Here is an 85,400-nt window from a genome sequence, read left to right on the forward strand (position 1 = left end):
GCCGTGGCAGCCTTGCGTGGCGCTACAGACCGCTTGGCGCTGGCGCTCGAAGCGCTGGTCTGCTGTTTCTTGACGGATGCTTTTTTGCGTTCCTGGGCGTGCGCGCCGGGCGCAGCCAGCGCCGCGCTCACGACAACAAAGCCCAAAAGCTGGAGAAAACGGTTCACTGCGGCGCGGCGGAGATGGTGCATCCAAATGCTCCAAACGGTAATAAGTGTTGAGCAGTGTACTGAATCAAAAAAAGTCGCGCAAGATCAATACCTTGCGCGACTTTCCGAGAAAGTGAATGAAATTATAAATTCACCGCTCAACCTTGTGCAGCCACCCGATCAGCTTTACTTTGTAACTTGTTCAGGGCGCTCAGGTAGGCCTTGGCAGACGCCACGACGATGTCCGGGTCAGCCCCCACACCGTTGACCACCCGGCCGCTGTTTTGCAGGCGCACCGTGACCTCGCCCTGGCTCTCGGTGGAGCCGCTGATCGCATTGACGGAGTACAGCACCATCTCGGCCCCGCTCTTGACGTGCGACTCGATCGCCTTGAGCGACGCGTCGACCGGGCCATTGCCGTCGGACTTGCCCTGCACTTCCCGGCCTTCGACCGTGAAAACGATGGTGGCCTGGGGACGCTCGCCGGTTTCGCTGTGCTGCGACAGCGACACGAAGCCGTACTGCTCCTTCTCGCTGGTCACGCTTTCATCGCTGACCAGCGCCAGGATGTCCTCGTCGAAGATCTCGCTCTTGCGGTCTGCCAGTTCCTTGAACTTGGCGAAGGCGCCGTTGATCTCGGTTTCGCTGTCGAGCTGAACGCCCAGCTCCTGCAGGCGCTGCTTGAAGGCGTTGCGGCCGCTGAGCTTGCCCAGCACGATCTTGTTGGCCGACCAGCCCACGTCCTCGGCACGCATGATCTCGTAGGTGTCGCGGGCCTTGAGCACGCCGTCCTGGTGGATGCCGCTGGCGTGCGCAAACGCATTCGCCCCCACCACCGCCTTGTTGGGCTGGATCACGAAGCCGGTGGTCTGGCTGACCATGCGGCTGGCAGCCACGATGTGCTTGGCGTCGATGTTCAGGTCGAGGTCGAAATAGTCGCGGCGTGTCTTGATCGCCATGACGACTTCTTCCAGCGAGCAATTGCCCGCACGCTCGCCCAGGCCGTTGATGGTGCATTCGACCTGGCGTGCGCCGCCGATCTTCACGCCGGCCAGCGAGTTGGCCACCGCCATGCCCAGGTCGTTGTGGCAGTGCACGGACCAGATGGCCTTGTCGCTGTTGGGCACGCGCTCGCGCAGCGTCTTGATGAAGTTGCCATACAGCTCAGGGATGGCGTAGCCCACGGTGTCGGGCACGTTGATGGTGGTGGCGCCTTCGGCGATCACGGCTTCGAGCACGCGGCACAAAAAGTCCGGGTCGCTGCGGTAGCCGTCTTCCGGGCTGAACTCGATGTCGGCCACCAGGTTGCGCGCAAAGCGCACCGACTGCTTGGCCTGCTCGAGCACCTGCTCGGGCGTCATGCGCAGCTTCTTTTCCATGTGCAGCGCGCTGGTGGCGATGAACGTGTGGATGCGCGCGCTGTTGGCGCCCTTGAGCGCCTCGGCCGCCCGCGAGATATCGCGGTCGTTGGCCCGCGAGAGCGAACAGATGGTCGAGTCCTTGATCGCATTGGCAATGCTCTGCACCGCTTCGAAATCACCGTTGGAGCTGGCCGCGAAACCGGCTTCGATCACATCCACCTTCAGGCGCTCGAGTTGGCGCGCGATGCGCAGCTTCTCGTCCTTGGTCATCGAGGCGCCGGGGGACTGCTCCCCATCGCGCAAGGTGGTGTCGAAAATGATCAGTTTGTCAGCCATGTCGTTCTCCTGGTATCGGTGGGTGGGGTCCCGCAACGTCAAAAATCTGGCGCCCAAAGCAAAAGGCCCGTTGCGGGTGCATACGGGCCTTTGAAGAAAAAGTGTGCGCGTGCGCCTACTGTCTCCGCCCGTGGGGAGGTAGCAGTAGCGCCAGAGCAAACGTGTTCATGCTGCGCAATGTAGCACAACTGTGCTGCGACAGCGGTGCGGGTCACTTGTGCAGCCCGCGCTCGTCCGGTTCATCGGTCGAAGTGCTGATCACGCTGCTGTGCTGGCCCTTGGCCTTGCGCCACGCGTACACGCCATAGCCGCTCACGCCATAAAAAACGAAGACGCCGAACAGCACGATGGGCGGGTGGATGTTGATGATGGCAATGCCCAGCGCAATGAGCACGATGGCTGCAAAGGGGACGCTCTTTTTCATCTGCACGTCCTTGAAGCTGTAGAACGGCACATTGGTCACCATGGTCAGGCCCGAGTACAGCGTGAAGGCGAACATGATCCACGTGATCTGCGACCAGCTGAGCCAACCGTCCTCGCCAGGGTGCACGCCCAATTCGGTCATGAGCCAGATGAAGCCTGCCACCAGTGCCGCAGCGGCGGGCGATGGCAGCCCCTGGAAGTAGCGCTTGTCCACCACACTCGTGTTCACGTTGAAGCGCGCCAGCCGCAAGGCCGCGCAGGCGCAGTACACGAAGGCAGCGATCCACCCCCAGCGCCCCAGGCCCTGCAAGGACCACTCGTACGCGATCAAAGCCGGTGCCGCGCCGAACGACACCATGTCGGACAGCGAGTCCATCTGCTCGCCGAAGGCACTCTGGGTATTGGTCAGGCGGGCCACGCGCCCGTCCAGGCTGTCGAGCACCATGGCGCAGAACACGCCGATCGCCGCCTGGTCGAAACGCCCGTTCATGGCCATCACGATGGAATAGAAGCCACCGAACAATGCCGCCAGCGTGAACAGGTTGGGCAGGATATAGATGCCCTTGCGCCGCTTGCGCACGATCACGCCATCGTTGTCGGCGGACTCGTTGCCATCATGCATTCCATTGACCTCCAGCGCTTGCCTGTCTTGCGCAAGCCGCTATTAAATTTATAGTTCTTCAGCGCGCCCCCCGATGATCGGGTTCGGCGCCGCACGCACAAAAGGCGAAGGCCGCAGTGTAGCGCCTGCGGGCGCTGCGCCCCGTGGCCGCAGCGATGGCGCCGCGAACCCCACAGCACGGCCATCACCCAGTCCGAGCCGCCCGGCGCACAGCGATACCGGCAACGAAAAAGGCCACCGAGGTGGCCTTTGTCGATGTTTCTTCCCGCAGGAGAAGAATCAGTTGCGGGTTTGGTCGACCAGCTTGTTCTTGGCGATCCAGGGCATCATGGCGCGCAGCTTGCCACCCACCACTTCGATGCTGTGGTCGGCGGTGTTGCGGCGGCGGGCCGTCATCGATGGGTAGTTCAGGCGGCCTTCCTGGATGAACATCTTGGCGTATTCGCCGTTCTGGATGCGCTTGAGGGCATTGCGCATGGCCTTGCGCGACTCTTCGTTGATCACTTCAGGGCCCGTCACGTACTCGCCGTATTCGGCGTTGTTCGAGATCGAGTAGTTCATGTTGGCGATGCCGCCTTCGTAGATCAGGTCCACGATGAGCTTGAGCTCGTGCAGGCATTCGAAGTAGGCCATTTCTGGGGCGTAGCCGGCTTCGACCAGTGTTTCGTAACCCATCTTGATCAGCTCGACGGCACCGCCGCACAGCACGGCCTGTTCGCCGAACAGGTCGGTCTCGGTTTCTTCCTTGAAGTTGGTCTCGATGATGCCAGCCTTGCCGCCGCCATTGGCTGCAGCGTAGCTCAGGGCCAGGTCACGGGCCTTGCCGGACTTGTCCTGGTGCACGGCGACCAGGTGGGGCACGCCGCCACCTTGCGTGTAGGTGTTGCGCACGGTGTGGCCAGGGGCCTTGGGGGCGACCATCCACACGTCCAGGTCAGCGCGGGGCACGACCTGGTTGTAGTGCACGTTGAAACCGTGGGCGAAGGCCAGCGATGCGCCTTGCTTGATGTTGGGTTCCACGTTGTTCTTGTAGACGGCTGCGATGTCTTCGTCAGGCAGCAGGATCATGACCACGTCGGCAGCCTTGACCGCGTCGTTGACTTCCAGCACGTTCAGGCCGGCCTTGCCGACCTTGTCCCACGATGCACCGCCCTTGCGCAGGCCGACCACGACCTTCACGCCGCTGTCGTTCAGGTTCTGTGCGTGGGCATGGCCCTGCGAGCCGTAGCCGATGATGGCCACGGTCTTGCCCTTGATCAGGCTCAGGTCGGTGTCTTTGTCGTAGAAAACTTTCATGGGTCGCTCCGGTAAAAATACGTTGTCAGGGGGAAAAACGGTGAATTGTCTTACATAGGATGGGGATGCGGCCGGATGGCTACGCGGGGAACCGCAGACAGTGCTTTGGCACGGCAAGGCTCCCCAACGACGCTAGCCGGTCGAAGGCAAATCCGTCACACGCGAAGAATTCGCTCGCCGCGGCCGATGCCGCTGGCACCCGTGCGCACGGTTTCCAGAATGGCCGTGCGGTCGATGGCCTGCAGGAACGCGTCGTTCTTGGACTGGTCGCCGGTGAGCTCGATGGTGTAGCTCTTTTCGGTCACGTCGATGATGCGGCCGCGGAAGATGTCGGCCATGCGCTTCATCTCCTCGCGCTCCTTGCCTACCGCACGCACCTTCACCATCATGAGCTCGCGCTCGGTGTAGGCACCTTCGGTGAGGTCGACCACCTTGACCACTTCGATGAGGCGGTTCAAGTGCTTGGTGATCTGCTCGATCACATCGTCGGAGCCCGTGGTCTGGATGGTCATGCGCGAGAGCGATGCATCCTCGGTGGGCGCCACGGTGAGCGATTCGATGTTGTAGCCACGGGCGGAGAACAGGCCCACGACGCGCGACAGCGCGCCGGGTTCGTTTTCCAGCAAAACGGCAATGATGTGTTTCATGGTGTCCAGATTCCTCTTTTCGCTGCCCTCCCCTGCGCACGGTAATGCGCAGGCTCGGCAGGCAATAGATTCGTCGAAGTGAAGCTATCGAAGTGATAGCAGGGGATGTTCCTGCAGCCACGGCAGGGCCGTCGCCGCAGGCGCAGCGGGAGCCGACAGCCTGTGTCTACAGATCCTCGGAGCCCAGCAGCATTTCGGTGATGCCCTTGCCGGCCTGCACCATCGGGAACACGTTCTCGGTGGGGTCGGTGCGGAAGTCCAGGAATACGGTGCGGTCCTTGAGCTTGCGGGCCTCGCGCAGCGCGGGCTCCACATCCTGAGGACGCTCGATCAACATGCCCACATGGCCATAGGCCTCGGCCAGCTTCACGAAGTTGGGCAAAGCGTCCATGTAGCTGTGGCTGTATCGGCCGGAGTACTCGATCTCCTGCCACTGGCGCACCATGCCCAGGTAGCGGTTGTTCAGCGAGCAGATCTTGATGGGCGTGTTGTACTGCAGGCAGGTCGACAGCTCCTGGATGTTCATCTGCACCGAGCCTTCGCCGGTGATGCAGAACACTTCGGAGTCTGGCTTGGCCAGCTTGATGCCCATGGCGTAGGGGATGCCCACGCCCATGGTGCCCAGGCCACCGGAGTTGATCCAGCGGCGCGGCTCGTCAAAACGGTAGTACTGCGCGGCCCACATCTGGTGCTGGCCCACGTCGGACGTGATGTAGGTGTCGGCGTCCTTGGTCATGTTCCACAGCGTTTCGACCACGTACTGGGGCTTGATGACGTCGGGGCTGCCCATGCTGTACTTGAGGCAGTCACGCTTGCGCCAGCCTTCGATGGTGTCCCACCAGGCCGCCAGCGCACCCGCATCGGGCTTGGTGCTGCTCTCGCGGATCATGGAGATCAGCTCGGTGAGCACGTCCTTCACGTCGCCGACGATCGGGATGTCGACCTTCACGCGCTTGGAGATGCTCGACGGGTCGATGTCCACGTGGATGATCTTGCGGTCGTTCTGCGCGAAGTGCTTGGGGTTGCCGATCACGCGGTCGTCAAAACGCGCGCCGACGGCCAGCAGCACGTCGCAGTTCTGCATCGCGTTGTTGGCTTCGATGGTGCCGTGCATGCCCAGCATGCCCAGGAACTTGCGGTCCGACGCCGGATAGGCGCCCAGGCCCATCAGCGTGTTGGTGACCGGGTAGCCCAGCATGTCCACCAGGGTGCGCAATTCGTTGGTGGCGTTGCCCAGGAGCACGCCCCCGCCGGTGTAGATGTAGGGGCGCTTGGCCGCCAGCAGCAATTGCAGCGCCTTGCGGATCTGGCCGCCGTGGCCCTTGCGCACCGGGTTGTACGAGCGCATTTCCACGCTCTGCGGGTAGCCGCTGTAGGGCACCTTCTTGAAGGAGACGTCCTTGGGCACATCGACCACCACGGGGCCGGGGCGGCCGGTGCGTGCGATGTGGAAGGCCTTCTTCATCGTCGCTGCCAGGTCGCGGGCATCCTTGACGAGGAAGTTGTGCTTGACGATGGGGCGGGTGATGCCGACGGTGTCGCACTCCTGGAAGGCGTCGAGCCCGATGGCGGGCGTGGGCACCTGGCCGGAGATGATCACCATGGGGATCGAATCCATGTACGCGGTGGCGATGCCGGTCACGGCATTGGTCAGGCCCGGGCCCGAGGTGACCAGCGCGACGCCCACTTCGCCCGTCGCACGGGCATAGCCGTCAGCGGCGTGGACGGCAGCCTGTTCGTGCCGCACCAGCACATGCTGGATGGTGTCTTGCTTGTACAGCGCGTCGTAGATATAGAGGACAGCGCCGCCGGGATAGCCCCAGATGTACTGGACGTTCTCGGCCTGCAGCGACTTGATGAGGATCTCGGACCCCATGAGGTCTTGCGAAGCCTGGGCCGAAGAAGCAGAGGAAGAGGGGGAGGTGTTGCCCTGCGAAGCAGCGGCAGCTGAGGAAAGTTCAGCCTTGGAGATTTCCATGATCGATCAACCTTTGTGAATTTCTCTGACGAAAAACCTTGGGTGCCCCTTGCACGCGCTCTTGTGAAGCCAGCTTGGAACTTGAGGCCAAGGACATGGGCGGGATGATTGCCGCGCCGGACCGTGACCCGTTTGCCTTTTGAATTGCAGCGCCGATTATCGCACTGCAACACATGTAAAACCGCAGCGCGCCAAAAAAATCACCAGCCGGTGCGATAATCACAGGCTTACCGGGCCAGTTAGCCACATTTTTGTGGAGACTTCGGCACCACTCCCTCCCCGGACCGACCTGTCTTGGCCACTGAACAAGAACTCTCCGATTTCCTCAAAAGTGTAGAAAAGCGCGCTTTCAAGCGCTCGGTCTACCATGTGCGCAATGAGGAAGCGGCTCTTGATATCGTGCAGGACAGCATGCTCAAGCTGGCGGAGCACTACGGCGACAAGCCGGCGGCAGAGCTCCCCATGCTCTTTCAGCGCATCCTCTCCAACTGCACGCTGGACTGGTTTCGCCGCCAGAAGACGCGCAATGCACTGTTTTCGAGCATGAGCGACTTCGAGGGCCCCGGCGAAGATGGCATGGATTTTGATCTGCTGGAAGCGTACTCGGGCCCGGAAGGCGGCGAGCGGGCCGAGAGTGCAGAAGACCTCACCCGCCGGGCCCAGACCTTTCACGAAATCGAAGCCGAAATCGCCGAGCTCCCACCACGTCAACGGGAAGCATTCCTGATGCGTTACTGGGAAGAAATGGATGTAGCAGAAACGGCAGCCGCCATGGGTTGCTCTGAAGGCAGCGTCAAAACGCACTGCTTTCGTGCGGTACAAACCCTGAGCAAGGCGCTGAAGGCCAAAGGAATCGAGCTATGAACACTGTACAGACCCCCTCTCCCCAGGCACTGGCCGCCGCCGACGTCTTTGCACGGCGGGTGACGGCACGTTTGTCCGGTGGCACCGACCAACTCCCGTACGAGATCTCCGAGCGGCTGCGCGCCTCGCGCATGCAGGCCCTGGCCCAGCGCAAGAAGGCCGCGGCTCCCGTGCGGGTGGCAGCCCCGGTGATCGTCAACGCCGGCGGCAGCGCCACCCTGGGACGCGGTGACAACGAGCGCGGCGGCTGGTGGAATGCCCTGGTCTCCGCGGTGCCCCTGATGGCGCTGGTGGTGGGCCTGGTGATGATCAATATCGCCCAGGACGAAAGCAGCACCAACGACGTCGCCGAAGTGGACGCCGCTCTTTTGACCGATGATCTGCCACCGGCAGCGTATGCCGACCCTGGCTTCGTACAATTTCTCAAGACTTCCGCGCAGCCCAACTGACTGAGTCGCCCGGCACTGCCCACCCCCGTACTGCATGCACCCAAGCCCTTCCGACGCTTCCCCCGCCCTGCCAGCCCTCGTGCTGGCTTTGGCGCTCTTGGGCGCGTTCGCCGTGGTCGGCGGCCAGGTGCTGCGGCAGATGCGCATGGTGCCCGGCACCGTGCTCTCGGCTGGTGCAGAAGCGGCCGTGGCAAGCCCCAACAATGCGCGCGCACAGTCGCGCCATGGCGCCTCGGCGGTGCCCCAGGTGGAGACCGGCCCAGGCTGGGAGACCCTGAACACCCCCCAGAAGCTGGCGCTCTACCCCCTGGCCGAACGCTGGGCGTTGATCAGCGAAGCGCAAAAACACCGCTGGCTGGCGCTGGCGGCCAATTTTTCCAGCCTGCCCGAGGAAGAGCAGGCCAAGTTCCATGAACGCATGACCGATTGGGCGAACCTGAGCGCGCAGCAGCGCAACCAGGCCCGGCTGAACTATGCGGTGACCAACCGCCTCGCGCCGGACGACAAGCGTGCCCAGTGGGAGGCGTACCAGGCGCTGTCCGAGGACGAGCGCCGAGCCCTGGCGGCCCGCGCCGTCCCCAAGCCCAAGGGAGCCGCCACGGCACTGCAACCTGTGTCCCCGAAAAAACTGGCCCAGGTGCCGGCGGCCACCGCAGCCAACCCCGCCCGCCCGAACGCCCCCAAGATCCCCCCGGTGACCGACCACTCGCCCCGCGTGGCTGCGCCGGTGCCCTCTTCGGTGGCTGCGCCTGCCGCGTCCAACCCCACCGCGGCGCCCCAGGCGCCTGGTGCTGCGGTGGTGGAGACGGCCCCTGTCTCCGTGCCCGTGGCCGTGCCGGCGGCCCTGCCCCCTCTGGGCAGCACCGCGTCAGAAGCGCCTGCGGCCCCGCCACCCGTCACGCCCGATAATTCCGGTCTGTACCCACAATGACCGTGCCGCCCGCCGGCACGGCCTGACCCGTTCACCGGATGATGACTGCTTCTTCTCCCGCCAGTGCACCGCAGGCCGGCTCCGCCAGCACCAGCGCCACCCCCTCCGACACCGCAACCCCGCCCCAACGCGCCATCACACCCAGCCTCTGGCGCCGCATGGCCTGCTGGCTGTACGAAGGCATGCTCATGTTTGGCGTGGTCTTCATTGCCGGCTACCTCTTCGGCACCCTGAGCCAGACGCGCAACGCCATGGACAACCGCCACGCGCTGCAGGCCTTCCTGTTCGTGGTATTCGGTATCTATTTCACATGGTTCTGGGCCAAGGGCCAGACGCTGGCACAAAAGACCTGGCTCATCCGCGTGGTCGACAAATCCGGGCGGCCCATCACGCAGCTGCGCGCCTTGCTGCGCTATGTCCTCAGCTGGGTGTGGTTCCTGCCGCCACTGGCGGCCTACCTGTTTGGCGTGCCGGTGCTGGAGGTGCTGGTCCTGCTGGGCGGCTGGGTGGCCATCTGGGCCATCCTGAGCCGCTTCCACCCCGAGCGCCAGTTCTGGCACGACGCACTGGCCGGCACGCGCCTGGTGCACTTCGAGCTTCCCAAAAAATAGCCTGCCCCGCCCCGCCGGGTGGCGCAAGCTGTCATGCGGCTGCGAGACAATGCAGGCATGTCCTTGCCCTCATCCGAGCCCGTGGCGCCCGCCAACCCGCAAAAAGCCCGTACAGGCCTGAACCGCATATGGCATGCGGCCGGCTATTCGCTGGAGGGACTGCGTGCAGGCTGGGGTGAAAAGGCATTCCGCCAGGAGGCCATCGCCGCCGCGGTGATGCTGCCCGTGTCGCTGTGGCTCGGGCGCAGCTGGGTGGAAGTGGCGCTGCTCGCGGGCTCCGTGCTCATCGTGATGATGGTGGAACTGCTCAACACAGGCATCGAGACCGCCATCGACCGCATCGGTCCCGAGTGGCATGACCTGTCCAAGCGCGCCAAGGACATGGGCAGCGCAGCCGTGTTGCTCGCGTTGCTGCTGTGCAGCGGCATCTGGGCTGCGGCCCTTTTTCAGAGGTTTTTCCATGGCTGAACCCGCTTTTTCCATTTGTGTGTACTGCGGCTCGCGCCCGGGCGAGAACCCCGCCTTTGCCGAGGCCGCCAAGGCTGTGGGCCACTGGATCGGCGGCCATGGTGGCCAGCTCGTCTATGGCGGCGGGCGCAGCGGCCTGATGGGCACGGTGGCCGAGGCCACACGGCAGGCAGGCGGCCGCGTGGTGGGCGTGATTCCGCAGGCGCTGGTGGACAAGGAACTGGCGAATCGCCTGTGCGACGAGTTGCACATCGTGCAGACGATGCACGAGCGCAAGGCCATGATGGCCGAGCGCAGCGACGCGTTTGTGGCGCTGCCCGGCGGCATCGGTACGTTCGAGGAACTCTTCGAGGTCTGGACCTGGCGCCAGCTGGGCTACCACGACAAGCCGCTGGGCCTGCTCAACGTGGCGGGCTACTACGACGCACTGATGGGCTTTCTGAACCACAGCGTTGCCAGCGGCTTCATGGGCGAGTGGCAGATGGGCCTGCTGCACTCCGGCAGTGACACCAGCGACCTGCTGCAAACCCTGGTCGAGCAAGCCGGAACAAATGCCCGCCACACCCCGCTGCGCTCGGTGATCTGACGGCCGGCAAAAACTGGCGCGGCCCAGGCCTGCGACCGCCACGCAAGGGCCGCCCCAGCGGCGTGGCGGCGTTTCACTTGCGTGCGCTGGCGGTGTCCCCTTTTTCCGAATGGCGCAGCCATTCAAGAGAAGGGGGAAGGCGCGAAGCGCCTCAGGGAGTTGTCAGCTCATACAGCCGCGTCGTCGAGGTCGCCCGTGCGGATGCGCACCACGCGCTCCACGGACGTGACGAAGATCTTGCCGTCGCCGATCTTGCCGGTGCGCGCCACGTTCACGATGGCGTCGACGCAGCGGTCCACATCCTCGGACTTGACCACGACCTCGACCTTCACCTTGGGCAGAAAGTCCACCACATACTCGGCGCCGCGGTACAGCTCGGTGTGGCCCTTCTGGCGGCCAAAGCCCTTCACCTCGGTCACGGTGAGGCCGGTCACGCCGCATTCGGCCAGGGCTTCGCGGACTTCTTCGAGCTTGAAGGGCTTGATGACGGCAGTGATCATTTTCATGGCGTGTCTCCTGAAAGATTTAAAAGAAGGAAGGCTGGGGGCGCAGCGCCAACCAAGCGCTAGCTAGGCCCTGAATTTGCTGGTGATAGGGTAACGCCAGTCCTTGCCGAAACTGCGGCGCGTCACCCTTATCCCTACGGGTGCCTGCCGGCGTTTGTACTCGTTGAGCTTGATGAGGCGCGTCACGCGCTCCACATCGGCGCGCGCAAAGCCGCTGGCGATGATGGATTCGATGGGCTCGTCATTCTCCATGTAGCGCGCCACGATGGCATCGAGCACCTCGTACGGCGGCAGGCTGTCCTGGTCCTTCTGGTCGGGCCGCAGTTCGGCGCTGGGCGGCCGGGTGATGATGCGCTCCGGGATCGGGCTGGCACCCGTGCCGTAGGGGTCGTTGGCATTGCGCCAGCGCGCCAGGTCGAACACCCGCGTCTTGGCCACGTCCTTGATCACCGCAAAGCCACCCGCCATGTCGCCGTACAGCGTGCAATAGCCGGTGGACATCTCGCTCTTGTTGCCGGTGGTGAGCACGATGGAGCCGAACTTGTTGGACAGCGCCATGAGCAGCGTGCCGCGGATGCGCGCCTGCAGGTTCTCCTCGGTCGTGTCCTCGTCCAAACCGGCAAAGTCGCTGGCCAGCGCGGCCTTGAAGGCCTCGAACTGGGGCTTGATGGAGATTTCGTCATAGCGCACGCCCATGCGGTCCGCCATGTCGCGCGCATCGATCCAGCTGATGTCGGCCGTGTAGGGCGACGGCATCATCACCGTGCGCACCTTGTCGGCGCCCAGCGCATCCACGGCAATGGCCAGCACCAGCGCCGAGTCGATACCGCCCGACAGGCCCAGCAACGCGCCCGGAAACCCATTCTTGCCCACGTAGTCGCGCACACCCAGCACCAAGGCATCCCAGAGGTCTGCCTCCAGACTGTTCTCGGGCGCCACCGCTGCTTCTATTTTGATAGCGCCTTGCGCTTGCTGGACCTGCGCAAACACCAGTTTTTCTTGAAACCCCGGGCCGCGCCCAGCCACCGAGCCATCCGCATTCAGCGCGAACGATCGGCCTTCGAAGACCACCTCGTCCTGCCCACCGACCAGATGGGCGTAGACCAATGGCAAACCCGTTTCAACCACACGCTCGCGCATGGTGGCCTCGCGCTCGGCGCTCTTGCCCAGATGAAAGGTCGACGCGTTGATGACCGCCAGCAACTGCGCGCCGGCCGCGGCGGCATCGCGTGCAGGGGCTGCAAACCAGGCGTCTTCGCAGACCAGCACGCCCACGCGCACACCGTCCACCTCGAACACGCAGGGTGCACTGCCCGCGACGAAGTAGCGGCGCTCGTCGAACACCTGGTAGTTGGGCAGTTCGCGCTTGGCATACGTCTGCTCGACGCGGCCCTCGCGCAGCACGCTGGCCGCGTTGTGGCAGGGGCTGAAGGCCGGCGCATCGGGTGCCAGGGCTTGCGGGTGGCCCAGCAGGATGACCAGGCCTTTCAACCCTGCCGTCTCGCGGGCCACGGTTTTCACGGCATCATCACAGGCCGCGATGAAGGCGGGGCGCAGGAACAGGTCCTCGGCCGCATAGCCGCAGATCGCCAGCTCGGGAGTGAGCATAAGCCGAGCGCCCTGGGCGTGGGCCTCGCGGGCCGCGGCAATGATCTTCTGCGCATTCCCGGGCATGTCGCCCACGACAAAGTTGAGCTGCGCAGTGCAAATGGAGAGCGTCATGGAACTGGAGTCGGCCCCTGTGGCCGGGTTGGATACCGCCAATGCAGGCCCGCACCGCAATGGGCGGCACGGGAGAGCGCATGGCTGAGGAAGCTGCCATTATCGCCCGCGTCATCGCGTCCCCGCTCGATGTGGACGCAGCCGCCTGGAATGCCCTGCTCGCACGCCAGAGCCACCCCACGCCCTTTTTGCGGCACGAATACCTGGCCGCCCTGCACGAGAGCGGCAGCGCGGCGCCCCGCACCGGCTGGGCGCCGCGCTTCATGACGCTGTGGGACGGCGACACGCTGGTGGCCGCCTGCCCGCTGTACCTCAAGAACCACTCCTACGGTGAATATGTCTTCGATTGGGCCTGGGCCAGCGCCTACGAGCAGCACGGCGTACCCTACTACCCCAAGGCCGTGATCGCCGTGCCCTTCACCCCGGTACCGGGCAGCCGCCTGTTGGCACGCGACGACGAGACCCGGGCACTGCTGCTGCAGGCGGTGTGCCAGTGGTGCGATGAGGAAAACGTGTCGTCGGTGCACATGCTGTTTGCGAGCGATGCGGACATCGAAGCCAGCGCCCAGCAGGAGCTGATGCTGCGACGCACCGTGCAGTTCCACTGGACGAACACCGCTCCGGCACACGGCGACGAAGCTCCCGCCGCGCCCCAGGCCGGGTGGCAAGCAGCGCCCATTGCAACGGCACCACTTGCCACCACCGCAGCACCGCCTGCGCAACTCGGTGGCAGCCGGCCGTTCCACAGTTTCGACGACTTCCTGGCCAGCCTGACCCAGGACAAGCGCAAGAAGATCCGCCAGGAGCGCCGCCGTGTGGCCGATGCCGGGGTGCGCTTTCGCTGGGCGCGCGGCACCGACATCAGTGCGTCAGACTGGGACTTTTTCTACCGCTGCTATGAGCGCACCTACCTCGAACATGGCAACCCGCCCTACCTCACCCGCGACTTTTTCGCGCGCATGGAAGCACACTTGCCGCAAGCGTGGTTGCTGTTCATCGCCGAACGCGACGGACATCCGATTGCTAGCAGTTTGATAGCAATCAGCGACCATCTATCCAGCGGTGGCGCACCCTGCGAGCCTGAAAAAGCAACACCCATCGCAGCCTACGGCCGCTATTGGGGTGCCCTAGAGCGCGTGGACTGCCTGCATTTCGAGGCCTGTTACTACCAGCCTCTGCAGTGGTGCATCGAGCACGGCGTGCACCGCTTTGAAGGCGGCGCACAAGGCGAACACAAAATGGCCCGCGCCCTGCTGCCCGTGCAGGCCACCAGCGCACACTGGCTGGCGCATCCGGCATTCGCCGAGGCGGTGGAGCGGTTCCTGGAGCGGGAGACTGAAGGAATCCAGGGCTACTTGGATGATCTGAAGGAGCGCAGCCCGTTCAAGCCGGGCGTGAGCACCACCGGCAAGGGGCCGACGCCCAAACCATGACACGGCTGCCTTGGCAACGACACCGGGAGTCGCCAGCGGTCAGCGGTCAGCAGTCCCTGCGGCTGACGTAAAAAACACCATCGGTGTCTTCGTCCACCTCGAGCTCGATGGAAACAAGGCCCGTGGCGCCGGACAGTGACCACGCGGTGTCGGCAATTGTGCCGTGGTTGGCGACCACCAGGCCCAGGAGCTTGGCGACGTCGCTCGAAGGGTGGTGAGGCCAGGTGACGCCGATATCGATGTTCTTGCCGTCGTCACTGCAACTCAAGTGGATTCTTGCGTCCGCGTCCGTGCTGCCAGGGCTGGGTTCGGCATGGCTGCGCAGCATCGATCTGACAACGTCCAGCGCGGCGCCGGGGTCTTCTTCGCCGACCATGGAGTCGCGCACAAGCGTGGGGTTGATGTAATGGGATTGCATGATGAGCCTCCTGTTTGAACCTGCGGCGGTAACCCAATGGCTGACGGGACTCGCGTTGCATCGCATCGGCAGCGTCAGAAATGCACCTTGGCAATGGGCCCTGAAGTCCGTGGCCACCGGGTGTCGGTCTGATTCATTAGGGGTGTGCCGGCACGGGGGCGTTTGTCAGAAATAGACGCGCGCCTTGGTCAGACAGGCCAAGGTGATTTGCACAAGCCGCACAGCAGCACCGACACCCTCAATTGCAACCAAAGGCAACAACTACGGGTCCTTCCCTGGTATCGCAGTTGTCTGACAGACGGGGGCTGCCCGGCTTGCTGAAATAACACCGTCGACCATTGAGGCGACGACCCAGGTCATTGAGACCTTCCCATTTTCCAAAGGACATCGCCATGAAACGCCACCCCATGCCGCCCGGAACGCGTGCTCTTGCTGCGTTTGTCGGTACCGTCGTTCTTGCCGTGCTGGCTGCTGCGTCTGTGATGACGCCGGACATCGCGGTTCAGTCGGCGGATTCCATGGCGATGCTTCCTGGCGGTGTGGACGAAATTCTGCCTGCCAACCTGTTTGAATAAGCAGATTGGCGAGGCGACTGGCGAGGGTGAAAGCGCCCTCCTGGGCTTGGTCATTGGCTACCGGCGCAACAACAACTAGAAAAAACCATAGCATCGGAGTACCATTTGGCGCTGCACACCATGGTTTCCGATGGTGGCCCAGAAATGGAGGTCGATGATGAACTCACGTTTTCGCATCCCTGCAGGCCCCACTTTTCACACGCTTCGAAACGCCTGGCCCATCGCAGCCATGGCTGTTGCTGCCGTGGTGTTGGGCTGCTCCAGCCCCCGTGACGGCAACCTGGACGAGTTCGCGCGATGGCATGAGGGTGCGCGGGCCCAGGCCCAGGCAGGCACCCTGAGCTGGAGCGAGTTCTACCGGCAGAGTTTTGACCGGCTGACCGCGCTGCCGCCTTCGCTGCAGCAGGACACACGCCTTGAGAACACCGTGCTGCTGTTGTCCACCGCACGCAAATACGAAGCCCAGGAGATCAGCGCCCAGCAATTTGCCTCGGAGCGCGACCATATCGAGAGCCAATTGCAGGCGCGCCTGCGGTAAGCCGCTCGCACTGCAGGCAAGGTGCCGGCCTCATTGCGCGCGATGCGCTCACCGCGCTCCATTCGCCACAGAGTGCATCCGGCGCTCGATGCCCCTGAATCGATCCGCCTGCGTGATCAGCGGCCCGGAGCGCCCTGCTCCAGGATGTCGATGCGCCGCTGCAGCGCGGCCGCGGCCTGTGAATCGCCCGCAGCCTCAGCCCGCTGTCGCTGAAGCACCAGCCACGCCATGAGCGGCCTGCGCCACCCCTGGGCGGAGGCGGTATCTACAGCCGTACCCATCACAGCCGGATCGGCGCGGCCCGTCTTGAACAGCACACCGGCAGCCACCAGCCGTGACAACGGGTCTTGCACCGCAGCCACGGCCGCCGCGTGGGCCGACACGTAGACCGCACGCTGCGGCTCGGGCAACAGTGCCGCCTGGGCCGGCTGCAGTTGCCCTGCCAGGTAGTCGGCGTATGCCTGCTCGGCCGGCGCCGCGTCTGCGCGCAGCGCCTCGAAACGGTCGCAGGGCCCGGGCACGAGGCTGGCCACCATCGCTGCGCAGCGCACGAGTTCCAGGCGCGCCAGCAGGTCGGGCCGTCCCGTGCGCGCCACTTCGGCCCGTGCGCGGTCCCATTCGAGTTGCTCCACGCGTGCATTGCCAGACACATACGCCTCCAAGGCCTTCTGGGTCGATGCATGGGCGTTCATCTGCCAATCCGGCACGGGGGGCTTGCTGGAGCAGGCACCCAGCATCCACAAAGCCGCAGCGGCAACCATCGCTGCCCTCCCTGCACGGAATCGAATGGGCAAGGCAAGCCGGCCGCGCGTTGACATCATCGATGCAGCAGTCTTCATGGCAGCTTCAGCTCCGTGTCCCGCGCAAAGGGCCACTTGCGGTTGATCTCGTTGACCAGGCTTTCCACCTTGCGCAGATTGCTTTCCACCTCGGCGCGCAAGGCGCCCAGGTCGGTGGTGGCCTCACGGGCGTTGGCGCCGATCGCCTGCGCCTCGACCAGCACGGCATCCACCTTCTGCAGGCTGGTGCGGGTGTCGGCCAGCAGCCCATTGAGCTGGGCCACCGTAGCCCGCACTTCCGGCACCAGTGCGTCCTTGCTGCCGTCGCTGCCGAACACCTGGCGGTCCGCGCGGGCGGCCATGCCGTCAAGGCGCGCGAGCAAGGCGTTGGTGCGCTCCAGCGTGGTCACGATCTTCTTGGCATCGGCCTCGCTGCCCATCAGCACGCCCAGCACGCCCCCCGGGCCATTGAGCCTTTCGGTGAGCGTGCGCACCTGCGCCAGGCTGCCGCCCAGGGCGGCGTCCTGCGCCGTGAGCGCGTTCAGATTGGTGAGCAGTTCGCGCGCCGATGCCATAAGTTGGGGGATCTCGGCCGTGGCGTCGCCCCGCAGTACTGGGCGCACGGCCCCGTCGAGCAGGGGCTCATCGCCCAGCATGCCGGTGTAGGCGCGAATGTTGGTGCCGCCCACGATACCGCGCACCAGCGTGAACACGCTGGACTGGCGCAGCCAGTGCGCGTCCTTGCGCGGCACGTCGACGATGATGCGGGCATTGCCCTCGTCGGCCAGCTCGATCCGGCGCACACGGCCGATCGGAAAGCCCGAGAAGGTCATGTCCATGCCCACGACCACGCCCTCGGAGTCGTCGGCCGTCAGCACCAGGGTCTGCGTGGGCTCGAAGGCGCCGCGCGCATAGAGCAGGTACAGCCCCGAGCCCACGATGAGAGCGAGCGTGAAGATCAGCAGCGCCGCCGCCTTGATCTCCAGGTGCGCCACGGGCCGCAGGGTCTCCACGGAGGGCTCGTGCGGAGCGTCGGCCGGCGGGCCGGGCGCAGGGGTGCGGTGGGATGAGTCGTTCATAGGCCAGGAATGGGGGCAGGGATTTGCAGGCGATAGCGAAGGGCAGGCAATGGCGGCCGGTGGCGGTCAGTAGTAGTTGCCCATGAGCGACGCCACTTCGATCAGCAGCAGCACCGCGAACATGCGCGCCAGACCGCCCAGTTCGGAATCAGGCTGCGTGCGATCGCCCGAGTCGTACAGGCCCGCGGCCATCGGTATCAGCGCCACCGCCAGCGCAAAAAACACCGTCTTCATCGCGAACACCAGGGTCACGCTGGGGCTGAACACCTGGCCGAACATGCGCGTGTAGCTCTGCAGCCCTGCGAGGTTGAAACCATACACCCCCAGATACGCCAGCACCAGCGACACCACGCAGCTGAGCGCAGCGAGCGTGATGCAGGCGAAAACGCCGGCGATCACACGGGGCAGCAGCTCGATGCGCACGGGGTCCGAGCCCTGCGCGCGCAGCGCGTCGAAGCGCCCGTTCTGCCGCAGGCGGGTGATCTGCGTGCCGTTGGGAATGGTGCAGCGCATCGCCACGAACAGTGCGGCGGTCAGCGGGATCAGCTCCAGCACCAGCACACGGATCACCATCTCGAGCGCATAGCGCGACAGGCCGTAGCTCAGGGCCGTGACCACCACGATGCGGGTGAGCACCAGGCTGATCAGCGCAGCCAGCACCGTGAAGCCCAGCAGCACCGGCGCGGTGTCCAGATAGAGGTGGCGAGCCAGTGCGCGGCGGGTGCCCCGGCCGTAGCTGGACGGCGACAGCACCAGCACCAGCATCACAGCGCCCAGGTACAGGATGCGCCACCACGCCAGCGCCCAGCGCCGCGCGGTGCTCCACACACGTTCGGGTAGGGACAGGCCGGGCAAGCGCGCAATCATGGGCAGATCATAGCGGGCGAGCCGTGGGCGGCCACTGCAGGAATGCACGACGTGCCCCATGATGTTTTCAGGCCCTGCCGCTCGATCTACAAGCGCCAACAGCTATCAATTCAATAGCAAATGGCAGCACGTGAAACACCTGCTCACACCCCAGCGCCCACGTCGCCAGACGAGCGGGTCTGCACTGCCTTGCCGCAGCATTACACGTGCCGCTTGCCGACGCCCGTGCCACCCGCGGCCGCGGGCTGGGCGTCTGCGCGCGCGTGCAGGGCTTCGATGATGTGGCAATGGGTGTCCGATCCGTCGCAGCGGCCCCGCAGCGCCTGCAGGTCCGCTTCCAGCGCCTGCAGCTCCGCCAGCCGGCTGCGCACGTGCTGCAGGTGCTCATCCAGCGTGTCGCGCGCGGCTTCGCAGTCGGCCTTGCGGGACCAGTCCAGCGCGAGCAGCGTGCGCACCTCGTCCAGGGACATGTCCATGGCACGGCACAGGCGGATGAACCTCAGGCGGTGCACATCGTCTGCGCTGTAGAGCCGGTAGCTGTTGTCCTCACGCACGCCGGGCGCCAGCAGGCCTTCTTTTTCGTAGTAGCGGATGTTGGCGGCCGACACGCCCGACTGGCGGGCCACCTCGCCGATGCGGTGCTGGGGAAGTTGCGCAACAGTCTGCGTCATGGCTTGACCTTCAAGTGACTTCAAGGTTTCCAATCATGCCATCGCATTGCAATACCTGCAGAGATTCACAGAAAGAAGGTCCTCATGTCCGCCAGTTGCCAGCACCACCATCACGACGACGGCCACGGGCACGGCCCCGCCAGTGCCGACCCGCGCTACCGCCGCATCCTGTGGGTGGCGCTGATCGTCAACGCGGGCATGTTCCTGCTGGAGATCGGCGCGGGGCTGCAGTCCGGCTCGGCGTCCTTGCTGGCCGACGCCATCGACTTCCTGGGGGATGCGGCCAACTATGCGCTGTCGCTGTGGGTTCTGTCCATGGCCCTGGCGTGGCGCGCACGGGCGGCGCTCGTCAAGGGCGTGAGCATGCTGGCCTTCGGCGTGGCCGTGGTGGCGCGCGTGGCCTGGGGCGCATGGCAGGGCGTGCCGCCCGAACCATTGACCATGGGCGGGGTCGGCCTGCTGGCGCTGGCCGCCAACCTGGGGGTGGCGGTGCTGCTGTATGCCTACCGCGACGGTGACGCCAACATGCGCAGCGTATGGCTGTGCACCCGCAACGACGCGCTGGGCAACATGGCGGTGATGGTGGCAGCGCTGGGCGTATTCGGCACCGGCACCGCCTGGCCGGATCTGGCGGTGGCGGCCATCATGGCCGGGCTGGCCATCAGCGGCGGCTGGAGCGTCATCCGCCAAGCGCGCCTGGAGCTGGCAACAGGCGCACACGCCAGCAACGGTGCACACTGAATGCGCGTGCATCTGTCGACTCGCCTGGAGGCACCACCCGCATGGGTGGCCCGGCAACTGCAAAGCACGGCGGTCTTTCGCCACATCACCGCGCCGCTGATGCGGTTCAAGCCCACGGCCGGCGCATCCTGGCCCACCGAATGGACGGCGGGCGAGCTGAAGCTGCAGATGTGGCTGCTGGGCGTGGTGCCGCTGGGCTCGCAAACGGTGCGCATCGCGATCGAGCCACCACCACGGGCGCAACCGGACCACTGGCCCACCCTGTGGGACCACGGCGACGGTGCGCTGATGCGCCGGTGGGACCACCGCATCACGCTGCAGGCCTTGCCCGACGGAGCCACCCTCTACACCGACGATATCGATGTGGTCGCCCGCCACATGCCCTGGCTGATGACGCCCCTGAGCGCGGTGTTTGCCCGCTGGTTCTTTGTGCACCGCCAACGCCGCTGGCGGGCACTGGCTGCCACCTTGGCGGCGCAGGCGCCAGCACCGGGTGCGGCAGCGCCGTCACCGGGCGACCGGCACCGCGCCGTCGACGACCTGCTGCACGGTTTTGCGAGCGCGAGCAACACGCCACCGGCCATGCGCTGGCAGTGGCTGGAGGCCGCCCACGTGCTCGGCCAGAACTCGCTGCACCTGCACTGGCGGTCGCACCTTGCGATGCTGCGCTATGCATGGGCATTGCGAGACCTGCGCGAATGCCTGGGCCAGTTGCTGCGGCTTGCCCTGGTGCCTCTGGGCCACCTGCTGGCCCGGCTGCCCGCCGGAAACACCGGGCGTGCCCATGTCAACGCGTTCAAGCCCATGGCACCGGCGGACGAGGTGGCCGCACTGATCGACCTGGCGCTCAGCGGAGCACTGCGCCCGCCGCCCACTGGCGGCGCATAGGCATTGCGGGGGGCGTCGGCCTCGGCCTGTGTCAGAGCCCGGCGCCGCCCCTGTCGGCGTGGAGCGCACGGCGGGCGGCGTGCGGCAGTTCGCTGCAACGCTCAAAAAAGGCTTCGAGCTCGGTGGACTTGTCGAACACGCCGTCGACGCCCAGGGCCTTGCATTGGCGGCGCATGTCCGCCGTGGCGTAGTTGGACAGCACATAGACCTGCTGCCCCGGGTGCCCCTGCCGCGATGGCGGTTGTCGGGCCCAGAGCCCCTTTCTTTGCTGCAAGGCCTCCAGCACATCCATTCCGGAGCCCTCCTGCAGGAACAGATCCACCACCGCCAGCTGCCAGTCCTCGCGCCACTCGGCCAGCGCCTCGATGGCATCGCTGGCCGTGGCGGCAACGGCCACGACCTGTGCGTCCGCCAACTCTTCGAGTGCGGGGATCAGGGTTTCCTGGATGGTTTTGCTGTCTTCGACGAGGATGGTGCTGAGAGGCATCTGCGGGCCCTGCTGTCTGTTTGCCATGGCGAAGTCTAGAATCTCACCTCTTACGACATCCCGGCATGTAGGCGATTGCGCCGCGTCCCCGATGGGAGAAGTGAAATCTTCTGACTCAGAGAGACTTACATATGCCCAGCGCAGCCCCCACCACGCAGCCCTCCGACATGGCGAAGGTCTTGCACAACAACCAGGAAGCCGCAGAGCAGATCAAAGCCGCGGCCAACGATCTGGACGTGGTACATGCAGTGCTGACCACGCAGATTCCGGACACAGCCCTGCAAGGCGATCTGCAGGCGGCGGTAGAGCGCACGGACCAGCTCGAACAGCAACTGAGCGAAACCGCCCAGGCGCTGGACGAGTCCAACGAACTGCTGCAGCGCCACATTGCGGGCGACGCCAGCACCCACACCAAGGCCTAGGCGCCGCGCCCAGCCCCTGTCCATCCGCGCAAGCATGTGCAGGGCAGGTGCAGGTGCAGACCGTGCCGCTATGCCCTGGGCCGGCCCCGGGCACCGCGGTTGGCGGCCACGCCCATGCTGCGGGGGCGCGGGCTGTTGGCCTGCTCCAGCCACAGCAGCGAGTCCATCTGCGACAAGAAGCGGCGCAGGTAGTCTGGCGAGAGGTCCTGCATCAGGCTGAGCGAGCGCAGCATCAGCTTGTGCGGGTTCAGCGGCCCGGCATTCTCCGGTCCACGGTCGATGGCCTGCGCCACCTGCTGCTCGGCCGCGATGCGGGACCAGACCTCGCTGAACTGGCGCACGCTCTTCATGTCCGACGCACTGGCACCACCTTCGATGCGCACCCGGTCCGCATCCGCCTGGGCCCGCGCGTCGAGCTCGCGGTTGAGCAGCGCCAGGGGTGAAGGCGCCGCGGTGGCCGCTGTTGCCGCCGGTGCGGCGCGCTCCCCCGTCTGCGCCGCCGTGCCGGCGCCCTGCGCATAGGCGGCCACGGCCCGCTGCAGCCGCTGCGCCAGCACCTGCTGCACCGCCGGGGGCTGGTGCTGCATGCGGCTGGCCATCACCTCCAGGTAGCGGTAGCGCACCGGGTCGTGGCCGTCGGCACCATCGGCCCGCAGCGATTCGAGCGTGGGTTCACTCATCGCGTACGGGCCGGGCGCCGGAGGCCTTGGGCACGGGGGCCATCTCCACCCGCCGGTTCTGCGCGCGGCCCTTCTCGTCCGCATTGGAGGCCACGGGCTGCTCCGCACCAAATGCCGCGGCGAACACCTGCGACGACGGCATGCCCTCGTCGATCAGCGCCCGCGCCACGGTCAGCGCCCGCTGTGCCGACAGCTCGAGGTTGTCGGCAAAGCGCTGCTGGCTGCCGCGCAGTAGCGTGGTGTTGTCGGTAAAGCCGCTGACCATCAGCATCTCGTCGCGCTCGCGCAGGTAGACCTGCAGCGGTTGCACCAGGCTTTTGAGCAACTGGCGCCCCTCGGGCCGCAGCTCGTCGGAGCCCGCCGCGAACAGCACGCTGCCGCTGATGCCGATGCGCCCGTCATTCACCGTGACGCGGCCACTGGCCAGGGGGCCGGCCAGGGCCTTTTCCAGCGCCATGCGCCGCTGCTCTTCGTGCTGGCGCTTTTCCACCTCGTGCTTGAGGCTGGCCACCAGGTCGATCTGCACCACCAGCACGCCCACCAGAATGAGCACAAAAGCACCCAGCAGGCCCGCCATCAGGTCACCGAACACCGCCCAGACCGGGGCGGTCTGGTCGGCGCCGTCTTCCAGGCTGTCGATGGTGTCGTCCAGCCCCATCATCCGGCCACCTCCGGCTCGGCGGCGGCCACCGCCCTGCCCTTGAGCCGGCGCAGGTCTTCCACAATGCCCTGCTGCGACGCAATGCTCAGGTCGATCACCTCACGCGCCTGCGCCACGTAGTAGGCCAGTTGCTCGTCGCTGCGCGACAGGGACTGACCGATGGCGCCTTCGATGCGCTGCAGGCTGTCCATGAGCTTGTCGTTGCTGGCGGTGAACAGCCCCACGCCGTGTCCGAACGCCTCGCCCAGGCTCGACAGCTCCACTGCGCTGGCCGCCACGTGGGTCGCCGCTTCGTCCGCCTTGCCGACCTGGCTGTCCAGCGCCTGTGCAAACTGCGACGCCGCCTGCTCCAGCACCGACGCCGCCGTGCCCACCAGGGATTCGATGGCGCCGCGCTGCTGGGCCGCGGCTTCGTTGACGGACTGCAGCAGCGTGCCCAGTTGCTCCATCATGGCCGTGCGCTCGGCCAGTGCCACGTTGTCGCGCTCGCTCAGTTGCGTCATCTCGTGGCGCAGCTGGGCGATGACCTCGGCCGCGGCCTGCGGCACGTCAGATGCTGTTTGCAGCAGCCGGGTGAGCGGTGCCTCCAGCGCCGACCCCAGCGTGGCCAGGTGCTGGGCCACGGCCTCCTGCAAGTCCTCCAGGCGGTCGACCGCCGCACGCCCGCGTTCGGCCTCGGCATCGCGCAGCGCGGCCAGCTCGGTGCGCCACACGCCTGCCAGCGCATCCATGCGGTCGCCCTGCGCCTGCAGCCACTGGGCCTCCGCGTCGGTGCGGGTGCGCAGCAAGGCTTCGGACTGGTCCATCAGGCGCGCGGTACCGTCCAGCGTCTTGGCCACCTGCTCGCCCATGCGTCCGGTGAGCCCCGTCACGGCGGTCTCGAGGGCATCGCACACGGCCTGCTGGCGCTCCAGCGTCTGGGTGCTCACGCGCTGCCATTCGGCCGTCAGCGACTGCGCAATACCCTCCATGGACGCGTTCCAACCGACCAGGCGCGCCTGGTCGGCCGCCATCTGGGCGGTGTGGGAGTGCGCCACCGTGTCCTGCAACGACGACAGCAGCGCACCGGAGCGCTCGTCGAACGACTGCGTAGCTGCCTGCAGCGACTCACCCAGCTGTGCCGCAGCACCTGCGAGCGCCTGCGCCACGCCCTGTTGCTGCGCCGCGGCCTGCTCACCCGCACGCTCCCATTGGACTGCGATCGAGCGGGCGGTGTCTTCCATCGATGCGCGCCAGCCGGCAATGCGCTGCGCGTCGGCCGCTGCCTGGGCCGCATGGGTGTGCGCCACGGTATCTTGCAGCGATGCGACCAGGGCCGTGGAGCGCTGCTCGAAGGCCTGGGTGGCTGCCAGCAGGGACTGGTCCAGGCGCGCTGTGGCGCCCTCCAGCGCGTCGCGCATGCCCTGCTGCTGTTCCACGGCGCGTGCACCCGCCCGCTCCCACTGCGCGGCCAGCGTCTCGCCCATGCCTTCCATCGACCGCGTCCACCCTGCCAGGCGCTGTTCGTCGGCCGCCTTCTGGGCAGCCTGCGACTGCGCCGCGGTGTCCTGCAGGGCCGCGTGCAGCGCTGCGGAGCGCTGCTCGAACGATTGGGTCACCGACTGCAGCGCGCCATCGAACCCGCCCATCAGGCGGTCCTGCAGCTGCGTGTGCTTGTCCAGGGCCGATGTCCAGGTGTCCGACACCTGGCGTGCCGTGCCCTCCCACTGGGCTGCCAGCGCCTGCATCTGGGCCGCCGTGGCATCGGCCAGCCGCTGGTGCGCGTGTTGCGATTCCTGCGCCAGTTCGGCCATGGCCTGCTCGACCACGGGCCGCAGCGTTTCGCCGGCCACGCGGGCGCTGGCGCCCAGGCTGTCGTGCAGCGACGCCCCCACGGCGCCCGCCAGCTGGGTGTAGGCCGACGACGCCTCGGTGTGAAAACCCTTTTGCTGCGCCAGCAATTGGTCGGCCAGCTGGTCGTGCCGCCGGTCCAGCCCGTCCACCAGGGCCTGCAGCCGCTCGGCGATCAGCGGCATCGCTTGCGCCTGTTGCTGCAGGGCCTGGAAGGTCTCTTCGCGGCGATGGCTGGCCGAGAACGCGCGGAACACGGTGGGAATGCGTGCGTCGAGCTGGCGCACGGCCGCCAGGCGCTCGCGGCGCGCCATGGCAGACAGCAGGCCCAGCATGGCCGATGCGGCCACGCCCGCCACCGAGGTGCCGAACGACAGGCCCAGGCCCTTGATGGGCTCGGCCAGAGCGGCGCGGATGCCCTCCAGGCTGCCCGAGGTCTCCAGCGCGAACACCGCGCCCTTGAAGGTGACCACCATCCCGAGGAAGGTGCCCAGCATGCCCAGCATGACCAGCAACCCCACCAGGTACGGCGTGAGGGCCGGCCCCGGCAGCACGGCACGCTCGCCCTCGATGCGCTGGCGCACCGGGTGGCGCAGGGCGGCGGGCACGCGGTCGAGCCAGGGGCCCAGGTCCACCACGGGCTGCTGCGCGCCATCCGCCAGCGCGGTGGTCAGTGCCACGGTGCCACGGCGAAACTGCATCAGCTCGACCGCGCCCAGCACGTAGACCGCACCGATCGCCACCGTCATCGCCAGCGCCAGCGGGCTCGCCCCCACGAATCCCCACCCTACCCAACCCACTGCCGCCAGGCCCAGGGCAAATACGGCGGCCATCACACTCTTGTTCATTCGTGTCGTTCCAAGTTCTCGTTGCGGGCTGCTTCCAGCAGGCCCAGGATCGGTTGCAGCCGCACATGCATCTCGGCCAGAAGCAGCGCCTGCATGTCGCGCTCGAACGCGTGCAGCCACCCTCCGGGTTGCCGCCAGCGCTGGGGTTCATCCGGCAGCCCCTGGGCCGAAAGCCGCTCCTGGTGGGCGCGGCGCAATTGCACCAGGCGCCGGTCCAGGTGGGCGGACAAGGAGGCCCACAGGCGCTGCTCGCGCACAAAGCTCAGTTGTTCCATCACGGTGTCCAGGGCCGCCAGTTGCCTCAGGCCCCGGGAGCCTTGCGACACCCCGTGGCGCACCTGCGCGCGCAAACCCAAGAGCTTCGCATCCATCTGCTTTTGCAGGCCCAGGTAGCGCGGCGCATGAAAGCCGTACTCGGCCTCGGCCAGCGGGTCGGGCGCCTGGGCACGCGTGTTGTCGGCCCGCTCGCGGGCCGGCTTGGGGGGCACGGGTTTGGACGACGCCAGCGCCGTCAGCTCCGCCTGGGTGCGCTCGTACAGCGCCTGCAATGCCTGCAGGTCCGCCACGCCCGCACCAGGCGCCTCCCCGGCCGGAAAGGCATCGATGGCATGCAGCGACCGGCTGAGGGTGACCGCATCCACCGTGCTCAGCCACTGGCCCAGCTCTTGCGCCACATCGGCACGCGCAGCCGCGCCCGCATCGGCCTGCATCCATTGCTGGAGCAGGACCACGAGTCCGGAGCTGCTGAGTGTGTGTTGCGGATACATCCCTGAGAAACCATTCACTGCGACGGCCATCCCCCAAAGGAGAAAGCACCAGGGAACCGGTCCCCCGCGGGCAAAACCGCCTATTTTCGCAGGAACCGGCCGACCGCCCGCCGCGCGCCCCCCGGGGTTGCAGGTGTTACATCTGCGGCACACCGGCAACCCAGGGGCAACCCATGGGCATTCCGCCCCACCCGCCCTTGATGAGCGACAAGTCCGGCACGCGTATTGCATGGTCCAATCCACGTCCGCACCCCGCACGGCCCTGCACTGCCCCATCCATGCCGAGTTCTCCCGCCAGCTCTGTCCCGTCCTCCACCCCAGTGCCTGTGGCCGCACCGCCCGCCGCCGTGCCGCACACGCTCACCGAGGACGCGGTGGCCATCTTCACCGGCGTACTGCTCATCTCTCTGGGCGTCGCGTTTTTCACCACCGCGGGCCTGCTCACCGGCGGCACCGCAGGCCTGGCTTTCCTGCTGCACTACGCCACCGGCATCGGTTTCGGCAAGATCTTCTTCGTGCTCAACCTGCCGTTCTACTGGCTGGCATTGCGCAAGCTGGGGCGTGCTTTCACGGTCAAGACCTTCATCGCGGTGCTGCTGCTATCGCTGCTGACGGAAATGCAGTCGCAATGGCTGCAGTTCGCGCAGTTGCAGCCGCTGTATGCCGCCATCGCCGGTGGTTTGGTCACCGGCACCGGTTTTCTGGTGCTGTTTCGCCACCGCTGCAGCCTGGGCGGCGTGGGCATCGCCGCGCTGTACCTGCAGGACCGCTACGGCTGGCGCGCCGGCAAGGTGCAGATGGCTGTGGACTGCTGCATCGTGCTGCTGGCCCTGTGGACGGTGGAGCCCATGCGCGTGGCCTGGTCGATGGCGGGCGCCGTGGCGCTGAACCTGGTGCTGGCCATGAACCACCGGCCAGGGCGCTACATGGCGGTGTGAGGCGGGCCTTCGTCGCCGCCCGGCGCGTTGCCCCGCGCGGCCGCTGCCCCACTGGTTGCAGGCGCCATGAGCCGCTGCTCGATCTCTTCCATGGGCACGGGCCTGCCCAGCAGGTAGCCCTGCCACAGGTTGCAGCCGTGGCGCTCCAGAAAGGCGCGCTGCTCTTCGGTCTCCACGCCTTCGGCGATCACGTCGATGTCCAGGCTGTGCGCCATGCCGATGATGGTCTGCACGATGAGCGCATCGGCCTGCTGGATGCCGATGTTGCGCACGAAGCTCTGGTCGATCTTGAGCTGGTCCAGCGGCAGCCGCGTGAGGTACGCCAGCGACGACTGCCCGGTGCCGAAATCGTCCATCGAAAACCGCAGCCCCAGCGCGCGCAGGGCGTGCATCTTGTCGATGGTGTCGTCCACGTTCTCGAGCGCGAGGCTCTCCGTCAGCTCCAGCTTGAGCTGCTCGGGCCTTGCCCCCGTCTCGCGCAACACCGCCACCACCCGTTCCACGAAGTGCGCATGGCGGAACTGCCGGGCGCTCACGTTCACGGCCACCTGCAGTGACGATGTCGCCGGGTGGCCCTGCCAGCGCCGCAGTTGCAGGCAGGCGGTGCGCAGCACCCATTCGCCAATGGGCACGATCAGACCCGTCTCTTCCGCCAACGTGATGAACTCGAGCGGAGCCACCATGCCTCGCACCGGGTGGCTCCAGCGGATCAGCGCCTCGGCCCCCACCATGCGCAGGCCGCTGCCCATCTGCGGCTGGTAGTGCAGCACGAACTGACCCTGCTCCAGCGCCACCCGCAAGTCGCTCTCCAGCGCAGCGCGGGCGGTGACCGCCGCCTGCATCATGGGGTCGAAGAAGCGGATGCTGTTGCGCCCGGCGGTCTTGGCGGCGTACATGGCCAGGTCGGCATGCTTGACCAGGTCTTCCACCGTCTGGCCCTGTGCGTCGAACAGCACGGCGCCCACGCTGGTGGTGCTGTGCACGTGGTGGGATGCCAGCTGGTAGGACTGGTTGAGTGCCAGCAGGATCTTCTCGCCCACGGCCTGGGCCTGCTCGGCCGCCTCGGTGGCCTGCCCGCCCAGGTCTTCCAGCAGCACCAGGAATTCATCGCCACCGAGCCGGGCCACCGTGTCGCCCTCGCGCACGCAGGCCGCCAGCCGCTGGCCGACCTGCTGCAGCAGCACATCGCCCATGTCGTGGCCCAGCGTGTCGTTCAGGGTCTTGAAGTGGTCCAGGTCCAGGCACAGCAGCGCGCCCAGCATGCCGGTGCGGGCACTGGTGGCAAACGCCTGCTGCAGCCGGTCCATCATCAGGCGGCGGTTGGGCAGGTGCGTGAGGGCGTCGTAGAAGGCGAGTGTCTCGATCTCGCGGGCAGCCTGGGTGCGCTGGGTCAGGTCGCTGAGCATGCCGACGTAGTGCGTCAGCACGCCCCGCCCGTCGCGCACCGCCGTGATGCCCATGGAGTTCAGGCGCACCTCGCCGCTCTTGCAGCGGTTCCAGATCTCGCCGCGCCATTCGCCCGTGGTGTTCAGGCTGGCCCACATGGCATCGAAGAACGATTTGTCGTGGTGGCCGGACGCCAGCAGGCTGGCGGGGCGGCCGACGGCTTCTTCAGCGTCGTAGCCGGTGAGCCGCGTGAAGGCGCGGTTGGTGCGCAGGATGATGGTGTCCGGGCCGGTCACCATCATGCCCTCCTGCGAGTCGAATGCGATGGCTGCGATGCGCAGTTCGCGCTCGTCGCGCCGGCGCGCGGTAATGTCCTTGCCCACGCCCCGGTAGCCTGCGAAACGGCCTTCTTCGTCGAACACTGGCGTGCCGCTGACGGACACCCAGTATTCCTCGCCCGACGGGGCGACGCGCTGGAACTCGAAGTCGCGGAACTCCTCGTGCCGGGCCAGCTGCGCGCGGTGTTCTGCCCACTGCGCATCGCTCACGCCCGGAGAGTTCACCTCCCAGCGGGTCTTGCCGATGAGCTTGGCAGCCTCCTGCACGGGCGGGCTTTCGGAGCTGCCCTCCAGCCGCGTGAGGCGCAGTTGGGCATCCTGCTCCCAGTACCAGTCTGACGACAGCGCAGCCAGCGTGCGAAAGCGTGCGGCATTGGCCTGCAGCTGCTCGCGCGCCTGGTAGGCGTCGGTCACGTCGCTGAACACCAGCACCACCCCCACGATCTGGCCCTGCGCGTTGCGGATGGGGGCGGCGCTGTCCGCGATCTGGTACTCGGCGCCATCGCGCGCAATCAGGGTGGTGTGGTTGCTCAGCTCCACCACTTCGCCGCCCGTCATCACCAGCTGCACGGGGTCGAGCTGCGCCTGCCGCGTGCTGGCATTGACCACGCGGAACACGTCCCGCAGCGGCCGGCCGATGGCCTCGGCCAAGGGCCAGCCCGTCAGGCGCTCGGCCACCGGGTTCATGCGCGTGATGTTGCCTGCCGCATCGGTGGCCATCACCGCGTCGCCGATGGAATGCAGGGTGATGGCAAGGTTTTCTTCGCTCTGGCGCAGCTGGACCTCGGCCGCCTGCCGCGTGCGGGCCATGCGGTCAAAGCGCCGGCCCAGCTCGGACAGCTCGGCCAGGCCCAGCGTGCGCTCCAGCGGCACATGGCGGCCCTGCGCCAGCTCGTCGGTGGCCGCAATCAGGCGCTGCAGGGGCTGGCTGACCGCGCGCCGCACACCCACCCGGGCCAACAGGAAAGACAGCGCCACCCCCATCAGCAGGAAGGCCATGTCGATCCACATGTGCTTGTTGGCCTCGGCGTACAGCGCCCCCAGCGGCACCGTCAGGCTCATGGTGGCCACGGCCTTGCCGCGCGACTCGATCAGCGGCTGGAACACCACCAGGTGCGGCACCTTGGCCGTGGTGCGCTGCAGCACGCCCTGCCCGGACTGCAGCAGTGCGGCGCTGAACTCGGCGTCATCGTCCAGCACCGATCCCAGCTCGGCGGGGTCGGGCGGAAAGCGGGCCAGCACCTTGCCGTCGGGGTCGGTCACGCGGGCCACGGCGCCTTCGGGCAGGCCCAGGTCGGACAGGCGCCGGCTCCACCACTCCAGGCCGACCACCGCCACGGCAGCGCCCACCGGCTGCGTACTGCCCGGTGGAATGACGGGAACCGCAAAGTTCACGCTCGCCACCTGCGCCGCCCGGTCGATCTGGAAGGCCCCGACCGAAAATTCGCGTTCCGTCAGGGCCCGCTGAAAGTACGGCCGGTTGGCGACGTTCACCGGCGCCTTGAGCGGGCGGGCATTGCACAGCAGTTCCCCGTCGGCCCGGGGCACACCGATGTTCACATACAGGGGCTGCAAGGCCAGCACCTCGGCCAGAAAGACGCCGCATGCGGGTTGCGACGGATCGTGCACCTGCGGCAGGGTGGCCAGCTTGCCCAAGAAGTCCTGGGTGTACTGGATGAGCCGCTCCTGGCCCGCCACCACCGCGCGCAGGGTGAGCTGGGCCCGCTCCTGGGCGGCCGACACGCCTGCCAGCCGGTGCTCGCTGGCCTGGTGCACCACCAGTGCCGCGGCGGGGAGCGATGCCACCAGGATCAGCCAACGGATTCTGGCGGAGAGGGTGCTCCAGAGTGCGGCGATCCGAGGCGGCCACGAAGGCATCAGCGACCTTTCAGGGGGACGGGGCTTCTTTGCGGGGGGGCATGGTTGACCATCGACAGCGCCGGCGCCAGCGGCCGGACAGCGTTTGTCCATCCTAAACAACTCCGCGTGAAATATGTACTCATATTTGCGCATGGCATCGGCAGAGCCACGTGTAGGAAGACGCCCTCACGGCTGGCCGGGTGGCAGGCGTGCGGCAGCGCAACAACGTGCGGGGCTCCCGTATCATCACGGGATGCGTCGCGGCTTTTACTTCGTGCTGATGGTGGTGCTGGTCCTCAGGGGCCTGATGGGCACTGCCATGGCTGCGGGCATGCTGCCGTCGGTCCCCGCCGGCCCGGCACCTGCCCCGGCGCACGGCGCCACAGGTGCCAACCCTGCGCCAGCCTCCGCGCCCCAGGCCGCACCCGCGGCAGCGGCGTACGGTTTCAGCCCGGCCATCGTGGGCGTACCGGAGGCCGGCCATGAACAGGGGCATGACCACGATCACGACCACGGCCAGGCGCCCGCAGAGGACTTGCCAGCCGTCGCCTGCCACGGTGCAACCGACGCCACAGGCGGCTGCAACGCGCACAGCCACCACACCAGCACCTGTTCGGCCTGCGACATCTGCCACTCGGCCATGCTCGAAGGCCCGGCGGCGCTGAGCCCCGCGCCCACACCGCAGCGCTCGGGCCTGCCCCGTGCGTTCGCGCAGTTCGTCAGCGCCCCTGCGGCGCGCGCCATCAAGCCCCCCATCGCCTGATCTCCAACGCCCGAAGTGCGTCTGCACTCGGGGCCTGTGGCGCCGGCACGGCGTGACTGCGCAGTTGGAGCGGCGACTTTCCCCCCTGCTGACCGAGGCACCAGCCTGCACACCGCAGCGCTGCAGCCCACGGGACGTGCGGGGCGGAAAGCGCACTGCTGCAACGCGTGCGATCACACCACCAGGCGCCCTCAGGCCCCGACACCCCGGCTGCGTGCCTGCACCAGCCTGCAGCGCTCCCACGATTTCGTTGTCTGGAGATCTCCATGCGCTTTTCTGCACACCCATTTTTTCTGCGGACCTCGCGGCACACCGCGCACCTTGCGCTGATGGCGCCCTTGCTCGCGCCGCTGGCCCTGGCAAGCCCCGCAATTGCCCACGCTGCGGGCGCTGGCACCGAGCCCGCCGCCCACCACGGCGCCGCCGACCCTGATGCGCCCACCGCCCCGCTCACCTACCAAAGCCTGGGGCCGAAAACCCCTGTGGCCCATGCCGCAGCGCAGCCCCTGCCCTGGCCACAGGCCAACCAGGCAGTGGCCGCATTTCCCCGCGGCCACGCGGAGATCCTGGCGTGGGAGGCCCGCGAGCGAGCGGCGCGCTGGCCTGCAGCGCCCGCCGTACCGGGGGGCCGCCCATGAACCGCAGCACCCTCCCCGCCGCAACCGCGGCACGCGCTGGCCGCCACGCCCCCTGCCGCTGGAGCCTGCTGGCCGCGGCAGCCCTGCTCGCCGGCTGCGCCAGCGTGTCACCCGACGGCCTGCGGGGCGACGTGGCCGCGCTCACCGCCCACCGCACCGGCAGCACATCCCGGGCGGCATTGCCTCCCGTTGGCGCGGCAGCCAGTGCGCAGGCACAGCAGGCCGTGCAAGCGCTGCTGGCAACGCCCCTCACCCAGGATGCTGCCGTGCGCATCGCACTGCTGAACAACCCGGGGCTGCAGGCACGGCTGTCTGCGCTGGGTGTGGCCGATGCCGAGCGCGTGCAGGCCATCACGCTGCCCAACCCGCATGTCTCGCTCGCACGGCTTCAGAACGCCCATGAGCGCGAGATCGAACGCAGCCTGGCGTTCAACCTGCTCGACCTCGTGACGCTGCCCTGGCGCACCGAGCGGCAGGCCGAGCGCCTGCAGATCGCCACGCTGCAAACGGCGCAGCAGGTGGTGGTGCTGGCGGCCGACACGCGGCGCGCCTGGCTGCGCGCCGTGGCAGCGCAGGAGGTGGCCGGCGCGCACGACCGCATGGCAGCGGCCGCGCAGGCGGGCACCGAGTTGGCCCGCCGCATGGTGCGCGCAGGCAACTGGAGCCGACTGCAACTGGCCCGCGAGCAGGCCGTGCTGCACGCGGTGAACGCCCAGCGCGCCCGTGCCCGGCTGGCAGCCGCCACCGAGCGCGAGCAGCTGAGCCGCCTGATGGGCCTGTGGGGCCTGGCGGCGCAGCAGTACACGCTGGCCGACCGACTGCCGGCGCTGCCTGCCGACCCGCTGCCTGCGGAGGGCCTGGAGGCCACCGCGCTGCGCGAGCGCCTGGACGTGCAGGCCGCGCGCCGCCAGCTCGACACGGACGCCCGCCAGCAGGGCTGGCGCCGCGCGGGCGCCGTGTTCGGCGACATCGGCCTGGCCTACCAGCGCAACACCGCGGCAGAGCGCGACACCGGCCACCGCGAGATCACCCGCGGGTGGGAGCTGGACCTGCCGCTGCCCTTGTTCGACTGGGGCGGCGCAGCCCGTAGCCGCGCCCAGGCGCAGACACAGCTCAGTGCAGCGCAGTTGCAGGACACCGCCGTGCGCGCCCGCGCCGAGGTGCGTGCCGCGTGGCTGGCCTACCGCACGGCGCTCGACCTGGCGCACCAGCAGCAGGGCGAGGTCGTGCCGCTGCGCCAGTTCATCACCGACGAGACCACCCTGCGCTACAACGGCATGCTCGCCAGCGTCTGGGAGCTGCTGGCCCAGGCGCGCAGCAGCACCCAGGCCGTGGCCGATGCGATCAACGCTCAGCGCGACTTCTGGCTGGCCGAGACCGACCTGCAACTGGCCCTCACCGGCACATCCACCGGTACATCGCCCGAGTCCCTGCAAGGCCTGCCTTCCGGCGCCGCAGCCCCCTCCACACCACAAGGCCATTGACCATGAACCGCCGCCATTTCTTCTCCGGCGCAGCCACAGCCGTGGCCGCCGCATCGGTGGGCACCGCGGCCCTGGCCGCGCTGCCCGAACCCGCAGTGCAGGCGAGCGCCGATACTGCGCCCCCGCTGCACCCGCCCACCGGCAGGCCCTACCACCCGGTGGTCACGCTCAACGGCTGGACGACCCCGTGGCGCATGAACGCAGGCGTCAAGGAGTTCCACCTGGTGGCAGAGCCCGTGGTGCGCGAGGTCGCCCCGGGCTTTGTCGTCAACATGTGGGGCTACAACGGCCAGAGCCCCGGCCCCACCATCGAGGTGGTCGAAGGCGACCGCGTGCGCATCTTCGTGACCAACCGGCTGCCCGAGCACACCACCATCCACTGGCACGGCCAGCGCCTGCCCAACGGCATGGACGGCGTGGGCGGGCTCAACCAGCCGGCCATCCAGCCGGGCAAAACCTTCGTCTACGAGTTCGTGGCGCGCCGTCCCGGCACCTTCATGTACCACCCGCATGCCGACGAAATGGTGCAGATGGCCATGGGCATGATGGGCCTGTGGATCACGCACCCCAAGGCTGCGCATCCGCTCATTGCGCCGGTGCAGCGCGACTACGCGTTCCTGCTCAACGCCTTCGACGTGGAGCCCGGCGCGCGCACCCCCAAGGTCAACACCATGCTGGACCACAACATCTGGTGCTGGAACAGCCGCGCCTTCCCGGCCATCAGCCCGCTGGTGGCGCGCCAGGGCGAGCGCGTGCGCATCCGCGTGGGCAACCTCACCATGACGAACCACCCCATCCACATCCACGGCCACGAGTTCGAAGTCACCGGCACCGACGGCGGCCCCGTGCCGCGCAGCGCGCGCTGGCCCGAGGTGACCACCGACGTGGCCGTGGGCCAGATGCGGCAGGTGGAGCTGGTGGCGGACGAGCCCGGGGACTGGGCCTTTCACTGCCACAAGAGCCACCACACCATGGGCGCGATGGGGCACGACGTGCCCACCATGATCGGCGTCCAGCATGAAGGCCTGGTCGGCCAGATCCAGAAGATCGTGCCCGACTACATGGTGATGGGCGAGCGCGGCATGGCCGACATGGGCGCGATGGAGATGCCGCTGCCGGAGAACACCTTCCCCATGATGACCGGCACCGGCCCCTATGGCCCGCTGGAAATGGGCGGCATGTTCACCACCTTCAAGGTGCGCGCCGACCAGGCGGCGGGCGACTACCGCGACCCCGGCGACTACCGCCAGCCGCCGGGCACCCAGGCCTATGAATGGCAGGGCACGCCCGCCAGCACACCCCCTGCCCCACGCACCAGCAACCCGGGCACCGCCCCGGGGGCGCCCAACGCCCGCAAGCCCGCGCCCGGCGGCCACGCGCACTGACCACGGAGATCCATATCCATGAATGCTATTCAATTAATAGCTGCTTGCGCTCTACTGGCAAGCGGTAGCGCCTCTTTTTCCCATGAAAACACACCGCACCACACCCGCAGCGCGCCCGCAGCCAAGGAGCAAAAGGCCTGGGGCATCGCAGGCGACGCCCGGGCGGTGGCCCGCACCATCACCATCCGCATGACCGACGACATGCGCTTCACGCCCAGCCGCATCGTGGTGCGTGAAGGCGAGACCGTGCGCCTGCGCGCCGAGAACAAGGGCCGGGTGCTGCACGAGATCGTGATCGGCACCCGGGCCGACCTGGATGCGCATGCCGAGCTGATGGCCAGGCACCCCGGCATGGAGCACGACGAGCCATACATGGCCCATGTGGGCGCGGGCCAAAAGGGCGACATCGTGTGGCAGTTCAACCGCCCCGGCGAGTTCGACTTCGCCTGCCTCATTCCCGGCCACTACCAGGCAGGCATGACCGGGACTATCACGGTGAGCCCCCCCTGAGGCGCTGCGCGCCTTCCCCCAGAGGGGGACGCCACCGGTGGCCCGGCAAAGCCGGTTCCACGGTGGCACTGGCGTTGTGCTGTGCCGGTTTCGACCGGCGGTAGCGGATTGAGGTCCCACGGACACGGAACATTCACGAACGCAGAGAGAAAGAAGGCATCCCATGCAACACCCCACAACCGGCAACCGCCGCACCTGGCTGGCCCGCAGCGCGGGCCTGCTCGTCGCAGGCGCCCTGCCCCTGGCCACACCTGCAGCGGCCCCCACCCCCCTGGAAGTCTGGAAAGACCCGAACTGCGGCTGCTGCCAGGACTGGCTGGACCACATGCAGGCCCATGGCTTTGCCGTGAAGGTCCATGACACGGGCAACAACGCCGTGCGCGCCCGCCTGGGCCTGCCGCCCCAGCTGGGCTCGTGCCACACCGCGCTGGTGGGCGGCTATGTGGTCGAAGGCCATGTGCCCGCCAGCGACGTGCGCGCCCTGCTGCAGCAAAAGCCCAAGGCGCTGGGCCTGGCGGTGCCCGGCATGCCCGTGGGCTCGCCCGGCATGGACGGCGCCGCCTACGGCAACCGCCGCGACCCGTACGACGTGCTGCTGGTGCTGCGGGACGGCAGCACCCGCGTGTTCAACAGCTACCACCGAAAGGCATCCACATGACGAACATCGCCATCACCCTGGCCGCCAGCCTGCTGATCCTGGCGTCGGCTCCTGTCCTCGCGCAGGCCCCGGCACAGGCCTCTGCAGCCACGGCGAGCGACAGCCACAGCGCCCAGGGCGCCCACGGCACCCACAGCACCCACAGCACCGACGGCGCGCAGCAGCCGGCATCGGCGGCCGCACAGGCACCGCTGAGCGAGGGCGAGATCACCCGCTGGGACCCGCGGACCCTGCGCGTCACGCTGCGCCACGGCGAGATCCAGAACCTGCAGATGCCGCCCATGACCATGGTGTTCCGCGTGCAGGACGCGGGCGTGGTGGGCAGCCTGCAGGCGGGCGACAAGGTGCGGTTCCGGGCCGAGCAGGTGGGCGGTGCCTACCAGGTGGTGCACATCGAAAAGGCGCCATGACCTGGCCTGCCGGGCATTGACGCAGCGCCAGCGCGGCGCGGCACCAGGGCTCCATAATCGGCAGCCATGAGTTCCCACGCACTGGCCGGCGACGCCGGCAGCATCACCCGCGTGGCCGGCATCGAAGTCGGCCACTTCACCGAAACCCGCCGCCCCACCGGCTGCACCGTGATCATGACCCGCGACGGCGCCGTGGGCGGCGTGGACGTGCGCGGCGCAGCGCCCGGCACCCGCGAGACCGACCTGCTCGACCCCTCCAACCTGGTGGACAAGGTGCACGCCATCATGCTGGCCGGCGGCAGCGCCTGGGGGCTCGATGCGGCCAGCGGCGCGGTGCGCTGGCTGGAGGAGCGTGGCATCGGCTTCGACGTAGCCGTGGGCCGCCTGCCCATCGTGCCGGGGGCCGTGCTGTTCGACCTGCTGGTGGGCGACATGCGCATCCGCCCCGATGCGGCAGCCGGCTACGCGGCGTGCGACGCCGCCTCCACCGCCGACCCGGCCGAAGGCAACGTGGGCGCGGGCACGGGCGCGGCGCTGGGCAAGATCTTCGGTATACAGCGCGCGATGAAAGGCGGCATCGGCACCGCGTCCGTCACGGTAGATGGCGTGACGGTGGGCGCGCTCATTGCCTGCAACGCGCTGGGCGACGTGGTGGACCCCGACACCGCCCAGGTGATCGCCGGCGCCCGCACCGACGACGGCCTGCGCCTGCGCGACACGCGCCGCGCCCTGCTGCGCGGCGACCCGCCCCAGCCCTTGCTGGCGGGCACCAACACCACCATCGGCGTGGTCGCCACCGACGCCGTCATCACCAAGGTACAGGCCCACCGCCTGGCCGTGGCTGCGCACGACGGCCTGGCGCGCAGCGTCAACCCGGTGCACACCATGTCCGACGGCGACACGCTCTTCAGCCTGGGCACCGGCCGTGCCGGCAAGAGCCTGGGCATGATGGTGCTGGCCACCATGGCGGCCGAAGCCACCGCCATCGCCACCGCGCGCGCAGCGCGCGCTGCGCGGTCCATCACGACGGCCGAAGGGCTCTACCTGCCTTGCGCGGGCGACCTGGGTCGATGAATGGCGGGGCGCCGCCGCCCTGCTTCTGTCTTCTCCATACCGCCGCGCCGAGCACCTGCATGCCGGCGTGCGCGATCCGGTAGCTCAGCCGGTCGGCCATCCGTGGGCCGAAGCATTCACAGACCCAATGCCACGGTGGTTGGAAGTGTTCACATGCGTCCCGTGCGGCCAGCGCGCCGCGCGCTGCGCCGGGCCAGCCACAGCACCACGCCCGTCACGCAAAGCACCGTCACCGCCACGCCCAGCACGGTCACCAGGATGCGCCCCGGCAGCCCCGCGATGCGCCCGGAGTGCAGCGGAAACTGCAGGCGCATGAACAGGTCTCCCGCGCTGCCCTCGCCCGGCACGCGCTGCCCGGCCAGGGCGCCCGTATCGCCGTCGAAGTACAGGCGCGGCGGGCCCAGGCCCGCCCGGCTGACGCCGGGCACGTAGAAATCGACGCCATACAGGCCGAACGCAGGCCGGTAGGTCAAGAAACCCGGCGGGTCGGGCCAGCCGCGGCGCAGTCCTTCGGCGCGCGCACGCTCCACGATCTCGGCCCTGTCGACGGCTGGTGGCACGGCGCGCTGCGCGGGGCCGCGCGGTACCCGGTCGTCGAAGGGGCTCGGGCTGGTGCGCGAGACCAGGTTGACCAGCGGCTCCATCACCTCGTCGTGCAGGTTCATCGCCACCGACGAGACGGCCAGCACCAGCATGAGCGCCCAGGTCCACACGCCGCCCGAGCGGTGCAGGTCGAAGTTGATCGCCTGCCCGCCCCGCGCCCACCGGAATCGCAGCGACTTGCGCCAGGCCGACAGGCGCGGGAACGACAGCCACAGGGCGATGAAGCAGTCCACCGTCCACAGCATCGCCACCGCGCCCAGAAACCACACCGCCCAGTCCACACCCCAGGCGCGCGGCAGGAACAGGGTGTGGTGCAGCTTGTACAGAAAGGGCACGATGTTCTCGCGCGCCAGCGATGCCTCGCCCCAGGTGCGCCGGCCCTGCACCTGCGCGGTGGCAGGGTGCACGGCGATCTGGTCGAACCCCAGCGTGTACGGCTTGCCGGTGGCGGGGTCGGTGCGAGGCTCCACCATCATCACCAGTGTCTGCCCCGGCGGCGCGGCCAGGGGCAGAAAGCTCACCTGCCATTGCGGGTGCGCGGCCTCCACGCGGCGCGCGACTTCGGTGGCGGTCAGCCGCGGCGCGTCCGAGGGGGCCGCACGGTGAAAACCGGGGTTGAGCCAGCGGTCGAGTTCATGCTCCCACGCGATGACGGAGCCCGTGAGCCCGGCCACCGCCAGGAACACGGCCATGAACAGGCCCACCCAGCGGTGCAGCAGTACCAGCAGCTTGCGCATCAATTTGTCCGATGGAGGTCGCACCCGCCCGAGGCCTGCGCGCTGGGCGAGGCCCACGCCAGCGACCGCCGCGCAAGGGCCGCCCCAGCTGCACAGCAGCGTTTCACGTGCGTGCGCTGGCGGTGTCCCCTTTCCCGAATGGCGCAGCCATTCGAGAGAAAGAGGAAGGCGCGAAGCGACTCAGGGGGATGCTTTAGAACCGGTACGCGGCGGCCACCCGCACCTCACGCCCAAAGCCCAGCGCGCAGAACTGCGCACCGCCCCGGAAGGTGTTGCACTGGGTCTTGTAGCGCTTGTCGGCCAGGTTGGTCACGTTGACCGACAGGCGCCAGGCGCCGACGTCGTAGGCGGCCATGGCGTCGAACAAGGTGTAGCTGTCGTTCATGGGCAGCGGGCCGGTGGCCACGCGCAGCTCGCCGGGCGCGGCGCTGATGTGGCGCGCGCCCAGGGCCAGCTCCAGCGGGCCGCGCTGGTACTTGCCCCAGAGCGACGCCACGTGCTCGGGCGTGGCGCCGGGGCGCTCGCCCACTTCCAGCGCGTTGTTGCTGCGGGTGACCTTGGCGTTCAGGTACGTGTACGCGCCGATCACCGAGAAGCCGCCGCCCACATCGCCCGAGCCCTGCAGTTCCAGCCCGCGGCTGCGCACTTCGCCGGTCTGCACGTCAAAGCGCGGATTGATGGTGGACGGCGTGCGCACGTTGCGCTTGCGCAGGTCGAACGCTGCGGCGCTGAGCGTGTAGCCCGCGTTGGCCGGCGCATAGCGCACGCCCACCTCGGCTTGTTTCGCCGTCTCGGGCTCGTACGGCGCGCCGTTGGCGTCCACGGCCGTCACGGTGGTCAGCGGCGGCTGGAAGGCGGTGTTGAAGCTCACGTACGGCGCCAGGCCGTTGGGCGCCAGGTAGATGGCGCCGGCGCGGCCGGTGAAGGCGCTGTCGCGGCGGTCCACATGCGTGGTGGCGAAGGGCGCGGTGCCGGTCAGCCGCGCGTCGTACTGCGTGTCGATGTGCGCCGTGTCGTAGCGGCCGCCCAGGCTGACCACCCAGCGCTCGGAGAGCTTGATCTGGTCCTGCAGGTACAGGCCCACCTGGGTGTTGCGCGCCAGGGCCCGGTCGCTCAGGAAGTCGTCGGCCCAGTCGGGCTGCACGTACACGGGGTTCACCAGGTCGATGGGCGCCACCGCGCCGTTGAGCGACTGGATGCGCCAGTCGAGCTTGGAGTGGTAGTAGTCCAGGCCCGCCAGCAGCTGGTGCGAGACGTCACCGCTCTTCCAGCGCGCCTCCAGGTGGGTGTCCACCACCAGGGTCTTTTCGGCATCGGGCCGCACCATGGCCAGGCGCGCCATGCTGCGCTGGTCGGCCAGCAGGCCGCGGTTGCGCATCTCCAGGCGGTAGTTGCTGCCATCGAGGTAGCGCAGGTTGTGGCGCACCGTCAGCGCGTCGTTGAAGGAATGCTCGAGCAGGTAGCCCAGCGAGTACGCGCGCTTGTGGTGGCCGGAGCCCGGGCCGTTGACGTTGATGCGCTCGTTGGCTGCGCCGAACGGCGTGTTGCGGTAGTAGGGAATGACGTAGCCGGTGTCGTCGTCCTGGTAGTGGGCCAGCAGCGTGAGCGTGGTGCGGTCGCCCTGCAGGGTGAGCGCCGGAGCCACGTAGGTGCGGTCGGCGCGCAGGCCGTCCCATTGCGTGCCGGCCTCACGCCCCAGCACCGTGAGGCGGCCGAGCACGGTGCCCGATGCGTTGAGCGCGCCGCCGATGTCGGCAGTGACCTGGCGCCGGTCATGGCTGCCCAGCTCCAGCCCCACCTCGCGCTGCATGCCGGCACGCGGGCGCTTGGTCACGGCGTTGATGAGACCGCCCGGGGCCGACTGGCCGTACAGCACCGAGGCCGGGCCGTGCACCACCTCCAGCCGCTCCAGTCCATAGGGCTCCAGGTTGGTCATGAAGCCGTTGTGGATGAGGCGCATGCCGTCGCGGTACAGGCCGGTGCCGGTGAGGTAGAAGCCGCGCACCGAGACGTCATCGTCGGTGATGCCGTAGTCCGCGGGGCGCACGCCCGCGCTGTAGCGCACGGCCTCGGCCACGCTGGAAATCGCCTGGTCGCGGATCTGCGCGGCCCCGATGGTGGAGACCTGCTGCGGGGTCTCCAGCACGGGCACGTCCATCTTGGTGGCGCCCGCGCCGCGCGTGGCGCGGTAGCCCTCCACCGGGCCCCAGGCGGATTCGCGGTCGGCCGTCACGCGCACGGCGGGCAACTGGGTGTCGGTGCCGGATGGCGACGACGCTGCGGCCGGACTGGCGGCTGCGCGGCGCAGCGTGTAGCCGCCACCCGAGCGCGCCACGGCTTCCAGGCCCGTGCCTGCCAGCAGCCGAACAAAGCCTTGTTCCACCGCCACGCTGCCCTGCAGCCCCGTGCTGCGCAGGCCGTCGGTCAGCGCAGGCTCGAACGACAGCGTGACGCCCGCAGCCCCCGCAAAGCGCGACAGCGCCGGGCCCAGGGGGCCTGCGGGAATGTCGTAGGAACGCGGTGCCGGGGCGGCCACGGTGCCTGCGCCGGCGCCAGATGACTGGGCACCTTGGGCCATGGCGTGGAATGGCAGTGCGGAGGCCGTCAGCGCCAGGCCGAGGCACAGTGCCTGCGCGGCGCGTGCGGGCGCTGTGGCAGCAGCAGGGCGTGGATGGTGGTGGGCCAGTGGCGGCTGGCCGCGCAAAGCGTGCGGCAGGTGCGGCAGGTGCGATGCGTGTGATGGGTGCGCCATGCGCGTTCTCCTCGGAGTTGGTATCGGTCAGAAAGCGGTGTTCCGATACCTGCCGTGTGAACGCGAAAAAAGTGACACGGTTTGAATGATATTTTTCAAAGGCCGTTCATGGCGATGGACCCAAAAGCCCTGAACGCCCCTCCCCTCGCCGTAGGCTTCGACCGCTCGCAGGGCCGGGCCCCGTCAGGCCGGCACCAGCGTGACCCAGTAGCGCGTGCGCATGACCACCTGCACGGGCAGGGTCTCGCGCAGCATGGCCAGGATGTATTCGGTGTCCTGCAGCTGGAACGCGCCGGAGATGCGCAGGCCCGCCACCTGCGGGTCGCAGCGCACCACGCCCGGACGATAGCGCGAGAGCTCGCTCGCAAAGTCGCTCAGCCGCATGCCGTCCGCATACAGCACGCCCTGCGTCCATGCCAGCGCCTGTTCGCTCAGCGCCGCCACGGCCTGCACGCCATCGCGGGTGAAGATGCACTGCTCTCCAGCGCGCAGCACCCGGCCCGTGCCCTGGCGCGGCGTGATCTCCACCGCTCCGTCGGCCACCGCCACACGCGCCTCGCCAGCATCGCCCAGGCGTACGGCAAACCGCGTGCCCAGCGCACGCAGCCAGCCCTGGGGCGTCTCCACGCGAAAGCTGCGGTGGCCGCCCGCATCGGCCGCGGTGGTGATGAGCACCTCGCCCGCGAGCAGGCGCAGCAGGCGCTGCTGCGGGCCGAAGGCGGTGTCCAGTGCGGTGGCGGTGTTGAGCATGACGCGCGAGCCGTCGGCCAGGACCACGCTGCGCTGCTCGCCGACCGCGGTGCGGTGGGCCGCCGTCCATTCCTGCCAGGGCAGGTGGCGCCAACCCAGGAAGGCGGCGGTGGGGGCCGTGCCCACCCATGCCAGCACGCGCAGTGCGGCGCGCCGGTTGGCCCCGCGCCGCGCGGTGGCCAGCACGGGCATCCCCAGAGGCGCGGGCACTGCGCCAAAAGTGCGGGACAGCCGCTCTGCCCGCTGCCAGGCCATTTCGTGGGCAGCGTCCTGCGCGCGCCAGCGTTCAAGCGCCTGCCAATCGGCCGGCTGGGCCTGGCCTGAATGAAGGCGCACCAGCCACTGCGCCGCCTCTCGCAGCACGGCGCGGCCAGGCGCGCTGGCGTCGTTGTCTGGTGGGCGGGCTGGGGATGCGCCCCGCCCTCGCCCTGCACCTTGCGGGTCTGCGTGTGGCGGCCCGCCGGCGCGGCCGTTCATGCCATCGCCAGCAGGCAGCATTCGAACCCCTGCGCCATATAGCGCTTGACGGTGCGCTCGCTCACCTGCAGTTGTTGCGCGATCTCGGCATAGCCCAGTCCTTCCAGCTGCGACAGCAGGAATGCGTGCCGTGCCTTGGGCGCCAAGCCCTCCAGCATGGCGTCGATGGCATGGAGCGCTTCCAGAATGAGCGCGCGCTCTTCGGGCGATGGCGCCATGGGTTCGGGCATGAGCGCCAGCGCATCCGCATAGGCCTGCTCCAGCGCCTGGCGGCGCCAATGGTCGCAGACCAGGCCCTTGGCGATGGTGGTGAGGTAAGCGCGAGGCTCGCGCAAACTTTGCAGCACCTGCGGCCTCAGCAACACCCGCACAAACGTGTCCTGCGCAAGGTCGGCCGCCTCGTCCCTGCAGCCGAGCCGCCGGTACAGCCAGGCACGCAGCCAGCCGCTGTGGTCGCTGTACAGCGTGTGCGGAGAGTGAACCTGACTGGCGTCAGCGGCGGTCATGCAGATCCAAGGGACAGAGGTGATGTTGCCGGAATTATATTGAGAATAATTCTCAATACCAAACAATGTCACCCCTCTTACGTCACCCATCGCATGTAAACGCAAGGAATATCCGCGCAAAAAAATGTAAATAACAATACAAACAATTGATTATTGGCCGCAACTATCAATTAAAAACTGGACGTACGCACCGTTGCAGTGCACCCTGAGGCTGGACAGGTTCACCACGCAGGGCGCGCGTCAGTGTGTCTTGGCGTTTCTTCTTCAATTTTTTGTGGGGAGAAGGCAATGCGAGCATCACAAAGAGCGCAACGACCGGTTGGTTCATCGACGACTGCAACGACAGGCGCCCGTGCGCACGGACTGCCAAGCGTGCAGAAGCTGCGGGGCGCCGGCATCATCCTGGCGTGCTGCGCATGGGCGTGCACCGCTGGCGCGGACACCCTCACCGGCAATCTGCAATCCCAGATCCAGCTCACGGCCGGCTGCATGATTGCCGGCAGCTCCGGGGCGGCATCGGGGGTCAACTTCGGTACGCTGGACTTCGGCACACGGCCCAGCACCTTTACCGGCACGGTGCAAGCCTCGGCATCCGGCGGCGAGAGCGTGTCGGGCCCTACGCAGCTGGTGTGCTCGCCGGATGTGCTGGGCATCAGCATCCAGGTCGGCCCTGGCAATTACGCGGGCCTGGGCGGTGCCATCGGTGCCGGCACCCGGGCCATGCGCAACGGCAACACAGCGGCCTACATCCCCTACGACGTCTTCCGCGACTCCGGCCACACCCAGGTCTACCCGCTGGCCGCGGCCATCAACGGTATCGCGGTGCCCGCCAACGGCGCGGCGTTTCCGCTGCCGATCTACGGTCAGATCAACAAGACCGACCCCACGGCACTGCCAGCAGGCATGTACATGGATACGCTGCAGGTCACTGTGACCTACTGATTCTTTCGTGCCTCTTCCACCGTAGGGCACGGGTGGGACTTCCCACCACCCAGAGCCCCCCGGCAACACCACGGCTGCGCACGGCAGCCACAGGGAGATCCCGATGAAGAAAATCATGCAGGCCATTGCAGGGGTGAGGCTGCGCGCGAAGCACCTCACCAGTGCGCAAACACCGCTCCAGCTGGCGCGGGCATCGCGCCTGGCGCTGCTGGTGCTTCCAGCGGCTGCGCTGGCGGCCACCATCCCGACCAGCCCCACGTTCACGGTGTCGGCGTCGGTGGTGCGGGGCTGTGTGGTCTCCGGCAGCACCAGCCAGGTCAGCGGCATTGCGTTTGGCAGCATCAACTTCGGCAGCCACCCTGCGCTGCAGTCGGGCACCATGCAAACCATGGCCGGCAGCAGCATGGGAGGCCAGGCCAAGCTGGTGTGCACCCCTGGCACCGCCGTGCAGATCAGCATCGACGGCGGGCAACACGGACAGGGCGTGCAACGGCGCATGTCCAACGGCGCAGGCAAGTACGTCCCCTACAACCTGGATCTCGTGCAGGGCGCGCCAGCCCCGCTGGTGCCCAATGTGCCGGTGGGCCTGGTGATCGACGCCACGCCGCTGGCCCTGCCCGTGCGCGGCACCGTCACGCTGCCGGGCTCTACGGCCGCAGCGGGCATCTATGCGGACACCGTGCAGGTGACGCTGTCATGGTGAGCGCATTGACCACCGATGCCACCGTGCGCCCCTGGCGCGCCGCCGCGCGGTGGCTCTGCGCACTGGGGCTGGCCCTGGCCGCTGCGGCGCCCGTGAATGCCGCCACGCCGCTGATGATCTGGCCGGTAGACCCGATGATCACCGAGGAGCAGCAGGCCGTGGCCGTGTGGGTGGAAAACCGGGGCGTGGCCGCGGTGTCGCTGCAGGTGCGGGTCATGGACTGGAGCCAGACCGAAGGCGAGGAGTTTCTCTCGTCACAAAAAGAGGTCGTGGCAAGCCCCCCGATCAGCGTGATCCCGCCGGGCAAGCGGCAGATGGTCCGGCTGATCGCGTCGCAGCCCGTGCCACCCGAACTGGAAGTGGCCTACCGCGTGCTCATCGACGAGCTGCCTGCGCCCGATGACCAGTCCGGATCCCCCACACAGGATGAAACAGGCATGGGCATACGGCTCAAGGTGCGCTACGCCATCCCGCTGTTCGTGTACGGCCGCGGCGCGCAGCCATTCAGGGCCACGCATTCGCAGGCACAACGCGGCAGCAAGGGCAAGCCGCTGCCGCCGGACCTGACGTGGAACACGGTCAAGGACGGCAAGGCGCACCGCCTGGTGGTGCGCAACAAGGGCAAGGGGCACGCGCGCATCACGGCCGTGCGCTGGGGCACCCGGGCACCGCGGCCTGATGTGACCATCAATGAAGGCCTGATGGGCTATGTGCTGCCCAACAGCCTGATGCGCTGGGAACTGGAGGCGCCACCGCCCGGCGACCCGGTGCTCAAGGCCAACATCAACGGGCATGAGACCCTTGTGCCCCGTGGCGAGTAGTGAGCGCGCCTCCCTGTGGATCCGCGCCGGGCGTGCCCTGGTGGCCAGCAGCCTCGTGCCGGCGCAGATATCGGCCGGCACCTTGACGGCACCGGCCCCGCCCGCGGGCCACCCTGCTGCGGCACCGGTGCAGCATGCGCTGGCGGTGCCGCCCGCAGCGCCGTCCGCTGCACCGCCCCAGTCGCCGTGGGATGCACCTGCGACCGCGTGGCCGCCGCCTCCCGGCGCTTCGCTGCTGTACCTGGATGTGCAGATCAACGGGCAGCCCCAGGGGCAGCTGGTGGAGGTAGTGCAGAACGGGGACGATTTCGAGATCGAGGCCGAGACGCTGCGGCGCATGCACATCCACAACGCCCAGCCGCGCAACACGCGCCTGGCGGTGAACCGGCTGCCCGGTGTGTCGGTGGAATACGAGCCGCTCACCCAGCAGCTGTCGCTGACGGTGCCACCGCAGTGGCTGCCCATGCAGCGGCTGGCCGACGAGACGCCGCAGGAGTCGCCCGACAGCACCACCGGCAGCGGCTGGCTGCTGAACTACGACATCTACAGCACGCACTCGCGCAGGCACTCCCTCACATCGCTGTGGTCGGAGCAGCGGTACTTCAGCCCCGACGGAGTGGTCTCCAACACCGGGCTGGTGCGCCTGCAGGTGCGCGACGCCACCCGCGGGTATGTGCGCTACGACACGCGCTGGACGCGGACCGACACCGGCACCGCCACCGAGGCGATCTATGGCGACATCGTCAGCGGCTCCCTGCCCTGGAGCACGTCGGTGCGCCTGGGCGGTGTGCAGTGGTCGCGCAACTTCGGGGTGCGGCCCGACCTGGTCACCTATCCCCTGCCCCAGTTTGCCGGCCAGGCCGCGGTGCCGTCGGCGGTGGACCTGTTTCTCAACGGATTCAAGGCCTTCAGCAACCGGGTGGCGCCCGGTCCCTTCACGCTCAGCGAGATGCCGCTGGTCAGCGGCGCGGGCACCGCGTCGGTGGTCACCACCGACGCGCTCGGCCGGCAGGTGTACACCACCATCCCGTTCTATGTGCACCGCGAACTGCTGCGGCCCGGGTGGACGGACTATTCGCTGTCGCTGGGCGCGCTGCGCCGCGACTACGGCGTGCGCAGCTTCTCGTATGGTCGGCCCGTTGCCACGGGCGTGTACCGCCAGGGGCTGTCGGATGTACTCACGCTGGAGGCCCAGGCCCAGGTGGGCAAGGGCCTGGGCGTGGCCGGTGTGGGGGGGCTGGCGGGGCTGGGCATGATGGGCATCGCCAACGCGTCGATCACCCGCGGCTACACATCGCGCTCGGGCAGCGGCTGGCAGTACAGCGCCGGCTGGCAGTACAACACGCAGCGTGCTGGCATTTCGCTGCAGCAAAGCGGGCGCACGGCGCGCTTTGGCGATGCCAGCACCTACGCGGACGACGGCTATCAACTGCCCAGGAGAACCCGCCAGTTGAACCTGAGCTGGACGCTGGGCCGGGGGGCGGTGTCCGCAGGCTGGCTGGACACACGCGACGCCCGCAGTGAGCGCAGCCGCATCGCGTTTGCCAGCTACAGCACGCCGCTGCGCGGCAACACCTACCTTACCGTGACGGCCGGGCGCACGCTGGAGACCGGCGAGAACCAGTTGCGCCTTCAGTTGACGTACTTTCTGGGTGACAACGCCAGCGCGCAGCTGGCGTCCGGCAAGACCCGCGGCTCGACCCAGACCTATGCCAGCTACCAACGCTCGCTCCCCACGGAAGGCGGATGGGGTTGGAACGCGTCGCACACGCTGTCGGGGGGGCCCGAGCGCTACGGCCAGGCCTCTGTGCAGTACCGCAACGCCACGCTCGCGGTGGAAGGCGGCGTGAGCACGAGCGCGGGCCAGACCATGCAGTGGGGAGGACTGGCCGGGTCGCTCGGGGTCATCGACGGGCACGTGTTTGCGGCCAACCGGGTGCACGACGGCTTCGCGCTGGTGTCCACGCAGGGCATGCCCGACGTGCCGATCATGTACGAGAACCAGCTGGCGGGCTACACCAACGCCCAGGGCTACCTGCTGGTGCCCAGCGTGCCCGCCTACTACCCCGGCCGTTACGCCGTGGACCCGCTGACGCTGCCGCCCGATGTGGACATCCCGGCGCTGGAGCGGCGCATGGCGGTGTCGCGCAACGCGGGCATGCTGGTGCAGCTGCCGGTGCTCAAGATGCGCACCGCCACCATCACCCTCGTCGACCAGGACGGCAAGCCCGTGCCCGCCGGCAGCGCCGTGCACCACGCGCCCGGCGGCATGCACACCGTGGTGGGCTGGGACGGCGTGGTGTACCTCACCGTGCTGCATCCCCGCAATCAGCTGACGGTGCGCACCCCCGAAGGCACCGAGTGCCGGGCTGAATTCAGCGAGGCCGACTACACCGCGGCCCGCGACCTCGTCGTGCCCTGCTCGAAGCCCGCAGCCGGTGCGCAGAAAGGAGCCCCCCGTTGACCCGACCCGACACCCTGCCGGCGCCGCCGCCCACCACCACAGAGCCGTCCATCGACCCGATGGCCGCGCAGACGCCTCCCGGCAACCCTCGCACGCCATCTGCCAACGGAGCGTGGGTCACCCGATGCCCAGGGCATGTTCTGCGCAAGGCCTGTTCAACGCGCTGGCGCGGCCTGGGGCTGGCAGCGGTCCTGGCGATGTGCTCGCTGCAGGCCGCAGCCGTGTGCACCCCGGTGGAGAGCAGCGGCGTGCTCGGATCGCACCCGTCGCAGCGCGTGCGCACGGGCTCGCCCATCACATCCACCGCGGAGTTCCGGTTTGGTTGCGGCACCGTGGTGCTGGCCCTGCTGTCGGCCCCCACGCTGAAGGCCAAGATCACCACGCCGGTCACGGGCCTGACCCTCAAGAACACCACCAACAGTGCCATCACCGTGCCCTACGAGATCGCCCCGGTGGGCGGCGGTACCTACACGCCGGGGCTGCTGATCCTCGACCTCAACAACACCAACGTGGTGTCCTTGCTGAGCAACAACCAGGCGATCATCGGCATCAAGATCAGTACGCTCACGGGCGCCAACGTGCCCGCCGGTACCTACACCGACAACATCACCGTGAACTGGACGTACGCCAACATCTGCGAAGGCGTCGCGGTGGGCAATGCCTGCGTGGGCAACCTGCGCACGGGCAGCACGGACCGCACCATCACTGTCACGCTGGTGGTCACGAACGACTGCACCATCACAGCACCCAACGTGCAGTTCGGCTCGGCACCGCTGCCCAGCGCCTTCGGCACCGTCTCGCAGAGCATCACGCTGCTGTGCACCAAGGGCATCACCTACACGGTCGGGCTGGACATGGGTTCCTACGCCAGCGGCGCGCGGCGCCAGATGGCCAGCGGTGTCAACCGGCTGCAGTACAACATCTTCAAGCAGGACCAGTCGGTCTGGGGGCCACTGGCCGGCGCACGCGTGTCCAGCCTGGGCGTGGCCGACGGGCTCACGCCCCAGGTGATCCCGTACACCGCCACCATCTATGCCGACCAGCCCGCCGTACCGCAAGGCAGCTACAGCGACAGCGTGAAGGTGGATGTGCAGTTCTGAGGGCTGCGCCGTACAGAACTCATTACAAGGCGTTCGAACCGCAGCACAATATCCACACCGATGTCGGCCAACGCATCCGCACAACGCCCGTGCCCCCCTGCATCATGCTGGCCGGACCCACCCAGATTGCAAAGAAGGAGAACTCCATGAAAGACCCGGCTCTTCGGAAACACGCCTGGCTGCTGTGCCTGCCCTTGCTGGTGAATCCGCTGGCCGCGCAGGCCCAGGACCCACTGGTGGATCTGCGCTCCAACGGCAGCTACACCTCCTACCGCCTTCCAGACGACACCACCCAGGTGGACCTGGTGGAGCAGACGCAGGGGGCCTGCCGCTTCAACCGCACCTGGGGCTACGACCTCACCAACCGCGAGCTGTGGACCAATGGCGGCTGCGGCGGGCGGTTCAAGGTCTCGCGCAGCTATGCCTCAGGCAACAACAATGGCAGCGGCTCCAACGCCGGTGCCGCGGTGGCCGCCGTGGCAGCCATTGCGGGCATCGCCCTGCTGGCCAATCACAACCGGCACGACGACGACCGGCGCCCCGAGTACCCGGACCCTGGCTACGGCGGCCGGGGTGGCGAGATCCGTGTGGACGGGCGCCTGTGCCTGGATGTGAGGGGCGGCAAGTTCCAGCCCGGCACCACGCTGCAGGTGTATGAATGCAACGGCACCGCATCCCAGCGGTTCGCAGTGGGACGCGGGGGCGAGATCCGCGTGCGCGACCTGTGCGTAGATGTGGACCGCGGCGACCCGCGCGATGGCGCGCGGGTGGTGCTGTGGTCCTGCTCGGGCTCCCGCAGCCAGAGCTGGACGTCGCGCGGCGGCCAGATCGTGAGCAACCTCAACGGCAAATGCCTGGACGTCGAAGACGGCCGCGTGCGCCAGGAAGCCGCTGCCATGGTGTGGTCCTGCAACCGCAGCCCCAGCCAGCGCTGGTGGTGGTAAACAAGGGAGACAAGCACCATGAAAAGCCCCCAGACCATGACCCATTCCTCCCTTCATGCGGCGCGCGCAGGTCGCGCAGGTCGCGCAGGTCTCGCAGGTCTCGCAACGGAGCTGCGCACCGGTGCGCTCGCGATTGCGATTGCGGCACTGTGGTTGGCACTGTCCGGCACAGCGCGTGCTGCCGACACCCCTGTGTCGTCGCCCGCAGTGCCACCACGCCCCGCCGCCGCCGCGCCAGGCCATGCGCACGGCCACAAGGCGCCCGCCAAGCCCCGCGGGCAGCGGCTGCAGGCCATCTGCTCGGCCGCCGATCTGAACCATGATGGCAGCGTGTCGCTCGACGAGTTCCACCAGGACATCGTGCAGAGCTGGCACAGCCTCTCGCCCGACGCCACCGGCTACGTGCAGCTGGCCGACCTGGCCCAGGTGCCCCGCATGGGCAAAGGCCGCCTGAAACGCCTGGCGGCCAGCGACAAGGACGGCGACGGCAGGCTGTCGTTCAAGGAAGTCGTCGAAACCCGCATGGCCTATTTCGAAGCTGCGGACAAAGACCAGAACGACGCGTTGTCGATCGAGGAATGCGTGGCCTACGAGCGCCAGCGGCGCGACGCGAAACCGTAGGCCACTGCGGCGGGCACGGCGGCCCGCCGGACAAACGTGCGACGCCCCGGGGGTGACGGGCTGCGCGGGCCGAACCTGCCCCTGCCGGTGGACAGCGCGGGCCGCTACAGACTGATCGGCGGCTCGAATGCTGTGCGGGGTCGGGCCCGCCGGGAAAGCCGTGCGTGCAACCTGCTGATACGTTGCCACACAACGGCGCTGCCTCCATGCGCTGCGTGGCACGGATAATCGGCGGATTCCCAGCAGCGCCCTGCGGTGCTGTGCCCACCGGCACCCCATCCACATCGTCAGCAGATCAGCGGCAGGCCGCAAGGGCTTGGCCCCACATCGCGCCCACCGCCCACCGCCCATTGCGTCCACCCATGCCCCAGGCTTTTCGAAACACCTTTCTGACCTTGCGTGACCTGGTCGCCTCGGCAGGCCCGCTGGCCTTCCTGGCGGTGGGACTGTTGATACTGGCGTACTGGTGGCTCAACCCCAACCCGCCCAAGACGGTCACCCTGGCCACCGGCCCTGCGCAAAGCGCGTACGAGGAATTCGGCAAGCGCTACCAGAAGGCGCTGGCGGCCGACGGCATCGAGGTCGTGCTGCTGCCCAGCGACGGTTCTTCGCACAACCTGCAGTTGCTGCGCGACGGCAAGGCGGACGTGGCGTTTGTGCAGGGCGGCACGGCCCAGTTGCTGCCCGACGATGCGGACCAGCTCGTGTCGCTGGGCAGCCTGTTCGTGGAACCAGTCTGGCTGTTCTACCGCACCGATTCCGCCGAGCGCGCCTACAACACGCCCCGGCTCGACAGCCTGCGCCAGTTGCGCGGCTGGCGGGTGAACGTAGGCTCGGACGGCAGTGGCGTGCCCAAGCTGATGGAGACGCTGCTGGAGGCCAACAAGGTCGAGCCGGGCACGGTGAAGATGACGCGACTCGAGCAAACCCCCGCCACCGTGGACTTTTTGGCGGGCCGGCTGGACGCGCTGGTGTTTGCCTCGGCGCCTGAATCGCTGATGGTGCAGATGCTGCTGCAGACCCCGGGCGTGCAGCTGCTCGATTTTGCGCAGCACGAGGCCTATGCCCGCCGGTTTCCGTTTCTCACGCCCGTGACCCTGCCGCGTGGTGTGGTCGACCTGGCCACCAATGTGCCGACACGCGACGTGCGCCTGGTGGCATCCACCACCTCGCTGCTGGCCCGCGACGGCACGCACCCTGCGCTGCTCACGCTGTTCGCGCAGAACGCGCAGAAGCTGCACGGAGGCTCCGGCTGGTTCAACCGTGCGCGGGAGTTTCCCAACTCGCGCGCGAGCGAGCTGCCCATCGCCAAGGAAGGCGACCGCGCCATGAACGAGCCGGTCCCCATGCTGCAGCGCTATCTGCCGTTCTGGATCGCCAATCTGATCGACCGCATGTGGCTGGTGATGGGCATCTTGCTGGCCGTGATGCTGCCCCTGTCGCGTGTGGTGCCGCCGCTCTACCAGTTCCGCGTGCGGTCGCGCGTGTTCCGCTGGTACGGTCGGCTGCGCGAGATCGAGAACGACATGGAAGCCGGCCGGTCGCACCCTGCCGACCTGCTCACGGCCCTGGACGCCCTGGAGGCACAGGCCGAGAAAGTGAGCGTGCCTTTGTCCTATGCGGACGAGCTGTACGCACTGCGCAGCAACATCCACCTGATCCGCAAGAAACTGCTGCGGCTGCAGGCAGGCGGCCACCCTGCAACCTTGCCAGCATCGAGCGCACCGGGCGAACCACGGGAAGCAGGCGTATCGAAGGTGCAGGACGATGCGAAAGATTCCGCGGGTGCAGCATCCGCAGCGACCGGGCCAGCACCGCAGCATCCTTGAGCCTTCGGAGCTCTGGCCACCCCGGCGCTGAGCGCGCCAGCAGGGCCGGTAGTTCCCCCACCCCCGCGAGGGGGGTGCTCAGCGCCCCTTGGTGGCCGGCTTGCCGCCAGGCGACAGGGGCGCAGACTTGGACAGGGGTGCAGACCTAGACAACGGCGCCATTTTGGAGCTGGAGGGCGCGCGGGACGAGGACGACCGGCGGGGATCCCCGCCCGCGTCCGCCCCGGCGGCGTCCATGCTGCGAGCGCTAGCGGGCTTGGCGGCCGGCGCGGGGATCACCTTGAGGGAACCTTCCGCCGCCAGCTTGTCACGCATGCGGCGTGTCATGGACTGCGTGCTGGCATCCGGCGCCGTGAACAGGAACAGCGTGCCGTGCGGGCTGCACCAGGTGAGCTGGGTGCGCACCACGCGGCCGTTGGTCACGAGTTCCACCCAGGCGCCGATCACAAAGTCGGCATACGGGTCAGGCAATGCGTCGACGGGCGCCTGTGCGCTGTCCTGCGGCGGCTCGGCCGCTTCGGGTGGCGCGGGTTCTTCCTGTGCAGCCGCGTCGACGGCAGGCGCGGCCTCGGGCACTGGTTCCGGTTCGGGCCTGGCGGCGGGGGCCGCAGGCGCCTTCTCGAACGCTTCCTGGTGCAAGCCGACCAGTCGCTGCAGCAGTGCGCTCGTCTGCACTGCCGGATAGCCAATGGTCTTGAGGCCCTTGCGCAGCTTGGCCAAGAGGCCGGGGATGGAGTCGTTCAGACGGTCCGGGTCTTGCCGGGTCAGGTCCGGTTGCGAGCTCCACAGCAGCACGGGCACCAGCGCCAGATAGCCACCCGGGTCGTCGTCCTCGGACTCGGCAGGCTTGAGCACCTGGGCCAGCGCCACCACGTCGGCCCACGGGCCCGCGGCGAAGTCGAGGATGTCGGCAGGCACGTTGCCCACGTCGGCCAGTTTGCGGATGTCGGCGGCGATCTTTTCGGCCAGCATCTCGCGCTGCTCTGCATGCAGCAGCGCTTTCTGCTGCGCCTCCTGGTGCGCCTTGAGTTTTTTCTCCTGCGTGTCCCAGGCCGACTGCAGGGCCTTCAGGACCGTGTCGAAAGGCCCGGCGTCCTTGATGTCGGACGTGGCCAGGTGATCGACCGCGCCCTTGACCAGGCGCATGAAGCTGCTGAAGCCCGGCGCCGTCTCGGCCGTGAAAGCCAGGCTACGCTGCGTCAACTCGTCGAGCAGGCGGCGGGCCGGGTGGCTGCTTTCCGTGAAGAAGCGGCCGTCATGCAGCACCAGTTGTTTGAGCGCGGGCTCCAGCGTCTGCACCGCTTTTTGTACTGGCGGGAGCAGGCGGGCGTCCTGGGCGATGTTGAACATCATGCGCCCCACGACTTCGGTCGCCACGGCGGTGGACTGGGCGGCCCCGTCCATGGGCATGGTGGCATACACCACGGGCGCCACGCCCGGCGGCAGGCGCCAGCCGGAGAGCGGCACGGGCAGCGACCCCGGCTGGCTCATGCTGACCGCTCCGGCGGCACCGCCGCCGGCAAGGCGGCCGACCAAGCGCTCCAGCTGCGCCATGTCCTCCATCGCCTCGGCCGCTGCACCCGCAGGATAGTAGGCGGGGCCCGTGCCCGAGGGCACGCCGGCGCCATGGTGCACCGCGTTGGCGGGCATCGTGGGCTGCATCGGCATCGCCCCTGCGGGCACTGCGGCGACAGGCATCGCACCGTAGGCGCGCGGATCGAACGGGTCGCCCCCCGCCAGCATCTGGCGCAGGATGCCCACCGTCAACAAGGCTTCTTCGGCCGCAGGGACCATGCCGCCCTGCTGGGAGTCGCCGCTCCAGCCGGTGGACGGGCCCATGGTGCTGCGCCCGTAGCCACCGCTGGACGGGTCGCCCATCGGTGCATTCATGGACTGGCCGTAGCCAGAATAACCACTGCCATACCCTGTGCCCGGACCGCCATAGCCGGTGCCGTACCCCGTCCCGGCATACCCCGGGCCGGCGCCGCCACCTGCTCCGCCCCGCCCAGCGCCTGCCGGCGTGCCGAGCACGGCGTAACCCACGGGCTGAACCCCATGCTCGCGAAGGCTGGCGGCGGTGCGCCGGTATTCTTCGACCAAGAGCTTGCCCAGCAGATCGCGCATGTGCTGCATCCACAGCTGGCGCACCTCGGGCGACACCCCGGTGTCGCCCACGACCTGCTGCAGCGCGCGGATATAGCTTTCGGGCCGCAACGGGTTGCGTTCCGGTTGAACGCTGCGCAGGCCCTGCGCAGAGCTCACCAGGGTGTTGAGCTCGGCCAGCACGGCGTCGGTAGCGTGCAGGGCCGATTGCTGCGCCTTGGACAGCTCGACCTGCGCCTGCATCTCGTTCTCGTCCATGAGCGAGAGCTCGCCGAAGTCCATGCCGGTGTCTTCGGCCGTGCTGCGGCCTTTGCCAATGGACGGGCCCTCGGCAAAAGTCTCCAGCAGCGCCATGGAATAGCCCTTGACCAGGGCCGCTTCGTGCTGGTTCAGCAGGCGCAGACTGTCACTGACGAGGTTGCGCTGCTGGATGTTGCGGACGCTCGACTCTTCCTCGGTCAAGGCTCCCTGGGTCACCTTGACCAGCTGTTGCATCAACGCTTCGCCCCCGCGCACGGCGTTGACGACGCAGGCACGGAACACGGTTCTCGACTGAGACGCAGGCTGGGACATGGTGGGGAAGAATCGGGCGACAGGTTTCCAGATGCAATCCTACTTGACCTGAAAGCTTATTTCAGGTCTTGGAACCAGCTCCTGATGGCTTATTTCAGTGCTTTGTAGCGCATGCGCTTGGGTTTGGCGCCTTCTTCACCCAGTCGCTTCTTCTTGTCGGCTTCGTACTCCTGGTAATTGCCGTCAAAGAACGTCCACTGGCTGTCACCTTCGGCCGCCAGGATGTGGGTGGCAATCCGGTCGAGGAACCAGCGATCGTGGCTGATTACCAACATGGTGCCGGCGAACTCGAGCAGCGCATCTTCCAGCGCCCGCAGGGTTTCCACGTCCAGGTCGTTGGACGGCTCATCGAGCATGAGCACGTTGCCGCCCGCAATCAGGGTCTTGGCCAGGTGCAGGCGTCCGCGTTCGCCCCCGGACAGCATGCCCACCTTCTTTTGCTGGTCGCTGCCATTGAAGTTGAACCGGCCGCAGTAGGCGCGGCTGGCCATCTGGAACTTGCCGACGTTGAGGATGTCCAGGCCGCCCGAGACGTCTTCCCACACGGTCTTGTCGTTGGACAAATCGTCACGGTGCTGGTCCACGAAAGCCATCTTGACGGTGGACCCGATGACGACTTCGCCCGAGTCGGGCTTTTCCTTGCCAGCGATCAGCTTGAACAGCGTGGACTTGCCCGCGCCGTTAGGGCCGATGATGCCGACGATGGCACCCGCAGGGATGTTGAAGCTCAGGTTGTCGATCAGCACGCGGTCGCCGAAGGACTTGGTGACGTTCTTGAACTCGATCACCTGGCTGCCCAGGCGGTCGGCCACGGGGATGAAGATTTCGTTGGTTTCGTTGCGCTTTTGGTATTCGAAGTCGCTCAGTTCTTCAAAGCGGGCCAGACGGGCCTTGCTCTTGGCCTGGCGGGCCTTGGGGTTCTGGCGCGACCATTCCAGTTCCTTCTTCAGGGCCTTGGCGCGGGCTTCTTCACCCTTTTGCTCGGCTTCCAGGCGGGCGCCCTTCTGGGTCAGCCAGTCGGAATAATTGCCCTTGTAGGGAATGCCGGAGCCACGGTCGAGCTCCAGAATCCATTCGGCGGCGTTGTCGAGGAAGTAGCGATCGTGGGTGATGGCCACCACGGTGCCGGAGTAGCGCTGCAGGAACTGTTCGAGCCAGTCGACCGATTCGGCGTCCAAGTGGTTGGTGGGTTCGTCGAGCAGCAGCATGTCGGGCTTGGACAGCAGCAGGCGGCACAGCGCCACGCGGCGCTTTTCACCACCGGAGAGAACGCCGATGTTGGCGTCCCATGGGGGCAGGCGCAGGGCGTCGGCCGCGATTTCCAGCTGGTGCTCGGAGTCCGTACCCGCCGTGGCGATGATGGCTTCCAGCTCTGCCTGCTCGGCGGCCAGCGCATCGAAGTCGGCATTTTCTTCACCGTACGCGGTGTAGACCTCTTCGAGGCGTGCCTTGGCGGCGAACACCTTGCCCATGCCGGCTTCCACGCTTTCGCGCACGGTCTGGGTGGGGTCCAGCTGGGGCTCCTGGGGCAGGTAGCCGATGTTCAAGCCCGCCATCGGGATGGCTTCGCCCTCGATTTCCTTGTCCAGGCCCGCCATGATCTTGAGCAGCGTGGACTTGCCGGAGCCGTTGGTCCCGAGCACGCCGATCTTGGCGCCGGGGAAGAAGCTCAGGGAGATGTCTTTCAGGATTTGCCGCTTGGGCGGCACGATCTTGCCGACGCGGTTCATGGAGAAAACGTACTGCGCCATTACATGGACCTCCGCGAGCACAGCGAGTGAAGGCCGCCGACGGCAGACCGTTGTTTCGACAAAACGTATTGGGACATGGGGTGTCTAACCTGCAAAAGTGAGCAGAAATTCTGCGTGCAAACCGAGATTATCAGGCCATGCGACAATACGCTTCGTGACGGGCTCCAGTTGCCCGCTGCATCAGCACGCTGCTGGGGACGAAGGAAGCACCCAAACTTCCGGGCTCCCACTCATGAACCTCATCGGCTTGAGACTGGCTCGGCAACCTCCGGTTGCACGACAGGCCGATACCAGCGCCCCGGATGGGCGCATTCAACGACATGACATTTGACGAACTGAACCTGGCTCCTGCCATCCTGAAGGCCGTGCACGAAACGGGCTACGAAACCCCCACGCCCATTCAGGCCCAGGCCATCCCCGCCGTGCTCGCAGGCCACGACCTGCTGGCCGGCGCGCAGACCGGCACCGGCAAGACTGCTGCGTTCACCCTGCCCCTGCTGCACCGCCTCTCGCAAGGTGCTGCGCCCAAAAACAAGTTCGGCGGCAAGGGCATCCGCGCCCTGGTGCTGACGCCCACCCGCGAGCTCGCCGCCCAGGTGGAAGAGTCCGTGCGCGAATACGGCAAGTACCTCGACATCAACTCCACCGTCGTCTTCGGCGGCGTGGGCATGAACCCGCAGATCGACCGCATCAAGCGCGGCGTGGACATCCTGGTGGCCACGCCCGGCCGCCTGCTGGACCTGCAGCAACAGGGCTTCCTGGACCTGTCGACCGTGCAGGTGCTGGTGCTCGACGAAGCCGACCGCATGCTGGACATGGGATTCATCCACGACGTGAAGAAGGTGCTGGCGCTGGTGCCGCGCGACAAGCAGAGCCTGCTGTTCTCGGCCACCTTCAGCGACGAGATCCGGGACCTGGCCAATACCCTGCTCAAGAACCCCCAGAGCATCCAGGTCACCCCGAGCAACACCACGGTGCAGCGCATCACGCAGGTGATCCACCCAGTGGGCCGCGGCAAGAAAAAGCAGGTGCTGCTGCACATCATCCAGCAGCACAACTGGAGCCAGGTGCTGGTGTTCACCCGCACCAAGTTTGGCGCCAACAACGTGGCCGAGTTCCTGACCAAGAACGGCGTGAACGCCATGGCGCTGCACGGCAACAAGAGCCAGAGCGCCCGCACGCAGGCCCTGGCCGGCTTCAAGAGCGGTGACATCCGCGCCCTGGTGGCCACCGACATCGCCGCGCGCGGCATCGACATCGACGAGCTGCCGCACGTCGTGAACTACGAAATCCCGAACGTCTCGGAAGACTACGTCCACCGCATCGGCCGCACGGGCCGCGCCGGCAACAGCGGTGAAGCCGTGAGCCTGGTCTGCATGGACGAAGAAGGCTTCATGATGGACATCGAGCGCTTCACCAAGCAGCAGATTCCCGTGCAGGTCATCGAAGGCTTCGGCCCCGACGCCGGTGAAAAGGCCGAGCCCATCGCCATGGGCCGCCAGACCATCTGGGGCGGCGCAGGCAAGCCCCCGAGCCGTGACGTGATGCAGGCTGCCGCCAAGGCCGCCCGCAGCGAAATGATGGAACGCATCCGCACCAACAAGGCCGGCCAGGGTGCTGGCGGCGGTGGTGGTGGTGGTGGCGGCGGCGATCGCGGCCCCCGCCCTGCGGGTGGCGGCAACGGCGGCGGCCGTGGTGGCCGCGCTGGCGGCGGCGCCAGTGCCGGCGCCGGCGGTGGTGGCGGCAACAACGGCCCGCGTGGCGGCCGTGCCGGTGGTGGTGGCGGTGGCGGAGCACGCGCCGGCGGCCAGGCACCTGCACGCGGCCGCTCCGGCGGTGGTGGTGGCGGCTACGGCGGTGGCGGTGCGCCCCGCTACGACGACTCGCAACCTCCCCGCCCTGACGCCCACCTGGGCACGCATTCGGGCCATAGCAACCCGGGGCATCGCGCTTCCGGCCATGGCGCGGGCGGCCAGCCCGACCCGATGCGCACCAGCGTGGACAGCATGGGCGGCGGCCGCCGTGGCGGCGGTTATCGTGGTGGCAACGGTGGAGGAGGCGGCTATGGCGGAGGCGCGGGTGGCGGTGGTGGCCGGGGCAACGGGCCTCGTGGGCCAGGCGGTCCTCGCGGATCTTTTAACCGCTGATCCATCCCGTTCAGCGGACGCGGCAGCACCGGCACCCCCTGCGGTGCATGTGCTGCATGCCCAGGGCCGGCGCGCGCCAGCGCTGAGCCACCCACGGCTGCACCTGCACGCCGTGGACTTTGCGGCCCTGCCCGCCTTGCCGCCCGTGGATGATGTCTACATCACGCTGGGCACCACCATCGCCGCGGCAGGCAGCCAGAGCGCCTTTCGGGCGGTCGACCACGACGCCGTGCTGGCCACTGCCCGCGCCGCGCGCGCGGCCGGCGCCACACGCTGCGGCGTGGTCACGGCCATGGGTGCCAACCCGCATTCGCGCATCTTCTACAACCGGGTCAAGGGCGAGGTCGAACGCGACCTGCAGGCCCTGGGCTTCGAGACCCTGGTGATCGCGCGCCCCTCCCTGCTCATCGGCGAGCGGACGGCCCTGCAACAGGCGCCGCGCCGTGCGGAATCGTTGTCCATCACGCTGTTTCGCTGGCTCGACCCCGTCCTGCCGGCGCGCTACCGTGCCCGCCCGGGCGCGGATGTGGCCCACGCGCTGGTGCATGCCGTACAGTCACTCCCAGCCGGCCTGCATGTGCTCTCTGGCCACGCGCTGCAACCCATGGGCTGAGCCGCTCCGGCTTTGTGCGGGGTGCACGCATCCTTTGCCCCATCCCGCTCACCGCCATGCGCCCCAACGACATTCCAGTTCCGCTGGCCACCCTGATGGTGGCCACCTGCAACGTGCTGAACCTGGCCAACCCCGGGCGCATGTTCTATGACAACCAGGACCCGTATACCCAGGCCGAGTTCGACCGCAAGCTCACCTGGCTCGGAGACCGGTTTCGCACCCTCAACGCCGATGTGCTGGCAGTGCAGGAGGTCTGGGACGATGCGGCCTTGAAGGGCGCTATAGGCCGCAGCGGCCTGCGCTATGACTTCGTGGCGGTGCCCGGTGCCGAGAACAACGGGGCAGTCCATGGCGGTGGCGCCCAGGGCACGCCGCGCGTAGGCATCGCCACGCGGCTGAAGGTGGACGCCCTGCAGTCGTTCGCAGAGTTTCCGCCAGGTTTCGAGGTCGATGTGCCTGGCCTGGGCCGGCACTTGCGCTTCGAGCGCCCTCCCCTGGTCGTCACCTTGCACATGAAGCATGGACAGACGCTCAACGTGCTCACCGCCCACCTCAAGTCGAAGCGGCCCAAGTTCCTGCAGGATGCGCAAGGCCACCCGCTGGAGGACCGCAGCGACCCCAAGGTGATGGCCCTGGCTTCGCTGCGCTCGCTGATCATGCGCGGGGCCGAGGCCATGGCGCTGCGCTGCCTGGTGATCGACCTGCTGCACCGCACCAGCGTGCCCCTGGTGGTGTTGGGCGACTTCAACGACACGCCCGACAGCGTCACCACGCAACTGATCTGCGCCACCAACGAGATCGCCTACGACCGCGGCGCGCGGGACGTGGCCCTGTTCAATGCCTATGAACTGCAAGGAGACGCCGCGCTCAAGAAAGATGTCGCGTACTCGCACATCCACCAGGGCTCGCCCAGCGTGCTGGACCAGATCCTGGTCAGCGAGGAGTTCCTGCACAACGGCCGCAACAGCATCGGCGACGTGCGCCGGGTCGACTACTTCAACGACCATCTGCACGAAGGGCGTGACCGCTCCCGGTCCGACCACGGCTTTGTGCGGGCCCTGTTGCGCCTGAGGATGCAGGCAGACGCACGGCAAGACACAGCGGCGGCCGGCGGCGTACCGCCCGACAGGCCGCAGGCGCACTCTCCCGTGCCCCAGGCCACCACAGCAGCATCCTCTGCCGCGGCACCCGGGCCATCCATGCCGCCTCCTCCTTTTGATCCCGTGACGAAGCCATAGGGCGGCCGGGCACGACCGAGCTGTCAACCACAGGTTTGCAACGGGATGTACGCTGACACCGGAGCGGGCAGGTGCGCAGGTAACATCGCCGTAACAAAGCCGCCCAGCGGCCCCACTGGCAAAACCACCATGACCATGCACACCTTCTTCCGGCGCACGCGCGGCGCGGAGCCCCAACCCTTCTCCGCCTGGTCGCCGCAGACGCCCTGGAAGATCTCTGCCATTCTGGCGGCGGTACTGCTGACGGCATGCTCCAGCACGCCGCTGCCGCCCTGGCCTTCCACACCCACAGCGCGGCCCAATGCGCCAGCCCCGCTGCCCAGCCGCGCCCAGAAAGGCACGGTGGTGCCTGCACCGCTGGGTCAGGCAACGGCGCCCCGGCCAACGCAGCCCCTCGGCCCAAGCCAGGGCGTGGTGGCGAGCCCGCTGCCGCCGCCCGCTCCGCTGGTGGTGCAGAACGACGGCCCGATGTCGCCACCCTACGGCGCGGCGGTGGCGGCCCAGTTCCCCGACCCCGCGGTGGCCTACGCTACGCCGGGGCTTGCCGCAGACCGCAGGGCTTTCACCACGAACGCAGAGCTGGCGCAGTGGCTGCAGTCGCTGGACGACCCGGCGCAGCGCGGTGCCACCCGCACCCGGTTGCTCAATCTGGGCATGTCGCAGCGCGGCGAACCCATCCTGGGCCTGCTGGCCACGCGCGCCGCGGGCACGTCCCCTGCGCAGCTGGACAACAGCGGCCGCCCCACGGTCGTTCTGATCGGCCAACAGCACGGCGATGAACCCGCAGGGGCCGAAGCATTGCTCGTCATCAGCCGCGAGCTGACCCAGGGGTTGCTGGAGCCTTTGCTCGACCGCATCAACGTGGTGATCATTCCCCGCGCCAACCCTGACGGAGCCGCGGCGGGCACACGGGTCACGGCCAACGGCGTGGACATGAACCGCGACCACCTGCTGCTGAACACCCCCGAGGCACGTGCCCTGGCCGGCGTGGTGAATGAGTACCGCCCCATCCTGGTGGTGGACGCGCACGAATACACCGTGGCGGGCCGCTATCTGCAGAAGTTCAATGCCATCCAGCGCTACGACACGCTGCTGCAGTACACCACCACGGCCAACTACCCTGAGTTCCTCACCAAGGCATCGCAGGAGTGGTACCACCAGCCCATGGTGGCCGCACTCAAGGCCCAGGGCCTGACCAGCGACTGGTACTACACCACCTCCAACAACCCCGACGACAAGCGCATCTCCATGGGGGGCACGCAACCCGACACCGGCCGCAATGTGAACGGACTGAAGAACGCGGTGAGCCTGTTGATCGAAACGCGCGGCGTGGGCATTGGCCGCATGCACATCCAGCGCCGGGTGCATTCGCAGGTCACCGCCATCGCCAGCGCGTTGCGCAGCACCGCCGAGCGTGCCGCCAACCTGGAGCAGGTGCGTTCCTTCGTGGCGCGCGACATCAGCGCGCAGGCCTGCCGTGATCAGGTTGTGATCGAGGCTGCAGCCACCCCCACCCAGCGCGAGCTGGAGTTTCTGGACCCCGACACCGGGGCGGTGCGCCCCATCCGCGTCGAGTGGAACTCCTCGCTCACGCTGCGTCCCACCAAGACCCGCGCCCGGCCTTGCGGCTATTGGCTGTCGGCCAGCTCCACCGCCGCCGTGGAGCGCCTGAAACTGCTGGGACTGCAGGTGATGCGCGTGGCCGAACCTGGCTCTGCCCTCGCCGACACCTACCGCGAAACCTCGCGCGAGTCCGGCGACCGGCAGGATGTGACCGGCACCATCGCCGGAGGCACCGGCATCGTGCGCGTGCAGGTGGCCCCTATGCGCAGCGCGATCGACGTGCCTGCCGGCAGCTTCTACATCCCGCTGAACCAGCCACGCGCCAACCTGGCGGTGGCGGCGCTGGAGCCGGACACGCAGAACAGCTACTTTGCCAACCGCTTGATCGACGACCTGGGCCAGACCGCGCGCATCATGAGCAACCCGTCGCTGGTGTTTGAAGAAACGGATTGAGGCGACAGCCGCTGCCTCAGGCTCATGCTCGGGCTCGGGCTGTGCAGATGGGCTGGGCCTCATATCGGGCTTGAGCGTGTGACCACGGGCAGTTTGGCAGGCCGCGCCCAGCGCGTTGTTGTGCCGGGGTGTCGACTCTGCACGCACCAGTGCCCCCCAGCCTACTGCAGCGGGCCAGTCGCAGCAGACCCATACCCAATCGCTATTTCTCCACTCAGCTATCTATTAGATAGCATAAAACAGCCACCCATCCAGCGGTAGCACGGCTTTTGGCAGATATTCAGATGCGGCTGTGCAGCGCCGCGGGGGCCGTCGCCCGGGCGCGGCGTGTCTCTGTGCGCTCCACGACGTAGCGCGACATGGCCTGGGCCAGCGCCTCGTCGGCCAGGAACACCGCACTGTCGCACTCCTGCGTGAGCCGACGGGCCTCGTCGCTGTTGTGGCTGCGCACCACGGCTTCGATGTGGGGGTTGAGCGTGCGCGCCGTGCCGATGATCTGGCGCACGTTCAAGGTGTCCGGCGTGGCGATCACCAGCATCGCCGCGCGTGCAATGTGTGCCTGGATGAGCACGGCCGGGTCCACCGCATCGCCAAACACGGCCGCCACGCCGGACTCCCGCAGCGACTCCACCAGTTCGCGGTTCTGCTCCGCCACCACGTAGGGAATGTCGTTGGCCGCCAGAGCCGCCGCCACCCGGCGCCCGACCCGGCCGTAGCCCACCAGCACCACCTGCCGCGCCAGATAGCGCGAATCGGTGGTCATGGGCAACTCGGCCAGCGGGTCGTCCCGCTGCTCCAGCCGCCGCGCCAGTGCGGAGCGAGCCCGCAGCCAGTCCTGCAGCGGCGCAATCGCGCGAAAGAGCATCGGGTTCAGCGCCATCGAGATCAAGGCGCCCGCCAGCACCAGGCTGGCACCTTCGGCCGGCAACAGGCCCAGTGACGAACCCAGCGCCACCAGGATGAACGAAAACTCGCCGATCTGCGCCAGGCTGGCAGACACCGTCAGCGCCGTATTGAGCGGGTAGCGGAAGGCCAGCACCAGGGCGGCTGCCGCCAGCGTCTTGCCCAGCATGATGATGGCCACCACGGCCAGCACCTGCACCGGCCGGTCCCACAACACCGAGGGGTTGAACAGCATGCCCACGGACACGAAGAACAGCACGGCGAAAGCGTCGCGCAGTGGCAATGACTCCTCGGCGGCGCGGTGGCTGAACTCCGACTCGCGCATCACCATGCCCGCAAAGAACGCCCCCAGTGCGAACGACACGCCAAACAGCGCCGCAGAGCCGAACGCGATGCTGACCGCAGCCGCCACGACGCACAGCGTGAACAGCTCGCGCGACCCGGTGCGGGCCACCTGCCAGAGCACCCACGGAAACAGGCGGCGCCCGACCAGCAGCATCAGCGCCACAAAGCCGCCCACCTGCAACAAGGTCCATCCCAGGGTCTTCCACAGCGCAGCGCCATCGACGGCCTGGCCCTGGGTGCCGTTGCCTCCCAGGGAACCCGCCAACGGCGGCAAGAGCACCAACACCAGCACCATGGCCAGGTCTTCGACCACCAGCCAGCCCACGGCAATGCGGCCGGTGTGGCTGTCGAGAATTCCCAAGGTCTCCAGCGCGCGCAGCAGCACCACCGTGCTCGCCACCGACAGCGCCAGGCCGAACACCAGGGCCCCGCCCCAGCTCCAGCCCCACCACACGGCCAGCGCCATGCCCAGCGCTGTGGCCACCATCATCTGCACCACCGCCCCGGGCACAGCGATACGGCGCACCGCCAGCAGGTCGCCGAAAGAGAAATGCAGGCCCACGCCGAACATCAGCAGCATCACGCCGATTTCGGCCAACTGGCTGGCCATGGCCATGTCCGCCACGAAACCGGGTGTGTACGGCCCGATCACCACACCGGCCAGCAAGTAACCCACCAGCGCAGGCAGCTTGAGCCGCGCGGCCACGAACCCCAACGCCAGCGCCAGCCCGAGCGCCGCGGCAATGGTGCTGATGAGATTGACGCTGTGTGGCATGGGCAGAGGTGGAGTAGGAAACGGGCAGGCGCGCGGCACGAGCGCCACTCCGTTATACCCGCATCCGCCATCAACTTGCGATTACAACCCGCAAATGCCGCCCGGCGGCCAGAACATGCCCCGCCGCCGCAGGTATGATCCAGGGTTCGCGCAGCGGCATGCGGCCAGGGCAATTTCAATGCATGGCCCGCACCATGCCAGCGCTTCGGCCTTTGCGGCCGACACCCATCCATCTGCCCGTAGCTCAACCGGATAGAGCAATTGCCTTCTAAGCAATAGGTCGGGGGTTCGAGTCCCTCCGGGCAGGCCACTCATTTCATTGGCCGTCATCCTTTCGTCGTCGCCTCACCCATGGGAGTGACTGCGGCTGCGCAACCATCCGCGCACATTTGCGAGACTGCGCCAATCACTCAGGCCGCGGTGTCGGGCGCACGCAAAGCTTCATGCGTTGGCAGCCCCTGCTGCTGCGGCAGAACCCGCGCCATTGCAGTGCAGCGCGGCCACCTGCCGTGACCCGGCTTGCTGGCGTCGGCATCGTCAGATCAAGCCAGGCATTCAGCGACGCCATGCAAGAGTCGGGAAAACATTGCCAGAGGAGCCGCAAAGACAAAAGCCGCTGCAACCTTGAAAGTTGCAGCGGCTTTGCTGATTTGGGGTGGCTGATGGGGCTCGAACCCACGACAACAGGAATCACAATCCTGGACTCTACCAACTGAGCTACAGCCACCGTAGATTCATATTATAGCCCGAGATTTTCACGTCCCGGGCTTCCCGGCTTAATTTTCTGCAGTGACCTGCGCCGTGGTGTCTGGACGCGGTGCCTTGATCTGCACCTTGAAGCGCTGCTTGAGCAGTTCGTAGTACGCCAGGCCTTCGGCCGTGGTCCACCACTGCACATACTGCTGGCGCTCTTGCTGGGCGCGCTGCGCGTCCGGTGCCTGGCGTGGGACCACGCGGTTCACCTTGACCACCGCGTAGCCTTCAGAGCCCAGGTCAACACCGGCAAAGGCTGGCAGGCCGTCCGACGGCGCGCGCAGGGCGGCGTCGATCACCTGGCGCGACTGGCCCTGGGGCTGCTCGCGCGAGATCTCCACCGCCGCAGGCAGGCCGGTGGCAGCCGCGGGGTTGTCCTTCCAGGCCGCCAGCTTGGTTTCGCCTTCCTTGCGCGCCTGCTCGGCCGCGCGCTGGGCGATGAACAGCGACTTCACGCGTGCGCGCACTTCGTCGAGTGGCAGGGCACGTGCAGGGGTGTATTCGGTGACGCGGCCTGCAGCCATCTGGCTCGTGCCGACTTCAACCGCTTCGGTGTTGCGCTTGTTCTGTACCGAGTCGGCGGAGAACAGGGCCTCCAGGAACTTGCTGTTGGCCAGCGGGCCCTGAGCGCCGGGGGTGGGCGTGCGCGTGACGCCGGTGGCCTTTTGCACCTTGAGCTTGAGCTTGTCGGCCACGGGCTGCAAGCTGTCGGCCTGCTCGTACACGCCGTTGGCAAACGACTCGGCCACCTCGGCGAACTTGGCTTGCGCTTGCTGCTGCTTGAGCTCGGCTTCCATCGAAGGACGCAGTTCCTCGAAGGTGGGCTGGCGGGGCGTCTTGATGTCGGTCAGCTGGATGATGTGGTAGCCGAAGTCCGACTCGACCACATCGCTGATCTCGCCCTTCTTGAGCGCAAAGGCCGCGTCCTCGAACGGCTTGACCATCGCATTGCGGCCGAAGAAGTTCAGGTCGCCGCCAGCGACGGCAGAGCCCTTGTCGTCCGACGATTTCTTGGCCACTTCGGCAAAGCTCGACGGCGTCTTGCGCACCTGGGCCAGCAGTTCTTCTGCGCGGGCCTTGGCCTTTTCGCGATCGGCCGCCGGGGCGTCCTTGGGTGCGTTGATGAGGATGTGGCTGGCGCGGCGCTCTTCCTTGCCCGACAGGCGCGCGAGATTTTCCTTGTAGTAGGTGCGCAGGTCGTCTTCGCTCAGGGTGATGCCGGCGCGCACGCTGTCCAGGTCGAGCACCACGTATTCCACTGCGGCCTGTTCGGTCTGCTGGAACTGCGCGGTGTGGGCCTTGTAGTAAGCCTCCAGCTCCGCATCGGTAGGTTCGGCCTTGGAGGCGAAGTCCGTCGCCTTGAAGCGCACGATCTGCACTTCGCGCCGCTCGTACAGGGGGTCCAGCGCCAGCTTGATCTGCGCGTCGGTACCGAAGGCCGAGCCCATCACGCCGCCCATGACCTGGTTGACCGACAGATCACGGCGCACGTTGGCTTCGAAGCCTTCGGGCGTGAGGCCCTGGCTTCCGACCAGCGCGCGGTAGGCTTCGGCATCGAGCGTGCCGTCCGCGCGCTTGAGGTTGGCGATGGCAGGGATCTCCTGCAGGCTGCGGGCCAGTCGCGCATCGCTGGTGACCATGTGCATGTCCTTGGCCGCCGCGGCCAGCACGCGGTCACGCACCAGGCGCTCCAACGTGGCGTAACGGGATTGGGGCGAGTCCAGCAGCTTCGGATCGACCGTGGGAGACTGAGCGCGGATGCGGTCGGTTTCCATGCGGTGTGCATTGTCCCAGTCGGTCTGGTTGATTTTGTGGCCGTCGACGCGGGCAACCACCGGGCTCTTTTCAGAGAAGTAGTTGCTGTCGATGCCTACCAGCACAAACGATGGAATGATCAGCAAGAACAATAAGATCATGACGATCTTGGAGTGCTTGCGGATGGATTCAAACATGGTCGATCTTTCAGAAGACAAAAAACAAAAGGCGAACTTGCGTTCGCATTTGTTCGGTGGTGGTGGGTCCTGTCGGTCTCGAACCGCCGACCTACTCCGTGTAAAGGAGCCGCTCTACCAACTGAGCTAAGGACCCCGCCTAAACTGATCCTCAGTTCAAGGCATCTTTCAATGCCTTGCCAGGACGGAACTTCGGAACTTTAGCAGCTTTGATTTTAATCGTATCGCCGGTACGGGGATTGCGACCGGTGCGTGCGGCCCGCTTGCCCACTGCGAAAGTGCCGAAACCGACGAGCGAGACAGTGCCGCCCTTCTTCAGGGTCTTCTTGACGGCCTCAATCGTGGATTCCAGGGCACGCGCAGCAGCGGCCTTGGAGATGTCGGCGTTGGTAGCGATGTGCTCAATCAGTTCGGTTTTGTTCACAAGAAGCCTCTCGGGAAAGAGTTGATGGAATGTCTCGCGGATATCTGGTCTTCACACGTCCCAAAGCGCAGCCTGAATGAGACTGGTTGAAGGCAGACGGGGGAATGACTGGCATACACAGCAGTGGCTGCTGCATCAGATTAAAGCCATCGAGTTTCCGGGTGTCAATACAACACGCTGTTTTGCGGCAGCGTAGCGGTCAATTCTAGTCGTATTTCATGCTGCGACTGGGCGTGCGGACCGTTTTGTCTCATACATGCCGTATGGGCAGCATTCCGTATTGACACCCCTCCTGCAGCAAGGCACGCGGACGCAAAAGGGGCTTGAAATCCAGCGTGGAAAGGCGTTTGTGGTGCACGTGGAGTGCGTATCGGGCGCCGCAGCACCATCCAGGGCGGACGTTCGCACCACGGCAGTGCGCAGCAGACCATGCCGCCGCATCGATCACCGGCACCACCCGCCACCATGCCGCATTGACCAGCGTGGCAGCAGCCCCAAGAACCGCTGCATGACTGAACTCACAGCAGCATCACCCGGCCAAGCAGGCGCAGGCAGAGGCAGCCGCGCCAGAACTACTTCACGCGGGCCCGTATCTCGGGCAGCGCCTTTTGCAGGTAGTACACCATGGACCACACCGTGAGCACGGCAGACGCCCAGATCAGCCAGGTGCCCCACACCCCGGTGTCGATCATGCCGAACAGCCGGGCGTCGTACAGCAGGAAGGGGATGGCCACCATCTGCACCGTGGTCTTGACCTTGCCGATCATGTGCACCGCCACGCTCTTGCTGGCGCCGATCTGCGCCATCCACTCACGCAGGGCCGAGATGGCGATCTCGCGGCCGATGATGATCAAGGCCACGAACACATCCGCGCGCTGCAGGTGCACCAGCACCAGCAGCGACGCGCAGACCAGGAACTTGTCGGCCACGGGGTCGAGGAAGGCGCCGAAGGACGAGGTCTGGTTGAGCTTGCGCGCCAGGTAGCCGTCGAGCCAGTCGGTGGCCGCGAACACCACGAACATCACCGTGGCGATGAGGTTGCGGGTGGCAGGATCCAGCGGCGCATAGAACACCCCCACGATCAAAGGTATCGCGACAATGCGCGTCCAGGTCATCAGCGTGGGGATCGTCCAGAACATGGCGGCGATTGTGTCACGGCCCGGGGTGGCCCCACGCGCCGCGTTGCATGCACGCACCGCCTGCACGGCCAATGTGATCGTGCAGCAACGCTCCAGGTCAGCGCAGCGCCCGGTAAATCTCTTCCGCCAGCTCGCGCGAAATGCCGTCCACCGTGGCCAGGTCTTCCACGCTGGCCGACGCCACGCCGCGCACGCCGCCAAAGCGCTGCAGCAGCCGCGCACGCTTCTTGGGGCCCACGCCGGCAATCTCCTCCAGCTGCCCGCCGCCCACCCGCACCTTGGCGCGCGCTGCGCGCATGCCGGTGATGGCGAAGCGGTGGGCCTCGTCGCGGATCTGCGCCACCAGCATGAGCGCAGCCGAATCCTTGCCCAGGTAGACCTTCTCGCGGCCGTCGGCAAACACCAGCTCTTCCAGGCCGACCTTGCGGCCCTCGCCTTTCTCGACGCCGACGATGCGCGTGAGGTCAAGCCCCAGGGCCGTGAAGACCTCGCGCGCCACGCCCACCTGGCCCTTGCCCCCGTCGATCAGCACCAGGTCGGGCAGGCGCGCCACGCCCTTGGGCTTGACGGCCCCCACAGCGGCCTCGGTGTCGGGCGGCGGGGCGGCGGCAAAGTCGATGCCCCCGGCTTCGCGCGCGGCCTCCACCACCTTGCTGTAGCGGCGCGTGAGCACCTGGCGCATGGCGGCGTAGTCGTCGCCGCCGGTAATGCCTTCGATCTTGTAGCGGCGGTACTCGCTGCTTTGCATCTTGTGGTGGTGGAACACCACGCACGATGCCTGCGTGGATTCGCCCGCCGTGTGCGAGATGTCGAAGCACTCGATGGTGAGCTGATCCAGATCCTCGGGCGGCAGGTCCAGCGCTTCGGCCAGTGCACGGGTGCGGGCCTGCTGCGAGCCCTCCTCCGCCAACAGGCGGGCCAGTTGCAGGCTGGCGTTCTTTTGCGCCATGTCCAGCCACGCGCGGCGCTGCTCGCGCGGCTGGTGCACCGCCGTCACGCGCAGGCCCGACTGCTGGGTGAGGGCTTCCATCAGCGCCTTGTCCACCGGCTCGCTCGTCACCAGCAGGGGCGGCACCGGCACCCCGATATAGTGCTGGGCGATGAAGGCCTCCAGCACCTGCACTTCCACCGGCCGCGCCGGGGCCGCCGCCGTGCTGTCGGCGGCATCGTCTTCGGCCTCTTCGGCAAAGATGGCCGCCGCGTCTTCCACATGCACCGGGAAGTACGGCCGGTCGCCCAGGTGGCGGCCACCGCGCACCATGGCCAGATTCACACAGGCGCGGCCGCCCTGCACCCGCACCGCCAGGATGTCCACGTCCTTGTCGTCCGCGATCTCGATGGACTGCTGGTGCAGCACGCGCGACAGGGCCTGGATCTGGTTGCGCACCTCGGCGGCCTGCTCGAATTGGAGCTTGTCGGAGTGCGCCATCATGCGCTTTTCCATGGCCTGCAGCACCTCCTGCGTCTCGCCGCGCAGCAGCGCCTCCGCATGCTGCACGTCCGAGGCATAGGCTTCGGGCGAGATCAGGTCGACGCAGGGGCCCGTGCAGCGCTTGATCTGGTACAGCAGGCAGGGCCGCGTGCGGTTGGCGAACACCGTGTCCTCGCAGGTGCGCAGCCTGAAGACTTTCTGCAGCAGCTGGATGGTTTCCTTCACGGCCCAGGCGCTGGGGTACGGCCCGAAGTAGCGGTGCTTCTTGTCGACCGAGCCGCGGTAGTACGCCATGCGTGGAAACACCTGCCCCGGCACCTCGCCGCGCGCAGCACCGCCGGCCACGCCGGTGATCTTGAGATACGGATAGCTCTTGTCGTCCCTGAACAGGATGTTGAACTTGGGGTTCAACGTCTTGATGAGGTTGTTTTCGAGCAGCAGCGCCTCGGCCTCGGAGCGCACCACCGTGGTCTCCATGCGCGTGATCTTGCTGACCATGTGGCCGATGCGCGTGCCGCCATGGTTCTTGGTGAAGTAGCTCGACACGCGGCGCTTGAGGTGCCGTGCCTTGCCCACGTACAGCAGCGCGCCCTGGGCGTCGAAATAGCGGTAGACACCGGGCAGCGCGGGCAGCGCAGCCACCTGCGCCAACAGTTCTTCGGAATGCACATCAGACATGGCGCGTATTGTGGCCCCACATCCGATCGCTATGAAAATAATAGCTACCAGCGCTTTCCTATCCAGCGACGGCAGCCATTTTTAGCTCACATCATTCAGCTTCGATCTTCGACGTCTTGACCACACCGGCCCAGCCCGCCAAATCGGCCTTGACCTTGTCGCCCAACTGCTGCGGGCTCTGGTAGTCGGCAGTGGCGCCCTGCTCCTGGGCCTTTTGCTTGAACGCTGCGCTCTGCACCACGGTGCGGATGTCGGCGGTGAGCTTGTCCACCAGGGGCTTGGGCACGGCGGCGGGCACGAACACCGCAAACCAGGAGGTCGCGTCCACCTTGGGGTAACCGGCTTCGGCGGTGGTGGGCACATCGGGCAGGCTGGGCAGGCGCTCCTTGCCGGTGACGGCCAGCACCCGCAGCTTGCCGCTGGCGATGTGGGGCATGAACGGCGGCGCGGTGCCGAAGGTCAGGTCCACCTGGCCGCCCAGCAGGTCCTGCAGCGCGGGGCCAGTGCCCTTGTAGGGCACGTGGACCATCTTGATGCTGCCCTGCTGCTCCAGCATGGCGCCGGTCACGTGCTGCAGCGAGCCATTGCCCGACGACGCGTAATTGAGCTTGCCGGGGTTGGCCTTGGCATAAGCCACCAGTTCGGCCAGCGTCTTCACCGGCAGGTCGTTGCGCACCACGATGATCTGCGGGGCCGAGATCACGTTGGCCACGGGCTGGAAGTCGCCCTGCTCCCACTGCTTTTGCTTGGTCAGGTGGGGCGAGATCACGTGGTAGCCCGAGTACTGCATCAAGAGCGTGTAGCCATCGGCCTCGGCGCGCTTGACGGCCGCCGCCGCAATGCTGCCGTTGCCGCCGCCCTTGTTGTCCACCACCACGGACTGGCCCAGCACCGGCGTGAGCGCCTGGGCGAGCATGCGGGCCGACAGGTCGGTGGTGCCACCGGCTGCGGTGGGCACGACCATGGTGACGGGCTTGCTGGGGTAGGCCCCCTGGGCCCAGGCAGAAGAGGATGCACCGAGCGCCAAGATGGCCAGGGTGGTGGCGCCCAGGGCGGCCCGTGCCGTGAACGGCCTGCGAGAGAAGGTGGTCATAAAGGTTTTGTCTCCGTTGTTGTGACTGTCAAGAAATGGTGTCGCTGACGGGGGCCCACGATCGAGTCGGCGCCTATCAACTGCAACCGTTCACGCCGGGCTTGTCGAAGCGCCGCGCAGGGCTTCGACCAGCTCAACCCGAACGGTGGGTTCGAGTTCAAAGATGCCGACGCAACATGCGCGCGTGCCGGCCGGCGGTCGGCGTTTCAATCCACCGTGGCGCCGGTCTCCTTCACCACGCGCTGCCAGCGGACCAGATCGGCGCGCACCAGCGCGCCGAGCTGGGCCGGCGTGCCCTTGAAGGGCTCGCAGCCCACGGCGGCGAGTTTGTCGACCACGTCCTTGTGGTCCAGCGCCTTGGCCACTTCGGCCTGCAGCTGCGCCACCACGGGCGCGGGTGTGCCGGCCGGGGCGAACATCGCGTACCAGGGCGCCTGGCCGAAGCCCTTCAGGGTCTCGCCGATGGTGGGCGCGTCGGGCAAGGCGGCCACGCGCTTTTCATTGACCACGCCCAGCACCTTGAGCTTGCCGGCCTTGATGAACGCAATGGCCGACGGCAGGCTTTGCACCGACAGCGGCACCTGCCCACCCACCACATCGGTCGCTGCCGCGGCCGAGCCCCTGTAGGGAATGTGCTGCAGCTGGATGCCCGCGGCCTTTTGCAGCATTTCGCCGATCAGGTGATTCAGCGTGCCGTTGCCCGCCGACGCGATCGAATACTTGCCGGGGCTGGCCTTGGCCAGCGTGATCAGCTCGGCCACGTTCTTGGCCGGGAAGGATGGGTGTGCCACCAGCACGTAGCCGGCGGTGGCGATGGGCGCCACGGGCTCGAAGTCCTTGACCGCATCGAAGCCCGCGTTCTTGTACAGCGCCGGGCCGATGACGTGGGCGCTGTCGGCCGTCACCAGCAGGGTGTAGCCGTCGTGCTTGGCACGCGCCAGGCCCGCGGTGGCCAGCGTGCCGCCCGCGCCGGGGCGGTTGTCCACCACCACGCTCTGGCCCATCTGCTCGGACAGGCGCTGGGCCAGCACGCGGGCGATGGCGTCGTTGGCACCGCCCGCGGCCTGGGGCACGACCAGCGTGATGGGTTTGGATGGGAACTTGTCTTGTGCGTGCGCGCCGAGCGGCGCGCCGCACGCCATGGCGCCCACGAGCGCGCCCAGCAGCAGGGCGGCGTGTCGGCGGTGGAAGGTGTTGGTTTGGGGCATGGTTGTCTCCTGTCGTTGTATTGCGGTCTTTGCCGCGGTCAGATCAAATCAGGTCACGCTCCGCCACGCTCACGCTGCAGCGCGCGGTCGCGGATGGCATCGAAATCTGCAGGCACGGGGTGCAGGTGCAGCCGGGGGCCGGCCTTGACGATCTGGCTCGGGATGTCGTGCCCGATCAACCCTGGCAGGCGTTCCGCCGCCGCCACCAGCGCGGCCAGGTCCACGCCGGTGTCGTAGCCCATGAGGCCGAGCGCATGCACGATCTCTTCGCTGCACACATTGCCGCTGGCGCCCGGCGCATAGGGGCAGCCGCCCAGCCCGCCCAGCGATGCGTCGAACCGGTCCGCGCCCGCATCGATGGCGGCCAGCACATTGGCCAGCCCCATGCCGCGCGTGTTGTGAAAGTGCAGCGTGAAGTCCACGCCCGGCCAGCGCGCACGCGCTGCCGCCGTGATCTGCGCCACCTGGGTGGGAAAGGCCATGCCCGTGGTGTCGCACAGCGTGATGCCGCCCACACCCAGGTCCACGAACCGCTGCACCCAGCCGAGCACCGCAGCCGCGGGCACGTCGCCCTCCATGGGGCAGCCGAACACGCAGGACAGCGACACGTTGACCGCCACGCCCGCAGCGTGGGCCATGGCCACCACCTGCGCCAGCGCAGCGAACGACTGCTCCTGCGTCATGCGCAGGTTGGCGATGTTGTGCGTGGCACTCGCGGACATCACCAGGTTCAGCTCGTCCGTGCGCGCCTCGATGGCGCGCTCGGCACCGCGCAGGTTGGGCACCAGCGCGGTGTAGACCACGCCCGGGCGCCGCTCGATCTCGCGCATCACGATTTCGGCATCGCGCAGCGCGGGGATGGCGGTGGGCGACGTGAACGAGGTGACCTCGATCTTGGCCAGGCCCGTGGCCGACAGCGCGTTCACGAGCGCGATCTTGTCGTCGGTGGGCACGAAGGCCTGCTCCATCTGCAGGCCGTCGCGCGTGCCGACCTCCTGCATGTGGATGCGGCGGCCATGGCCCTGCCAGACGCTGGCGCCGGTCGAACGGGTAGTGGTGGTCATTGGATCACTCCCTTGCTGCGCAGCAGACCGATCTGCTCTGCCGTCAAACCGGCCTCGGCCAGCACCGCATCGGTGTCGTCGCCCAGGTGCGGCGCGCTCGTGCGGATGCTGCCGGGCGTGCCCGAGAGCTTGGGCACGATGCCCGGCACCTGCACGCTGTAGCCGTCGCGCGTCTGCTGGGTCAGCAGCATGTCGCGGGCCTGGTAGTGCGGGTCTTCGGCAATGTCCCGGGCTGTGTAGACCTTGCCCGCGGGCACACGGGCACCGCCCAGCGTCTCCATCACCTGCTGCACCGAGCGCGCGGCGGTCCAGGTGCCGATGGCGGCGTCGATCTCTGCCACGCGGGCCACGCGACCGGCGTTGCTGCCCAGGTCGGGCGCGTCGGCCAGGTCCTGCCGGCCGATGGCAGTCATCAGCCGCTTGAAGATGCTGTCGCCATTGCCGGCCACCAGCACCCAGCCGTCGGTGCAGGGGTAGGCGTTGCTGGGCGCGATGCCGGGCAGTGCGCTGCCCGCGGCCTCGCGCACCGCGCCGAACGCGCTGTACTCGGGGATCAGGCTTTCCATCACGTTGAAGACGGCCTCGTGCAGCGCCACGTCGATCACCTGGCCCTGTCCGCCGTTGACCTTGCGGTGGTACAGCGCCGTCAGCACGCCGATAGCGCCGTGCAGCGCGGCCAGCGTGTCGCCGATGGACACGCCCACGCGCACCGGCACGCGGCCGGGCTCGGCCGTCAGGTGGCGCAGGCCGCCCATGGCCTCGCCGATCACGCCGAAGCCCGGCAGGTCGCGGTAGGGGCCGGTCTGGCCGTAACCCGAGATGCGCAGGATCACGAGGCCCGGGTTGAGCGCGTGCAGCTCGTCCGGCGACATGCCCCAACCCTCCAGCGTGCCGGGGCGGAAGTTCTCGATCAGCACGTCGGCCTCGGCGATCAGGCGGCGGGCGATATCCTGGCCCTCGGCCTGGCGCAGGTCCAGCGCCACCGAGCGCTTGTTGCGCGACTGCACCTGCCACCACACCGACGTACCCTCCTTGATGAGGCGCCAGTTGCGCAGCGGGTCGCCGCCGGGCACGCCGGGCCGCTCGGGGTCGGCCGGGGCTTCGATCTTGATGATCTCGGCGCCGAACTCGCCCAGCGTCTTGCCGCAGAAAGGGCCGGCGATCAACTGGCCCATCTCGATCACGCGCACGCCGTGCAGGGCGGACGACGAAAAGGGTGAATCCATGGAAATAGGTGTCTCCTCGAGGGTGAATGCACGACGCGCCACGCGCCCCAACAACCCCGCCCGTTCACGCCGAGCTTGTCGAAGCGCGGCGCAGAGCACGGCTTCGCCAAGCTCAGTCCGAACGGCGGGTGTATGGGCCAGCGCCGCGCGTGGCTCTCCGTACGTTGGCGCGAATGATGCGCACAGCCTGCCCGTCTGCAAAACGCTGATGCACGAAGCTGCCATCGCAAACCGGCATGGTGGCGCAGCACCAGCGTTACCATCGACACCCCCGCCCACCCGCACCGCCATGAAGCTCGACCCCGTCTCCCTGCGCCTCTTCGTTGCCGTGATGGAAGAAAGCACCATCGCCGCCGCCGCCGCGCGCGAGCACCTGGCGGCCTCGGCCGTGAGCCGGCGCCTGGCGGACCTGGAGGGCACGCTGGGCGTGGAGCTGTTCACCCGCAGCAACAAGGGCACCGAGCCCACCGCGGCCGCCTACGCGCTGCTGAACCTGGCGCGCGGCGTGCTGAACGACCTGGACGGCATCGCCAGCCAGATGCGCGAATACGGCGCCGGCGTGCGCGGCCATGTGCGCGTGGTGGCCAACATCTCGGCCATCACGCAGTTCTTGCCTGCGCAGTTGCAGAGCTTCATGGCGCTGCACCCGCAGGTGGACGTGCGGCTGCAGGAGCAGATCAGCACGTCGATAGCCCAGTCGGTGGCCGAGAACGCGGCCGACGTGGGCATCCTGAACCAGGGCCAGTATGGCGACCGGGTGGTGCAGCTACCCTACCGCACCGATGAGCTGGTGCTGCTGGTGCCCACGGGCCATGCGCTGGCACGCCGCAAGAGTGCCCGCCTGGCCGACGCCCTGCCCTACGACTTTGTCGGCGCGCACCCCGGCAGCGCCATCAACAACCAGCTGACCCGGGCTGCGTCCGAGGCCGGCCTGCCGCTGCGGCTGCGCATGCAGGTCACCAGCTACGACGCCCTGTGCCTCATGGTGGCCGCCGGCCTGGGCGTGGGCGTGATGCCGCGCGGCAGCGCCGCCCTGTACAAGGGCACGCAGCCGATCCGCGTCGTGACACTGGACGAGCCCTGGGCGCACCGTCAGCTGGTGCTGTGCGTGCGGTCGGAAGAATCACTCTCCAGCGTGGCACGGCTGCTGGTGGACCACCTGCGCGCGGGATGAGGCGGCACCGATGATCTCGTCCCACCCCCCCACCTTGCCTGCCGATCCCGCCCTGCCCGCCCTGCAGTGGGACGTGTTTTGCCGCGTCATCGACAACTTCGGCGACATCGGCGTGTGCTGGCGCCTGGCCACGCAACTGGCAGCCCACGGCCAGCAGGTGCGCCTGTGGGTGGACGATGCCTCGGCCCTGGCGTGGATGGCGCCCGGCGGGTGCCCCGGCGTGGAGGTGCGCGACTGGCATGCCCCGCCGCCCGCAACCGCCGAGCGTGCGCCCGATGTGATGGTGGAGGCCTTCGGGTGCGAGATTGCTCCTGAATTCATAGCTTACAGCGCGCTCTCAGCACGCGGTAGCGGCCAAAAACCTGTGTGGATCAACCTTGAGTACCTTTCGGCGGAAGGCTATGTGGAGCGCAACCACCGCCTGCCGTCGCTGATCATGTCGGGCCCCGCGGCGGGGTGGACCCGCTGGTTCTTCTACCCCGGCTTCACGCCCGCCACCGGCGGCCTGCTGCGCGAAGACGACCTGATGGACCGGCACGATGCGTTCGACCGCAGCGCCTGGCGGGCGGCGCACGCAGCCGCCACGGGCTCGGCGCCTGCAGACGGGGCCGACGGGGCCGATGCCTGCTGGATCTCGCTGTTCTGCTACGAGCCCCCGGCCTTGCCGGCGCTGCTGCAGCAACTGACCCGGCGGGTCGATGCGCAGCGCGTGCAATTGCTGGTCGCACCGGGTCGTCCAGCAGCAGCGGTGCACGCCGCGCTGGCTGCCGGTATCCAGGGTGAAAACGGGCCGCAGCGCTTGCCAGATGAGCGCGAGCAGCTATCCATTGCATACCTGCCGGCCCGCCCCCAGCCGGCCTTCGACCACATGCTCTGGGCCTGCGACCTGAACCTGGTGCGCGGGGAGGATTCGCTGGTGCGCGCCCTGTGGGCCGGACAGGCGCTGGTCTGGCACATCTACCCGCAGCACGACAACGCCCACCACGACAAGCTGCGGGCGTTCCTGGACTGGCTGGGCGCGCCGCCCTCGCTGCGGGCTTTTCATGCGGCCTGGAACGCCGTGGACGACACCGCGCTGGTCGTGCCCGACGCGGCCACCCGCGCTGAATGGACCGCCTGCGTGCGGGCCGCGCGTGCCCGGCTGCTGAGTCAGGACCACCTCGTCACGCAACTTTTGGGCTTTGTCGCCGAAAAACGGTAAAATCCAAGGCTTTGCGCAAAACAGGTGCGGCACATCGGTGCACAGCGCTTGCGCATTCCCGCCGCGGAACATGCATCGGCACGGCGCGCCTTCTGCCTTTCCCAGAGAAAGCTGAAAGCCACCGGCCCGCGCGTTGAGCGGCCCCAACCCAAGCAACTCGCTATGAAAATCGCTCAAGAAATCCGCGCCGGCAACGTGATCATGCACGGCAAGGACCCCATGGTTGTCCTGAAGACCGAATACGCCCGTGGCGGCCGCGGCGCAGCCACCGTGCGCATGAAGCTCAAGAGCTTGATCGGCAACTTCGGCACCGAAAACGTGTTCAAGGCCGACGACAAGATCGACAACGTGATCCTGGACAAGAAGGAGTGCACCTACTCCTACTTCGCCGACCCCATGTATGTCTGCATGGACACCGAATACAACCAGTACGAAGTCGAAGCCGAAAACATGGGCGACGCACTGAACTACCTGGAAGACGGCATGTCCCTCGAAGTGGTGTTCTACGACGGCAAGGCCATCTCGGTCGAACTGCCCACCAGCGTCGAGCGCGAAATCACCTGGACAGAACCCGCCGTCAAGGGCGACACGTCCGGCAAGGTGCTCAAGCCCGCCAAGATCGCCACCGGCTTTGAAGTGCCCGTGCCGCTGTTCGTGAGCCAAGGCGACAAGATCGAAATCGACACCCGCACCGGCGAATACCGCAAGCGCGTCTGAACGCCTGAAGCTGCCCGCAGCGCAGCGCAGCTTCAGCCCACAAAAAAGGCTTCCCTCGGGAAGCCTTTTTGTTTTGTGTGCGGCTTTTTCTGGTCTAGCGCTTGGTGGGCAAGCGCTGGCAGCTATTTAAACCATAGCAAATCAGACAGCCCGGGCGATCGTCACACCGGCACGGCCACCAGGTCATGCCCCTGCGTGCCCACGATGCGCGCACGGGTGAACTCGCCCACCTTCAGCTGCTTGCTGATCTTCTCGGGCGGCAGCAGGTGCACCACGCCGTCGATCTCGGGCGCATCGGCATAGCTGCGGCCCCGGCCGCCCTTCTTGCCCAGCGCGGGGGCGTGGTCCACCAGCACCTGCATGGTCGCGCCCACGCGGCGCTGCAGCTTGGCGATGGAGACTTCTTCGGCCACGGCCATGAAGCGGGCGCGGCGCTCCTCGCGCACTTCCATCGGCAGCATGCCGGGCAGCTCGTTGGCGGCGGCACCGTTCACGTCGCTGTAGGCAAAGCAGCCTGCGCGGTCGATCTGCGCTTCGCGCACGAAGTCGAGCAGGTGCTGGAACTCTTCTTCGGTCTCGCCTGGAAAGCCCGCAATGAACGTGCTGCGGATCACCAGCTCGGGGCACACCTCGCGCCAGCGCTGGATGCGCTCCAGGTTGCGCTCGCCGCTGGCCGGGCGCTTCATGCGCTTGAGGACATCGGGGTGGCTGTGCTGCAGCGGTACGTCGAGGTACGGCAGCACCTTGCCCGTGGCCATGAGCGGCAGCACCTCGTCCACGCTCGGGTAGGGGTACACATAGTGCAGCCGCACCCAGGCGCCGTAGGGCTCGGCGATCTCGCCCAGCGTCTGCACCAGCTCCAGCATGCGGGTCTTGACGGGCTTGCCGTCCCAGAAACCGGTGCGGTACTTCACGTCCACGCCATAGGCCGAGGTGTCCTGGCTGATCACCAACAGCTCCTTCACGCCGCCCGCGAACAGGGCCTTGGCCTCGCTGAGCACATCGCCCACGGGGCGCGAGACGAGGTCGCCGCGCATCGACGGGATGATGCAGAACGTGCAGCGGTGGTTGCAGCCTTCGCTGATCTTCAGGTAGGCGTAGTGCTTGGGCGTGAGCTTGATGCCCGCAATGCCGAAGCCGCCCGGCACCAGGTCGATGAAAGGGTCGTGCGGCTTGGGCAGGTTCAGGTGGACGGCATCCATGACCTCCTGCGTCGCATGCGGGCCGGTCACGGCCAGCACGCTCGGGTGCATCTCGCGCACCAGGTTGCCACCGCCCTCGGACGCGCGTGCGCCCAGGCAGCCGGTGACGATCACCTTGCCGTTCTCGGCCAGGGCCTCGCCGATCGTGTCCAGGCTCTCCTTGACGGCATCGTCGATGAAGCCGCAGGTGTTGACGATGACCAGATCGGCGCCGTGGAAGGTTTTGGAGGTCTCGTAACCCTCAGCGCTCAGTTGCGTGAGGATGAGTTCGGAGTCGGTCAAAGCCTTCGGGCATCCTAGGGATACAAAGCCGACTTTGGGTGTTTTCGTGGGGGAGAGTACTTCGCTCATCCCCGTATTGTCCCAGTTCCGGCGTTGCACCGGTGGAGGTATCCCTCCATCGCAGGATTTACGCTGCCAGGGGATGCTTAAAACGGGCACGATTCAGGCCAGTGCCACCGTGGATCCGGCTCCGCCGGTCCACCGGAGGCGTCCCCCTTGGGGGAAGCCGCGCAGCGGCTCAGGGGGTCTTATCTTTTAATTCCAAACGCCCCCAGCATCTGCTCCGTCTGCTTTTGCATCTGCTCCTGCATCTGCGTCAGCATGGACTGTGACTGCTCGACGTAGTTGCCCATCATGCCCTTCATCATCGGCGACTGCAGGCTCATGAACTGGGCCCACATTTCGGGCGTCACGCTCTGCGATTGCTCGGCCAGCTTGGCCTGGATGTCGGTGAAGGCCTGCACATTCTTTTCCAGGTAGGCGCCCATGAAGCCCTGCATCGCATGGCCATAGAACCGGATGATGTTGGCCAGTACCGCCTCGGTGAACATCGGGGCGCCGCCGGCCTCTTCTTCCAGAATGATCTGCAGCAGGATGCTGCGGGTCAGGTCATCGCCCGTCTTGGCATCGCGCACCACCACCTGCTCGCGGTCCATGACGAGCTGGCGCACTTCGGCCAGGGTGATGTAGGTGGACGTGTTGGTGTCGTACAGGCGGCGGTTGGGGTATTTCTTGATCACGCGCTGGGCTGACTTGGCGGCAGCGGCGCTTTGCGAATCGGGCACGACGAACTCCTCGGGGTGGTACCCCTTGTATTGCAGTGCAGCAGATTCTAGAAGTCGAACCCCTGCAGGCGGCGCAGGATAACCCTAATGGGGCGAAAGCCGCGCCGCATGGCGCGCACGGCGTGGCGATATCGGTCTTGGCTGACATGGCCAGGCCGGGTGATTCCCGACAATGCATCCAGACCACATCACGCGGGAAAGCATCACCATGGCTGACAGCACCACAAGCAAAGTCGACAAGGCCGAGAAGGAAATCGGCAACGTCCTGGCGGACCTGGAAAACGAGACCGATTCGGAAGTCCAGAAGATCGCCCTCGAGGACATGGTGGAAGTCGACCCATCGACCGGCAAGCCGGCGGTGCACAAGGGCGTGGATGTCACCGTCACGCCACGCCCCAAGCGGCAATGGATTCGCTAGGCATGCCATCCACCGGCCTATCCATCACGCGATCACACCTTCGGGCATTGAGCACACCTGCAGCCTGCTGCCTCCGGCGCCTTTGCGATGCTTGAGTTTCCATCGCTCACTCCCTGGTCATCCACAGGGCTCATCGCCCTCGCCGCGGCCTTGGTGGCCGCTGTCGCCCACCGCATAGCCGCAGTGGTGCTGCGCCGGGTGACCACCCCGCTTCCCCTGGTGCACACCGTGGTGGTGGCGTGCATCCCTGTCATGCGCGTGTTGCTGCCCCTGATCGCACTGCAGGCGGTCTGGCAAGGCGCCAGCGACGACCTGCCGCACATCGCAGGGGTGCGGCATTTGAACGGGCTGGCGCTCATCGCGGGCACCTGCTGGCTGGCCATCACGGCGATACAGGCCTTGGCCAATGGCATCGTGGCACGCTACCCTGCGGACGTCGAAGACAACCTCACCGCCCGACGCATCGCCACCCAGGCGCGTGTGCTGGCACGCACCGCCATGACGGGTGTGGTGATGGCCGGCGTGGCGCTGATGCTGATGACATTTCCGGGCGCGCGCCAGGTGGGGGCCAGCCTGCTCGCATCGGCCGGCGTGGTGGGGATCGTGGCGGGCATCGCGGCGCGGCCTGTGTTCAGCAACATGATCGCAGGGCTGCAGATCGCGCTGGCCCAGCCCATCCGCATCGACGACGTGCTCATCATCGAAGGCGAGTGGGGCCGCGTGGAAGAAATTACGTCCACCTATGTGGTACTGCGCATCTGGGACGAGCGCCGGCTGATCATTCCGCTGCAGTGGTTCATCGAGCACCCCTTTCAAAACTGGACGCGCACGAGCTCTGAAATTCTGGGCACGGTGTTTCTGTACGCAGACTACCGCCTGCCCTTGGAGCCTTTGCGGGCCGAGCTTCAGCGCGTGCTGGCTACCGCGCCCGAATGGGACAAGCGGGTGAGCGTGCTGCAGCTGACCGACGTCACCGAGCGCACCATCCAGATCCGGGTGCTGGTCTCGGCACGGTCCTCCGGGCTGGCGTTCGACCTGCGATGCAGGGTTCGCGAAGCGCTGGTCACCTTTATCCAGCGGGAGTATCCGGACTGCCTGCCGCAGGTGCGCATTCCCGAGGCGTCACCAGCCAGCTTGTACACACCATCGGCACAGGCAGAGCCGCCGCCTCAGGCCCCCACAGCGGGTTGACCTTGCGCTGTCATCACTCCACCGCAGCGAGGTCGGCATGTTGGCTGGCAGAACGCCCCGCGGCCATCGCCTAACGTCAGGTTTTGAACGCTTTATCCCTACCCCAAGGAACTACGCCATGGAAACACCAGCCCCCTCCCCTGTCCCACCATTCCCACCCGTCGACAACCCACCACCGTGGTCCCCGGAATCGCCGCAAGAAGACCCACCCGCCCAGCCCGGAACCCCACCCGTGCAGGACCCTCCTCCGCATTTCAATTGAAGTAACTGCAACGAAAAATGCCAGCCTAACGGCTGGCATTTCTTTGGGATGGGATGTCAATTGGCGCCGCAGGCAGTTACAGATGCAAGCGCGTCGCTGATGGGCCCATGGCGAGCGTTGCACGGTACCTCATTTGGTGTGAGCACCGCCACTGGTCAAGGCCGCATGATTGATCGCAATCACCTGGGCGATTCCCAGAATGTCCGCACGGGTGATGGCCGCGGACGGGAACAACTCCGTGGCAAGACTCTGCGCCTCCTGGATCTGCGCCGAAGCCAGCACACACGATTGGTGCAATGTGCGCGCCAGCGCGATGTTCGAATCTTGGGCCATGGGGGTTCCTCCGTGAGTTGATGAAGCAGTATGACCGGGGACGGCCCGGTCGATCAACACTGTTCCACAACTCCGTGCTCACGCACTCAGAATTGGTAGCCCATCTTGAAGTACGCCACCATCAAGACAGCCATCACCGACGCAAAGGCGGCCAGCCAGAACACGCGAATGTCGTACATGCCCATCTCGGGATCAGTATCTACAACGTTGTGGCCAGAAGTCTGTGGGTTGGTCGAGATATTCATGATGTAACCCTTTAGTCTGTGTGAGCCTAGAAGGTAACTTCCCGCCCTTCCCCGCACTGTCAGACAAAAGCCAATCGTCACGAGGAGTTACGGCCGTCACCATGAGACGGACGGGACGGGACGGGACAGGCTCAGAGAGCGACATGCTCGACGACGTGCCATGCGACTCGAATCCCGGAAACAAAAAAGCCGCTCTGCGGGAGCGGCTTGAATTTGTATGCCAAATTTTCAGATTATTGAAGCCTGGTCTGCTTCAAAAGAAAACTTGGTAGGCGCGATTGGACTCGAACCAACGACCCCCACCATTTCAACGCAAAAATCCTGGACCTCCATAGACGTCTAAGGACTTGATTTAATTAACAATTTTCAATTTTTGATTCACAAAAATCCAGCGCTTTCCACCCATTCTTTCCGTACAATTTCCGTACGGTCCGCGTACTCCGCGGGGACCTTCCAGCGGGAGATGGGCCATGCAGAACATCCACCAGGTCACTCAGCTCGCTTGGCGCCTCGCCGCGAGCCCTACTGGATTCCCCTCAGCAAAGGCCGGCATGTGGGCTACCGCAAGATGTCGGAAAGTTCGGGCACCTGGGTTGCACGCTACTACGATGAAGGGACGCGCAAGAAGACCTACAAGGCCCTCGGTGACTTCTCTTTGCAGCCTGACCACCAGCGCTACGACCTGGCGACCCAGGCGGCGACAAAGTGGTTTGAGCACATTGCAAAGGGTGGCCTGAACTGAATCGCCCCGGCTGAACTAGACACCTTCGAGCCTCAAACCTGAGGCCCAATAGGAGGTGCCATGACAAAGCAGCCATATCCCGAAGAGTT

The 85,400-nt window shown here is 67.3% G+C and carries 77 protein-coding genes and 3 tRNA genes (1 of these 80 only partly in view); 40 read left to right on the plus strand and 40 right to left on the minus strand.

All coding sequences use genetic code 11. The annotated features are described in order from the left end of the window. The 6 genes from pbpG to ACIGHN_RS19080 all read right to left on the minus strand — a co-directional run. Positions 1 to 191, minus strand: partial view of a D-alanyl-D-alanine endopeptidase gene (pbpG, locus tag ACIGHN_RS19055; protein ID WP_396505578.1) — the 5' end (the start) only. The gene continues 901 nt to the left of window position 1, outside the view; the window shows 191 of its 1,092 coding nt (coding positions 1-191); its start codon is at positions 189 to 191; its stop codon lies beyond the left edge, outside the window. Between the two features lie 116 nt (positions 192 to 307). Continuing rightward, on the minus strand, positions 308 to 1,846 hold the full coding sequence (locus ACIGHN_RS19060) for a 2-isopropylmalate synthase (protein WP_056169201.1): 1,539 nt from the start codon (positions 1,844 to 1,846) through the stop codon (positions 308 to 310). Between the two features lie 211 nt (positions 1,847 to 2,057). Further along, positions 2,058 to 2,891, minus strand: coding sequence for a CDP-diacylglycerol--serine O-phosphatidyltransferase (gene pssA, locus ACIGHN_RS19065; protein WP_396505579.1), 834 nt, complete (start codon positions 2,889 to 2,891; stop codon positions 2,058 to 2,060). Between the two features lie 279 nt (positions 2,892 to 3,170). Continuing rightward, on the minus strand, positions 3,171 to 4,187 hold the full coding sequence (ilvC, locus tag ACIGHN_RS19070; RefSeq protein ID WP_056168011.1) for a ketol-acid reductoisomerase: 1,017 nt from the start codon (positions 4,185 to 4,187) through the stop codon (positions 3,171 to 3,173). 155 nt (positions 4,188 to 4,342) lie between these two features. Then, complete coding sequence (gene ilvN / locus ACIGHN_RS19075) at positions 4,343 to 4,834, minus strand: acetolactate synthase small subunit (RefSeq protein WP_015013659.1); 492 nt, start codon at positions 4,832 to 4,834, stop codon at positions 4,343 to 4,345. Positions 4,835 to 5,000: 166 nt separating this feature from the next. Continuing rightward, positions 5,001 to 6,812 (minus strand): acetolactate synthase 3 catalytic subunit, encoded by a 1,812-nt coding sequence (locus ACIGHN_RS19080; RefSeq protein WP_056421220.1) that lies wholly within the window; start codon positions 6,810 to 6,812, stop codon positions 5,001 to 5,003. A gap of 294 nt (positions 6,813 to 7,106) precedes the next feature. On the opposite strand from ACIGHN_RS19080, the gene ACIGHN_RS19085 reads away from it, so the two are divergent. From ACIGHN_RS19085 to ACIGHN_RS19110, 6 genes are read left to right on the plus strand one after another with little or no spacing between them, the layout of a single operon-like run. Continuing rightward, a complete protein-coding gene (locus ACIGHN_RS19085) occupies positions 7,107 to 7,676 on the plus strand; it encodes an RNA polymerase sigma factor (protein WP_056421219.1) in 570 nt (189 codons plus the stop codon). Continuing rightward, positions 7,673 to 8,125: a DUF3619 family protein gene (locus ACIGHN_RS19090; RefSeq protein ID WP_396505580.1), complete on the plus strand. Its 453-nt coding sequence runs from the start codon at positions 7,673 to 7,675 to the stop codon at positions 8,123 to 8,125. Before ACIGHN_RS19085 ends, ACIGHN_RS19090 begins: the two co-directional genes overlap by 4 nt. Positions 8,126 to 8,159: 34 nt before the next feature. Then, positions 8,160 to 9,056: a DUF3106 domain-containing protein gene (locus tag ACIGHN_RS19095; protein WP_396505581.1), complete on the plus strand. Its 897-nt coding sequence runs from the start codon at positions 8,160 to 8,162 to the stop codon at positions 9,054 to 9,056. A gap of 38 nt (positions 9,057 to 9,094) precedes the next feature. After that, positions 9,095 to 9,667 carry an RDD family protein gene (locus ACIGHN_RS19100; protein ID WP_056421216.1) on the plus strand — a complete coding sequence of 191 codons (573 nt, stop codon included), beginning with the start codon at positions 9,095 to 9,097 and terminating at the stop codon, positions 9,665 to 9,667. 57 nt (positions 9,668 to 9,724) lie between these two features. Beyond that, positions 9,725 to 10,135 (plus strand): diacylglycerol kinase, encoded by a 411-nt coding sequence (locus tag ACIGHN_RS19105; RefSeq protein WP_056421317.1) that lies wholly within the window; start codon positions 9,725 to 9,727, stop codon positions 10,133 to 10,135. After that, the gene (locus ACIGHN_RS19110) at positions 10,128 to 10,721 is read left to right on the plus strand and encodes a TIGR00730 family Rossman fold protein (RefSeq protein WP_056421215.1); all 594 of its coding nucleotides are present in this window, start codon (positions 10,128 to 10,130) and stop codon (positions 10,719 to 10,721) included. Before ACIGHN_RS19105 ends, ACIGHN_RS19110 begins: the two co-directional genes overlap by 8 nt. Positions 10,722 to 10,888: 167 nt before the next feature. Here ACIGHN_RS19110 and ACIGHN_RS19115 read toward each other — a convergent pair whose 3' ends face one another. Continuing rightward, positions 10,889 to 11,227: a P-II family nitrogen regulator gene (locus tag ACIGHN_RS19115; RefSeq protein WP_056167991.1), complete on the minus strand. Its 339-nt coding sequence runs from the start codon at positions 11,225 to 11,227 to the stop codon at positions 10,889 to 10,891. Positions 11,228 to 11,290: 63 nt separating this feature from the next. Further along, positions 11,291 to 12,949: an NAD+ synthase gene (locus ACIGHN_RS19120; RefSeq protein ID WP_396505582.1), complete on the minus strand. Its 1,659-nt coding sequence runs from the start codon at positions 12,947 to 12,949 to the stop codon at positions 11,291 to 11,293. Positions 12,950 to 13,029: 80 nt separating this feature from the next. Here ACIGHN_RS19120 and ACIGHN_RS19125 point away from each other — a divergent pair, with 80 nt between their 5' ends. After that, positions 13,030 to 14,382 (plus strand): GNAT family N-acetyltransferase, encoded by a 1,353-nt coding sequence (locus ACIGHN_RS19125; protein ID WP_396505583.1) that lies wholly within the window; start codon positions 13,030 to 13,032, stop codon positions 14,380 to 14,382. A gap of 46 nt (positions 14,383 to 14,428) precedes the next feature. Here ACIGHN_RS19125 and ACIGHN_RS19130 read toward each other — a convergent pair whose 3' ends face one another. After that, complete coding sequence (locus ACIGHN_RS19130) at positions 14,429 to 14,800, minus strand: hypothetical protein (protein ID WP_396505584.1); 372 nt, start codon at positions 14,798 to 14,800, stop codon at positions 14,429 to 14,431. Between the two features lie 392 nt (positions 14,801 to 15,192). Between ACIGHN_RS19130 and ACIGHN_RS19135 the strand changes: the two genes are divergently transcribed. Both ACIGHN_RS19135 and ACIGHN_RS19140 read left to right on the plus strand, forming a co-directional pair. Continuing rightward, complete coding sequence (locus ACIGHN_RS19135) at positions 15,193 to 15,375, plus strand: hypothetical protein (protein WP_056421212.1); 183 nt, start codon at positions 15,193 to 15,195, stop codon at positions 15,373 to 15,375. A 229-nt stretch (positions 15,376 to 15,604) separates the two neighbouring features. Next, positions 15,605 to 15,913 (plus strand): hypothetical protein, encoded by a 309-nt coding sequence (locus ACIGHN_RS19140; RefSeq protein ID WP_396505585.1) that lies wholly within the window; start codon positions 15,605 to 15,607, stop codon positions 15,911 to 15,913. A 116-nt stretch (positions 15,914 to 16,029) separates the two neighbouring features. Here the strand turns inward: ACIGHN_RS19140 and ACIGHN_RS19145 are convergent, their stop codons facing one another. The 4 genes from ACIGHN_RS19145 to ACIGHN_RS19160 form a co-directional block, all read right to left on the minus strand. Further along, complete coding sequence (locus ACIGHN_RS19145; protein WP_396505586.1) at positions 16,030 to 16,674, minus strand: hypothetical protein; 645 nt, start codon at positions 16,672 to 16,674, stop codon at positions 16,030 to 16,032. A gap of 74 nt (positions 16,675 to 16,748) precedes the next feature. Next, positions 16,749 to 17,771, minus strand: coding sequence for an MlaD family protein (locus ACIGHN_RS19150; RefSeq protein WP_396505587.1), 1,023 nt, complete (start codon positions 17,769 to 17,771; stop codon positions 16,749 to 16,751). Between the two features lie 66 nt (positions 17,772 to 17,837). Further along, entirely contained in the window at positions 17,838 to 18,638 is an 801-nt protein-coding gene (locus tag ACIGHN_RS19155) for an ABC transporter permease (RefSeq protein WP_056421210.1), read from the minus strand. 200 nt (positions 18,639 to 18,838) lie between these two features. Beyond that, the gene (locus ACIGHN_RS19160; RefSeq protein WP_396505588.1) at positions 18,839 to 19,309 is read right to left on the minus strand and encodes a Cd(II)/Pb(II)-responsive transcriptional regulator; all 471 of its coding nucleotides are present in this window, start codon (positions 19,307 to 19,309) and stop codon (positions 18,839 to 18,841) included. 84 nt (positions 19,310 to 19,393) lie between these two features. On the opposite strand from ACIGHN_RS19160, the gene ACIGHN_RS19165 reads away from it, so the two are divergent. Together ACIGHN_RS19165 and ACIGHN_RS19170 are read left to right on the plus strand one after the other, a co-directional pair. Beyond that, the gene (locus ACIGHN_RS19165; RefSeq protein WP_056421207.1) at positions 19,394 to 20,050 is read left to right on the plus strand and encodes a cation transporter; all 657 of its coding nucleotides are present in this window, start codon (positions 19,394 to 19,396) and stop codon (positions 20,048 to 20,050) included. Next, positions 20,051 to 20,938: a DUF3703 domain-containing protein gene (locus ACIGHN_RS19170; protein ID WP_396505589.1), complete on the plus strand. Its 888-nt coding sequence runs from the start codon at positions 20,051 to 20,053 to the stop codon at positions 20,936 to 20,938. A gap of 31 nt (positions 20,939 to 20,969) precedes the next feature. Here ACIGHN_RS19170 and ACIGHN_RS19175 read toward each other — a convergent pair whose 3' ends face one another. Next, a complete protein-coding gene (locus ACIGHN_RS19175; protein ID WP_396505628.1) occupies positions 20,970 to 21,425 on the minus strand; it encodes a response regulator in 456 nt (151 codons plus the stop codon). Positions 21,426 to 21,556: 131 nt separating this feature from the next. Here ACIGHN_RS19175 and ACIGHN_RS19180 point away from each other — a divergent pair, with 131 nt between their 5' ends. Then, positions 21,557 to 21,847 carry a hypothetical protein gene (locus ACIGHN_RS19180; protein ID WP_396505590.1) on the plus strand — a complete coding sequence of 97 codons (291 nt, stop codon included), beginning with the start codon at positions 21,557 to 21,559 and terminating at the stop codon, positions 21,845 to 21,847. Between the two features lie 68 nt (positions 21,848 to 21,915). Here the strand turns inward: ACIGHN_RS19180 and ACIGHN_RS19185 are convergent, their stop codons facing one another. The 4 genes from ACIGHN_RS19185 to ACIGHN_RS19200 are packed head-to-tail and all read right to left on the minus strand — an operon-like array spanning position 21,916 to position 26,663. Next, the gene (locus tag ACIGHN_RS19185) at positions 21,916 to 22,527 is read right to left on the minus strand and encodes a DUF2894 domain-containing protein (RefSeq protein ID WP_396505591.1); all 612 of its coding nucleotides are present in this window, start codon (positions 22,525 to 22,527) and stop codon (positions 21,916 to 21,918) included. Then, positions 22,520 to 23,188 (minus strand): OmpA family protein, encoded by a 669-nt coding sequence (locus tag ACIGHN_RS19190; RefSeq protein ID WP_396505592.1) that lies wholly within the window; start codon positions 23,186 to 23,188, stop codon positions 22,520 to 22,522. Before ACIGHN_RS19190 ends, ACIGHN_RS19185 begins: the two co-directional genes overlap by 8 nt. Next, entirely contained in the window at positions 23,185 to 25,866 is a 2,682-nt protein-coding gene (locus ACIGHN_RS19195) for a DUF802 domain-containing protein (protein WP_396505593.1), read from the minus strand. Before ACIGHN_RS19195 ends, ACIGHN_RS19190 begins: the two co-directional genes overlap by 4 nt. Beyond that, on the minus strand, positions 25,863 to 26,663 hold the full coding sequence (locus ACIGHN_RS19200) for a DUF3348 family protein (protein WP_396505594.1): 801 nt from the start codon (positions 26,661 to 26,663) through the stop codon (positions 25,863 to 25,865). The genes ACIGHN_RS19195 and ACIGHN_RS19200 overlap by 4 nt, the downstream gene beginning before the upstream one ends. A 248-nt stretch (positions 26,664 to 26,911) precedes the next feature. Here ACIGHN_RS19200 and ACIGHN_RS19205 point away from each other — a divergent pair, with 248 nt between their 5' ends. Then, a complete protein-coding gene (locus ACIGHN_RS19205) occupies positions 26,912 to 27,571 on the plus strand; it encodes a YitT family protein (RefSeq protein WP_396505595.1) in 660 nt (219 codons plus the stop codon). Here ACIGHN_RS19205 and ACIGHN_RS19210 read toward each other — a convergent pair. Continuing rightward, complete coding sequence (locus tag ACIGHN_RS19210) at positions 27,556 to 31,101, minus strand: EAL domain-containing protein (protein ID WP_396505596.1); 3,546 nt, start codon at positions 31,099 to 31,101, stop codon at positions 27,556 to 27,558. The two genes, ACIGHN_RS19205 and ACIGHN_RS19210, sit on opposite strands and share 16 nt — an antisense overlap. A 307-nt stretch (positions 31,102 to 31,408) precedes the next feature. Here ACIGHN_RS19210 and ACIGHN_RS19215 point away from each other — a divergent pair, with 307 nt between their 5' ends. The 8 genes from ACIGHN_RS19215 to ACIGHN_RS19250 all read left to right on the plus strand — a co-directional run bounded on the left by ACIGHN_RS19215 (position 31,409) and on the right by ACIGHN_RS19250 (position 38,077). After that, entirely contained in the window at positions 31,409 to 31,918 is a 510-nt protein-coding gene (locus ACIGHN_RS19215; RefSeq protein ID WP_396505597.1) for a hypothetical protein, read from the plus strand. Between the two features lie 266 nt (positions 31,919 to 32,184). Continuing rightward, a complete protein-coding gene (locus ACIGHN_RS19220; RefSeq protein ID WP_396505598.1) occupies positions 32,185 to 32,556 on the plus strand; it encodes a hypothetical protein in 372 nt (123 codons plus the stop codon). After that, positions 32,553 to 34,040, plus strand: coding sequence for a TolC family protein (locus ACIGHN_RS19225; RefSeq protein ID WP_396505599.1), 1,488 nt, complete (start codon positions 32,553 to 32,555; stop codon positions 34,038 to 34,040). The genes ACIGHN_RS19220 and ACIGHN_RS19225 overlap by 4 nt, the downstream gene beginning before the upstream one ends. Before the next feature lie 2 nt (positions 34,041 to 34,042). Further along, positions 34,043 to 35,425 (plus strand): multicopper oxidase family protein, encoded by a 1,383-nt coding sequence (locus ACIGHN_RS19230; RefSeq protein WP_396505600.1) that lies wholly within the window; start codon positions 34,043 to 34,045, stop codon positions 35,423 to 35,425. A gap of 18 nt (positions 35,426 to 35,443) precedes the next feature. Further along, complete coding sequence (locus ACIGHN_RS19235; RefSeq protein WP_396505601.1) at positions 35,444 to 35,935, plus strand: plastocyanin/azurin family copper-binding protein; 492 nt, start codon at positions 35,444 to 35,446, stop codon at positions 35,933 to 35,935. Between the two features lie 163 nt (positions 35,936 to 36,098). Beyond that, positions 36,099 to 36,593, plus strand: a complete 495-nt coding sequence (locus ACIGHN_RS19240) for a DUF411 domain-containing protein (protein ID WP_396505602.1) — start codon at positions 36,099 to 36,101, stop codon at positions 36,591 to 36,593. Next, the gene (locus ACIGHN_RS19245) at positions 36,590 to 37,003 is read left to right on the plus strand and encodes a copper-binding protein (protein WP_396505603.1); all 414 of its coding nucleotides are present in this window, start codon (positions 36,590 to 36,592) and stop codon (positions 37,001 to 37,003) included. The genes ACIGHN_RS19240 and ACIGHN_RS19245 overlap by 4 nt, the downstream gene beginning before the upstream one ends. Before the next feature lie 66 nt (positions 37,004 to 37,069). Then, positions 37,070 to 38,077, plus strand: a complete 1,008-nt coding sequence (locus ACIGHN_RS19250) for a P1 family peptidase (protein ID WP_396505604.1) — start codon at positions 37,070 to 37,072, stop codon at positions 38,075 to 38,077. Positions 38,078 to 38,226: 149 nt separating this feature from the next. On the opposite strand, the gene ACIGHN_RS19255 is transcribed toward ACIGHN_RS19250, so the two are convergent. The 4 genes from ACIGHN_RS19255 to ACIGHN_RS19270 all read right to left on the minus strand — a co-directional run bounded on the left by ACIGHN_RS19255 (position 38,227) and on the right by ACIGHN_RS19270 (position 43,902). Continuing rightward, positions 38,227 to 39,417, minus strand: a complete 1,191-nt coding sequence (locus ACIGHN_RS19255) for a PepSY-associated TM helix domain-containing protein (RefSeq protein ID WP_396505605.1) — start codon at positions 39,415 to 39,417, stop codon at positions 38,227 to 38,229. A 193-nt stretch (positions 39,418 to 39,610) separates the two neighbouring features. Further along, complete coding sequence (locus ACIGHN_RS19260; protein ID WP_396505606.1) at positions 39,611 to 42,169, minus strand: TonB-dependent siderophore receptor; 2,559 nt, start codon at positions 42,167 to 42,169, stop codon at positions 39,611 to 39,613. A 183-nt stretch (positions 42,170 to 42,352) separates the two neighbouring features. Continuing rightward, a complete protein-coding gene (locus ACIGHN_RS19265; protein ID WP_396505607.1) occupies positions 42,353 to 43,396 on the minus strand; it encodes a FecR domain-containing protein in 1,044 nt (347 codons plus the stop codon). Beyond that, entirely contained in the window at positions 43,393 to 43,902 is a 510-nt protein-coding gene (locus tag ACIGHN_RS19270) for a sigma-70 family RNA polymerase sigma factor (protein WP_056421179.1), read from the minus strand. The genes ACIGHN_RS19265 and ACIGHN_RS19270 overlap by 4 nt, the downstream gene beginning before the upstream one ends. Before the next feature lie 372 nt (positions 43,903 to 44,274). Here ACIGHN_RS19270 and ACIGHN_RS19275 point away from each other — a divergent pair, with 372 nt between their 5' ends. The 8 genes from ACIGHN_RS19275 to ACIGHN_RS19310 all read left to right on the plus strand — a co-directional run bounded on the left by ACIGHN_RS19275 (position 44,275) and on the right by ACIGHN_RS19310 (position 53,326). Continuing rightward, on the plus strand, positions 44,275 to 44,844 hold the full coding sequence (locus tag ACIGHN_RS19275) for a spore coat U domain-containing protein (RefSeq protein WP_235504124.1): 570 nt from the start codon (positions 44,275 to 44,277) through the stop codon (positions 44,842 to 44,844). A 103-nt stretch (positions 44,845 to 44,947) separates the two neighbouring features. Next, entirely contained in the window at positions 44,948 to 45,547 is a 600-nt protein-coding gene (locus ACIGHN_RS19280; protein WP_396505608.1) for a spore coat U domain-containing protein, read from the plus strand. Continuing rightward, a complete protein-coding gene (locus ACIGHN_RS19285) occupies positions 45,541 to 46,368 on the plus strand; it encodes a molecular chaperone (RefSeq protein ID WP_082486082.1) in 828 nt (275 codons plus the stop codon). The genes ACIGHN_RS19280 and ACIGHN_RS19285 overlap by 7 nt, the downstream gene beginning before the upstream one ends. Next, positions 46,340 to 48,832: a fimbria/pilus outer membrane usher protein gene (locus tag ACIGHN_RS19290; RefSeq protein ID WP_082486081.1), complete on the plus strand. Its 2,493-nt coding sequence runs from the start codon at positions 46,340 to 46,342 to the stop codon at positions 48,830 to 48,832. Before ACIGHN_RS19285 ends, ACIGHN_RS19290 begins: the two co-directional genes overlap by 29 nt. Continuing rightward, positions 48,829 to 49,932, plus strand: coding sequence for a spore coat U domain-containing protein (locus tag ACIGHN_RS19295; protein ID WP_396505609.1), 1,104 nt, complete (start codon positions 48,829 to 48,831; stop codon positions 49,930 to 49,932). The genes ACIGHN_RS19290 and ACIGHN_RS19295 overlap by 4 nt, the downstream gene beginning before the upstream one ends. A 146-nt stretch (positions 49,933 to 50,078) precedes the next feature. After that, positions 50,079 to 50,876 (plus strand): lectin, encoded by a 798-nt coding sequence (locus tag ACIGHN_RS19300; RefSeq protein WP_056421305.1) that lies wholly within the window; start codon positions 50,079 to 50,081, stop codon positions 50,874 to 50,876. Between the two features lie 36 nt (positions 50,877 to 50,912). Continuing rightward, on the plus strand, positions 50,913 to 51,497 hold the full coding sequence (locus tag ACIGHN_RS19305; protein WP_396505610.1) for a hypothetical protein: 585 nt from the start codon (positions 50,913 to 50,915) through the stop codon (positions 51,495 to 51,497). A gap of 362 nt (positions 51,498 to 51,859) precedes the next feature. Continuing rightward, positions 51,860 to 53,326 carry a TAXI family TRAP transporter solute-binding subunit gene (locus ACIGHN_RS19310; RefSeq protein WP_396505611.1) on the plus strand — a complete coding sequence of 489 codons (1,467 nt, stop codon included), beginning with the start codon at positions 51,860 to 51,862 and terminating at the stop codon, positions 53,324 to 53,326. 78 nt (positions 53,327 to 53,404) lie between these two features. On the opposite strand, the gene ACIGHN_RS19315 is transcribed toward ACIGHN_RS19310, so the two are convergent. Both ACIGHN_RS19315 and ettA read right to left on the minus strand, forming a co-directional pair. Next, the gene (locus ACIGHN_RS19315; RefSeq protein WP_396505612.1) at positions 53,405 to 56,002 is read right to left on the minus strand and encodes a DUF1631 family protein; all 2,598 of its coding nucleotides are present in this window, start codon (positions 56,000 to 56,002) and stop codon (positions 53,405 to 53,407) included. 89 nt (positions 56,003 to 56,091) lie between these two features. Continuing rightward, positions 56,092 to 57,753, minus strand: a complete 1,662-nt coding sequence (ettA, locus tag ACIGHN_RS19320; RefSeq protein WP_056421172.1) for an energy-dependent translational throttle protein EttA — start codon at positions 57,751 to 57,753, stop codon at positions 56,092 to 56,094. Between the two features lie 320 nt (positions 57,754 to 58,073). Here ettA and ACIGHN_RS19325 point away from each other — a divergent pair, with 320 nt between their 5' ends. From ACIGHN_RS19325 to ACIGHN_RS19340, 4 genes are all read left to right on the plus strand, one after another. Further along, a complete protein-coding gene (locus tag ACIGHN_RS19325; RefSeq protein ID WP_396505613.1) occupies positions 58,074 to 59,900 on the plus strand; it encodes a DEAD/DEAH box helicase in 1,827 nt (608 codons plus the stop codon). After that, the gene (locus ACIGHN_RS19330) at positions 59,818 to 60,513 is read left to right on the plus strand and encodes a nucleoside-diphosphate sugar epimerase (protein WP_396505614.1); all 696 of its coding nucleotides are present in this window, start codon (positions 59,818 to 59,820) and stop codon (positions 60,511 to 60,513) included. Before ACIGHN_RS19325 ends, ACIGHN_RS19330 begins: the two co-directional genes overlap by 83 nt. A 56-nt stretch (positions 60,514 to 60,569) precedes the next feature. Continuing rightward, entirely contained in the window at positions 60,570 to 61,751 is a 1,182-nt protein-coding gene (locus ACIGHN_RS19335) for an endonuclease/exonuclease/phosphatase family protein (protein ID WP_056421169.1), read from the plus strand. A 129-nt stretch (positions 61,752 to 61,880) separates the two neighbouring features. Continuing rightward, positions 61,881 to 63,767, plus strand: a complete 1,887-nt coding sequence (locus ACIGHN_RS19340) for a M14 family zinc carboxypeptidase (protein WP_396505615.1) — start codon at positions 61,881 to 61,883, stop codon at positions 63,765 to 63,767. 280 nt (positions 63,768 to 64,047) lie between these two features. Here the strand turns inward: ACIGHN_RS19340 and ybaL are convergent, their stop codons facing one another. Beyond that, positions 64,048 to 65,790: a YbaL family putative K(+) efflux transporter gene (gene ybaL, locus ACIGHN_RS19345; protein ID WP_396505616.1), complete on the minus strand. Its 1,743-nt coding sequence runs from the start codon at positions 65,788 to 65,790 to the stop codon at positions 64,048 to 64,050. Between the two features lie 233 nt (positions 65,791 to 66,023). On the opposite strand from ybaL, the gene ACIGHN_RS19350 reads away from it, so the two are divergent. Then, positions 66,024 to 66,100, plus strand: a tRNA-Arg gene (locus tag ACIGHN_RS19350). 341 nt (positions 66,101 to 66,441) lie between these two features. Here the strand turns inward: ACIGHN_RS19350 and ACIGHN_RS19355 are convergent. The 10 genes from ACIGHN_RS19355 to ACIGHN_RS19400 form a co-directional block, all read right to left on the minus strand. Next, positions 66,442 to 66,517 (minus strand) — tRNA-His (locus tag ACIGHN_RS19355). Between the two features lie 49 nt (positions 66,518 to 66,566). Then, complete coding sequence (locus ACIGHN_RS19360; protein ID WP_396505617.1) at positions 66,567 to 68,495, minus strand: SurA N-terminal domain-containing protein; 1,929 nt, start codon at positions 68,493 to 68,495, stop codon at positions 66,567 to 66,569. A 60-nt stretch (positions 68,496 to 68,555) separates the two neighbouring features. Continuing rightward, a tRNA-Val gene (locus ACIGHN_RS19365) sits at positions 68,556 to 68,631 on the minus strand. A gap of 15 nt (positions 68,632 to 68,646) precedes the next feature. Then, on the minus strand, positions 68,647 to 68,919 hold the full coding sequence (locus ACIGHN_RS19370; RefSeq protein WP_056164954.1) for an HU family DNA-binding protein: 273 nt from the start codon (positions 68,917 to 68,919) through the stop codon (positions 68,647 to 68,649). Positions 68,920 to 69,491: 572 nt separating this feature from the next. After that, positions 69,492 to 70,058, minus strand: a complete 567-nt coding sequence (gene pgsA, locus ACIGHN_RS19375; RefSeq protein ID WP_056421153.1) for a CDP-diacylglycerol--glycerol-3-phosphate 3-phosphatidyltransferase — start codon at positions 70,056 to 70,058, stop codon at positions 69,492 to 69,494. A 97-nt stretch (positions 70,059 to 70,155) separates the two neighbouring features. Further along, positions 70,156 to 72,168, minus strand: coding sequence for an excinuclease ABC subunit UvrC (uvrC, locus tag ACIGHN_RS19380; RefSeq protein ID WP_396505618.1), 2,013 nt, complete (start codon positions 72,166 to 72,168; stop codon positions 70,156 to 70,158). A gap of 91 nt (positions 72,169 to 72,259) precedes the next feature. After that, the gene (locus ACIGHN_RS19385) at positions 72,260 to 73,261 is read right to left on the minus strand and encodes a Bug family tripartite tricarboxylate transporter substrate binding protein (RefSeq protein ID WP_396505619.1); all 1,002 of its coding nucleotides are present in this window, start codon (positions 73,259 to 73,261) and stop codon (positions 72,260 to 72,262) included. 206 nt (positions 73,262 to 73,467) lie between these two features. After that, on the minus strand, positions 73,468 to 74,469 hold the full coding sequence (locus ACIGHN_RS19390; RefSeq protein WP_396505620.1) for a Bug family tripartite tricarboxylate transporter substrate binding protein: 1,002 nt from the start codon (positions 74,467 to 74,469) through the stop codon (positions 73,468 to 73,470). Between the two features lie 53 nt (positions 74,470 to 74,522). Next, entirely contained in the window at positions 74,523 to 75,533 is a 1,011-nt protein-coding gene (locus ACIGHN_RS19395; RefSeq protein WP_396505621.1) for a hydroxymethylglutaryl-CoA lyase, read from the minus strand. Next, positions 75,530 to 76,759 carry a CaiB/BaiF CoA transferase family protein gene (locus ACIGHN_RS19400; protein ID WP_396505622.1) on the minus strand — a complete coding sequence of 410 codons (1,230 nt, stop codon included), beginning with the start codon at positions 76,757 to 76,759 and terminating at the stop codon, positions 75,530 to 75,532. The genes ACIGHN_RS19395 and ACIGHN_RS19400 overlap by 4 nt, the downstream gene beginning before the upstream one ends. Before the next feature lie 289 nt (positions 76,760 to 77,048). Between ACIGHN_RS19400 and ACIGHN_RS19405 the strand changes: the two genes are divergently transcribed. The 3 genes from ACIGHN_RS19405 (at position 77,049) to efp (ending at position 79,851) form a co-directional block, all read left to right on the plus strand. Then, the gene (locus ACIGHN_RS19405) at positions 77,049 to 77,933 is read left to right on the plus strand and encodes a LysR family transcriptional regulator (protein WP_056164942.1); all 885 of its coding nucleotides are present in this window, start codon (positions 77,049 to 77,051) and stop codon (positions 77,931 to 77,933) included. Between the two features lie 34 nt (positions 77,934 to 77,967). Continuing rightward, positions 77,968 to 79,134 carry an elongation factor P maturation arginine rhamnosyltransferase EarP gene (gene earP / locus ACIGHN_RS19410; protein ID WP_396505623.1) on the plus strand — a complete coding sequence of 389 codons (1,167 nt, stop codon included), beginning with the start codon at positions 77,968 to 77,970 and terminating at the stop codon, positions 79,132 to 79,134. A 162-nt stretch (positions 79,135 to 79,296) separates the two neighbouring features. Beyond that, positions 79,297 to 79,851, plus strand: coding sequence for an elongation factor P (gene efp, locus ACIGHN_RS19415; protein WP_056421144.1), 555 nt, complete (start codon positions 79,297 to 79,299; stop codon positions 79,849 to 79,851). A 161-nt stretch (positions 79,852 to 80,012) separates the two neighbouring features. Here the strand turns inward: efp and rimO are convergent, their stop codons facing one another. Both rimO and phaR read right to left on the minus strand, forming a co-directional pair. Further along, positions 80,013 to 81,404, minus strand: a complete 1,392-nt coding sequence (gene rimO / locus ACIGHN_RS19420) for a 30S ribosomal protein S12 methylthiotransferase RimO (protein ID WP_056421143.1) — start codon at positions 81,402 to 81,404, stop codon at positions 80,013 to 80,015. 179 nt (positions 81,405 to 81,583) lie between these two features. Continuing rightward, the gene (gene phaR, locus ACIGHN_RS19425; protein WP_056421142.1) at positions 81,584 to 82,120 is read right to left on the minus strand and encodes a polyhydroxyalkanoate synthesis repressor PhaR; all 537 of its coding nucleotides are present in this window, start codon (positions 82,118 to 82,120) and stop codon (positions 81,584 to 81,586) included. A gap of 208 nt (positions 82,121 to 82,328) precedes the next feature. Here phaR and ACIGHN_RS19430 point away from each other — a divergent pair, with 208 nt between their 5' ends. Next, positions 82,329 to 82,538, plus strand: coding sequence for a hypothetical protein (locus ACIGHN_RS19430; RefSeq protein WP_200912471.1), 210 nt, complete (start codon positions 82,329 to 82,331; stop codon positions 82,536 to 82,538). Positions 82,539 to 82,625: 87 nt separating this feature from the next. Next, complete coding sequence (locus tag ACIGHN_RS19435; protein WP_396505624.1) at positions 82,626 to 83,729, plus strand: mechanosensitive ion channel family protein; 1,104 nt, start codon at positions 82,626 to 82,628, stop codon at positions 83,727 to 83,729. A gap of 391 nt (positions 83,730 to 84,120) precedes the next feature. On the opposite strand, the gene ACIGHN_RS19440 is transcribed toward ACIGHN_RS19435, so the two are convergent. Then, positions 84,121 to 84,324, minus strand: a complete 204-nt coding sequence (locus ACIGHN_RS19440; protein ID WP_056421134.1) for a hypothetical protein — start codon at positions 84,322 to 84,324, stop codon at positions 84,121 to 84,123. An 86-nt stretch (positions 84,325 to 84,410) separates the two neighbouring features. Beyond that, positions 84,411 to 84,569, minus strand: a complete 159-nt coding sequence (locus ACIGHN_RS19445; RefSeq protein ID WP_156370875.1) for a hypothetical protein — start codon at positions 84,567 to 84,569, stop codon at positions 84,411 to 84,413. Positions 84,570 to 85,071: 502 nt separating this feature from the next. On the opposite strand from ACIGHN_RS19445, the gene ACIGHN_RS19450 reads away from it, so the two are divergent. Continuing rightward, positions 85,072 to 85,311 (plus strand): hypothetical protein, encoded by a 240-nt coding sequence (locus ACIGHN_RS19450; RefSeq protein ID WP_396505625.1) that lies wholly within the window; start codon positions 85,072 to 85,074, stop codon positions 85,309 to 85,311. The last annotated feature ends 89 nt before the right edge of the window (positions 85,312 to 85,400 follow it).

It is taken from the genome of Acidovorax sp. NPDC077693, from assembly GCF_044542805.1.
In the GTDB taxonomy this organism is placed as follows: domain Bacteria; phylum Pseudomonadota; class Gammaproteobacteria; order Burkholderiales; family Burkholderiaceae_C; genus Acidovorax.

What these genes read in the sequence shown, in the direction of transcription:
- ACIGHN_RS19105 (WP_056421317.1), top strand. Translation starts at nt 9,725, where the DNA reads ATGTCCTTGCCCTCATCCGAGCCCGTGGCGCCCGCCAACCCGCAAAAA.
- ACIGHN_RS19265 (WP_396505607.1), bottom strand. Translation starts at nt 43,396, where the DNA reads ATGAACGGCCGCGCCGGCGGGCCGCCACACGCAGACCCGCAAGGTGCA.
- ACIGHN_RS19335 (WP_056421169.1), top strand. Translation starts at nt 60,570, where the DNA reads ATGCGCCCCAACGACATTCCAGTTCCGCTGGCCACCCTGATGGTGGCC.
- ACIGHN_RS19100 (WP_056421216.1), top strand. Translation starts at nt 9,095, where the DNA reads ATGATGACTGCTTCTTCTCCCGCCAGTGCACCGCAGGCCGGCTCCGCC.
- ACIGHN_RS19430 (WP_200912471.1), top strand. Translation starts at nt 82,329, where the DNA reads ATGGCTGACAGCACCACAAGCAAAGTCGACAAGGCCGAGAAGGAAATC.
- ACIGHN_RS19120 (WP_396505582.1), bottom strand. Translation starts at nt 12,949, where the DNA reads ATGACGCTCTCCATTTGCACTGCGCAGCTCAACTTTGTCGTGGGCGAC.
- ilvN (WP_015013659.1), bottom strand. Translation starts at nt 4,834, where the DNA reads ATGAAACACATCATTGCCGTTTTGCTGGAAAACGAACCCGGCGCGCTG.
- ACIGHN_RS19395 (WP_396505621.1), bottom strand. Translation starts at nt 75,533, where the DNA reads ATGACCACCACTACCCGTTCGACCGGCGCCAGCGTCTGGCAGGGCCAT.
- ACIGHN_RS19240 (WP_396505602.1), top strand. Translation starts at nt 36,099, where the DNA reads ATGCAACACCCCACAACCGGCAACCGCCGCACCTGGCTGGCCCGCAGC.
- pgsA (WP_056421153.1), bottom strand. Translation starts at nt 70,058, where the DNA reads ATGTTCTGGACGATCCCCACGCTGATGACCTGGACGCGCATTGTCGCG.
- efp (WP_056421144.1), top strand. Translation starts at nt 79,297, where the DNA reads ATGAAAATCGCTCAAGAAATCCGCGCCGGCAACGTGATCATGCACGGC.
- ACIGHN_RS19225 (WP_396505599.1), top strand. Translation starts at nt 32,553, where the DNA reads ATGAACCGCAGCACCCTCCCCGCCGCAACCGCGGCACGCGCTGGCCGC.
- ACIGHN_RS19360 (WP_396505617.1), bottom strand. Translation starts at nt 68,495, where the DNA reads ATGTTTGAATCCATCCGCAAGCACTCCAAGATCGTCATGATCTTATTG.
- ACIGHN_RS19170 (WP_396505589.1), top strand. Translation starts at nt 20,051, where the DNA reads ATGCGCGTGCATCTGTCGACTCGCCTGGAGGCACCACCCGCATGGGTG.
- ACIGHN_RS19305 (WP_396505610.1), top strand. Translation starts at nt 50,913, where the DNA reads ATGACCCATTCCTCCCTTCATGCGGCGCGCGCAGGTCGCGCAGGTCGC.
- ybaL (WP_396505616.1), bottom strand. Translation starts at nt 65,790, where the DNA reads ATGCCACACAGCGTCAATCTCATCAGCACCATTGCCGCGGCGCTCGGG.
- ACIGHN_RS19130 (WP_396505584.1), bottom strand. Translation starts at nt 14,800, where the DNA reads ATGCAATCCCATTACATCAACCCCACGCTTGTGCGCGACTCCATGGTC.
- uvrC (WP_396505618.1), bottom strand. Translation starts at nt 72,168, where the DNA reads ATGTCTGATGTGCATTCCGAAGAACTGTTGGCGCAGGTGGCTGCGCTG.
- ACIGHN_RS19175 (WP_396505628.1), bottom strand. Translation starts at nt 21,425, where the DNA reads ATGCCTCTCAGCACCATCCTCGTCGAAGACAGCAAAACCATCCAGGAA.
- ACIGHN_RS19300 (WP_056421305.1), top strand. Translation starts at nt 50,079, where the DNA reads ATGAAAGACCCGGCTCTTCGGAAACACGCCTGGCTGCTGTGCCTGCCC.
- ACIGHN_RS19390 (WP_396505620.1), bottom strand. Translation starts at nt 74,469, where the DNA reads ATGCCCCAAACCAACACCTTCCACCGCCGACACGCCGCCCTGCTGCTG.
- ACIGHN_RS19245 (WP_396505603.1), top strand. Translation starts at nt 36,590, where the DNA reads ATGACGAACATCGCCATCACCCTGGCCGCCAGCCTGCTGATCCTGGCG.
- ACIGHN_RS19165 (WP_056421207.1), top strand. Translation starts at nt 19,394, where the DNA reads ATGTCCGCCAGTTGCCAGCACCACCATCACGACGACGGCCACGGGCAC.
- ACIGHN_RS19110 (WP_056421215.1), top strand. Translation starts at nt 10,128, where the DNA reads ATGGCTGAACCCGCTTTTTCCATTTGTGTGTACTGCGGCTCGCGCCCG.
- ACIGHN_RS19185 (WP_396505591.1), bottom strand. Translation starts at nt 22,527, where the DNA reads ATGAGTGAACCCACGCTCGAATCGCTGCGGGCCGATGGTGCCGACGGC.
- ACIGHN_RS19330 (WP_396505614.1), top strand. Translation starts at nt 59,818, where the DNA reads ATGGCGGAGGCGCGGGTGGCGGTGGTGGCCGGGGCAACGGGCCTCGTG.
- ACIGHN_RS19190 (WP_396505592.1), bottom strand. Translation starts at nt 23,188, where the DNA reads ATGATGGGGCTGGACGACACCATCGACAGCCTGGAAGACGGCGCCGAC.
- ACIGHN_RS19385 (WP_396505619.1), bottom strand. Translation starts at nt 73,261, where the DNA reads ATGACCACCTTCTCTCGCAGGCCGTTCACGGCACGGGCCGCCCTGGGC.
- ACIGHN_RS19090 (WP_396505580.1), top strand. Translation starts at nt 7,673, where the DNA reads ATGAACACTGTACAGACCCCCTCTCCCCAGGCACTGGCCGCCGCCGAC.
- ACIGHN_RS19125 (WP_396505583.1), top strand. Translation starts at nt 13,030, where the DNA reads ATGGCTGAGGAAGCTGCCATTATCGCCCGCGTCATCGCGTCCCCGCTC.
- ACIGHN_RS19270 (WP_056421179.1), bottom strand. Translation starts at nt 43,902, where the DNA reads ATGACCGCCGCTGACGCCAGTCAGGTTCACTCTCCGCACACGCTGTAC.
- ACIGHN_RS19230 (WP_396505600.1), top strand. Translation starts at nt 34,043, where the DNA reads ATGAACCGCCGCCATTTCTTCTCCGGCGCAGCCACAGCCGTGGCCGCC.
- ACIGHN_RS19115 (WP_056167991.1), bottom strand. Translation starts at nt 11,227, where the DNA reads ATGAAAATGATCACTGCCGTCATCAAGCCCTTCAAGCTCGAAGAAGTC.
- ACIGHN_RS19215 (WP_396505597.1), top strand. Translation starts at nt 31,409, where the DNA reads ATGCGTCGCGGCTTTTACTTCGTGCTGATGGTGGTGCTGGTCCTCAGG.
- ACIGHN_RS19405 (WP_056164942.1), top strand. Translation starts at nt 77,049, where the DNA reads ATGAAGCTCGACCCCGTCTCCCTGCGCCTCTTCGTTGCCGTGATGGAA.
- ACIGHN_RS19200 (WP_396505594.1), bottom strand. Translation starts at nt 26,663, where the DNA reads ATGGCCGTCGCAGTGAATGGTTTCTCAGGGATGTATCCGCAACACACA.
- ACIGHN_RS19340 (WP_396505615.1), top strand. Translation starts at nt 61,881, where the DNA reads ATGACCATGCACACCTTCTTCCGGCGCACGCGCGGCGCGGAGCCCCAA.
- ACIGHN_RS19160 (WP_396505588.1), bottom strand. Translation starts at nt 19,309, where the DNA reads ATGACGCAGACTGTTGCGCAACTTCCCCAGCACCGCATCGGCGAGGTG.
- pssA (WP_396505579.1), bottom strand. Translation starts at nt 2,891, where the DNA reads ATGCATGATGGCAACGAGTCCGCCGACAACGATGGCGTGATCGTGCGC.
- ACIGHN_RS19285 (WP_082486082.1), top strand. Translation starts at nt 45,541, where the DNA reads ATGGTGAGCGCATTGACCACCGATGCCACCGTGCGCCCCTGGCGCGCC.
- ACIGHN_RS19235 (WP_396505601.1), top strand. Translation starts at nt 35,444, where the DNA reads ATGAATGCTATTCAATTAATAGCTGCTTGCGCTCTACTGGCAAGCGGT.
- ACIGHN_RS19220 (WP_396505598.1), top strand. Translation starts at nt 32,185, where the DNA reads ATGCGCTTTTCTGCACACCCATTTTTTCTGCGGACCTCGCGGCACACC.
- ACIGHN_RS19280 (WP_396505608.1), top strand. Translation starts at nt 44,948, where the DNA reads ATGAAGAAAATCATGCAGGCCATTGCAGGGGTGAGGCTGCGCGCGAAG.
- ACIGHN_RS19445 (WP_156370875.1), bottom strand. Translation starts at nt 84,569, where the DNA reads ATGAATATCTCGACCAACCCACAGACTTCTGGCCACAACGTTGTAGAT.
- ACIGHN_RS19080 (WP_056421220.1), bottom strand. Translation starts at nt 6,812, where the DNA reads ATGGAAATCTCCAAGGCTGAACTTTCCTCAGCTGCCGCTGCTTCGCAG.
- ACIGHN_RS19135 (WP_056421212.1), top strand. Translation starts at nt 15,193, where the DNA reads ATGAAACGCCACCCCATGCCGCCCGGAACGCGTGCTCTTGCTGCGTTT.
- ACIGHN_RS19290 (WP_082486081.1), top strand. Translation starts at nt 46,340, where the DNA reads ATGAGACCCTTGTGCCCCGTGGCGAGTAGTGAGCGCGCCTCCCTGTGG.
- ACIGHN_RS19150 (WP_396505587.1), bottom strand. Translation starts at nt 17,771, where the DNA reads ATGAACGACTCATCCCACCGCACCCCTGCGCCCGGCCCGCCGGCCGAC.
- ACIGHN_RS19205 (WP_396505595.1), top strand. Translation starts at nt 26,912, where the DNA reads ATGCCGAGTTCTCCCGCCAGCTCTGTCCCGTCCTCCACCCCAGTGCCT.
- ACIGHN_RS19255 (WP_396505605.1), bottom strand. Translation starts at nt 39,417, where the DNA reads ATGCGCAAGCTGCTGGTACTGCTGCACCGCTGGGTGGGCCTGTTCATG.
- rimO (WP_056421143.1), bottom strand. Translation starts at nt 81,404, where the DNA reads ATGAGCGAAGTACTCTCCCCCACGAAAACACCCAAAGTCGGCTTTGTA.
- ACIGHN_RS19400 (WP_396505622.1), bottom strand. Translation starts at nt 76,759, where the DNA reads ATGGATTCACCCTTTTCGTCGTCCGCCCTGCACGGCGTGCGCGTGATC.
- ACIGHN_RS19195 (WP_396505593.1), bottom strand. Translation starts at nt 25,866, where the DNA reads ATGAACAAGAGTGTGATGGCCGCCGTATTTGCCCTGGGCCTGGCGGCA.
- ACIGHN_RS19250 (WP_396505604.1), top strand. Translation starts at nt 37,070, where the DNA reads ATGAGTTCCCACGCACTGGCCGGCGACGCCGGCAGCATCACCCGCGTG.
- ACIGHN_RS19440 (WP_056421134.1), bottom strand. Translation starts at nt 84,324, where the DNA reads ATGGCCCAAGATTCGAACATCGCGCTGGCGCGCACATTGCACCAATCG.
- ACIGHN_RS19155 (WP_056421210.1), bottom strand. Translation starts at nt 18,638, where the DNA reads ATGATTGCGCGCTTGCCCGGCCTGTCCCTACCCGAACGTGTGTGGAGC.
- ACIGHN_RS19315 (WP_396505612.1), bottom strand. Translation starts at nt 56,002, where the DNA reads ATGTCCCAGCCTGCGTCTCAGTCGAGAACCGTGTTCCGTGCCTGCGTC.
- ACIGHN_RS19095 (WP_396505581.1), top strand. Translation starts at nt 8,160, where the DNA reads ATGCACCCAAGCCCTTCCGACGCTTCCCCCGCCCTGCCAGCCCTCGTG.
- ACIGHN_RS19435 (WP_396505624.1), top strand. Translation starts at nt 82,626, where the DNA reads ATGCTTGAGTTTCCATCGCTCACTCCCTGGTCATCCACAGGGCTCATC.
- ACIGHN_RS19145 (WP_396505586.1), bottom strand. Translation starts at nt 16,674, where the DNA reads ATGGTTGCCGCTGCGGCTTTGTGGATGCTGGGTGCCTGCTCCAGCAAG.
- ACIGHN_RS19140 (WP_396505585.1), top strand. Translation starts at nt 15,605, where the DNA reads ATGGCTGTTGCTGCCGTGGTGTTGGGCTGCTCCAGCCCCCGTGACGGC.
- ACIGHN_RS19310 (WP_396505611.1), top strand. Translation starts at nt 51,860, where the DNA reads ATGCCCCAGGCTTTTCGAAACACCTTTCTGACCTTGCGTGACCTGGTC.
- ACIGHN_RS19325 (WP_396505613.1), top strand. Translation starts at nt 58,074, where the DNA reads ATGACATTTGACGAACTGAACCTGGCTCCTGCCATCCTGAAGGCCGTG.
- ACIGHN_RS19260 (WP_396505606.1), bottom strand. Translation starts at nt 42,169, where the DNA reads ATGGCGCACCCATCACACGCATCGCACCTGCCGCACCTGCCGCACGCT.
- ACIGHN_RS19180 (WP_396505590.1), top strand. Translation starts at nt 21,557, where the DNA reads ATGCCCAGCGCAGCCCCCACCACGCAGCCCTCCGACATGGCGAAGGTC.
- ettA (WP_056421172.1), bottom strand. Translation starts at nt 57,753, where the DNA reads ATGGCGCAGTACGTTTTCTCCATGAACCGCGTCGGCAAGATCGTGCCG.
- ACIGHN_RS19060 (WP_056169201.1), bottom strand. Translation starts at nt 1,846, where the DNA reads ATGGCTGACAAACTGATCATTTTCGACACCACCTTGCGCGATGGGGAG.
- ilvC (WP_056168011.1), bottom strand. Translation starts at nt 4,187, where the DNA reads ATGAAAGTTTTCTACGACAAAGACACCGACCTGAGCCTGATCAAGGGC.